The 115,343-nt window shown below is 43.4% G+C and carries 100 protein-coding genes (1 of these 100 running past the window's edge); 39 read left to right on the forward strand and 61 right to left on the reverse strand.

Annotation, left to right across the window (positions count from 1 at the left end):
• Together HY064_08695 and HY064_08700 are read left to right on the forward strand one after the other, a co-directional pair.
• On the forward strand, positions 1-6,307 hold a 6,307-nt coding region (locus HY064_08695), incomplete at its 5' end, for a gliding motility-associated C-terminal domain-containing protein (GenBank protein ID MBI3510729.1).
• Between the two features lie 12 nt (positions 6,308-6,319).
• Positions 6,320-7,315: a PorP/SprF family type IX secretion system membrane protein gene (locus tag HY064_08700; protein ID MBI3510730.1), complete on the forward strand. Its 996-nt coding sequence runs from the start codon at positions 6,320-6,322 to the stop codon at positions 7,313-7,315.
• Between the two features lie 146 nt (positions 7,316-7,461).
• Here the strand turns inward: HY064_08700 and HY064_08705 are convergent, their stop codons facing one another.
• Positions 7,462-8,373: a hypothetical protein gene (locus HY064_08705; protein MBI3510731.1), complete on the reverse strand. Its 912-nt coding sequence runs from the start codon at positions 8,371-8,373 to the stop codon at positions 7,462-7,464.
• Positions 8,374-8,691: 318 nt separating this feature from the next.
• Here HY064_08705 and HY064_08710 point away from each other — a divergent pair, with 318 nt between their 5' ends.
• From HY064_08710 to HY064_08725, 4 genes are all read left to right on the forward strand, one after another.
• Complete coding sequence (locus HY064_08710; protein ID MBI3510732.1) at positions 8,692-9,024, forward strand: winged helix-turn-helix transcriptional regulator; 333 nt, start codon at positions 8,692-8,694, stop codon at positions 9,022-9,024.
• Between the two features lie 33 nt (positions 9,025-9,057).
• Positions 9,058-9,894, forward strand: coding sequence for an arsenite methyltransferase (locus tag HY064_08715; GenBank protein ID MBI3510733.1), 837 nt, complete (start codon positions 9,058-9,060; stop codon positions 9,892-9,894).
• 52 nt (positions 9,895-9,946) lie between these two features.
• Positions 9,947-10,357 (forward strand): arsenate reductase ArsC, encoded by a 411-nt coding sequence (locus HY064_08720; protein ID MBI3510734.1) that lies wholly within the window; start codon positions 9,947-9,949, stop codon positions 10,355-10,357.
• Between the two features lie 310 nt (positions 10,358-10,667).
• Positions 10,668-11,783, forward strand: a complete 1,116-nt coding sequence (locus HY064_08725; protein MBI3510735.1) for a Fic family protein — start codon at positions 10,668-10,670, stop codon at positions 11,781-11,783.
• A 121-nt stretch (positions 11,784-11,904) separates the two neighbouring features.
• On the opposite strand, the gene HY064_08730 is transcribed toward HY064_08725, so the two are convergent.
• The 3 genes from HY064_08730 to HY064_08740 form a co-directional block, all read right to left on the reverse strand.
• On the reverse strand, positions 11,905-12,198 hold the full coding sequence (locus HY064_08730; protein ID MBI3510736.1) for a hypothetical protein: 294 nt from the start codon (positions 12,196-12,198) through the stop codon (positions 11,905-11,907).
• Positions 12,188-12,865, reverse strand: a complete 678-nt coding sequence (locus tag HY064_08735; GenBank protein ID MBI3510737.1) for a hypothetical protein — start codon at positions 12,863-12,865, stop codon at positions 12,188-12,190. Before HY064_08735 ends, HY064_08730 begins: the two co-directional genes overlap by 11 nt.
• Before the next feature lie 66 nt (positions 12,866-12,931).
• A complete protein-coding gene (locus HY064_08740) occupies positions 12,932-13,561 on the reverse strand; it encodes a hypothetical protein (protein ID MBI3510738.1) in 630 nt (209 codons plus the stop codon).
• Positions 13,562-13,762: 201 nt separating this feature from the next.
• Here HY064_08740 and HY064_08745 point away from each other — a divergent pair, with 201 nt between their 5' ends.
• Positions 13,763-14,458: a VIT1/CCC1 transporter family protein gene (locus HY064_08745; GenBank protein ID MBI3510739.1), complete on the forward strand. Its 696-nt coding sequence runs from the start codon at positions 13,763-13,765 to the stop codon at positions 14,456-14,458.
• 18 nt (positions 14,459-14,476) lie between these two features.
• Here the strand turns inward: HY064_08745 and HY064_08750 are convergent, their stop codons facing one another.
• The 12 genes from HY064_08750 to HY064_08805 form a co-directional block, all read right to left on the reverse strand.
• A complete protein-coding gene (locus tag HY064_08750; protein MBI3510740.1) occupies positions 14,477-15,079 on the reverse strand; it encodes a MerC domain-containing protein in 603 nt (200 codons plus the stop codon).
• A gap of 35 nt (positions 15,080-15,114) precedes the next feature.
• Positions 15,115-16,578: a T9SS type A sorting domain-containing protein gene (locus HY064_08755; GenBank protein ID MBI3510741.1), complete on the reverse strand. Its 1,464-nt coding sequence runs from the start codon at positions 16,576-16,578 to the stop codon at positions 15,115-15,117.
• Between the two features lie 188 nt (positions 16,579-16,766).
• Complete coding sequence (locus HY064_08760) at positions 16,767-18,917, reverse strand: carbohydrate binding family 9 domain-containing protein (protein MBI3510742.1); 2,151 nt, start codon at positions 18,915-18,917, stop codon at positions 16,767-16,769.
• 25 nt (positions 18,918-18,942) lie between these two features.
• Entirely contained in the window at positions 18,943-19,707 is a 765-nt protein-coding gene (locus tag HY064_08765) for a hypothetical protein (protein MBI3510743.1), read from the reverse strand.
• Positions 19,704-21,380, reverse strand: a complete 1,677-nt coding sequence (locus HY064_08770) for an amidohydrolase (GenBank protein ID MBI3510744.1) — start codon at positions 21,378-21,380, stop codon at positions 19,704-19,706. Before HY064_08770 ends, HY064_08765 begins: the two co-directional genes overlap by 4 nt.
• Positions 21,381-21,388: 8 nt before the next feature.
• A complete protein-coding gene (locus tag HY064_08775) occupies positions 21,389-22,471 on the reverse strand; it encodes a Rieske 2Fe-2S domain-containing protein (protein ID MBI3510745.1) in 1,083 nt (360 codons plus the stop codon).
• Positions 22,472-22,523: 52 nt separating this feature from the next.
• Positions 22,524-23,294, reverse strand: a complete 771-nt coding sequence (locus HY064_08780; protein MBI3510746.1) for an SDR family oxidoreductase — start codon at positions 23,292-23,294, stop codon at positions 22,524-22,526.
• 9 nt (positions 23,295-23,303) lie between these two features.
• Complete coding sequence (locus HY064_08785) at positions 23,304-25,301, reverse strand: amino acid permease (protein MBI3510747.1); 1,998 nt, start codon at positions 25,299-25,301, stop codon at positions 23,304-23,306.
• Positions 25,302-25,613: 312 nt separating this feature from the next.
• A complete protein-coding gene (locus HY064_08790; protein ID MBI3510748.1) occupies positions 25,614-27,050 on the reverse strand; it encodes a hypothetical protein in 1,437 nt (478 codons plus the stop codon).
• A gap of 202 nt (positions 27,051-27,252) precedes the next feature.
• A complete protein-coding gene (locus HY064_08795; GenBank protein ID MBI3510749.1) occupies positions 27,253-27,735 on the reverse strand; it encodes a D-tyrosyl-tRNA(Tyr) deacylase in 483 nt (160 codons plus the stop codon).
• Positions 27,736-27,808: 73 nt separating this feature from the next.
• A complete protein-coding gene (gene rsgA, locus HY064_08800; protein ID MBI3510750.1) occupies positions 27,809-28,741 on the reverse strand; it encodes a ribosome small subunit-dependent GTPase A in 933 nt (310 codons plus the stop codon).
• A gap of 77 nt (positions 28,742-28,818) precedes the next feature.
• The gene (locus HY064_08805) at positions 28,819-29,268 is read right to left on the reverse strand and encodes a hypothetical protein (GenBank protein MBI3510751.1); all 450 of its coding nucleotides are present in this window, start codon (positions 29,266-29,268) and stop codon (positions 28,819-28,821) included.
• Between the two features lie 187 nt (positions 29,269-29,455).
• Between HY064_08805 and gldA the strand changes: the two genes are divergently transcribed.
• Entirely contained in the window at positions 29,456-30,361 is a 906-nt protein-coding gene (gene gldA, locus HY064_08810) for a gliding motility-associated ABC transporter ATP-binding subunit GldA (protein ID MBI3510752.1), read from the forward strand.
• A gap of 92 nt (positions 30,362-30,453) precedes the next feature.
• Here gldA and HY064_08815 read toward each other — a convergent pair whose 3' ends face one another.
• Positions 30,454-30,999, reverse strand: coding sequence for a hypothetical protein (locus HY064_08815; protein MBI3510753.1), 546 nt, complete (start codon positions 30,997-30,999; stop codon positions 30,454-30,456).
• Between the two features lie 148 nt (positions 31,000-31,147).
• Between HY064_08815 and HY064_08820 the strand changes: the two genes are divergently transcribed.
• Positions 31,148-32,410: a methionine adenosyltransferase gene (locus tag HY064_08820; protein MBI3510754.1), complete on the forward strand. Its 1,263-nt coding sequence runs from the start codon at positions 31,148-31,150 to the stop codon at positions 32,408-32,410.
• A gap of 84 nt (positions 32,411-32,494) precedes the next feature.
• Here HY064_08820 and HY064_08825 read toward each other — a convergent pair whose 3' ends face one another.
• Both HY064_08825 and HY064_08830 read right to left on the reverse strand, forming a co-directional pair.
• The gene (locus HY064_08825) at positions 32,495-32,983 is read right to left on the reverse strand and encodes an HIT family protein (protein ID MBI3510755.1); all 489 of its coding nucleotides are present in this window, start codon (positions 32,981-32,983) and stop codon (positions 32,495-32,497) included.
• A gap of 2 nt (positions 32,984-32,985) precedes the next feature.
• Positions 32,986-33,954 (reverse strand): hypothetical protein, encoded by a 969-nt coding sequence (locus HY064_08830; GenBank protein ID MBI3510756.1) that lies wholly within the window; start codon positions 33,952-33,954, stop codon positions 32,986-32,988.
• A gap of 166 nt (positions 33,955-34,120) precedes the next feature.
• On the opposite strand from HY064_08830, the gene HY064_08835 reads away from it, so the two are divergent.
• The 3 genes from HY064_08835 to HY064_08845 all read left to right on the forward strand — a co-directional run bounded on the left by HY064_08835 (position 34,121) and on the right by HY064_08845 (position 36,046).
• A complete protein-coding gene (locus tag HY064_08835) occupies positions 34,121-35,080 on the forward strand; it encodes a T9SS type A sorting domain-containing protein (protein MBI3510757.1) in 960 nt (319 codons plus the stop codon).
• Between the two features lie 37 nt (positions 35,081-35,117).
• On the forward strand, positions 35,118-35,606 hold the full coding sequence (locus HY064_08840; GenBank protein MBI3510758.1) for a hypothetical protein: 489 nt from the start codon (positions 35,118-35,120) through the stop codon (positions 35,604-35,606).
• A gap of 110 nt (positions 35,607-35,716) precedes the next feature.
• A complete protein-coding gene (locus tag HY064_08845; protein MBI3510759.1) occupies positions 35,717-36,046 on the forward strand; it encodes a tRNA-binding protein in 330 nt (109 codons plus the stop codon).
• 15 nt (positions 36,047-36,061) lie between these two features.
• Here the strand turns inward: HY064_08845 and HY064_08850 are convergent, their stop codons facing one another.
• From HY064_08850 to era, 3 genes are all read right to left on the reverse strand, one after another.
• A complete protein-coding gene (locus HY064_08850) occupies positions 36,062-37,063 on the reverse strand; it encodes a hypothetical protein (protein ID MBI3510760.1) in 1,002 nt (333 codons plus the stop codon).
• A gap of 19 nt (positions 37,064-37,082) precedes the next feature.
• On the reverse strand, positions 37,083-38,387 hold the full coding sequence (gene der / locus HY064_08855) for a ribosome biogenesis GTPase Der (GenBank protein MBI3510761.1): 1,305 nt from the start codon (positions 38,385-38,387) through the stop codon (positions 37,083-37,085).
• A 160-nt stretch (positions 38,388-38,547) separates the two neighbouring features.
• Positions 38,548-39,426: a GTPase Era gene (era, locus tag HY064_08860; GenBank protein ID MBI3510762.1), complete on the reverse strand. Its 879-nt coding sequence runs from the start codon at positions 39,424-39,426 to the stop codon at positions 38,548-38,550.
• Positions 39,427-39,498: 72 nt separating this feature from the next.
• On the opposite strand from era, the gene HY064_08865 reads away from it, so the two are divergent.
• From HY064_08865 to HY064_08890, 6 genes are all read left to right on the forward strand, one after another.
• Positions 39,499-39,663, forward strand: a complete 165-nt coding sequence (locus HY064_08865) for a hypothetical protein (GenBank protein ID MBI3510763.1) — start codon at positions 39,499-39,501, stop codon at positions 39,661-39,663.
• A gap of 82 nt (positions 39,664-39,745) precedes the next feature.
• On the forward strand, positions 39,746-41,023 hold the full coding sequence (locus HY064_08870; GenBank protein MBI3510764.1) for an FAD-dependent oxidoreductase: 1,278 nt from the start codon (positions 39,746-39,748) through the stop codon (positions 41,021-41,023).
• A 92-nt stretch (positions 41,024-41,115) separates the two neighbouring features.
• Positions 41,116-41,880 (forward strand): DUF1365 domain-containing protein, encoded by a 765-nt coding sequence (locus HY064_08875; protein ID MBI3510765.1) that lies wholly within the window; start codon positions 41,116-41,118, stop codon positions 41,878-41,880.
• 294 nt (positions 41,881-42,174) lie between these two features.
• On the forward strand, positions 42,175-43,497 hold the full coding sequence (locus HY064_08880) for a hypothetical protein (GenBank protein ID MBI3510766.1): 1,323 nt from the start codon (positions 42,175-42,177) through the stop codon (positions 43,495-43,497).
• Positions 43,466-44,755 (forward strand): class I SAM-dependent methyltransferase, encoded by a 1,290-nt coding sequence (locus HY064_08885; protein MBI3510767.1) that lies wholly within the window; start codon positions 43,466-43,468, stop codon positions 44,753-44,755. Before HY064_08880 ends, HY064_08885 begins: the two co-directional genes overlap by 32 nt.
• A 161-nt stretch (positions 44,756-44,916) precedes the next feature.
• Positions 44,917-45,564 (forward strand): pseudouridine synthase, encoded by a 648-nt coding sequence (locus HY064_08890; protein MBI3510768.1) that lies wholly within the window; start codon positions 44,917-44,919, stop codon positions 45,562-45,564.
• Here the strand turns inward: HY064_08890 and HY064_08895 are convergent.
• The 9 genes from HY064_08895 to HY064_08935 form a co-directional block, all read right to left on the reverse strand.
• Positions 45,550-46,416 (reverse strand): NAD(P)-dependent oxidoreductase, encoded by an 867-nt coding sequence (locus tag HY064_08895; protein ID MBI3510769.1) that lies wholly within the window; start codon positions 46,414-46,416, stop codon positions 45,550-45,552. The genes HY064_08890 and HY064_08895 overlap by 15 nt on opposite strands.
• 4 nt (positions 46,417-46,420) lie before the next feature.
• On the reverse strand, positions 46,421-48,028 hold the full coding sequence (locus HY064_08900; GenBank protein ID MBI3510770.1) for a hypothetical protein: 1,608 nt from the start codon (positions 48,026-48,028) through the stop codon (positions 46,421-46,423).
• Between the two features lie 85 nt (positions 48,029-48,113).
• Positions 48,114-48,440, reverse strand: coding sequence for a 2TM domain-containing protein (locus HY064_08905; protein MBI3510771.1), 327 nt, complete (start codon positions 48,438-48,440; stop codon positions 48,114-48,116).
• Between the two features lie 42 nt (positions 48,441-48,482).
• Positions 48,483-48,770: a transcriptional regulator gene (locus HY064_08910; protein MBI3510772.1), complete on the reverse strand. Its 288-nt coding sequence runs from the start codon at positions 48,768-48,770 to the stop codon at positions 48,483-48,485.
• Positions 48,757-49,359: a hypothetical protein gene (locus HY064_08915; protein ID MBI3510773.1), complete on the reverse strand. Its 603-nt coding sequence runs from the start codon at positions 49,357-49,359 to the stop codon at positions 48,757-48,759. The genes HY064_08910 and HY064_08915 overlap by 14 nt, the downstream gene beginning before the upstream one ends.
• Before the next feature lie 32 nt (positions 49,360-49,391).
• Positions 49,392-50,426 carry a hypothetical protein gene (locus tag HY064_08920; GenBank protein ID MBI3510774.1) on the reverse strand — a complete coding sequence of 345 codons (1,035 nt, stop codon included), beginning with the start codon at positions 50,424-50,426 and terminating at the stop codon, positions 49,392-49,394.
• A gap of 86 nt (positions 50,427-50,512) precedes the next feature.
• Positions 50,513-51,193: a hypothetical protein gene (locus HY064_08925; GenBank protein MBI3510775.1), complete on the reverse strand. Its 681-nt coding sequence runs from the start codon at positions 51,191-51,193 to the stop codon at positions 50,513-50,515.
• 112 nt (positions 51,194-51,305) lie between these two features.
• A complete protein-coding gene (locus HY064_08930; GenBank protein ID MBI3510776.1) occupies positions 51,306-53,450 on the reverse strand; it encodes a TonB-dependent receptor in 2,145 nt (714 codons plus the stop codon).
• 275 nt (positions 53,451-53,725) lie between these two features.
• Positions 53,726-54,052, reverse strand: coding sequence for a nucleotide pyrophosphohydrolase (locus tag HY064_08935; GenBank protein ID MBI3510777.1), 327 nt, complete (start codon positions 54,050-54,052; stop codon positions 53,726-53,728).
• A gap of 162 nt (positions 54,053-54,214) precedes the next feature.
• Between HY064_08935 and HY064_08940 the strand changes: the two genes are divergently transcribed.
• Positions 54,215-54,769 carry a YqaE/Pmp3 family membrane protein gene (locus tag HY064_08940; GenBank protein ID MBI3510778.1) on the forward strand — a complete coding sequence of 185 codons (555 nt, stop codon included), beginning with the start codon at positions 54,215-54,217 and terminating at the stop codon, positions 54,767-54,769.
• A gap of 63 nt (positions 54,770-54,832) precedes the next feature.
• Positions 54,833-55,084 (forward strand): DUF2752 domain-containing protein, encoded by a 252-nt coding sequence (locus HY064_08945; protein ID MBI3510779.1) that lies wholly within the window; start codon positions 54,833-54,835, stop codon positions 55,082-55,084.
• A 19-nt stretch (positions 55,085-55,103) separates the two neighbouring features.
• Here HY064_08945 and HY064_08950 read toward each other — a convergent pair whose 3' ends face one another.
• The 6 genes from HY064_08950 to HY064_08975 form a co-directional block, all read right to left on the reverse strand.
• Positions 55,104-57,008 carry an OmpA family protein gene (locus HY064_08950; GenBank protein ID MBI3510780.1) on the reverse strand — a complete coding sequence of 635 codons (1,905 nt, stop codon included), beginning with the start codon at positions 57,006-57,008 and terminating at the stop codon, positions 55,104-55,106.
• Between the two features lie 10 nt (positions 57,009-57,018).
• Complete coding sequence (locus HY064_08955; protein MBI3510781.1) at positions 57,019-57,954, reverse strand: type IX secretion system membrane protein PorP/SprF; 936 nt, start codon at positions 57,952-57,954, stop codon at positions 57,019-57,021.
• Between the two features lie 26 nt (positions 57,955-57,980).
• A complete protein-coding gene (locus tag HY064_08960) occupies positions 57,981-63,431 on the reverse strand; it encodes a gliding motility-associated C-terminal domain-containing protein (protein MBI3510782.1) in 5,451 nt (1,816 codons plus the stop codon).
• Between the two features lie 251 nt (positions 63,432-63,682).
• Complete coding sequence (locus tag HY064_08965; protein MBI3510783.1) at positions 63,683-64,711, reverse strand: class I SAM-dependent methyltransferase; 1,029 nt, start codon at positions 64,709-64,711, stop codon at positions 63,683-63,685.
• Positions 64,712-64,868: 157 nt separating this feature from the next.
• On the reverse strand, positions 64,869-65,660 hold the full coding sequence (locus HY064_08970) for a DUF1295 domain-containing protein (GenBank protein ID MBI3510784.1): 792 nt from the start codon (positions 65,658-65,660) through the stop codon (positions 64,869-64,871).
• Between the two features lie 90 nt (positions 65,661-65,750).
• On the reverse strand, positions 65,751-66,479 hold the full coding sequence (locus tag HY064_08975; GenBank protein ID MBI3510785.1) for an acyl-CoA desaturase: 729 nt from the start codon (positions 66,477-66,479) through the stop codon (positions 65,751-65,753).
• Positions 66,480-66,600: 121 nt separating this feature from the next.
• Here HY064_08975 and HY064_08980 point away from each other — a divergent pair, with 121 nt between their 5' ends.
• Complete coding sequence (locus HY064_08980) at positions 66,601-67,485, forward strand: universal stress protein (protein MBI3510786.1); 885 nt, start codon at positions 66,601-66,603, stop codon at positions 67,483-67,485.
• 2 nt (positions 67,486-67,487) lie between these two features.
• A complete protein-coding gene (locus HY064_08985) occupies positions 67,488-68,750 on the forward strand; it encodes a cation:proton antiporter (GenBank protein MBI3510787.1) in 1,263 nt (420 codons plus the stop codon).
• A 118-nt stretch (positions 68,751-68,868) separates the two neighbouring features.
• Here the strand turns inward: HY064_08985 and HY064_08990 are convergent, their stop codons facing one another.
• Together HY064_08990 and HY064_08995 are read right to left on the reverse strand one after the other, a co-directional pair.
• The gene (locus HY064_08990; protein ID MBI3510788.1) at positions 68,869-69,912 is read right to left on the reverse strand and encodes a CapA family protein; all 1,044 of its coding nucleotides are present in this window, start codon (positions 69,910-69,912) and stop codon (positions 68,869-68,871) included.
• The gene (locus tag HY064_08995; GenBank protein ID MBI3510789.1) at positions 69,912-70,883 is read right to left on the reverse strand and encodes a M23 family metallopeptidase; all 972 of its coding nucleotides are present in this window, start codon (positions 70,881-70,883) and stop codon (positions 69,912-69,914) included. The genes HY064_08990 and HY064_08995 overlap by 1 nt, the downstream gene beginning before the upstream one ends.
• A gap of 154 nt (positions 70,884-71,037) precedes the next feature.
• Here HY064_08995 and alaS point away from each other — a divergent pair, with 154 nt between their 5' ends.
• The 6 genes from alaS to HY064_09025 all read left to right on the forward strand — a co-directional run bounded on the left by alaS (position 71,038) and on the right by HY064_09025 (position 77,561).
• On the forward strand, positions 71,038-73,653 hold the full coding sequence (gene alaS / locus HY064_09000) for an alanine--tRNA ligase (protein MBI3510790.1): 2,616 nt from the start codon (positions 71,038-71,040) through the stop codon (positions 73,651-73,653).
• Positions 73,654-73,698: 45 nt separating this feature from the next.
• Positions 73,699-74,904 carry a 3-oxoadipyl-CoA thiolase gene (gene pcaF / locus HY064_09005; GenBank protein ID MBI3510791.1) on the forward strand — a complete coding sequence of 402 codons (1,206 nt, stop codon included), beginning with the start codon at positions 73,699-73,701 and terminating at the stop codon, positions 74,902-74,904.
• A gap of 126 nt (positions 74,905-75,030) precedes the next feature.
• Positions 75,031-76,113 carry a gliding motility-associated C-terminal domain-containing protein gene (locus tag HY064_09010; protein ID MBI3510792.1) on the forward strand — a complete coding sequence of 361 codons (1,083 nt, stop codon included), beginning with the start codon at positions 75,031-75,033 and terminating at the stop codon, positions 76,111-76,113.
• A 63-nt stretch (positions 76,114-76,176) separates the two neighbouring features.
• Positions 76,177-76,770, forward strand: a complete 594-nt coding sequence (locus HY064_09015) for a transferase hexapeptide repeat family protein (protein MBI3510793.1) — start codon at positions 76,177-76,179, stop codon at positions 76,768-76,770.
• Between the two features lie 60 nt (positions 76,771-76,830).
• Positions 76,831-77,172: a DUF2304 domain-containing protein gene (locus HY064_09020; GenBank protein ID MBI3510794.1), complete on the forward strand. Its 342-nt coding sequence runs from the start codon at positions 76,831-76,833 to the stop codon at positions 77,170-77,172.
• Positions 77,169-77,561, forward strand: a complete 393-nt coding sequence (locus HY064_09025) for a hypothetical protein (GenBank protein MBI3510795.1) — start codon at positions 77,169-77,171, stop codon at positions 77,559-77,561. Before HY064_09020 ends, HY064_09025 begins: the two co-directional genes overlap by 4 nt.
• Positions 77,562-77,806: 245 nt before the next feature.
• Here HY064_09025 and HY064_09030 read toward each other — a convergent pair whose 3' ends face one another.
• From HY064_09030 to HY064_09075, 10 genes are all read right to left on the reverse strand, one after another.
• Positions 77,807-78,508: a DUF2490 domain-containing protein gene (locus tag HY064_09030; protein MBI3510796.1), complete on the reverse strand. Its 702-nt coding sequence runs from the start codon at positions 78,506-78,508 to the stop codon at positions 77,807-77,809.
• 69 nt (positions 78,509-78,577) lie between these two features.
• On the reverse strand, positions 78,578-81,688 hold the full coding sequence (locus HY064_09035) for an efflux RND transporter permease subunit (protein ID MBI3510797.1): 3,111 nt from the start codon (positions 81,686-81,688) through the stop codon (positions 78,578-78,580).
• 15 nt (positions 81,689-81,703) lie between these two features.
• Positions 81,704-82,801, reverse strand: a complete 1,098-nt coding sequence (locus HY064_09040; GenBank protein MBI3510798.1) for an efflux RND transporter periplasmic adaptor subunit — start codon at positions 82,799-82,801, stop codon at positions 81,704-81,706.
• 15 nt (positions 82,802-82,816) lie between these two features.
• The gene (locus HY064_09045; protein ID MBI3510799.1) at positions 82,817-84,142 is read right to left on the reverse strand and encodes a TolC family protein; all 1,326 of its coding nucleotides are present in this window, start codon (positions 84,140-84,142) and stop codon (positions 82,817-82,819) included.
• A gap of 62 nt (positions 84,143-84,204) precedes the next feature.
• Positions 84,205-84,555: a hypothetical protein gene (locus HY064_09050; GenBank protein ID MBI3510800.1), complete on the reverse strand. Its 351-nt coding sequence runs from the start codon at positions 84,553-84,555 to the stop codon at positions 84,205-84,207.
• A 59-nt stretch (positions 84,556-84,614) separates the two neighbouring features.
• Positions 84,615-85,556 (reverse strand): S1/P1 Nuclease, encoded by a 942-nt coding sequence (locus tag HY064_09055; protein ID MBI3510801.1) that lies wholly within the window; start codon positions 85,554-85,556, stop codon positions 84,615-84,617.
• Between the two features lie 228 nt (positions 85,557-85,784).
• On the reverse strand, positions 85,785-86,510 hold the full coding sequence (locus tag HY064_09060; GenBank protein ID MBI3510802.1) for a 2-phosphosulfolactate phosphatase: 726 nt from the start codon (positions 86,508-86,510) through the stop codon (positions 85,785-85,787).
• A 50-nt stretch (positions 86,511-86,560) separates the two neighbouring features.
• Positions 86,561-87,688 (reverse strand): glycine cleavage system aminomethyltransferase GcvT, encoded by a 1,128-nt coding sequence (gene gcvT, locus HY064_09065; protein MBI3510803.1) that lies wholly within the window; start codon positions 87,686-87,688, stop codon positions 86,561-86,563.
• A 63-nt stretch (positions 87,689-87,751) separates the two neighbouring features.
• Positions 87,752-88,840, reverse strand: coding sequence for a glycosyltransferase family 4 protein (locus tag HY064_09070; GenBank protein ID MBI3510804.1), 1,089 nt, complete (start codon positions 88,838-88,840; stop codon positions 87,752-87,754).
• A complete protein-coding gene (locus HY064_09075; GenBank protein ID MBI3510805.1) occupies positions 88,837-89,739 on the reverse strand; it encodes a class I SAM-dependent methyltransferase in 903 nt (300 codons plus the stop codon). The genes HY064_09070 and HY064_09075 overlap by 4 nt, the downstream gene beginning before the upstream one ends.
• Before the next feature lie 111 nt (positions 89,740-89,850).
• On the opposite strand from HY064_09075, the gene HY064_09080 reads away from it, so the two are divergent.
• Entirely contained in the window at positions 89,851-91,725 is a 1,875-nt protein-coding gene (locus HY064_09080) for a polysaccharide biosynthesis protein (GenBank protein ID MBI3510806.1), read from the forward strand.
• Between the two features lie 76 nt (positions 91,726-91,801).
• The gene (locus HY064_09085; GenBank protein ID MBI3510807.1) at positions 91,802-92,215 is read left to right on the forward strand and encodes an acyl-CoA thioesterase; all 414 of its coding nucleotides are present in this window, start codon (positions 91,802-91,804) and stop codon (positions 92,213-92,215) included.
• Positions 92,216-92,310: 95 nt separating this feature from the next.
• Here the strand turns inward: HY064_09085 and HY064_09090 are convergent, their stop codons facing one another.
• From HY064_09090 to HY064_09110, 5 genes are all read right to left on the reverse strand, one after another.
• Positions 92,311-92,730 carry a DUF2147 domain-containing protein gene (locus HY064_09090; GenBank protein MBI3510808.1) on the reverse strand — a complete coding sequence of 140 codons (420 nt, stop codon included), beginning with the start codon at positions 92,728-92,730 and terminating at the stop codon, positions 92,311-92,313.
• Between the two features lie 63 nt (positions 92,731-92,793).
• Positions 92,794-93,903 (reverse strand): acyltransferase, encoded by a 1,110-nt coding sequence (locus tag HY064_09095; protein ID MBI3510809.1) that lies wholly within the window; start codon positions 93,901-93,903, stop codon positions 92,794-92,796.
• Between the two features lie 194 nt (positions 93,904-94,097).
• A complete protein-coding gene (locus HY064_09100) occupies positions 94,098-94,682 on the reverse strand; it encodes a tRNA-(ms[2]io[6]A)-hydroxylase (GenBank protein MBI3510810.1) in 585 nt (194 codons plus the stop codon).
• Positions 94,683-94,846: 164 nt separating this feature from the next.
• Positions 94,847-95,113 (reverse strand): hypothetical protein, encoded by a 267-nt coding sequence (locus tag HY064_09105; GenBank protein MBI3510811.1) that lies wholly within the window; start codon positions 95,111-95,113, stop codon positions 94,847-94,849.
• Positions 95,114-95,246: 133 nt separating this feature from the next.
• Entirely contained in the window at positions 95,247-95,804 is a 558-nt protein-coding gene (locus HY064_09110; GenBank protein ID MBI3510812.1) for a C40 family peptidase, read from the reverse strand.
• Positions 95,805-96,022: 218 nt separating this feature from the next.
• Between HY064_09110 and HY064_09115 the strand changes: the two genes are divergently transcribed.
• Complete coding sequence (locus HY064_09115; GenBank protein MBI3510813.1) at positions 96,023-96,358, forward strand: MerR family transcriptional regulator; 336 nt, start codon at positions 96,023-96,025, stop codon at positions 96,356-96,358.
• Positions 96,359-96,588: 230 nt separating this feature from the next.
• Here the strand turns inward: HY064_09115 and HY064_09120 are convergent, their stop codons facing one another.
• From HY064_09120 to HY064_09135, 4 genes are all read right to left on the reverse strand, one after another.
• On the reverse strand, positions 96,589-97,080 hold the full coding sequence (locus tag HY064_09120) for a hypothetical protein (protein MBI3510814.1): 492 nt from the start codon (positions 97,078-97,080) through the stop codon (positions 96,589-96,591).
• 69 nt (positions 97,081-97,149) lie between these two features.
• Positions 97,150-98,784, reverse strand: coding sequence for a PD40 domain-containing protein (locus tag HY064_09125; protein ID MBI3510815.1), 1,635 nt, complete (start codon positions 98,782-98,784; stop codon positions 97,150-97,152).
• A 51-nt stretch (positions 98,785-98,835) separates the two neighbouring features.
• Positions 98,836-99,579, reverse strand: a complete 744-nt coding sequence (locus HY064_09130; protein ID MBI3510816.1) for a menaquinone biosynthesis protein — start codon at positions 99,577-99,579, stop codon at positions 98,836-98,838.
• Positions 99,580-99,660: 81 nt separating this feature from the next.
• Positions 99,661-100,446, reverse strand: coding sequence for an EI24 domain-containing protein (locus HY064_09135; GenBank protein ID MBI3510817.1), 786 nt, complete (start codon positions 100,444-100,446; stop codon positions 99,661-99,663).
• 94 nt (positions 100,447-100,540) lie between these two features.
• On the opposite strand from HY064_09135, the gene HY064_09140 reads away from it, so the two are divergent.
• From HY064_09140 to HY064_09165, 6 genes are all read left to right on the forward strand, one after another.
• Positions 100,541-101,125 carry a phosphatase PAP2 family protein gene (locus HY064_09140; protein ID MBI3510818.1) on the forward strand — a complete coding sequence of 195 codons (585 nt, stop codon included), beginning with the start codon at positions 100,541-100,543 and terminating at the stop codon, positions 101,123-101,125.
• A 73-nt stretch (positions 101,126-101,198) separates the two neighbouring features.
• Positions 101,199-101,579 carry a fluoride efflux transporter CrcB gene (gene crcB / locus HY064_09145; GenBank protein ID MBI3510819.1) on the forward strand — a complete coding sequence of 127 codons (381 nt, stop codon included), beginning with the start codon at positions 101,199-101,201 and terminating at the stop codon, positions 101,577-101,579.
• Between the two features lie 36 nt (positions 101,580-101,615).
• Positions 101,616-103,274, forward strand: a complete 1,659-nt coding sequence (locus HY064_09150) for an alkaline phosphatase family protein (GenBank protein MBI3510820.1) — start codon at positions 101,616-101,618, stop codon at positions 103,272-103,274.
• A complete protein-coding gene (locus HY064_09155) occupies positions 103,238-103,390 on the forward strand; it encodes a hypothetical protein (protein ID MBI3510821.1) in 153 nt (50 codons plus the stop codon). Before HY064_09150 ends, HY064_09155 begins: the two co-directional genes overlap by 37 nt.
• Before the next feature lie 19 nt (positions 103,391-103,409).
• Complete coding sequence (locus tag HY064_09160) at positions 103,410-103,790, forward strand: hypothetical protein (GenBank protein ID MBI3510822.1); 381 nt, start codon at positions 103,410-103,412, stop codon at positions 103,788-103,790.
• A gap of 291 nt (positions 103,791-104,081) precedes the next feature.
• The gene (locus HY064_09165; protein MBI3510823.1) at positions 104,082-106,664 is read left to right on the forward strand and encodes an AAA family ATPase; all 2,583 of its coding nucleotides are present in this window, start codon (positions 104,082-104,084) and stop codon (positions 106,662-106,664) included.
• Between the two features lie 66 nt (positions 106,665-106,730).
• On the opposite strand, the gene HY064_09170 is transcribed toward HY064_09165, so the two are convergent.
• Complete coding sequence (locus tag HY064_09170) at positions 106,731-108,476, reverse strand: TonB family protein (protein MBI3510824.1); 1,746 nt, start codon at positions 108,474-108,476, stop codon at positions 106,731-106,733.
• A 342-nt stretch (positions 108,477-108,818) separates the two neighbouring features.
• Here HY064_09170 and HY064_09175 point away from each other — a divergent pair, with 342 nt between their 5' ends.
• Complete coding sequence (locus tag HY064_09175; GenBank protein ID MBI3510825.1) at positions 108,819-111,257, forward strand: carbohydrate binding family 9 domain-containing protein; 2,439 nt, start codon at positions 108,819-108,821, stop codon at positions 111,255-111,257.
• A gap of 56 nt (positions 111,258-111,313) precedes the next feature.
• Positions 111,314-112,141: a hypothetical protein gene (locus HY064_09180; GenBank protein ID MBI3510826.1), complete on the forward strand. Its 828-nt coding sequence runs from the start codon at positions 111,314-111,316 to the stop codon at positions 112,139-112,141.
• 26 nt (positions 112,142-112,167) lie between these two features.
• Here the strand turns inward: HY064_09180 and HY064_09185 are convergent, their stop codons facing one another.
• A complete protein-coding gene (locus HY064_09185) occupies positions 112,168-114,705 on the reverse strand; it encodes a glycoside hydrolase family 2 protein (GenBank protein MBI3510827.1) in 2,538 nt (845 codons plus the stop codon).
• A 50-nt stretch (positions 114,706-114,755) separates the two neighbouring features.
• On the reverse strand, positions 114,756-115,343 hold the 3' portion of the coding sequence (locus HY064_09190) for a copper homeostasis protein CutC (GenBank protein MBI3510828.1). It continues 114 nt past the right edge of the window; only the last 588 of its 702 coding nucleotides appear in the window; its start codon lies off the right edge, out of view; the stop codon is at positions 114,756-114,758.

The raw sequence follows: 115,343 nt of genomic DNA on the forward strand, positions 1-115,343 counted from the left end.
AAATAGTTTTTCATCGTCATCGCAAAATCCTTCAATCGCAGGAGCAACTGTTGCAGCGAGCGGAACTTATTCTGTGAATGTTACTGTTGCCGGATGTACAAGTTCAAATGCAACAACAAGTGTTACTGTAAATCCGATTCCTGTTACACCTACTGCATCGAGCAATTCACCGATATGCGCAGGATCAACACTTAATCTTTTTGCAAATACAATTGCAGGTGCGACTTATTCCTGGACAGGGCCAAATGGATTTTCATCATCATCGCAAAATCCTTCTATCGCCGGAGCAACTGTTGCAGCGAGCGGAACTTATTCTGTGAATGTAACAGTGAGTGGATGTACCGGATCCGACGGAACAGTAGTTGTTACTGTCAATACAATTCCTGCTCCGCCTACTGTGTCGAGTAACACTCCTGTTTGTACCGGAACACCGTTGAATCTTTTTGCAAGTACCATTGCGGGTGCAACTTATTCCTGGACTGGGCCGAATGGATTTTCTTCTGCATTACAAAATCCGACCATTGCCAGTGCAACACTTCCTGCTGCCGGCACTTATTCGGTAACAGTTACAGTTGGTGGATGTGCAAGCAGTTCGCCTGCGACAACAACAGTTGTTGTAAACGCAACACCAAATCCTCCGACGATCACAAGCAACTCACCTTTGTGTGTAGGTGCAACACTTAATATTAATTCAAGCTTTGTTGCAGGCGCCACTTATTCCTGGACAGGGCCTGCAGGATTTTCTTCATCAACGCAAACAAACAGTATTCCGAATGTCACTTCTGCCAATGCAGGAATTTATTCGGTGAACGTAACAGTGAACGGATGCACAAGTGCAAATGCAACATTCAATGTTGTGATCCATCCGATCCCGAATCCGCCTACCGCATCGAGCAACAGCCCTGTTTGTACAGGAAATACATTGAATCTTTTTTCAAGTTTTGTTGCAGGAGCAACCTACAACTGGACCGGGCCGAATAGTTATTCGGGCACCGGTCAGAATCGAAACATAACCAACATTACACTTGCCGGTGCAGGAACATATTCTGTGACGGTAACAGTTCTCGGTTGCACCAGCACTTCAGCTGGAACGACTACTGTAGTTGTGAATCCGACTCCGGCACCGCCAACTGTTTCGAGTAATTCTCCGATATGCGAAGGATCAACTTTGAATCTCACTGCTTCTAATGTTGCAGGAGGAACTTATTCCTGGACAGGGCCGAATGGATTTACATCAACTACACAAAACCCTTCTATACCTGCTGCTATACTTGCGGATACAGGAACTTATTCCGTAACAGTAACTGTAGGCGGATGCCCGAGTGTGGCTGCATCAGTGAATGTTATTATTAATCCGATTCCATCTGCACCATCTCCATCAAGTAATTCTCCGATATGTGCAGGATCAACTCTTAATCTTTTTGCAACCAATGTTGCAGGCGCAACTTATTCTTGGAACGGACCAAATGGATTTTCATCATCATCGCAAAATCCTTCGATTGTTTCGGCAACAACTGCAGCAACGGGAACTTATACTGTGAATGTAACAGTGAATGGATGCACGAGTGTTGACAGTACAACTTTTGCTGCAGTCAGTGCAACACCGACCACGCCAGTTGTGTCGAGCAACAGTCCTGTTTGTGCAGGAACAACTCTGCAATTGTTGGTGGATACAATTCCGGGAGCAACTTATTCCTGGAGTGGGCCGAATGGTTTCTCATCAACTTTGCAGGATCCGACGATTCCGAATATCACTGCTGCAGGAGCAGGAACTTATACTGTAACTGCAAACAACGGATGCGCGAGTGTTCCGGGAACAACAACTGTGGTGGTGAATGCAACTCCGAATCCACCGGTTGCTTCGAACAACGGACCGTTGTGTTCCGGATCGAATCTGAATCTGAATTCTTCGAATGTTGCAGGAGCAACTTATTCCTGGAGCGGGCCAAATAGTTTCTCAGCATCAACGCAGAATACATCAATACCCGGAGCCACGTCCGCAGATGCGGGAACTTATTCTGTGACGGTAACGGTGAATGGATGTACGAGTAATGCAGCAACAACAAATGTTGTTATCAATACTCCCGCTGTTGTGAATGCCGGGCCTGATGTAACTGTTTGCGATAATAATCCGGCAGTTTTGTTGTCGGGAACTTCTTCGACAGGAAGCGGAATATGGTCAACTTCCGGGACAGGAATTTTTTCGCCTGGAAATACTGCACTCAACGGAACCTACAATCCAAGCAGCGCGGATACCACTGCAGGCAGTGTTACATTGACACTTACTTCAACTGCGAATGGAGCTTGTCCTTCTGCAAATGATCAACTTGTTATAACAATAACTGACGGGCCGGTTGCAAATGCAGGAGCGGATCAAACGGTGTGTGCAAATAATGCTGCAGTATCATTGGGTGGAAGCATTATTACAGCAACAGGCGGACAGTGGAGTTCGAGCGGCACAGGAACATTCACACCTTCTTCGACGACTCTTAATGCAACTTATAATCCTTCCGCAGCGGATACTGCTGCCGGAACCGTGACGTTGTATTTGAGCACAACCGGTAACGGACAATGTTTTGCAGCAATCGACTCAATGATCATTACCATCACCAATGCGCCGCTGGTAAATGCGGGAAGTAATATTTTCGTTTGTGCAAATAATCCGAATGCAGCGTTGAGCGGAACATCTTCAACCGGAAGCGGAACATGGAACACGAACGGAACCGGAACATTCACACCGAATGCAACTACACTCAACGCAACTTATGTTCCTACCAATGCTGATACTGCTGCTGGAAGTGTACTTGTGTGGCTCACCAGTACGGGTAACGGAAATTGTCTTGCAGTCCAGGATACAATCACCATCACATACACACAACCGCCTACTGTTTATGCAGGAGAGGATCAAACGGTTTGTGCGAATAATGATTCTGTTTATCTCGCAGGAACTTCATCAACCGGAAGCGGAATATGGACAACTTCCGGAACAGGAACATTTGTACCGAATGCAACTACCAACAACGCAACGTATGTTCCTTCTGCTGCCGATACTGCTTCCGGATTTGTGACATTGACATTTACAACTACAAATAACGGTGGATGTCTTGCAGTCAGTGACCAGGTGGCGATAACAATTACTCCGGCGCCGATCGTGAATGCCGGACCTGATCAGAGTATCTGCGGTAACAATGCCGTTGCTGTACTGAATGGTTCGTTCTCCGTTTCTATGGGTGGTGTATGGTCTACAACCGGAAGCGGAACATTTACACCAGCGAACACCGATATGAATGCTTCGTATGTTGCAAGTAGTGCCGATACCACTCTGGGATTTGTAGATATTATACTTACAACAACCGGAAACGGAGTTTGCAATCCTGTATCTGATACGATGGTGCTCAGTATTTCAAATGCACCGCATGCGATTGCAGGGCCGGATATTATTTCGTGTATCAACAGTCCGAATACACCGCTGAACGGTACAACTTCTACAGGAAGCGGAACGTGGAGTACAGCGGGAACGGGAACATTCACACCGAACGCCAGTACGCTTAATGCAACTTATATTCCTTCCGCCGCAGATACCACAGCCGGATCAGTGACGTTGTATTTAAGCACAACCAATAACGGAACTTGTAATCCTGTAACTGATACGCTCATCATAACATTCGCTCCAGTGCCAACAGTCACGACAAGTCCTGATCAGACTGTTTGTGCGAATAATGATCTTGTTTCCGTAACTGGGAGTTCAAGTACAGGATCAGGATTCTGGACCACATCGGGAAGCGGAACATTTGCACCCACAGCACTCGTTACCAATCCTGTTTACACACCATCAGCATCCGACACAACCAACGGAAGTGTATTGTTGACTTATCATGCATCGAACGCGTGCACACCTGTTACTTCCACGATCACCATCACGATCACACCTGCGCCTTACGTACTCGCTGGTGCGGATCAGAGTGTGTGCGCGAATAATGCCAATGTAATTCTGTCGGGATATGTTGGCGGAGGAACGAATACGGGTGACTGGAGCACTTCCGGTTCAGGAACATTTTCTCCGTCGAGCTCAAGTCTCAACGCGACTTATTCACCGAGTGCAGCAGATACCATTGCAGGAAGTGTATTTCTCATTCTCACATCAACAGGAAACGGAATATGCAATGCCGTTAGCGATACTGTTGTTCTCACGATCACGCATCAGCCCGACGCGAATGCGGGACCTGATATGAGTGCGTGCGCAAATAATGCAACAGCATTGAACGGAACAATAAGTGGTGGAAGCGGAACAGGAATATGGACAACACCAAATGGAAACGGAACATTCTCGAATGCAACTTCACTCACTTCAACATACACACCTTCGAACAGCGATACGCTTGCAAGCCCGATTATGCTCATTCTTACTTCAACAGGAAACGGAGGATGCACTGCCGATGCAGATACCATGTTCATCACAGTGACGCCGGGTCCGGTTGTCTTTGCTGGAGTTGATCAAACTGTTTGCGCAAATAATCCGGATGTGAATCTCAACGGATCAGTAACCATCGCAAGCGGAGGAATCTGGAATACTACCGGCAACGGAGTATTTATTCCCGGAAATACAGTGATGAATCCGACTTATTTACCGGATACTTCTGATGTGAATAACGGAAGTGTTGTGGTGTATCTCACCTCAACAGGCAATGGTTTGTGTTCTCCTGTTGTTGACAGCATGACTATTTTCTTCTCTCCATCTCCATTGGTGAATGCGGGAGGAAATCAGAATATCTGTGCCGGAAATACTGCTGTTACGCTCAATGGAACGATCAGCGGGGGAGCAACAACAGGAATCTGGACAACACTCGGCAGCGGAACATTCACGCCTAACGATTCAACATTGAATGCAACTTATAATTTAAGTGCAGCCGATACTTCTGCCGGAACAGTAACACTCATCCTCACTTCCACGAATAACGGAACATGTAATCCGGATGCAGATACGATGCAGATCATCATCACACCGATCGCAACTGCATTCGCCGGAAATGATTCTACGATTTGTGCAAACACCGGTGGATATGTGCTCAACGGAAATGTCATTGGTAATTCCGGAACAGGATACTGGACAACTTCAGGCAGCGGAACATTCACACCCGATAGTTCTGCACTGAATGCAACATACGTTCCATCGGGAACAGATACCAGTTCAGGTTCTGTAACACTTGTACTCGTTGCAACCAACACGTGCATACCATCGTCCGATTCAATTGTGCTTTCTTTCATTCCTGCATCGATTGCGCAGGCAGGGCCTGATGTCGTGATCTGCGGAGGAGGAAACGTACTGCTGAATGGAAATATTTCCGGTGCTACAGGCGGACAATGGTCCACTTCCGGCGACGGAACTTTTTCACCATCCTCTTCTGTACTCAATCCTGTTTACACGCCAGGAACAAATGACACGGCTTCCGGAAATGTAACGTTGTATTTTAGTACAACCGGCAGCGGCATCTGCAGCGGCGTCACCGATTCCATGCAGATCACGATCGGTCATAAGCCGGATGCGCAGTTCAGCAGCGGAGTACTTTGTAATGGCGTTGCAGGATCGTTCACTGATCTTTCCACCGTGGTCAACGACAGCATCGTGAACTGGAGCTGGACATCGGGAACAGATACCTCTTCATCGCAGAATCCGAATTTCGTATATACTACGAATGGAAATCAATCGGTGACACTCATTGTTATTTCATCAGCAGGATGTTCCGATACGATCACGAAAACTGTGAATGTGAATCCTTCTCCTGCCGCTGATTTCAGTTCTGCGCTTACTTGCCCGTTCAATGCAGCGTTCACTGATTCTTCTACCATTTCAAGCGGAACGATCATCACCTGGAACTGGAGTTTCGGAGATTCTACTTTCAGTTCGTTGCAGGATCCTACGCATACTTACAACGACACCACATGGTATCACGTCACACTTGTTGTAACTTCTGATTCAGGATGCGTTTCATCTTACAGCGACAGCATACTGTTTGTTCCGTGCGAAGAGCATGTTACTCCGCCGGGAGTTCCGACTGCATTCACACCGAATGGCGACAACGTCAATGATATTCTGTTTGTGAAAGGCGGACCGTTCACGCAATTCGAGTTCCGGGTGTTCAACGAATGGGGCAACCAGGTATTCGAAAGCAATTCACAGACGAATGGTTGGAACGGAACTTACCGTTCGAAACCACAACCTGCCGGAACTTATGTGTGGACACTTGTTGGAGTTACTGCTGATAATAAATATGTGAACATGTCCGGCGGAGTAAATCTTATCCGGTAAAAAACTGTAGCCATGAAAAAAATAATTTCCCTTTTTTCCACGCTTGCAGCCTTCACAGTGATCGCTGCGCAGGATTTTCATTTCTCGCAGTACGATATCACGAACCTGATCATGAGTCCGGCATCAACAGGAATGTATGACGGGCAGAAAGGGGACTATCGCGTGACTTCCGATTTTCGTTCGCAGTGGAAAGCGCTCGGGATAAAACCGTACACGACCGCGTATATTTCTTACGATATGCTTTTGCATAAGTGGAATAATAAATTCGGAGTAGGCGGGTACCTTGTGGAAGATCATTCGGGTGTGGGAAAATTTCAAACGCTGAATGCAATGGCATCGGGTTCGTACAACATTATGGATGGAACGAATGAACATTATCTCACTGTAGGATTGCAGACCGGAATTTTCTACAAAAGTTTCGATCAGAATTCCTATACGTATGATGTGCAATGGGACAATTCAACCGGAACATTCGATCAGAATATTTACAATCAGGAAAATTTTGCAAGAACATCGATGGTGAAATTCGATGCGGATCTCGGTGTGCGTTACCGGTACATGCCATTGCATAAAAAATATCATCCGTTCGCTTCATTCTCTTTATATCACCTCACCGTTCCCAATGAATCGTTCACCGAAGTGAAAAGCAGGGTGCCGTTGCGTGCAAATTATATTGCAGGATGTGATTATGACATCAATGAAAATTTTTCGATACAACCGCGCATACTTTATATGAATCAGCGAAAAGCGCATGAACTGAATTTCGGTGTGCTTGCGTTTTACAAAATAAAAGGATCGTCGCTTGATGCACTTGCAGGAGTGGATTACCGTGTAAAAGATGCGGTGGTGTTTCATCTCGGTTTCCGCCAGGGGCAATCCATTTTCCGTTTCAGTTATGATCTGAACACCTCTTACCTGAGCAATTACAGCGGTGGAAGAGGAGCTTGGGAATTTTCTTTGCTGCTCATGGGCACAAAAGGAAAACCTATTCTTCTTCCGATGTTCTGATCATCGGGAGTGCATCTGATCGAAAGTTTTAGCACTTCTTTACTGCCTTTTAGAAAAATGAAGGATTGCATCTTGTGAGATACGGATTTGTGAAATAATGAAGGTTGTACTTTAATACAACTACGTTCCTGTGAACTGATCCGCTTTTACCAACGGTAACGTTTCGCTTTTCCTCCGTTGAACAATTGCATGGCGGGCGCAAGATTGATCCCGATGTACGCCTCTGCGCGGGAGTAGGTGGGCGTGTACCAAGCGATTCCCCAATGAAAAATGCCGTAACCGGAGTTGAAGAATATTCCGACTGCATTTGACTTGATGGCAAAGATGTCGTTGAATTCGCTGATCGGCCTGAACATCCATTCTATACTTACGGGACCAACGATGTCTGCCAGCAATCGTAAATAGGGTTTGCGTGGTGCGAGTCCGACGTTGAAGCTTATTCCCGGCCCGATGGTGTAATTCGTGTAATCGATGTGGCCAAGATGAATAACCGGAATTGCGGGTGAGATAGAATGGATCTTCATTGTTTCGCGATTCGATTTATTCGGTAGGTTGATCGTGAGCAGGTCGGGCTGGAAACGCAAATACATGCACCATGTTTCTGTAGAATTTTTTATCCGGATGGCGATACGATAAATTTCCCATTCACGTTTCCTGATTTTTTTCACGCGATCCAGAAAATTGGTTGCAGTTGAAGAATCACTCACAAGTGCTACATAAGGAACACTGTCTGTCGATTCACGATTCTCGAAAGTGTAAATAAAATTCCCGGGAAGAGAAAGACGCATTTCCACCGAATCATTTTCTCCTGCAATAGTGAACGGATCCGACGTGAGCAAAGTAAAATGCCCTGTAGAACCGGGATCATTACGGTTAACGTATTTTTTGCTGATGAGATCAGTTTCCGGAATGAAACTTCCTTCCCGGTGTACAGCAAGAATTCCGTCGCGTGCAATGATGAAACGGAAGGGCGAATTTGTTCCGGCAAAAGAGAATTCACTAAAGAAAAAAATAAAAATGAACAGCAGGAAGAACGGCCGGCGTGTTTTAAGTTTCATCATCGTTTTTTTGATCAGTGAAAAGTAATAAGGCAGGCCGCTCCGTGCCGGCTATTCAAAATAAAATATGAACGTTATAGTGTTAAGAGGGAAGATTACAGATAGTACAGATACCTCCCGCAAGATCGCTTCTCCCGAATAAATTCTGGATCGCGATGACCGACGCTCCATCTGTATATCTGTACTATCTATAATTTTCTCACCCAAAAAAAAATTAGGATGAAGATGAATGCCCTGGTGCCTGGTTTTATTTGAAAAAAAGTATTGAATATTTGGCAATCATAAAATTAATCGTAATTTTACGATAAATAGTGAACCATGGGAATTGCCAGAAAAGATGAATTCACAGTGCGCGACAATCGTACCGCGCGTTATGCAAAGGCGCTCGCGCATCCGGCGCGCGTGGCAATACTGCAGCATCTTCTTAAAAAACAGAGTTGCGTATGCGGCGATATCGTGGAGGTTCTGCCTCTTTCCCAGAGTACAGTTTCGCAACACCTGAAAGAACTGAAAGAGGCGGGACTTATCAAAGGTGATATTGACGGGGCGAAAGTCTGTTACTGCATTGACGAAGCAGAATGGGAAAATGCAAAAACGAGTATAAATGCGCTGTTCGATGCCTTCCGGAAAAGTAAGGCGAAGTGTTGTTAAATCAATCGTTATCTAACGATTAAAAATAAATCTATGAAAACCAACGAAGAACTCAAACAGATCGTGAAAGAAAAATATTCTGCGATCGCATCACAATCCAAAGAACAGAATGAAACTTCGTGCTGCGGTGCGGGCGAATGCTGCACGGTTGACTACGCAGTTTTCAGTGAAAATTATGAAACGCTTAAAGGATATAATTCGGAAGCTGATCTTGGCCTGGGCTGTGGAATTCCTACGGAATTTGCGCTCATCAAAGAAGGCGATGTGGTAGTTGATCTCGGCTCGGGCGCAGGAAATGATTGTTTTGTTGCACGCGCAATCGCCGGTGAATCGGGAACGATCATTGGCATTGACATGACGGAAACCATGATCGCGAAAGCAAAAGCCAACGCAGAAAAATTAGGATTCGATAATGTGCAATTCCGTCTTGGAGATATTGAAAAAATTCCGCTGTCGGCAGAACGTGCCGATGTGGTGGTGAGCAATTGCGTGCTCAATCTTGTTCCTGATAAAGAAAAAGCATTCTCCGAAATTTTCCGCATCCTGAAAAAAGGCGGACACTTCAGCATTTCCGACGTCGTGATTAAAGGAGAACTTCCTTCCGGACTAAAGAATGATGCGGAAATGTATGCCGGTTGCGTTTCGGGAGCAATCACGAAAAAGGAGTATCTGCAACTGATAGAAAAAACCGGATTCAAAAAGGTGATCGTTCAGAAAGAACGTGCAATAAAAATTCCGGGTGAGATCATGGAAAAATATTCAGAGACGGAGGAAATGGAAAAATTCACCAATGGAGAAACCGGGATTTTCAGCATTACGGTTTACGGAGAAAAAACAAATGAATGTTGCGGAACAGATTGTTGTAAATGATCAGTATGCACAAGCTGTAATTTTCATTCTGCAGTTTTCAGAAAAAAATAAGATGAAGAAGATACTCGTTCTCTGCACCGGAAACAGTTGCCGTTCCCAGATGGCGCATGGCTACCTGCAGAAATTCGCCGGCGACAAAGCAGAAGTTTTTTCTGCCGGAATAGAAACGCACGGCTTGAATCCAAAAGCGGTCGCCGTGATGAAAGAAGATGGTATTGATATTTCTCATCACACTTCGAATAATGTGAATGAATATGCGAATATAGATTTTGATATTGTGATCACTGTTTGCGATAATGCGAATGAAAAATGTCCTGTTTTTCCTTCACGCGCAAAAAAGACCCATCGCAACTTTCCTGATCCGGCAAAAGCAAGAGGAAGCGACGAAGAGATCATGAATCAATTCAGGAAAGTGCGCGATGAAATAAAAAAGTGGTGCGGGGAATTTGTGAAAGAATTGTAGAAGCTATCTCAAAATTGCGTTTTAGGATTTTTTCACCGCTAAGGCGCAAAGAGCGCGAAGCCTCATTGGTAATTTTGAGATAGCTTCTAGTTGAAATGTTCCGGTAAATTTCACCGGTAAAACACGACTGGGAAAGCAGCCATGCGTTATTGATTCCATTTTCGGCACCCGCCTGCTTGCCCGTGCCATTACGGACGGGAGTGACGCAGTCGGGCAGGGAGAATAAAATAATTAAATGCCGCAAAAATGCGGAAATAAAATTTTAGATGCGGAGAATAATTCGTATAATTACCGCATAATTGCGGAGAAAATGCCGAGGTATATACACGAAAATGCAAAATGGCCGGAACTCACCTGGGATACAGACGAACTGCTGCCCCTGCTCATGAGTATACGCCACAAGCAGGGACGCTTAAAAGCACATCTGCACCTGCTCGGATTCGCCATGCGCAACGAAACCGATCTGCAAACACTCACACAGGATGTACTCAAGTCAAACGAAATAGAAGGAGAATTCCTGGATGCACAGCAAGTACGTTCGTCCATAGCGAGACAATTGGGAATGCACATTGCGGGACTCATACCTTCCGACAGAAATGTTGACGGCCTCGTAGAGATGATGCTCGATGCAACGCGCAACTACAAAGTCCCATTGACAAAAAATCGCTTGTACGGATGGCACTCATTACTTTTTCCGGAAGGCAGAAGCGGCATGCACAAAATAACAGTTGGAAAATGGAGACGCAATGACAAAGGGCCGATGCAGGTTGTTTCGGGCGCCATGGGAAAAGAACGCGTGCATTATGAAGCGCCGGATGCAACACGGGTGCGTCATGAAATGAAATTATTTCTGAAGTGGTTCAACACCGATAAAAAAACAGATCCTGTTTTGAAATCGGGCGTTGCACATTTCCGCTTTGTAACTATACATCCGTTTGATGACGGGAATGGCCGCATGGCGCGCGCCATAGCGGATATGCAACTCTCGCGCGCGGACGGTGAAGCGCAACGCTACTACAGCATGTCGGCGCAGATACGCGTGGAGCGGAAAAATTATTACGAGATGCTGGAAAAAACACAGAAAGGAAATACCGATATAACCAAATGGTTGCTGTGGTACCTCACGTGCCTCGACCGCGCATTGAACAAAACTGACCAGCGATTAAATGTTGTTTTGAGAAAAGCAGAATTCTGGGATACACACACGCGCACTTCCATCAATGAGCGCCAACGTGCGATGATCAATAAACTTTTCGATGGCTTCGAAGGGAAACTCACTTCTACCAAATGGGGAAAAATAACCAAGTGCTCGGCGGATACCGCTCTGCGCGATATACAAGACCTCATGAAGAAAAAAATTCTGAAAAAAGAAAATGCAGGCGGAAGAAGTACGAGTTATGGGTTGAGGGAGAATAGGAGCGATTAACAGAAAAAAATGTGTGGTGAACTTTTGTGGAGTGGGAAGATAATGCGCTATTCAGCAGAATAGGGGAATTATTTTTTGAAAAGGGAAGTTGTGCAACAAGCACTGCTGTTATGGGTAGTTTTTATTCATTAATAACTCTTAATTCGTCTGAGAGGTTTAAAATGTTTGTGTGAAAGAAAAATCCTGCGTGTATTTTTTTCTTGTCGAATACTGCAACGATGTCAACATCACTACCTGAGAATGGAATAATTGCCTTCTCTCCGTCCAATATTTGAAGATAATGTTTTAAAAATTCTTCTGCCGATTCATTATTGGTGGGAACAAGAATTAATTCTTCAATTGTGGCTCCTTTATCCTGCTTACCGAGGAGATGCTTGTTTTTTTCTTTTAGTAAAATCGCTTGTTTAAATTCCATTGTTTAGGTTTTTGTCTGAATAGCTGGAAGTGTTTGTAGTTTTCGGAGAGGGTGTCAGGGTACAGTTAATATATATTTTTGCTTCATTCATTTTGTTCGGTTGCTCAAAATTCATATTAATAACTTCCTCACATGCGGATTTAAAGTCTTCATAAAGCTCATCAGCATTAAAGTTAATTTCTCCAGTCTGTTCGAGAATGGTTGGTTTTTCATCTGTTCCGTGTGAAAGAGAAACGTTGTCTCCTGGCGCACAGGCGTGAACTAAACCACAACGAAACTCTCGGTAAAGGTTAAAATTTGGTCGAGAGAGTAGGGGTCTATATTTTTTAAAAGCTTCGAGGGTCTCTATCACATTTTTGAAATTTGGTCCGGAAACGCATTCAGCATTCCAGCCTGTTGGATTATTGCTGTCTATGCACTTGCCTAAAAATTCCATTCCGCTACTTATGCAAATGAAGCCAAGCCATGGTGATGTTTTTACCACCGCTGCCAATTCAGTTATTAAAACTTGTCTAATGAAATGTTTAGGAAACATTGGTAGACTGATTTGAATCGTATGCGATTCGGTTGTCGAACTAAACGCAACTTTAGCGTTGTCAATTTGTTCATTTGAAAATCCTTGTTTTGTAAGGGTTTCTCTAATCTCATTTTTCTGCTCGTCCGTCATGTGATGTTTATTTTAAATAGATCGTCCGCAAACGTTAGTGGTTTCAGTCTTTAGTTTTCGTTAATTTCAAACGAAAAGCGAATTATTAATAAATATGTCGTAAGCAAATATGCTTTTTAACCTTTTATAAACCTCAATCATTTCCTCAGTCCCCCAAATGATTTGTTCACCTAAATTATGTTCAGTTGTTTTAAATTCCAATGTTAAGATTTTGTAGTCAAGTAAATTTTTTTTGTTATACTGCCCGTCATAATGAATCATTGAGTTTCGAACATTATGCAAAAATGTTAAAAATAATTTGTCGTCAGATTTTAAGAACCTGTTCAAAATATTCAGTGGTTGATTATATTGTTTGTCAAAAAATGCAGGCAAATGTCTGCCGTTAACGTTTTTTTTGCGTAATACATTGTCAAGATAAATACAAAAGCTAGCAGAACAAGAATATAAATCACTAATGAATATTCGCCTGCATTCGGTCGTCATTTGATCGTAATTTTTATTTATTTCTCCACTTGGATATATTATTCTTAAAATAGTTTTAGTTGGTGGATGGTCTGTCACTGTAACGTCAACAGGTGTGAGTTCATTTTTCAATACCGCAAGAAGAGCATACTTTACTTTAAACCGTTCATAAACATTATCAAGGTCAGAATGGAAGGTATTGACTACCTGCTTTGCATAATCTATCTTATTCATTTGTGTCATAAAATTACCCCTAACTCGCTTATACCCGTCATAAAAGTTCGGTTATCCGTCCTGCTTTGGGTGGATAAGCGACACTGAACTTCGGGTTATTCGTAAACGAAATTTACTCAAAATTTTCCGCGCTTCAAACTCCCATTTCCTTTCTACATTTGTTCAGAGAAACTAATTTCGAATTTCAAATCTCCAATTCGCATGACACACGAAGAAGAACATTTCCACGGCAGCGAAGTAGTGCGCGATATCGTGATCGGCATGTCGGACGGACTCACTGTTCCGTTTGCACTCACTGCAGGATTAAGCGGTGCGGTACACAATAATTCTATTGTGATCACGGCGGGTATTGCGGAGATCATTGCCGGATCGATTGCGATGGGATTGGGCGGATATCTTGCTGGAAGAACTGAAGCCGATCATTATTCTGCCGAACTGAAAAGAGAATATTACGAAGTAGATAATTTGCCGGAAAAAGAAAAAGCGGAGATCGAAGAAATTCTTTCCGAGTATAATATTTCTGATCGCGTGAAAAAAGAATTTGTGAATGAACTCGCAATGGATAAAAACAAATGGGTGGAGTTCATGATGAAGTTTGAATTAGGATTGGAAAAACCGGATGTGAATCGTGCACGGAATTCTGCGATGATCATTGCGGGTTCTTACATTGCCGGTGGATTCATTCCACTGCTCGCGTATTTTTTCACGCAAACTCCGCAGATGGGATTATATTTTTCTTCAGGAGTGACGATCGTTGCATTGGCGCTCTTCGGATTTTTCAAGAACAAAGCGATCGGAGAAAATCCCTGGAAAGGTGCGTGGAAAGTTACGCTCATCGGAATTCTGGCAGCGGGATCTGCATTCGCCATTGCGAAACTTGTGAGCGCGCACGTGTGAGAAAAAATTTCTGAACGATCAGCAACAATCTTTTCCGGTTTGCTTCGACGGGCACTTCACCGTTCCGTAACTGCAATAAACGCAGCAGTCGCCCTGTTTGGGTTTTAAAACAGTTTTACAATTTTCACATTCATAATAAAACTGGCAGGCATCGGTCGGCATCAATTCTTTTTTCTTATGTCCGCACTTGGGACAGGTGATCGTGGATTCCAGTTCAATTGTTTTGCCATCGACCAATGCGCATGTTGCACAGGCAGTTTTATTTTTCCAGTTGATGAAAAAATTCAGCACGGTTGCAAAAAGTAATCCGAACATCCCGGAATAGATCAGCACATTGTTGAAGCTGAAGTTGTAGGAATAAAAAATAATTGAACCACTGATCAGCCCGATGATAAAAGGAAAAATATTTTTGTGCTGCCGGAAAGAAATGAAAAATCCTATAAGGGAAATGAGTACTAATCCTTCAAAAATATATTCCGTCCAGCCGCCGAAAAGTTCAGTTGAGCCGAGCCCGAATGCAGAAAAGACAAAAGCAAAAAGCGGAAAGCAGCAGGGGGTAGCGAGCGCGGCAAGAAACAATCCGATCGTTCCGATCTTGTCAAGGTTTGACGCGAGTTTCATAATCGGGAGATGAAGTAAAAATTATTTCCGAATCTCTATTCCGTGAAAATGATCCTGCAACAGAATTTTTCCAATGTTGTTTCATCTGTCACTTCTGCAAAATAAATTCCGGCGTCGAACTTATTCACCGTCATTTTTTCCTGCCCGCTGATCACCGACGATTCCATTTCTTTTCCATTCACATCAAAAATTTTCAGAACGCCATCGTGATGATCCAAACAGGAAAGATCGATCGTCGCAACATCCGAAGAAGGATCCGGAAATACTTGCAGCGATCGATGAGAAATATTTTCCGCAATTCCTGTTGGCGTGATCGTTCCGTAACGATACATCACATTCCCGGAAGAAAGATCGGTCCAGCAAATATGAAATGTATTGGAAGAATAAGCAATGTGCGGATTTCTCTGATCGTTCGCAGTTGTGGTGTTGATGACCGATTCATTATTGATCAATCCACTTGCGCCGGTTGTTGACCACGTGAAATAAGAATCGATGTTGGAAGAAGCATCCTGTTGCCACACCACACCCACCGTATCATTCTTTCCCGCGGAGAATGGATAATTCTGAATTACACTCGAAGGATAATTTGGTGCGATAGTTTGAATAAATCCCTGCTGGCTTGTTGTGATGTTGAATGTGCTGAGATAAACTCTGTCGTCGCCCGAAGCTCCGCTCATGAATACCGTGTACAAACTATCATTCCACAAAAAAGGATCGGGCCCGGTAGAAGGACACGCCGATAACATCCAGTCGGTATTGTCCACATCAATTCCGGTCGTGAAAGTCATTCCTCCATTGGTAGAAATTCCTGCCCACATATCGCGGCGATTATTATTATTTCTTCTCCACGTTGCCGCTTGCGTATTTCCATTCACCGTAACATAACCCGGGCAACAATCGCAAACAATACTTCCACCAAGATTACTCACATTCACCGGCGTAGAAAAAGTTGCACCACCATCATTTGAATTTGAAACAGCATATCCTGCCGTTGCCCAAGCAGTGTCAAAAGTCATGTACATCACAACAGGATTTCCTGCTGCAGTAACTGCAACAGATGGAAAACGATCGTACGGCCCTTGTCCAATATCCACTTGCGTTGGCAATGTCCACGTAACTCCGCCATCGGTAGATTTCACAATGTAAATGTTGTTCGACATTTCCGGCTGCACTTTGAAAACAACATAAACTGTATTTCCATAAGCAGCGATATCGGCGCCAGCCCACGTGTCAATGAAAGGATCGTATCCCATTGGCGTAACCTGCACGGGAGTTCCGAAACTACTTCCGTTCCATCGCGCAACAAGGAGTGGTTGTGTTGCAGTACCACCTCCCCACATGATCACGGGAATATTTCCTGAAGTGACGGCAATTCTCGGCCGAACATTTCCATACACGCTTCCGTTATCTACGGTGATCTCGTTGCTCCACGTGATCGTTGATTGAGAAAAAGCGGAGAGTGAAAAAAGTGATACGAAGAAAAGTAGTTTTGTTTTCATGAGATTGGTTTTGCGGAATAGCTAATATAGGAAAAGGGACAATGCAATTTTACAATTCGGTGAAGTTGGTTAAATAAAATATGGATCAGGAACCGCTAAGGCGCCCTTCAATTCTTCAGGGCAGGATCCGGCACGAAGTTGGATCACTGGAGAGAACATAAATTCCTTGATTGATCAATCTGCAATTCTCAGAATGCAAAACGGTAAACTAATTTCGCAACGCCTGTTGTAGATTGCGGGCGGAACATATCGAGTTGTTTGATGTTATCGTGTCCCTGATTATAAACAAAATAAAGATCGGATCCGATACGCGGGATCCAGTGCAGGCGGAAATTCAAACGCATAAGATCGTCGAATGAATTGTACTGGCCGAAAACAGAGATGTCGATCTTCGTAGTGAATGCATAATTAAAATACAAAGCGATCTCGTTCGTTGCCACATTTCCCTTCTGGAAACGGACAAGATTGTAATTATAATCAGCATTCATATTCATGTGTCTCGAAAAATTCACACCCAAGCTTGCATTATAGTTCTGGATCTTCCCGGTGTAAAAAGTTCCCCAGTTGTAATACGTGTCGAACCAGAATCTTCTTCCGTGAAAAGTGGAAAAAGCAAATTCAGAAACATGCATGAAATAATGTCCCACGGGAATGTAAATACTGTCGGTGATATTGAATTGTTCATCAAGACGATCATAAGTCTGTCGGAGATTCACTTCGAATGATTCGCCCGATTTGAATTCGGCGCCGACAATTCTTGTTTCATTATAAAACGATTCGAACTGGTGTGTACTCTGTGTTCGCAATGCAGCAAGTTCGAACGGTTTGAAATTCATTTTGCGAACACCGTATTTTGTAAAAATGCGCGGCATGATCACGAGATGCCAGTTGAATGCTTCGTAATTTTTACGCTGGATGAATCCGAGCTGCGGATCGAAATTCTGCTGGAGACTGGAAACAGCAATGAAATGATCGACGAGGTCGTTCGGGTAATCAGAATAAATGCGGTAAGCCAAAGAATTTTTTTCTGCGCGAAAATCATTCATGCTTTGCGCGATGTTTCCTGCCACCACAAGATTCCGGTGATGAAGAAATTTCGAAGTGGTATAACTTGCATCGATGCCGGCCACCTGGTTGCTCGTTCCTGCTCCCGCCTTATTCGTAAAAATTCCTCCGATGTAAGATTGTGGGCCGACGTCGCGTTTGTAACGAAGAACAAGATCGTTGTGACTGCTGGTCGTGTCGAATTTTCCTTCCTGTATGTCGAGTAAACCAATATTGTTTTTTCCGACTTTCCCGAACACGCGTGTGCCCGCAATGATGGGAACAGTTTGCAATTGTTCAATGCCGATGGTTCGCGTATAGAAAACCGTGTTGCTGTTTCCCATATAGAATTCAAAACTGTTATAACCTTCGAGAAAAAAATCGCGCTTCTCCGGGTAATCGATCGCAAAGCGTGAAAGATTAACGGGAATGCGATCACTTTCTATTTGTGCGAAATCAGTATTCGCAGTGATATTCATTTTCAGGGTAGGAGTGAGGTTGATGTTGAGATCGCCGCCGATCTTGTATGGATAAGTAAATCCATTGCTGCGTTCGTAATTCCATCCGCCAAGCGCGTACGGTTTAAATTCAAAATGTTTTGCGTAACCAATGTTTCCGATCCCGGACAAAGTTCCTGCATTCACCAATGAAAAAATACTATAATCGCGGCTCCATCCCTGCCAGAGATCTTCTTCATTTTTTCTTTTGATATCGCGTTCGAAATTCACTGCCCAGTGATGAAGTGAATCTTTATTGAACTGCAATGTGCTGAATGGAATTTTTATTTCTGCGAACCATCCGGTAGAATTTCTCGAAGTCTTCGCATCCCACACTCCATTCCAGTCCATCGTGCCTTCTTCTCCATTCGAGATCAATTCATCGGCGCGTGCGCCATTCGGATTGATCACAAATAAATATCCGTTGCGGCGATCATTGAAAGGAGAAAGTGCAACCTGGAAATTATCATCCGACCAATAATCAAAATCGCGCTGCATGAATTTCGCCGACATCATGGAAGGATCATTCATGTAACAATTGATCGCGAAGTAAATTGCAAATTTATCGTAAGCAATGCGGACTTCTGTTTTTTCACTTGCAGCTTCACCGAAGTTCAATTCGCGCTGGGTGAAATTATTTATAGGCGCGATGTGTTGCCAAACGCTGTCATCTGTTTTTCCATCGAGAAGAATTATACCCGGATAATAATTTGCATCAATCGTATCGGGCAATGCATGTTGCGCAACCAACCCGGCCGGTAATAAAAAGAAAATAAGAAAAGCACGGAAAAATTTCATTCGTTTATTTTAACCGAAAAAAATTTCAATCTACGCCCTTCGATCTTCCACCGGCAGCAAACCGGTAACCCACCTGCAAACTTATGCACATATCTTTTATGAATAAAGTATTCGTGTCCACTTTTCCCGTGTAAATGAAACGCGAGAGATCGTACTTGAACATGCTTTCGAACGTAAGAAACCGTTCGCTGAAGCCGAACCGTTTTTCAAAACCAAATCCTGCCATGAGCACGTGATTGATATTCGTGCCGAGCAGGTGATTTTCAAATGCGAGGGTTGTTGGCCCGCCCCAGATTCCATTCCCGGTTGAATTCTGTACTACGTTCGAACTTGCGCTGAGAAATATTTTCGGGGAATATCCTCCCATCACAAAAAATATTGTTCTTGCACTCGATTCATCGCTCATCAATCCAAGGCGCCCGATAATGGGAAGATACATTTCCATTGTGCGCAGCGTATGCGTGTACCCGAATGAACGATCGTAAATTGTGGAATAACCCGGCGCGAAATAATAGGTGTTGAAAGAACAGGATTGAGAAACTACTTCGAGACCGAATTGAACGTGCGCATTTTTAGACGGATAAAAATGAATCCTGAATTCGCCACCGAAACCAATTCTTGGAACTGCGGGATCACTGTGGCGTGGATCTGTTTTGAAAAATGAAACGATGCCTTCGGCGGAATAAGAGAAACCATATTTTGGCCCGCCGATCATGCGCGGGTAAGGATAGGCATGTACGCATTGCGCGGAAAAGATAAAAATGAAAAAAGAAATGAGAACACTTTTCATTTTGCAGCGTAAACTTTTTTTCCGCCGATAAAAGTAAAAAGCACTTTCGTCAATGGAATATTTTCTTCCGGGCAATTCATAATATCAGTATCAACCAGAATGAAGTCGGCGAATTTTCCCGTTTCGACACTTCCTTTTTCATTTTCTTCGAAATTAGAATACGCCGCCCAGCGTGTCATTCCATACAACGTATTTCTTCTTGATAAAGCATTTTCCATTTGAAATCCATTCGGTGGAAAGTGTTCCGGATCTTTTCTTGCAACCGCAGCATAAAAAGTATAAAAAGGATTGATGTTCTCCACCGGGAAATCGGTTCCGAGCGCAACTATTCCTGCAGAATTAAGAAGATCATTGTAGGCATAAGCAGAATGAATTCTTTTCGGGCCAATTCTTTTTTCCGCCCAGTACATATCACTCGTTGCATGTGTTGGCTGCACAGAAGGAATGATTCCGTATTCACCGAAAAAAGGAAGATCTGTCGGCGCAACTACCTGCGCATGTTCAATTCTCCAGCGTTGCAGAGAATCTTTCAAGAGTGAAGAATAAATTTTCAGGATAAAATGATTCGCTGAATCACCAATGGCGTGCGTGCAAACCTGGAAACCTTTGTCGGCGCACAATTTCATTTTCCCGCTGTAATGTTGAGGAGAACTCAGCAGAAAACCTTTCCAGCCGGGCTGATCATTGTAATTGGAAAACAAACAAGCGCCACGGGAACCAAGCGCGCCATCGGCATAGAATTTAAATGAACGCACATCGAGCTGATCAGTTTTGTAAGGGCCATGCAATAAATAATAATCGTAATTCGGTGCGCTGTCGCTGAGCATCGCATAAATTCTCATTTTCAGTTTCCCGTTTTTCTGCAATTGATCGATGAGATCTATTTTATCTTTCAGCAATCCTGCATCATCAACGGTTGTCAATCCAACTGCGAAACAATTTTCCTGCGCCTGCATCAATGCAGTGGTGACTGTATTATTATCCGGCTGCGGAATTATTTTTTCAACGAGATCCACGGCGTTATCAATGAGAATACCGGTCGCTCCTCCATTCAGAAATACAGTTTTATGGTTGATGCTTTTTCCTTCAATCATCTCGTGCAGAATTTCTCCGCCGGCAACTTCAGTTGAATCTGTTATGTGTGCAAGATCGAGCGCACGCTTATTCGCGAGCGCCGCATGCCCATCCACGCGCTTGAGAAAAACAGGTGTGTTCGGAAAAAGAGAATCGAGAATTTTTTTCGTCGGGAATTCTTTCATCGCCCAATCGTTCTGATCCCAGCCGCGGCCAATGATCCACGGATTTTTATTTGTAGCAGAATATTTTTTCACCCGGTCAATTACTTCCGCAAAAGATTTTGTTCCCACGAGATCACATTCCTGCAAACCCAAACCGTAATTCACAAAATGACAATGTGCATCAATGAGTCCCGGAAGAACTGTTTTTCCTTTGGCGTCAATGGTGGAATCGGCATCATACATCGCGCCGATGCTTTCATTGGTTCCCACGGCAATGAATTTCCCATCTTTCACCGCAAAACTTTCGAGCACAGCAAATCCTCCGTCGGCCGTATAAATTTTTCCATTTTTGAGAATAAGATCAGCGTGTTGTTTTTTTGTTCCGCAGGAAAAGAAGAACAGGAGTGAGAAAAAAAGGAAGAAACAATTGCGCATAAAATTTCTCATGAATTCATGAATTCGCAAATGAGACGATGAAAATGATGTGTTCCTGTTTCGCGCGCCGGGGAATATCTTCCGTTTTTATAGAAAGAAGAACGGATACCTTTCTGCACATCTTCAACGATCGATTCATCTTCACGTTCCACTTTATCAAGATCGGCGCCAGCACCACGATCGGGTTTGTTCTCTTTCCAGGTGTAAGTGATGAAAGAAACTTTAGTGAGATCAGGAGCCAGCGGGCGTACGATATTTATTGAAAGTCCCCAGGGATAAAAGTTGAACATGAGGTTTGGAAATATCCACCAGTAATAAGCAGCGATCTTTTTTCCATGATCGGGATGATCTTTTGGTAATTCGAAAATTTCATCTCCACCGCGCGAAAGTCCGAGTTGCAGAACGGAATAAGGAAAAAGTTCCGTGGAATAGGAATTGTAATCAAGTACAGCAGCGAGTGACTGATGAACGTACGGAATATGGAATCCTTCGAGGTAATTCTCGCAATACAAAGCCCAGTTTGCTTTCACCACGTAATCGCGGGAAAGAATTTCATGATGACTGAATTCTGTCAAAGGAAGAAAACTCATTCTTTTTTTCATATCGCCGAGAACATCGCCGGCAGAAATTTTTGCATCAATGGAAGCAAAAAGAAATTGTTCCCATTGTGAAAAAGGAACTTGTGACAAATTATCTTTTTCCGAAGGGAAATTTTCCACGCCTTCGAATTCGGGCATGGAAGAAAAATCTCCATTCAGTTTGAATTTGCGCCCGTGATAACGACAGCGAATGTGGCTGGCAGTGCAGGCAGCGTCCACTAAAATATTTCCACGGTGCGTGCACACATTCGAAAGACAATGCACGTGGTCCTCTTTATCACGGACAAAAAGTATAGGATCATTGCAGAATCCTTCGAGAAATAATTTCGGCGAAAGTTGTCCCTGCAGGCGCACCAGGTTTTTATCGCCGATGTATTGCCAGGTGGAAGAAAATATTTTCTTCTTTGAGATCTCAAAATTCTCCCTGCTGTTGTAGAAAGAAGTATCGAGTGTTTCAGCTTTGCGGATGTCAGGATCGACAAAAAATTTCATTGGGTGGATTAGAGATTTGTACGAACCATACTGATTAAAGATTGAGACGGATTCAGGATGACTTTCTGACCAATGTAGTTGAATTCGCCTGCGCTGCGGGCATGATCACAATGTCATTGATATTTACATGAGCAGGGCGACTCGCGATCCACCATGTTGTATCCGCAATATCTTCCGCACTCAGCGCTTCGAATCCTTTGTAAACTGTTTTCGCTTTTTCTTCATCGCCTTTAAAACGCACAAGTGAGAATTCTGTTTCCGCCATTCCCGGCGCGATCTGCGAAACACGGATGTTGTGATGAACCATATCCACGCGCATTGCTTTTGTCAATGCATCAACGGCATGTTTAGTTGCGCAGTACACATTTCCATTGGCATAAACTTCTTTCCCGGCAATGGAACCGATGTTGATGATGTGTCCGCATTTCCGTTCGATCATCAGCGGTGCAATGCTGCGCGTCACGTACAAAAGTCCTTTCACATTGGTATCGATCATCTGTTCCCAGTCGTCGGGCGATCCTTCCTGCACGGGAGATAATCCTGCTGCAAGCCCGGCATTATTGACAAGAAGATCTACGTTCTTCCATTTTCCGCTGAGCGATGCAACTGTTTTTTTTACTTCTTCGTTATTGCGTACATCGAATGCGAGTGACAGAACATCAATGGAATATTTTTCTTTCAGTTGTCGCTCCAGCATTTCGAGACGCGTTTTCCTTCTGCCGGAAATGATCACATTCCATTTCTCCGCAGCAAATTTTTCTGCTATCGCTTTTCCGAATCCGGCTGTTGCACCGGTAATGAATGCTGTTTTTATTGCTGACATGATGCAGGATCAGGAATTGGAAGTTTGTGCAAGACGGCTATTCTTCCTGCTGTAAGTAAAATAAATTACGAGTCCGATGATGAGCCAGCCCGTGAACCACAACCAGTTTTTCCATCCGAGTTCCGACATCATGTACAGGCAACACAAAAGTCCGAGTACAGGAATGAGAGAAAGTTTGCGGCTGATGGAACGATACACAATGAAAAGTGCAACCAAAAGGAAAACCCACATGGGGATATTGTGGAAGAAAACATTGAAACCCGATTCATATTTTATTTTGTCATCGTCCACAGAAGCTCTCACGATCCTCACATATTCTCCATTGTTCACCGCAGCTGCGAGATCTGTTGTTGCAACACTGTCGGAATTATTTTTCACTTTGGCAACTGTAGCAGAATCGAAAGCATCCGGTTTGGAAGCAGCGAGTGCAATGAGTTTATTCCTGATAGAAAGTGTTTGCGCGGGCGTTGTCATTTTCAATAATGTGTCGCTGTCAAAAACTTTTTGTGATCTGAAAAATTCTTTGGTGGAATCGGGAGAAAATTTCACGCACACCACTGTGAGCGCCACCGCGAGTACTGGTACAATGTAACGCGCGCTCACATAAGGCAATCGGAATTTTCCACGCGGCGCATTCGGATCCGCATCGAGGCGCAACACGCCTGCGCACACGAGCACGAAAGCGAAAAGTGTTCCGAGACTGCATACGTCGGTAACGAAACTCAGGTCGAGAAAAAAAGCAGGAATTCCCACCATCAATCCGGTCATGATCGTTGCGAACGATGGCGTGCGGAATCGCGGATGAATTTTTGAAAATCTTTTTGGTAATAATCCGTCGCGGCTCATGGTAAGCCATATTCGCGGTTGCCCCAATTGAAAAACAAGAAGCACACTTGCCATTGCCACAACGGCGCTCACCGCAATAATATTTTTCAGCCATTTCAGTTGTGCAAATTTTTCAAACACATGTGCGAGCGGATCCCCGACATTCAATTCTTTATAGCTCATCATTCCCGTGATCACGAGCGCAATGATGACGTACAAAACGGTGCAGATAACAATGGAATAAAGAATTCCTCTCGGCAGATCGCGCTGCGGATTTTTACATTCTTCTGCAGTAGTGGAGATCGCATCGAAACCAATGTAGGCGAAGAACACTGCAGAAATTCCGCCGAGTAATCCCCCGACTCCATGTGGAAGAAACGGATGCCAGTTATTTGTGTCAATATAAAATGAACCGAAGACAATGACCATGATCACCACCACCAATTTTATTCCCACCATGATGTTGCTCGCATTGCGCGATTCTTTCATTCCGCGATAAACGAGCCACGTAATGAGTACGATGATCGACAGCGCAGGAATATCGAGCACGAAATGAAAACTTCCGATAGCAGGCGCATTTTTCCACGCAAGATATTTCGAAACTTCGCCGCCGAAATCCTGCGAACCTGCAAGCACATTGAGTTTGCTTCCGGAAGAAAGCATTTTCGAAATATTATTGAATCCATTATGCGCAGTGAAATAATCCATAGTCATCCATTCCGGCATGTGCCAGTGATGCCCGTGAAAATTGATGCTGTTGAATAAACTCGTGAAATAATCGCTCCATGAAATTGCAACGGTAATATTCCCGATCGCATATTCCATAATGAGCGCCCAACCGATGATCCACGCAAAAAGTTCTCCGAACGCTACGTACGAGTACGTGTATGCGCTTCCTGACACGGGCACGAGCGATGCAAATTCTGCGTAGGCGAGTGCTGCAAAACTGCAGGCGACCGCGGTGAAAATGAAAAGAAGAATAACACCGGGTCCGCCGAGATAACTTGCTTTTCCAATGGTGGAAAAAATTCCTGCGCCAATGATCGCCGCAATTCCGAAAGCAGTGAGATCGCGAACGCCGAGTGTTTTGTGCAATTTTCCTCCCGATGCTTCAGCGTCAATATCTGCATTGCGCATGATCTGTTCAACAGATTTTTTCCGGAAGAGTTGTTGGAATGACATTCAGAATTTTTTGTTGCGGCGGGAATGTAAAGAGCCGGACAAATGTACTAAAAGTGGGGCGGAAATTGTTTGGGAAAGTTTGGTGAATGGGGAAAGGGAGTTTCGAGTTCGGAGTTTCGGATTTTTCCATTTCAATTCATCAGCACAATTTTCTGCGTCGCCGAAATTTTTCCGTTCACTTCCAGGATGCAGAAATAAATTCCGTTGGAAAGATTTTCTCCGTTAAACGGAAGCTAGTAATTTCCTTTTTCTGTTTCCGTTTATTAAAAGCAATTTTTTTTAAAAACTATTCTTAAACAAATCTTCTCTATTTTATTTTTTCTTTTTAAAATAAGAATTGATCCGTTCAGCATCGATCAAGGAAAGTAATCCTATCATGAGCAAAGGCAAAGCGGCAATGCGGTAACGAACGAGTGCACCGAGAACCGGTGTAGTGATTCCCATAACGAGCAATAGTAAAAGAGAAAAGGTAAAACAAAAACCGGTGAACGGCGGAGAGATGGGTTTCGCTTTCCATTTGAACATCATGAACAGCAGCAACACAAGAAAAATATTTTCAAGGATCGGAAAAAGCATCATCACATTTTTTCCTTCCCACGGATACGGGCGTAGGAGTGCGTGCAACATTGCCAATGGAGTTGCCCTGATAAAACTGCGCACGTTGGGTTGCAGCTCATTCATTCCCATTAAACTTCCTGCTCTCGGAAAATCGGTGAGCATTCGGTAATCGGCGTAATCATGACTTTTCTTTACAAAAACAGTATCGGAAAAATCAGGATAGAAATACCAGTAATAATAATTTGCGCCTTCGCGTATGTGAAAAGTGGAATCATTCACTTTCTGCAGATCTTCATGATGATCGCTTGCAATGAAAGCAACCACAGAATCGCTGAGCAGATAAGTTCCACCGCGCGCAAGACGGAGAAAATCATTTTGTTTCCACGCAAGAATCTTCAGCGGATCGTAAGTGGGTTTGATGAATTTAACGGTCAATCCTGCAATGAGAAAAAGTGTAACGGTAAGAAGATATTTTGAAAAAATATTTTTTCCGGAACGGAGTGTCCAGCCAAGTCCTGTGAGGGAAGGAAGCAATGCAGCGAGTACATAGAATTTGGTAATGAAAAGTATCCATGAACAGATGACAATGTAAAGCAGGCGATGAAGTTTGTTGTCGGTGAACCAGAGAAACGACTGGTAAATAATAATTCCGAGTGTGAAGATCATGAGTCCTTCTTTCAGCACGCCTGAGGTCCAGAACAGGAGTGAAGGAAGAAGAAAAATAATTGCGGCGGAAAAATATTTCCATCCGCGGATGAAAGGAAGAATAACGCGGAAAAGTGCGCACAGCCCGATGAAGGCAAGCATGCACATGAAAAGCGAATGAATATGATAATTTCCCAATGAAAAAAGGCGGAGGATGGCGTTGAATCGAATAAGAATATGTGCATCGTTGGCCAGGTTATTATCGAACTGCTGGTTCCAGAAATTCATCCGGTGATAATAATGTTCATCGTAATAAGTGGTGCCGGCGCCAATGCCGCTTACCATGTGAAAATAATCGGAAGGATGATCGTGCAGGGCGTCATACATCACCTGGCTGTCGTTGAAATATTTCCAGATGTCGGAATTTTTTTTGTCGGCGTAATGAAAAGAATAAACCCACCAGAGGGCAAAACCGGCAGCGACTTTAGCAAGAAAAAAAAACGGGGGCATCCACGGTTTCAGTTCTTCAAAGCGGAAAAATTTCACTTTGAGAATCAGAAAAATAAAAAGGCAGAGATAGATAAAGAAAAGTAACCAGGACACGACTGCAAATTACGGGAAAATCTACTTGAGTTTCTGCTTGATTTTTCCTTTGTCTTAGTGGCCAATCTTTTTTGCCACAAAGGCACAAAGGCGCGAAGATTCACAGTGAAATATTTAAAGCGTTTCACTACGAGAATATGTTTTTTCACTCCCTGTTTTTCGAATCAATGATTATTGTCACCGGCCCGTCATTGATCAATTCCACTTTCATGTCGGCGCCGAATTCCCCGGTATGAATTTCTTTCCCGAGATCAGCGCAAAGTTGTTTTACGAAATTTTCGTAGAGTGGAATGGCAATTTCCGGTTTTGCAGCTTTGAAGTAAGAAGGGCGATTTCCTTTTTTTGTGGAAGCATGCAGGGTGAATTGTGAAACGCACATAATTTCTCCGTTCACATCTTTCACCGATAAATTCCCGACTCCGCTTTCGGTTCGACGGGCAGGCATGATTTCTGCGGCATCCGGAAAAATCCGCAGATTGATAATTTTCTGTGAAAGCCAATGAATATCTTCCATTGCATCTGCTTCTTCTATTCCAACAAGCACAAGCAAACCATTCCCGATCGACGATTTTATTTTGCCATCGATGGTAACAGTAGCGCTGCTTACTCTCTGAATGACGACTCTCATTATCGAAGCTCTAAGTTCTCAACTCCAAGTTCTCAACTCTAAGTTCTCAATTATAAGTTCTCAACTCCAAGTTCTATTCGTACTCCTTTTCCAATTCCTCTCCATTTAAAATCTGCAGATAACATTCGTACCTCGTGAGTGCAATTTCACTTTTATCTACTGCATCGCGCACGGCGCACCCGGGTTCGCTGTCGTGCAGGCATGCTTTGTATTTGCACTGGCCCAGGCGCGCGCGCATCTCGGGAAAAAAATGTGCGAGTTCGTTTTTCTCAATGTCAACGATGCCGAGTTCTTTTATTCCGGGCGTGTCGATGACGAATGTATTTTCTCCGAGCGCGTGCATCTCCGTAAAAGTAGTAGTGTGCATTCCCTTGTTGTGCGCTTTGGAAATTTTCCCGGTCTTCAGTGAAAGCGAAGTGTCGAGCGAATTGATGAGTGTGGTTTTCCCGGAACCGGAATGTCCGCAGAGCAGATTTATTTTTCCTTTCATCTTTAATTTCATCACTTCCACATCTGTTTTTTCATTGGCAGAAATGATGGAACAGGGGTAACCTAAAGATGAATAAAGAATCATGAGTTGTGCGAGATATTCCATTTCTTCTTCATCCATCAGGTCGCGCTTGTTGAAAATAACGGAGGCCGGAATTCCGTATGCTTCTGCCGTCAATAAAAAACGATCGATGAATCCGAGTGAAGTTCTTGGGTGATGAAGAGTCGCCATCACATAAGCATGATCGATATTGGCAGCGAGAATATGTGTTTGCTTGGAAAGTTTTGTAGAACGGCGGATGATGTAATTTTTCCGTTCATGAAGATTCACAATGAATCCTGTGCCGTCCTGGTGTTGTTCCACCTCCACGTGATCACCCACCGCGATCGGATTCGTGTTTTTCGTATTCACACCTTTCACACGGAATTGGCCCATGATGCGGCACTCGAGTTCTTTTCCATTTTCGAAACGAACCGTGTACCAGCTCCCGGTCGATTTAGTAACGATGCCTTTCAGGTTGATCACTCTTCAAAGATAACGGCGCGAATACAAGCAGCAAATATCATTTCAAAATAAAAAAACTTATTGGGAATTTATTTCTTCGGTTTGGCTTTCGCAGCCGGCGCTTTTGCAGGAGCCACATAATTTCCGCCGGCATCGAAGGTCATCTTTTTACCTCCTACGCTTGCGGTGTAACTGACTTGTCCGTTTGCCCTGGTGATCTTATAAACATTCAGCACATTCTTTCCCGCATCATGAGTGAGAATATAATTCCGGGCTGCCTCGGGTAAATTCGCCTGGTCGATCATGAGTTCTTTCTGAATATAAATTCCATTTTTGGCGAAGATCGCTTTCATAGTATGTATGTCGAGAGAAAAGTCGGCTTCATAATCCACTCCTCTCATCATCCATTTGGTATTTTTAGCAGCGGGAAAAAGGGAATCAAATTTATGCTGCACTATCGCGGGTACTTTTACTGCGGACTGTGCATACGACGTTGCGAAGGAGAACGCCACGACGAGAAATAAAAAAAGCTTTTTCATTTTCTGGTGTTTTGTTGCTACAAATTACTGAGAAATTCGCCATGAATTTTTACCGGGGCGTGGTATTTTTATCAACTGCTTTTCATTTAAGATCCCGGTGTTCGGGGAATTTTTCCAATTTTAAATACTTAACAGAAATCTCTCTTCCATTTGTGTAATTTCGTCATGCACCAAACGTTTCTTATTCATGTCCATTAAAGTAGAATTCATCAGCAAGGTTTACGGAGAGCAGCGTGCCCTCGACAATGTTTCATTCGAAGTGAAGAGCGGGGAGATCGTAGGATTTCTCGGGCCGAATGGTGCAGGAAAATCCACGATGATGAAAATTCTGACCTGTTTCATTCCGTCAACTGCGGGGCAGGCGTGGGTAAATGATTTTGATGTGATGGAACAATCGCTCGAAGTGAGAAAAAATGTCGGTTATCTTCCCGAACATAATCCGCTTTACCCGGATATGTACGTGAAAGAATATCTCGCGTTCATTGGCGGATTGCACCATTTATCGAATATCAATGCCCGTATCAAAGAGATGATCGACATCACAGGATTGGAAGTGGAACAACACAAACGCATTGGCGCATTGTCAAAAGGATATCGTCAGCGCGTGGGACTTGCGCAGGCGCTCATACACGATCCGAAAGTTCTTATTCTCGATGAACCTACAACAGGACTCGATCCGAATCAGCTTACGGAAATCCGGGAACTCATCCGCAACATTGGCAAAGAAAAAACGGTGATGCTTTCGACGCACATTATGCAGGAAGTGGAAATTTTATGCAACCGCGTTATCATCATCAACAAAGGAAGAATTGTTACCGACCAGGAAACAGAAACACTTCAGCAGGTGGAAGAGAACCGCATGGTGATCCATGTGGAATTTGATAAACCGGTCGCTCTGCATTTACTCAGTAAAATTTCCGGTGTGGAGAATGCGAAAAATGTGAAGGATAATTCATGGCAAATCATCACCAAGCCCGATAAAGATATTCGCCCCGAACTTTTTAAATTCGCTGTGGAAAACGGACTTTCTATTCTTGAAATGAATCGCGAAGAACGGAAACTGGAAGATGTGTTCAAGGAACTTACGAAGTGATTTGAAAATTAATAATGTGCTGATGAATGAATGTGTGGATGTGAGAATTCAAAGTTGAACTTTCAGAATTTATTCCAGACAATATTCATTTCTCAAATATCTCTGAATTTGTGAACTACTTTCAGCCGTTTTTTTCCATCACTTGTTTTATACATCACTTTTTCTTCTTCACATGCAGGTGATAAACGCGCGCTCAGAAAAAATCCAAGAAAAGTTACCAGTCCCGCAAAGGAAGCCGCAATAATAAATGGCACCGGATTTATAGGATGTTGATTCATTGCTACGACCATCACCGCTATCACTCCGATAAAACCACACGCACCGATGATGCTTACCCACACGTAAAGATTGACCCTGTAACTGAGAACGACAGCTAATCCGAATCCGGTCCAGAGAATTCCACCGATACTGAAACTCAGAAAAGATAATATTGCCCCGGTTCCGAGAATGACAGCGAGAATAATATTCAGCCAGCCCCATTTTTTTCTTGCGGCAATGGATGGTGTTGCCTGCAAAACAGAAACGATGGTTTTACTTTCTTTACACTGATCGACGACGTAATTATAGATCTCCTGTTTTGATATGCCTTCTTTTATTTTCTGAGTTGCGTAAGCCCTGATTTGTGATTCATTTATCATAGGAAAGTTTTTTGAGGTGAACTGTTTTACTGCATAAGCCGATACAGTTCCTAAAGCTACAGGAATTCGAAGATTTGATCCCGATAACTATCGGGATCAAATCTTTAAAAACCGTACTTTAGCGGACTCAAATTCAAAACCATTTTTCATGTCCTATCTCTTCACTTCCGAATCAGTTTCCGAAGGCCATCCCGACAAAGTTGCGGATCAGATCTCCGATGCACTCATTGACAATTTTATTGCTTACGATCCTACTTCCAAAGTGGCGTGCGAAACTTTAGTCACTACCGGGCAGGTTGTTCTTGCCGGCGAAGTGAAATCGCGTGCGTATCTCGACGTGCAGGAAATTGCGCGCGAAGTGATCCGCAAGATCGGTTACACCAAAGCGGAATATATGTTCGAAGCAAATTCATGCGGGGTTTTTTCTGCGATCCATGAGCAGTCATCTGATATCAACCAGGGCGTGGAAAGAAAAAATCCGGAAGAGCAGGGCGCCGGCGACCAGGGAATGATGTTCGGCTATGCCAATCGCGATACTGATAATTATATGCCGCTTCCATTGGAACTTTCACATCTTCTCCTCGAAGAACTGGCAGAGATACGTCGAGAAGGAAAAGTGATGAAATATCTTCGCCCCGATTCCAAAAGCCAGGTAACGATTGAATACAATGATCATCACCAGCCGATCGCCATTGACACGATTGTGATTTCAACACAGCACGACGATTTTGGTTCTGAAAAAGCCATGCAGGACAAGATCAAAGAAGATGTCATCAATATTCTTATTCCGCGCGTTAAAGCAAAACTTCCGAAGCGTGTTCAATCATTGTTCGGCAAGAAAATAAAATATCATGTGAATCCTACAGGAAAATTTGTGATAGGCGGTCCGCATGGCGATACCGGTTTGACCGGAAGAAAAATCATCGTAGATACTTATGGAGGAAAAGGCGCGCATGGTGGTGGTGCTTTCTCCGGAAAAGATCCTTCGAAAGTGGATCGCTCTGCTGCTTATGCTACACGCCACATTGCAAAACATCTCGTAGCTGCAGGCGTGTGCGATGAAGTGCTCGTGCAGGTAGCATACGCGATCGGTGTCGCAAGGCCGGTCGGATTGTATGTGAATACCTATGGAACTTCAAAAGTGGATATGAGCGACGGAGCGATCGCAAAAAAAATAGAATCTGTTGCAGCATTCGACATGCGCCCTTATTTCATTGAGAAAAGATTCAATCTCCGCACACCGATCTATAGTGAAACGGCTTCGTACGGACACATGGGAAGAAAATCGCACACCGTCACAAAAATTTTCAACAAAGGAAAAGAGAACGAGAAAAAAGTGACTGTGAAGTTATTTCCCTGGGAAGAATTGAATGCGGTGAGTGAAGTGAAAAAAGCGTTCGGGTTGAAATAGAAGATGGAAGATAGAAGATGGACTTATTTTTCCTGAGGGAACTAATTCATTTTTCTAATACTGCTGCAAGTCCATCTTCCTTTTTCATTTACCCCATTCCCGCTTAAGAAGCGAAAATAAATTACTCCATTCCTCTTCCGTTCCATCAAACAATCCATTCGACCAGGTGAATACTTCCGACGGTTTCAGGTTGAGATTCATTACGGGAATAATATTGAAATGAATATGCGGACAGGTCATCGGTAAATTCTGTTCCGATCCTACACTCGCTATATAACAGCGTGCCGGAGAAAATTTTTTTTCAAGAATGCGCGCCGCTTTCAATGCGTGCTCATTCATGTTTTTCCAGGTTTTATCTTTCAATTCAGAAAATTTTTCGGAATGAATTTTTGCAGCAACAATGATTTGTCCCCAGAAACGCGGATACCTTGAAAGAAAAACAATAGTTTCCTCATCTTCTGCAACGGTAAATTCTGATTTTGTTTTCAGTAATTCACAGAGGAGACAACTTCTATTTGAATTTTCCATTTGCAAACGGGAGAGCGCTTCTTCTTTTGAAATGAAATGCGGCATGATCAGTTTCCTATTTGTTTTTTCTGATCATTAAAAGCTTTGTTCATGGCAGCAGAGATCGCTTTCATGCGTTCAGCTTTAAAGAGATAATAATCATTCGTGAAAGCAATAGAATTGGAATAAGATCCATAAACAGATCCAGGGGAATAATTACTGTAACAATAGTTTGTTCCTACATAACCGTAATAAAATTTATTCCCGTTTTTCGGTTGAATAAGATAATTTTCAAGATCTGACAGTGCGCCGATTTCTTCCTGCATCTCATTCTTAATTTTATCAGTTCCGTATTCCAAGGAAACGATCATCGCTTCATGACAGATCACATATTCACGGTACTGGATCTGAACATTGTGCATTCGCATGGGCTTGCCATACGTTCCCCGAACCCCGGTTTTGTCTCCGGTTTTTTGTCCCGCAAAATAAACTGCAGCGATTCTTTCCGAATGATTCAGAACAAAATTCTCATCCAGTTTATTTCCGTAACAATCTTCATAACGGAAAATAGTATCGCAATACGGAGTAAAAGCAACAATGATGGCGCTGTCTTTCAAAGTTATTTTTAATAATTGATCGCCGTACTTTTCATTTTCCCATCCCATTACCGTCGGCCACGCGCTTGTCCACGCAAATCTTTTTTTCGCATAGCGCGTTTCCCGCAGTAATCGCGCAGTTTTGATCGTATCGTAGATCGAATCCGAAAGTACAAGGTCATAATTGGAAGGCCCGTTTTTCGGCGAGATGCTTCTTGATAATATTTCTTCCCCGCCGCGCAACGCTTCTATTTGTTCGGGTGTTGTCCACGTATAAAATTCTTTCCTGCCGAAATGACTAATGTCCACCGTGTATTTTAAAATTCTTTTTGCAAGAGTAGAATCATCATTGAAGAGAATGCTCTTAATATTCTTGTTCGTTCCCCGAAAGGCGAAAAGAAAAAAAATAAAAACAGGCAAAACGCAATTCAGCTTTTTCATCCGGAATGATTCGACGATCTAAGTTAGTGAATAGGGGGAGAAATAACGGCAAATACCAATATGGAAATACATCCATGAAATTTTATCCTTTCTGGGAACGTAAGAATTATTTTTTTTCATTTCATTCCCCAGGTTAAATTCAGAACTTTACATCAAAATAATATTCATGAGAAAAATTTACCTGTCACTCTTTATCATTCTGCCTTGCGTTATGCGCGCGCAGGCTCCCGTTGGGCACATGTGCGAAGACTGCAATCATCTTGTGATGAGTATGCAATTCAGCGGAATTTACATGGACACTTCGAGGTATTACATGGTTCCTGATACATCGTACGCAAATAATCTCTGGCAGATCGGCTATCCGGCAAAAAATTATTTTAATTCTTCCATTCTTTTCGGCCAGGGAGCAATGGTCACAGATACGATTAATCCTTATCCCGTAAATAATATTTCTGTTTTCGAAGTTGCGTTTGCCAATTGTTCACCATTCACCGCTGCATGGAATTGTGGCGGTTATTGGGGGCCGTGGATTTCCATCAATGGATATATCGATTCCGATTCGCTGCATGACGGTGGAACAATTCTTGTTTCGCACAGTGGAAGTCCGTGGAGAAATATTCTTGACGATACGCTTCCTTATTCGGTGATGGGAGATTTTTACACGGTAAATGATACTGTTTCCGCTTTGCATCAACCTGGATTTTCGGGGCACCGGATGCTAAGTACAGAATTCTTTTATAATCCTGAATACGTGAATGCATTCGATACGATCCGGCTGCGTTTTGTTTTTGCGAGCGATTCTATTCCTGAATCAAAGGATGGATGGATGATCTCCTATATGCAGATCGACGGGATTTTTGAAGGCATTGAAGAATTTATAAAGGACGGGTTGATCGATGTGTACCCGGTTCCGGCAAATGCACAATTGAATATCTCCAGGAAAACAAAAAGCGGTGCGGCAGGAGAAGTGACGATCTACGACATGACCGGGAAAATCATTTACTCTGAAAAAATATTTGATGACAAACCGATCGACGTGAGTAAATGGCCGAATGGAAATTATCTTGTTAAATATGTGGAAGGCAAAAAGGGGACTGGTCGGACCATAACTGTTTTGCACCAATGAAGTAATTCCTTCCAGGTTTCTGAGTATTTTCGGTGTGATGAGAAAAATATTTTTCCCTGCCATTTTCATTCTTGTTGTTTTTGCTGCATGTGTTCCCAGGAAGAATGTGCAGGGTAATGCAGATCTTTCATCAGACAGAACCGTTACCGTTCAGTTTCATCCTTTCTGGGGAGGAATGGCTTCGTGTGAACTCGAAAGAAAAAAAGGGAAAGACCAGTTGACATTTTCTTATCTCGAAAAAAAGAATGGAAGCGATACCACTGAAAATGCATTCGTCGATATTTCTACAATGCAAGCCGATTCCATTTTTTCCGCTTCCGAAAAAATAAACTGGACGCAAACAATTTCTGATGGCAATGCTGATCCGAAAGCGGGAATGAAGATCGATTTTATTTATAAAAAAGGGAAACGTGTTCAGAATTTTCACTGGGAACGTTTGAATAGTGTGAATGATCTTCCTGCCGATGTGAAAAATGTTCTTAACCTCATGAATGAAAAGGCACCTGATAATTTTAAAATGTTTTGAGGAAGTACGAATTACGAAATGCACGACTGTACGAATTGCGAAATACACGAACTACGAAATAAATAATTTTAAGAAGTACGAAGGAAACATCCTCTAAGAACTTTCAACTCATGGCAACATTTCATGATTTCGAACAACTGGATATCCGCGCAGGAACAATTTTAAAGGCAGAAGATTTTCCGGAAGCGCACAAACCGGCGTTGAAATTAGTCATCGGGTTCGGCGAGCTCGGTGAGAAAAGATCTTCAGCGCAGATCACAAAACTGTACACGAAAGAAGCGCTCATAGGAAAACAAATTATCGCTGTTGTGAATTTTCCGCCGCGGCAAATAGGCCATTTTATTTCTGAAGTTCTTGTGCTTGGAGTTTACGGCGATGAAGGAGAAGTGATCTTATTGCAGCCGGAACGCGAAGTGAAGAATGGAGAAAAGATCGGCTGATTGTTTTTCTGCAACTCACCGCACGCCACGCGAAGGAAATTTTTCTACCGGATCTTTTTGTTTGATCCAGCTGTCGCGCAGAAAATGAATTTCTCCTTCCACATTGGCAGAACACGGGCGGCTGGCATCTTCATCAATGCGGATGCAATTCCAGTAGAGTTGCGTAATGTTCATTTCACTTTGCTGTTTCTCCCACGCATCTTCGCCCGAACCGGTAATAAAATGTTTGTCCGTTTCTTCGTTCTTCAGCCACGCATCGCCAAGTAACATATAGGTCAGCTCCTGCAGAATTTTATCCTGCAACCCCGGAACAGCATGATGCCAGGAACGGATCATCGTTTCATTCACAATAAAAAATGTCCGGAATGATTTTTTGTCTTTCGATTTTTTATTCAATTTATTTTTGTGGTCGTCTTTATTACCGGCAAGAGAGAAATCAGTTTCATCTTCGAAAAAAATGCCGGCGATCCTGGAAGAATGATCAAGCGCTTCATTCGCCTGGAAAATATTTCCATTCATATCGAAAACTTTCCATGGATGCTTTTCCCGCGGGGTAAACACAACGATGAGCGAAGAATCTTCCAGATCAATTTCCACCAGTTGATCAGACCCGCTCATTTGGCCGCGATCCAGTTCTCCCCAGATGTTTACCCAGGCATCACGTCTCCTTCCGAAACGGCTTTCTCTCAGCATGAACGCCATCTGATCTTTTTTAAATTTTTCCGAATTCAGTTTCTGCTCAAGATCAATGTTCATCACAGAACCCGGCGCATAATTCCGCAGCAGCATATTCTGCGATCTCACCGAGTCGAGTTCCTGTTGCGACAGCCAGCAATAAAATTTCTTCGCAACAGGTTTATTGCTGAACACCGCTTCTTTGTTCAACCAGAATATCATAATGGAATCGGTGGTCGTGAGTGTGTCGTGTGAAACAGCAATTCTGCGTGCGGAAGAATGTTCGGGAAAAATTCCGATAAAAAAAATAAAAGGCAACAGAGCAATTCCCGCTTTACGCATGAAGGAAAGATAGAGGAATTTATTTTTTTCTGAGCACAATGCTGATCGGGACTCCGTTGAAATCGAAATGTTCTCTCAGTTTATTTTCAAGAAAACGTTTGTAGGATTCCTGTACGTACTGCGGGTGATTGGCGAAAAAAGCAAAGACGGGTGTTTTAGGCGGCAGCTGCGTCGCATATTTTATTTTCACATAACTCGCTTTCACCGATGGAGGAGGAGTGTGCTCGATGATGGGCAGCATCACATCGTTCAGCTCCGAAGTGGAAATTCTTTTTTTTCTGTTTTCAAAAACTTTCATGGCGATCTCGAGCGATTTCAGAACGCGCTGTTTGGTAATTGCCGAAGTGAAAATGACCGGGACATCTTTGAACGGGCGTATCTTCTCAAAAATTTTCTCTTCAAATTCTTTTGTGGACTTGTGATTCTTTTCCACGAGATCCCATTTGTTCACCAGGATCACGATCCCTTTTTTATTATTCACCGCCAGCTGGAAAATATTCATATCCTGTCCTTCAAATCCTTCTTCGGCATCTACGACGATCATGCACACATCACAATCTTCGATAGCGCGGATCGTGCGCATCACAGAATAGAATTCGAGATCCTCGTGCACTTTTGTTTTTTTGCGCAAACCTGCGGTATCCACGAGTATCACATCAAATCCAAAGCCGGTGAAATGCGTGTCGATGGAATCGCGCGTGGTTCCTGCGATCTCCGTCACAATATGTTTCTCCTCGCCAAGCAGTGAATTCACAATGGAAGATTTTCCTGCATTCGGCCTGCCAACGATTGCAACACGCGGAATATTTTTTTCCGGCGCTGTGCTTTCCGGTTTTAAAAATTTCACCAGTTCATCCAGTAATTCCCCGGTGCCGCTCCCGTTCGATCCCGACACAGGCCACGGATCGCCGAGCCCGAGCTGGTAAAATTCTGAAGCAAGAAAAATTTTATCGCCGGTGTCCACTTTATTCGTGACCAGGAAAATTTTCTTTTTGTTGCGTCGCAGGATATCAGCAACTATTTCATCGAGAGGAGTGATCCCTTCTTTTGCATCCACCACGAAAAAAATAATGGAAGCTTCTTCAATGGCGATCTTCACTTGTCGGCGAATCTCCTCTTCAAAAATATCTTCGCTGCCTTCCGCATATCCGCCGGTGTCCACCACTGAAAAAAATTTTCCATTCCATTCCGCGTGGCCGTACTGGCGATCGCGCGTAACGCCCGAGATCGAATCCACGATCGCCTGCCTGTGCCCGACAAGCCGGTTGAACAAAGTTGATTTTCCCACATTGGGCCTTCCTACAATTGCAATTAATTCTGACATGCGGCAAAGATAGGAAGGATTTGGGCGGGGGGAGGATTACGGATTTTTACGGAATACAGATTACAGATTGAGAACGATTACAATAATCTTCTCTCAAATACCTGGAAGGAAATCGAGAAGTATCAGTAATCTGTATTCCGTAAAAATCCGTAATTCTCCCTCACAAATAACCGTATCGCTTCAACTGCCGCTCACTGTCCCGCCACTCTTTATCGACTTTCACGAACAATTCAAGAAAAACTTTTTTCCGGAGGAATTTTTCCAGGTCGAGCCGCGCTTGTGTTCCCAGGTTTTTTATTGCTGCGCCACGGTGGCCGAGTATAATCCCTTTCTGCGATTCGCGCGATACAAAAATATTGGCACGGATCTTCACGAGTGTTTCTCCTTCTTTGAAATCTTCCACTACCACTTCGCAGCAATAAGGAATTTCCTGGTCGTAATACAATAATATTTTTTCGCGAACGATCTCTGAAACAAAAAACCGTTCGGGCTTATCGGTCATTTCATCTTTCGGAAAATAAGCGGGATGCTCAGGGAGAAGTTCAATTATTTTTTGGAAAACATTTTCTGTGGCCTGCCCCTTTAGCGCGGAAATGGGAATGATCTCTGCTCCGGGAAATTCTTTTTTCCATTCTTCTTTTTTCTGCCCCACTTTATTCTCTTTCACCAGGTCGGTTTTATTGAGCAGAACGATCACCGCAGCTTTGCTGCCTTTTATTTTTTCAAAAGTTTTTTCTTCAATTTTCCGGTCGTCAGTGAGATCAATAACGAGCAGGAGAATATCGGCATCGGCGAGCGCCGTTCCCACGAACTGCATCATTCCTTCCTGCAATTTGTATTTCGGAACCAGGATGCCCGGCGTATCGGAATAAACGATCTGGAAATTTTCCCCGTTCACAATTCCCATAATGCGGTGACGGGTAGTCTGCGCTTTCGAAGTGATGATGGAAATCCTTTCGCCCACGAGCGCATTCATCAGCGTACTCTTGCCTGCATTCGGATTCCCGATAATATTTACAAAACCTGCTTTGTGATTCACATTGCAAAGTTACCCGTTTGCAGTTTACGGTTTTCAGTTATTCTAAATTCTAAATTCTAATTTCTCGGAGCGGTGGCTTTATCACTTCGAATTACCACCATTCCCCCTGCAGCGTTCACGCATACGAGGCCCGCTGCATGGGGGCTACAGGGCGACGGCATCACATTTATTTTCCTTCATCACCTCCTTGCTTTTCATTCACGCACATACATCGCGCATAACAAAACAGAAGGATGAAATTTTAACAGCATCTAAAACTAAGATCGCGCCAACCCCGTATCTTGTACAAGTATAAATTTGCAGTTAAAAATATTATTTTTTGGAACGTCTCGCCATCATAGGAACAGGAATTGCCGGAATGGGCTGCGCTCATTTTCTCCAAAAAGATTTTGACCTTACGCTTTATGAGAAGAACGATTATGTGGGCGGGCACACGAATACGATTTCCGTAAATGAAAACGGGAAAGAAATTTTTTTCGATACAGGTTTTATGGTCTTCAATCACTCCACCTATCCTTATCTCACAAAACTTTTCAATGAGCTTAAAGTAGAAACCAAAAAAACGAGTATGTCGTTTTCGGTTCAGCATGTTCCGGCAGGGCTTGAATATTGCGGAAGTGGCTTCAACGGATTATTTGCGCAACGGAAAAATATTTTCTCGCCGAAATTCATTCGCCTCCTTAAGCAGATCTCCCGATTCAATAAAATTGCAAATGACCTTATTACCGCAACAACGGAAAACGAAAAACAAGAAACTGAAAACCTAAGGACAACCATATCCCGGTTCTGCAATGAATATCATTTCGATGATGAATTCCTTTACAAATATCTTATTCCTATGAGCGGCGCCGTGTGGTCAACCCCGCCCGACAAGATGCTTGATTTTCCTGCGATGACGCTTATCCGTTTTTTTTATAATCATGGTTTTCTCGGTTTGAATACGCAGCACCAGTGGTGGACAGTGGCCGGTGGAAGTAAAAATTACCGCGATAAGATCATTGCTCCGTTCAAAGAAAAAATAAAAGTGAACGACGCGGTGCGTAAAGTCCGCAGAGAAGCCGGGGGAATAACGGTTGTTTCTGAGCGCGGAGAAATAAAATTCGACAAAGTGATCTTCGCATCACACGGTGATGAAACCTGCGCGATGCTTGAAAATAAAAATGAATCGGAGGAAAAATTACTTTCCTGTTTTCATTACCAGAAAAACAAAGCCACCGTTCACACGGATGAAACAGTTATGCCAAAGACAAAACGTGCATGGTCGTCGTGGAATTATCGCATCACTTCAAAAAGTATTTCTGAACCTTCCACGATCTACTGGATGAATTCGTTGCAGGGTGTTTCGGATAAGAAAAATTATTTTGTTTCCATCAACGATTCCGGTGAAGTGAACCCGAAGAAGATCATTCGCGAATTAAATTACACGCACCCGCTTTTCGATACGGCTGCCATTGACGCTCAGAAAAAATTGCCACAACTGAATGAAAAAGGCCCGGTGTATTTCTGTGGAAGTTATTTTCGCTATGGATTTCATGAAGATGCATTGCTGTCGGCTGTTGATTTGTGCGAACATATTCTCGGCCGGAAAGTTTTGTAGATGATTAGATTAAATTGGCAGGAACAAATATTTTTACCCGGCAGGCAACACTACAAACAAAATTGAAAGGCTATCTCTATAGGGCAAAGGTCATGCACCACCGTTTTGAGCCGAAGAAACACCGGTTTCATTACAATGTATTCATGTTCTGCATAGACCTTGATTCGCTCGATGAGGATTTGAGAAAAATTTCTTTCGTGGGCAGGAATCGCTTCAACTTATTTTCATTTTACGACAAAGATCATCCTGTGAATGAGAACGGAGAACGGAGGGAGGAAGGAGGAGTGAGAGCTCAGTTAAATATTTATCTCAGGTCGAACGGTGTTTTAGAGCCGCCGGCGAAAGTTTTGCTCATTACCAATTTACGCTTGCTCGGTTACGTTTTCAATCCGGTTTCATTTTATTTCTGTTATGATGAGAAGGGTAAACCGCTTTGTGCTGTTGCTGAAGTGCAGAACACATTCCGTGAAATGAAAATGTATTTTATCGGGAAAGAAAAATTCGATGGGAAGGAATTTCACTTGCGCACCACGAAATACTTTTACGTGTCACCTTTCATCGATCACGACGCCGAATTTGATTTTCACCTCGAATTGCCGGGAGAAAAAATGAATATCCGTATCGATGATTATAAAAATGAAAAACGATTATTCATCAGCACGCTTACCGGGAATAAAAAAGAACTCACTTCCGGACGCATACTCGGATATTTTTTCCGCTTCCCGCTCATTACGCTCAGAATTATTTTTCTCATTCACTGGAATGCAATGCTCCTGTGGTTTAAAAAAATCCGCTTCTTCAGGAAAAAAGAATTCCCGGAATTACAGCGTGATGTGATGAGGAAGTATAAGCAGTAGTTTGCCCTGCGAATCCGGAGTGCAATCGGGAGCAGGCGGGGCAGTAGGCGGAATATAGTAAGCGGGAGTGCTGTAAAAATTGCCGCTTCGAAAAAATAGCTGCAGGGCATCTCTAAAAACACAGAAATGCAAGGCGGGCAAGCCCGAAAAACCGGAATTTACTATTCGTAAATGAGGATTTTGAGGGCGTAGCCCCAACGCAGCAGTTCGAAGTTATTAGAGATGCCCTGTATTTACGCCGACTTCCCGAAATAGTTAGCCATCGTTGTATATCTTAGCTACTGCAAATCCATCATGCGATTCCGTCTTTTTTTCATTCTTATTCTTCCGTATTTATTTTCTTCCTGTTATCACAAAGATGTGATGAACGACAGGGCAGATGATGTGGTGCAGGCATTTTTTTATTCGGGAAAGGAAGGAAAATTCATCATTACCAAGGAGGAAATTTTTCAGGCAACGAGCAAAGAGTCAGACGGCGCTTCGACTAATATTTCCGGTTATGCCGAGTATCGTATTTCTTCGTATGATCTTGCAACAGGAAAATTAGTTGGCCGTGTGGATATGGAAGAAGGAATTGAAAAAGCTTTTATCATTCTCGGGGCATCACCGGGAAAAATATGGATCTACAGTGTGAATTCGGAACTCGGTTTTCATTGCCGCGATCCGAAAACACTCGAAGTGATCGCTGATGAAAAAACACTCGAATCAAAAGCCCCGTTCAACAGTTTTATTTTCGCAAGGCCGGAGTGGGTGAAGCTCGGGCAGTTCTATGGTATGAATCAGGAAAACGGATTTGTGATGCTCACCGATATGCAGGGTTTTCATTATTATTTCGACCCTGCAAAAAATACGATGGAAAAAACTGAGGATGAGATCAGGAATTTTCCTGCCGATGCAAATTATCTCAACAGCAGCGCTTATTTCAGCGATGGAATGTTTGTTTCGCTCAGCAATGATATCCGGAAAAAACTGATGGTGAAGAATGAAGATTCTACTGCAAAATTCACTTATCTCGATGCGGCACTTGTTATTGATAATGATCCGGTGCACGATGCGCAGAGGAAACTAAATTACATCGACAGCATTAAACGGCTTCAGAAAATTGTGGACGATACGCTTCATTCTATCTATGACCGGTACCCGGAATTGAAAAATGATGTGATGATGTTCAACGCGAAAAGTGTGCAGGAAAGTGAAACGAGAAATAAAGTGCGCGACCTGCAGCGTGCAACCGATGATTACGGGCGCGAAATAAGAAAGATACAGAAGGACAAACGGTACATGGTGGACTATCCTGCCCTGAGTGATGGAAATAAAAATTTCTTCGTGATCTATGCCAGTGATGTTTCCGATACGGCAAGAATTTTTATAGCGAAAGAAAAACTGGAAAATAATTCGATCTCGGAAATATGGAAAGTGAAACTGAAAGATTTTTACCGCGATCCTGAAAAAGCAAACAGCAAAGGAGCTTTTGCCAATGTATTCAATGATGGCGATCCGCAGTTCCATTACCAGTGGTTCGATACCGGCGATGGAAAAATTGTGATCATTTCCCAATTGCAGATGATCTGTATCAATTCTTCGAATGGAAAAATTATCTGGGAAAAACCATTGTAAAGAATTTTACGTAAATGAAAACATGAGCACTGTAGCGGCAACATATTCACCAGGATTTTATGAGCGTACCGTACTCGATATGCTCGGAAAAATGGAGTACGGTAATCTGTCGCTTCGTTTGCCATCGGGAGAAAGGCTGGATCTCGGCAATGGTTCGGGAAATATTTCTGCTGAAGTTGAAATTACCGATCCCGATTTTTTCCGCCAATGTGTTTTGTTCGGTGATGTTGGTTTCGGTGAAAGTTATGTGAATGGTTTGTGGGAAACATCTTCAGTCACCAATGTCATCAAATGGTTTTTGCTGAATATCGACCAGGCGCCAAATGTTTCCGGTAGCGAAGTAAAAACTTTTGCACTCGGATTGCTGCGTATTTTCAACAAACTTTATCATGTGAAACGTGCCAATACAACTGCGACCGCGAAAAAAAATATTGAAGAACATTATGATCTCAGCAATGATTTTTTTGCAGCATGGCTCGATCCGACTATGACTTATTCTTCCGCTTTTTTTGAACGCGAAAATTATTCGCTGGAAGAAGCGCAGCAGGCGAAATATGATCGTCTTGCTAAGCTGATGAATTTAAAACCACAACATCATGTGCTCGAGATCGGGAGCGGGTGGGGTGGAAATGCAATTCACATGGCGAAGAATTATGGATGCGCGGTCACGAGCATTACTATTTCAAAGGAACAACAGAAACTCGCGGCGGAAAGAGTGGCTGCTGCCGGCTTGAGTGAGCGCGTTAAGGTTGTGTTGCAGGACTACCGCAATATGGAAGGCCAATTCGATCGCATTGTAAGTGTAGAAATGCTGGAAGCAGTAGGCGCACAATTCTACGATATTTATTTCCGGCAGGTGCATCGTCTGCTGAAGAGAAACGGCGTCGTTGCGTTGCAGGTGATTACTTGTCCCGATTCGCGCTTTGAAGAATTGCGCAAGGGTGTTGACTGGATACAGAAACATATTTTTCCGGGATCACTGCTTCCTTCTGTGGGTGCGCTCAATCGCGCGATCAATAACACGGGCGATCTCACGCTTGTAGATATGAAAGATCTCGGCCAGGATTATGCGCGCACGCTCGCTGTGTGGAGAGAAAATTTCAACCGTGAAAAAGAAAAAATAAATGCGCTCGGCTTCGATGAACGTTTCCGCCGCAAATGGAATTATTATCTCTCCTATTGTGAAGCGGCGTTTGCAATGAGAAATATCAACGTGATGCAGATGGTGTACAGCAGGCCGAATAATCTTTCGTTCTAGTTATGAGTTATGAGTTATGGGTGAAATTGAATTTCAGAATAACCCATAACTTATTTCCGGAACCCATAACTTTGCAATTAAATTAACCTGTGTCAAAAACAATTCGTCTTAGAACTTTCATTGCGCGTCATTTCAATCTCTCCAACCGGAAAGCAGATCTTATGATCGGGGAAGGGCGTGTGCGTGTGAATGGGGAAGCGGAATCGCCGGCGTATAAAATTGAATCATGGTGCGAAGTTGTTGTGGATGGAAAAATAATTCAGCCGCTTAAAGAATTTCACTATGTGCGTTTTTACAAACCGCGCGGAATTGAGTGTACACTCAATGAAGAAATAGAAAATAACCTGAGGACAGTTTTTAATTTCCCGGTGAAATTATTCCCGGTTGGGAGACTGGATAAAGAATCGGAAGGGCTTCTGCTGATGACCGACGACGGCGATCTATACAGCAAAATCGCATGGAGCGAAAAAGAAAAAGAGAAAGAATATTTTGTGACTGTGCATAAAGAGATCGATGATGATTTTGTAAAAAAAATGTCAGGCGGAATAGAAATACTCGGGAGGAAAACAAAACCGGCAAAAATTATTCCCTTGAAAGAGGATCCGTTTTCTTTTCACATGATCATCACACAGGGAATGAACAGGCAGATAAGAAGAATGTGTTACAAGCTGGGATTCGGTGTTCGTGTGCTGAAGAGAATCCGTATCGATAATATTTTTCTTGGGGAATTGGAAAGTGGAGAATGGGAGGAAATTCAGTTGTCAGCGGCAGTAGGCAGTAATCAGCGGCAGTTGTCAGCGGCAATTTAGAAGACTTTCTTTCCAGCTTCGTAATTCGATCCCTAGTTTTTCCAGGTCTTTTTTCGACGAAACTTTTTCCATTTGCTTTAAACCGAGTAAATTATCTTTTGTGACCGGCAATTCAATTCCCATGGAGGAAGCTGTACTGATCAGAAAAGAAGCGATCCCGAAACCGGCTCGGACGAATCTTGGTTTTTTGCCGAGTTTTTCGCAGAGCAGTGAATAGAATTCACGATAGGCAATGGGTTCATCTTCGGCGATCACGAATTTTCCGGTTTGTTTTTCATTGCTAATTTTCCGGATCGCATGCACGAGATCATCGATGTGAACAGTTTGCACCGGTTGTTTCCCATCGCCGAATAACGGAATGATATTTTTCTTTTCCAGGTATTTTTTCATCGACGAGAAAAGTCCGCCATTGCCGAGAACAAGTCCTGCGCGCACTACGCACGAATCTTTCCCTGAAAAAAGTTTTTCAATTTCAAATTTCTGTTTCCCATATTCCGATAACGCATTCTCCTTCGAGGAAAGCGAAGAAATAAAAATCTGGTGACAATTCAGTTGTCCTTTGAGATGATCGAGAATAAATTTTGTCGCTTTAAGATTTATTTCGGATATATTTTTTCCTTTTTGCTGCTTTACGTATCCTGCGTGAATGAATGCATCGAATTGTTCTCCGAGTCCGGGAAGTGAAGGATTTTCAAAATCGAAAGGAATATACTTTACGCCATTGATCTTTCTCTCCGGAATTTTCCTGGCAAGCGCCGTAACTTCCCACCCTTCACGAAAAAAAATATTCTGCACATGAGATCCGATGAATCCTGTTGCGCCGGTGAGGAGAAGTTTTTTTGTAGCGGGCATTTTTTCAGTTCCTGGAATTGTTTGCAGCAATATGCGCATTAGCCATTAACGAAAGCGTTAATCCTTTAGCAGGGAGAAAAGTAAATCCCGATCCATCGGCTACAAAAACATTTTTAGTTCCGTACAATTTTCCGGACGGATGAAGTGAGAATTCTTTTTCTGTTTCAGAAAACGGCAATATTCCTGCATAATGAATACTTGCACCTGCGGGAGGTTTTACTGTTTTTAATTTCCATGCACCGAGTTTTCGTAAAGCCACGGCGTATTCTTTTTCACGAAGTGAAACTTCCTGATCTGCTTCACCGCGGTTATAGTCGGCATGAAGGCGATCTCCCGTTGGTGAATTCGGATCGTTGCTCAGAAAAAGATGTTGTCCTTCATGAAAAATTTCCGGGTGATGAATTCCGGCAATGACAAGAGCAGGAGCAATATGTTGCATAAAAATTCTTCCGTCGCGGAAATTTAGCGGCGTTTCACGGATCAAACGGAAAAGCATCAGCGACCGATACGTGTAGAGCGAAGCCATTGCAATATCATTTTCTTTTCCGTCGCGATCATGAAAAAGTGAGAGTTGGGCAAAACCAAGTTCTTTTTCATTCATTCCTTTTCCCAGTCGCGAAGGAACAATGCAGGGCATATACGTGTAAGGATTGCAGAGCAGCGGAAGTTTTTTTTGTTTTCCTCCTGCGAGAGAACGCATAACGATCCGCGCAGTTCCGAGTACACCCGGAGCCAGAAGGAGTTTGCGGCAGGAAAATATTTTATTTTCGTTCGCGCCTATGCGCAGCGCATGTACGCGAATGAGATTTTCTTCTTCTGAAAAATGGGTGACCAACCAGCCGCTCTCATAGTGCACGTTATTTTTTTTCTTCAGTTCATCGATCGTGAATGCAGGACGATAAGCAGCTTTTTCAAGATCATCGTAAAAATCCATATCGCGCAAAGCAATTGGGCGCCTTCCGTTTTTTTCTTCAGTCAATAAAGCTAACGCCGGCCTCCCGAGAAAAAATCCTTTTTCATTGAGGATTTTTCTTTTTGCTCCATATTTTTTCTGAAGAACTTCCGCTGTTGCATCGGGTGGAGGAGAAGGTTGAAGATCGCGGAGATAAGCGCCGGTGAATTTCCTGGCGTCGTCGTCTGTGCTGCAAATTCCTATTCTATCAGCGATTATTTGATAACCCGCTTTCATTTTATCAATGGGAAGTCCGGCGAGTTTCAATTCATTATCAGAAAAAACGCAACAACCTAATCCCCATCCGCCTCCGAGTCCGCCGGGAGAAAGGCTTTCCATCGGGAAAAAACTTTCACTGGAAAGCGGAAGATATTTTTCAACCTGCGCAACCAGGTGCATGCGCGCCGGCGTGAGTTGCGCGCCTGTGCCTAATTCATCTTCCGGAATGGATTCAAAATCATCACCGAGAAAATAGCGATGCTGTTCTTTGTCGTTAGCACGTAATTCAGAAAAAGTTTTTGCCGGTTGTAATTCCCCGTAATGATCATCACGCACTCCGCCATCGATGATTAGAATTTCTTCTCCCGCGTCAGCGAGCGTCTGTGCGGCCATTGCGCCCGTGCATCCGCTGCCGACAATTATGTAATCTATAATCTCCAATGATACGAAAGTACGAATTGAGAATGGAAGAAACTGAGAATAGAAGAAGTTGAGAATTATCATTCATAGTTCCATCCTCCCATTCTCAGTTCTTATTCTTCAGTTTTTCAAATTCTTTTTCAATAGCATCCCATTTATTACTCACATAAGAATTGTAATAATCGAATGCAACACCAATTCCCCATCCCAGTGTCATGAAGATCGGCCAGGGAAACATCCATCGGTGCATGTGACCATTGACATCGACAGAAGCCATTCCATCCATTTCTGGTCCGTGGTGTATCCATTGCAGGATCCAGACGGCCCAAACGAACGCGTTAATGATGAGATAAACAAAAAGATGGCGGCGAAAACTAACGCGCTTCTTTGCGATCTTCCAGAGGAGTTGATCTTTTTCGGTGAGGTTTTCCATAGTGGTTTGTTTTTAGATTTTGATGTTTTCTGTGGTCATTCCCTATTTAAGATAATCCTGAATTGCGGATACATATTCTTTAAAAGCTTTTGTTCCTTTCGATGTGATCCTGCAAATAGTGAGCGGATAATTATCGCGAAATTTTTTTTCTACATCAATGTAACCCGTTTCTTTCAGTTTCTGTATTTGTATACTGAGATTGCCAGCGGTTGATTCTGTTTTTTCTTTCAGGTAATTGAATTCCGCTTCTTTCACGGAAATGAGAATGGAAACAACGGCAAGACGCAGTTGCGAATGAAGAACAGGATCGAGATCTTTAAACGGCTTCATTATTTTCCCGTTTGTATTTCGCGTTCAGCAAATGGCCGGGAACAATGTAGCCGGCAAGAACAGCGAAGGAAAGCAACAGGATCAACTCGTATGTGTGAATGTAAAATCCTGCAATGGAACAGCACCAGTCTATGATGCCGCCAATGATGAGGGGGCGGAATTTCAATGCACCTCCCGAAATGAACAGCCACATTCCGTACACCATCATGATCATCGGGTAAGCAAGTTCCCAGCCGCCGAAGTAAGAAGAGAAAACAAGAACAATGAATAATGCTACCATGAATGCAATGCCCACATATTTCAGCAATTCGCCGGTGTATGTTTTCACTTGCTCTCTCTTACTTCTTCTCTTTCCGGCGATCGTGGAAATAATTCCGCCAGCCGGCATTAGAATGGCCCACGTAAGTGAACTCTGGTTGGGATAACCAAGTTTAATAAGCACATATTGTCCTACACTCGCCGCAAACACAAGCCACCCCCAGAGTAAAAAGAAAAATCCGTTGTCGCCTACTTTTCCCTGTGTGCGGCTGATCATTTTCTGAATGATGAGGAGACTCTCCTGTTCATTCATAGGTGGATCTGTTTCCATTTAATTATAATTTTAATTGAAATTGATCAGGATCAGTTTGAAATTGTTTTGATGATAATTATATCGTGGCCTGGCGCGGATGAAATAATGCGAACGATGAGCATTTCACCGGGAGAAATATTCCGAAGCGAAAAACCGGTCTGCGATCCTTCGGTTTTACCTGTGAAAGAATTCTGCGCAAGCAATTTTCCATTTATGTCAAAAAGCTCTGCCGTATAGTTTTTTCCGTTTTCAAAATTTCCATTCACCGACAAAACACCATTTTGCTCATATAGATAAGCGTGGAGCATTTCATCGTGGCTGGCAATACCGGTCGCATTTTCGAAGAGGAGCGTTCTTGCAGTTACCGTGGTGTCATTATAAACGGAAGAATTAACGATGGTACTGTCGTAACGAAAAATAGCGGCATGACTATTCGCCTGGAACCATGCAATGGAAACGACCTTTACAGTCATGATTATTCCGAATGAAAGCGAAGTATCAGTAAAATACTGAGAGAACTTTACACGGCAAACATTTGTGTAGGTTCCGGAAGGCAGCGTTAAAGTTCCATACGAATCTGCATCGGTCGTGGACCAACCTGAACCGGAATAATTCTGTGCAGAAATAGTATAGGCATGACGCATATTGTCGGTCATAAAATCTCCGTATGCAAAAGGGCGTGTGATGGAAACGTAGGGATCGGAATAAGTCATCACCATTCCGTTTACAGAATCAACCAGTCCCACCATGATACTGGAGTCAGCGGTCATTCTCTGAAATATTTTTGTGCCGTCACTGTTCCGTTCACAAACATTCGCTCCGGGATAAGTGGCGGCATAGGATGTTTGAGATGGAAGAATAGTATTTTGTGTCAACGTATCTGTGAATGACAAACTGCTGAAGTTCCACGTTGAATTCGGGCCCTGTGCAATGGGGCCCACGCTCAGCGGATCAATATTTCTGTATTGCGCACTTGCGCCGGGCATGTAATAATCGGCGTTCAGAAGTACGGGCGGTTGCGCGTGCGTGAGAAGCGGAAAGAAAATCGCTGCTGCGAGAATGATTTTTTGTGTAATGGTTTTCATGTTGGTTGTGATTTGTGAGTTATGATTTGTGAGTTATGAGTTATGAGAAGTTGTTATTTGGAATTTTTGTTTTGGAATTTGTCATTTCATTTACATTGTGCCAGCATATCGTCCGCTTGTTTTTTTCCCCATTTAGGATGAATGCTGCTTGCCGGTACGAATGTTCCGAATTTTTTTTGTGCATCTTCCAGTATCGGTTTCGCTTTGTCTTTTCCTCCACCGAAAGCTTTCGGTGTATAAAATAATCCTTGTCCGCGCAACAAATAAATTCTGGGATTTTCCGCATTGAATTTCTGAGCAGAGTCAAGTAACGATGCCGACTGGGGTCCGTCTTTCGATCCGCGCGACATTGGATTCACGCGTATGCGCGATGAAAAACACAAGGAACGCAGAATGAAAATTTCTGACTTCTCTGTATTCACTGTATCCCATCGTTTGTCCGGGTTAAGTGAATCGGCGTGATCAAGCATCGACCAGGCCTGGTCGCAATAGTCATCTACTTTTTTTGTATCGCAGGTGAATGATTCCATGATCAGGCAGAGCGACATGTAATAAGAAGGCAACCATTCTTTCTTCTCGGCATTTCCCAACCGCTCGAATCCGTTGTAACATTGCTGGTATGTGGATGGAAGTGTGGCCGTATCGAGCACAGCGATCTGTTTTTCCATTGCTGAAACGAATTTCGGACTCATGGAATTTTTTGCGGTGTCTGTCTGCGAATTAGCATTCAGCGGGAACAGGAGTAATAAGGGAAGAAGATGTTTCATGTTTTTATTTTTAAGTTTCGGGTTTTAAGTTACTGGTGACTGGTTAATTAATCGATCAATCTATTCTAATTATATTCTCAATTCTCAATTCTCACCTCTCAGTTCTCATCTCTCAGTTCGTATTATTAATCACATCTTTTCTCCGGTCTGTTCCGAAACTCATGAACATGCCAATGAAAAAAGTACGTTTCGATTGAGGAGCTATCGATTCGCGGCGTGCTCCATCATAAGAATAACGGTAACCGTAAACATTATTGAAGCCGGGAACGTTGGTCACTGAAACTACAATTACCGTAAATGCTCCTGCTATTTTTGTCAGGTAACTTGCATTGAGATTGATGACATGATAATCATAGGTTTTGTCGCCGAGATATACCGGATTATTGGGATTGTAATAGGGCCTTCCGCTCGAATAAGTATAGGTGAATCCTACCGATGTCATGATCTTGGGAAAGAATTTTTTAATGACAATATTCGCATTGTGCGTGGAAACGAATGCCGGAGTCGCCTCAACGGGAAAATCACGATAAAGCCGTTTTGAATCGACGTAGGTGTACGAGATCCAGTAATCTACATTTTTGAAAGTTTTTTTGTCGCGCCAGAAAACGTCGAAGCCCTGCGCGTATCCGTGGCCTCCATTGGTGTAAGAAGGAAAAAATGTAACGAGGTCATCGTACTTTTTGTAATAAGCTTCCACACGCAGCGTGATGCTGTCATCCACATGCTGAAAACTCAGAATGTAATGCGTTGCTTTTTCAAACCCGAGAGCAGTGGTACGGTAAAGAATATCATTGGTCGGCTTCTGGTAGAAATCTCCGTAAGCCATGCTCAGCTGATTATTTTTTCCCGCGCGCATAGCGAGCGATACGCGAGGTGCAACATTTGTTTTTGCAAGAAGCGAACTGTTTTCCGCGCGCCCGCCCACACGTGCAACGAATTTCGGCCCGAGATAAATATCGGCTTCGCCGAAACCGGAAATATAATTATCATACATGTTTGTATTGTACTGATCGAAGCGGCTTTTGTCAATGAAATACTGGTATTCTGCACCGAAACGGAATTGATCGCGCTTCAGAAAATATCTTGTGCCCATTAATTTTCCCTGCGAAAGTGCATTGTACGAACGGATCGTATCGGTATTCGCAAGAATTTCATTGTGATCGAAGGCCGTAGAAACCGCTGCATCCATTCTCCATTTATCACCGAAATATTTCCGGAAACTCAGATTCGTGTAGGCATCCGAATTCCGAAGATCGAAAAGGGAGCGGTATCCATTCACACTGTCAATATCCGGACGCTTCAGTGCAAGATCTCCATAATTGAAATATCCGTAGAATTTAAGAATGGAAGTCTCGCCGAATTTTTTCCTGAAGTTCACCGATGCTCCGTCAAACTGCGGCATTCGTATATAATTATCTTTCTGTTTTACCAATGTATAATAAGGCGCAAGATTTGTATAATTAAAATCGAATCCGGCCGACATATTTTTATCGGCCCACAGGTGATTGTGGCCCGCGCCGATTCCCACAGAAGAAAATGCAAGCGTGGAAGCCGATTCGGTCGGGAGATCCTGCGTCTCGAGCACGAGCGCCGACGAGAGCGCCTGCCCGTATTGCGCGGAATAACCGCCGGTAGAAAAAACAGTTCCTTTAAAAAGAAAAGGGGAAAATCTTCCGCGCGATGCAATATCAGGAACAGAAGAGAAAAAAGGATTATTCACATTCAGCCCGTCAATGATCGTCTTCGTTTCGTTTCCCGTTCCGCCGCGCACAAATAATCCTTCCTGCTCTCCCACTTTTGTTGCGCCGGGAAGCGTTTGCACCGCTCCGTAAATATCTCCCTGCCCTCCGGCTGTTGTCACTATGTCGAGTGGTTTTAAAACTGTTGTTCTTTTTTCATCGCTCGCTTCTATGGTGCCAGCCGAGATCGTCACCACTTCCAGTTCATTCGCAATGGCTTTTAAAACAAAATCCATTTTCACGTCTGTTCCGTTCAGCGTAATTGGTTTTTGCACTTCTTCAAATCCCACCTGGTGGCAGATGAGTGTGAACGTTCCGGTTTCATCGGTCGTGAAAGAATAATTTCCTTTATCGTCTGCCGAAGCTCCGTCGTACGTGTCTTTCAGAATGAGATTTGCATAAGGAACGGGTTGTCCTTTGGTATCGCGCACTGTTCCACTCACCGTGGTGGAAGCAAAAATTCCGTTGCTGAAAAAGATCAGCGCCAGCAGAAGTGTGAATTTCAAATGTGTTTTCATTGGTAAAACCTGTGATTCGGGTACAAACATAGAGTAGTTTATGTTATAAACCAAATTTAAATCAAAATATTTTTTTGGAGCGGCGGCTTCTTCTCATTAAAATTCCTGCATTCCCGCTACCACCAATCCCGAACGTGTTCGGGAAGTGGCGGTATCGGGGCTAAATAAAATGGTACGGTGCATCAAATTTTCTTTGCGCGCAAAAGCCATCCCGCGGATTTCCACAACTCAAACAGCACCCATTCTCCCATTGGCAACATTGATCCGTTAGCACATTATTTTAATTTCTCATTCCCCTTATGCCTCTTCCCATCACGTTTCGTTTTTTTTTCAAGATTTTTCTTCAGCGCTTTTTCAAGATCCACACCGGTTTGATTCGCAAGACAAATTAAAACGAACAGCACATCGGCCATTTCATCCTCGAGTTTTATTTTCCTGTCCGATTTTTTAAATGACTGCTCGCCGTATTTTCTTGCCATAATGCGTGCCACTTCACCCACTTCTTCCATGAGAATAGCAGTATTTGTGAGTTCATTGAAATAACGAACGCCGTATTTTTTTATCCAGCGGTCAACAGTTTTTTGTGCTTCGGAAATTTTCATAGATCAAAGATAGCTGCCCTGATTTAACAATTTCTGTTGCGTTTACCTATGAGTTAACACCGTAAAATAAATTGTTCATAATTCCGGCCCCCGTTTAATGTACACCATTTCCACATCAGATTAATTCAATTACATTAGCACTCAAACCAAATAATAGACTTTATGAAAAAAATTATCCTCTCCTGCGCGGCGCTCGTTATGGCCGCGTTCATGTTCAACTCCTGTTCTATGGAGAAACGCCAGTACATGAAAGGTTATCATGTTGAATGGAACCACAACAAAGAAATTACAACAACAAACAACAACAATAACGATGTTGCAAAACAGGTGGGAGTGCTTCCATCTCAAACAGCGAACACCGTTGCAGCAAATGAAAATCAATCTGCTGTTGCGACTGTAGCTAATGCAGCGCGTGTTGCTCCTGTTGTTAAGAAAAACGCAGTTGCAAATATTATTCCTGCTATTGCTTCGCATAAGGCAGTAAATGCTGCTCCTTCTGCAGTTGTGAAAAAAGCACCGACAAAAAGCAAAAGTGCAGGGCACGGCGGACCGAGCAAAGGACTGCTCATCGTTCTTGCTATTTTTATTCCATGGCTTGCTGTAGGACTTGCAACAGATTGGGACGTGAAGAAAGTGATCATCTGTGTTCTTCTTGGATTCCTTTTCTGCCTGCCAGGAATTATTTACGCGATCGTCGTGGTCAATAAAAATTCCTGATAGTTTTCAGTGAAACGATTATTGTTTTGGATTTTAGCGGGGGGAATAGCAATTACGCCAGTCGTGTTGCTTATTCTCCCCGCTGATTTTTTTGATCATGGTGAAGTGCTTTGCCCTTCCGTTTATTTTTTCAATCGTACTTGTTTCGGGTGCGGAAGCACACGCGCAGTCATGCACATGCTTCATTTCGATTTCAGGAAAGCATGGGAATTCAATAAACTCAGTGTGGTTGTTGTTCCGTTCCTCACGTACATGTATTTCAGTCTCATCGTAAAATTTGTTCGCAGAGCAAGGGGTATTCCGAAAAAAAGCTGAAGGAGAGATCTTCACTTCCTTACTGAAAAATTTTCGTCACCTTGAATTCAGTTCTACGATTCCACTGGTATTCTTCCTCCGTGCATTTCACTCCATTCACACAACGATTGAGCGGAACAGTTTCTCCATAACCTTTCGCTGTAATGCGATCGCGGCTTATTCCCCTGGAAACAATATAATCTACAGCCGACTGCGCACGTTTCTGTGAAAGGGTCATGTTATATTTATCGCTTCCCCGGCTGTCGGTGTGCGAACTCAATTCAATTTTTATTTGTGGATTATCCTGCAGAATCTTCACGAGTTTATCGAGTTCCACTGCCGCATCAGGACGAATGTTCCACTTATTGTAGTCGTAATAAATATTTTCAAGCCGGATCGGTTTATTGATCACGATTTTTTCTGCAAGAAGTGTGATGTAAGATGTGTCGCTGAATGTTCCTTTGAATCCTCCCGTTGTCAATCCGCCGAAGCAAGTGAAATATTCTGTTCTGTGAATGCAGAAGCTATAACCGGTAGTTGAATCGGCAGGAAAGAAAATGGTGCCATCATTATCCGTAACAAGATTGAAAGTTTTTCCGGTCGTACTGTTTTTTACTTCGATGGTTGTTGCGGTAAGTGCATCGCCGGAAGATTTGTCTCTCACATTTGTTTTCACAAAAAACTGCGGTGTGCGTCGCACAAAACTATAGATCCTGTCCGATCCATCGGCATTTTCGCGATTGCTGGAAAAATATCCGCTCGTTCCGTTTTCATTAAACACAATCCCGAAATCGTCAGCGGAAGAATTGAACGGTGCGGAAAGCCGTTCCGGTTTTACAGGAAGACTGTTTTCCATTGCGCAGCGGAAAATATCGAGTCCGCCGGCACCGGTCATTCCATCAGAAGAAAAATAAAATTCATCTTTCCCATTCGTGATATTATGAATGGTCGGAAACATTTCGTTGCCATTGGTGTTAATGGAATTTCCTGCATTCACCGGTTTGCTCCATTGACCGTTCACGAAGTTGGAATAATAAATATCGGTACCACCCATTCCGCCGGGCATATCAGAAATAAAAAACATTCTTTTTCCGTCGGAAGTCAATGAAGGATGGCCACAGGAATATTCAGTACTGTTGAAAGGAAGTGAACTCACATCGGTCCAGTTATCATTTGTTCCATGCGCCTGGCAGATCTCGAGATGATTATCGTTGTTCTTCGCCTGGCCGGGTTTATTGTTCACCATTCTGCTGCGTGTAAAATACATCATGTCGCCCGAAGGAGAAATGATGGCGGTGCCTTCGTGCAGGTTGCTGTTGACAGTACCGGAGAGTGGAGAAGGAATTTTATCGATGGTGTTCGCTTCAAAAATATCGAGGTAACCGTTTCCAGTCCAGTTATCGGTTTTCATTCCGGGTTGCAACGGAGCTTCTGCAGTAAAATAAATTTTCCCGTTGGCGATGAACGGGCTAAAGCAGGCAATATCTGATGTGGAAGAAAAAACTACAGGCTCCACAATATAAAATGGATTGGCTGTAGAAAATTGCCCGGGATTTTTGCAGGAGGCAAGTTTGTTTTTTGCGGCTACATCATACGGCGATGATTGAAGATAATCTTCCAGCAACGCGATCGCATCATTGTATTTTCCTTCTTCCTGCAGCACTTCGGCATAATGAAGTTTATCGGCAGGAGAAGCGGCGGATGATTGGATGGCTCTCGAATACCATGTATCAGCTTCGGTTTCCTTATTCATTTTGCGATAACAATCTGCAAGATGAAGCATAGCCATATCATTGGTTTCCGATTTCAGAATATTTTCATACAGTTTTGCGGCAGATGCATATTCATAATTACCGTATTCTTTTTCTGCTTCTTTCATCATTTTATTTCCGCACGATGAAAAAAATAAAAGCAGCGTTACAATAGAGATAGAATATTTTTTCATAAAATTATTTTTAGAAGAAACGTGGTGAGTGATAGCGTACTGCCTGATCTTTGATAAAATCCCATGCAAGCATGATTTCGTGCGAACCGGAATTGTAATTCCTGAGATGCGTGAGCGACATGTCATAAGCGTAACCGATGCGGAGATTTTTTGTCGCCTGGTATTCCGTCATAGCGATCACTCCATCTCCGCTTCGATATGTTCCGCCGATCCAAAGAGTTTTGTAGAAGAAAAAATTCAGGCTGTAATCAAATTCAACAGGCGCCAGCGGAGTATATTTTACAAGCACAGATGGTTTAATATCGAGGTTTTTTCCTGCGGGAATTGCATAACCTGCCGTTGCAAAATAATGGCGTTCCAGCATCGGGATATTTTCAGAAGCAAGATTGAGAGCCGTTCCGGGTTTGTAACTGATGACATTGGGAATCGAAATTCCTGCATACATTCTTTTCGTGTAAAAATAAATTCCTGCACCGGCAATCGGCAAAATTTTTCCGTTGATGTTGCTGGTGAATACAGGATCGGCCTGGTCCCAGATCGTGAGATCTGTAAGTTTTGCACGATAATAAGTTTCGCCCGCACGTATGCCCGCCGCGATCGTTGCTTTCTCACCGAGTTTCAGGTGATACGAAAGTGACGCAGAAATTTCACTTCTGTCAGTAACACCGATGTGATCATTCAGAATGATTCCGCCAATGCCGATATTTTTTCCGTGCACCGGCATATCGAAACTCAGGTAAGACGTGTAGGGCGATCCATCGAATCCCACCCACTGCTTTCTTCCGAGCGCAGTGATGTTGGCGTAATCATGACTCCCGGCATAAGCGGGATTAAGGAAGTGTCCGCTGAACATGTGCTGACTCACCATGGGATCCTGCTGTGCGGAAATTTTCATTGGCAGGGCGAGAAGTATCATCGCCGCAAATGCCTGTATGAGATTTTTCATTTTCATTTTATTTTCAGATTGAACTTTTATCTGCGTATGTCGATGTAACCGTTGAGCACTTTCTGTCCGTCAGAAATGTTGAGGATCACGAAATAAGTACCGTCAGGAAGTTTGTCGCCGGAAGAAGTGGTGCCTTCCCATGTGTTCATGTAATCATCCGCCTGCCACACTTTATTTCCCCAGCGATTGAAGACTTCAATTTTATTCTGAGGAAAAGCTTCGAGTCCGTGTACCACGAAGAAATCATTGTTTCCGTCTCCGTTCGGTGAGAAACCGGTTGGCATCTGCAACACGAATGGTTCGCTGAGCAGAATTGATGTTGTAGTGCTGCATCCGTTCGCGTCTGTGATGATGACGAAATAATTTCCGGCAGGAATGTTTGATTGATCTTCAGTAGAAGCGCCGTTGCTCCATGCATAAGTGTATGGAGTAACACCACCGTTCACAGTGATCTGAATGGATCCGTCACTTCCACCGGAGTAAGTGACGTTGAATCCGTCAGTCTGCACCGGGCTTGAAACGCTGCTGCTCATTGGAGAATTGTCGGTGAGTAGAATGGTATCGCCAGATGAACAATTGTTCGCGTCAATTACATTCACTGTATACGATCCGGAAGCGAGCGCTGAAATATCCTGCGTGCTTTGTCCGTTCGACCAGGTGTAAGTGTAAGGTGCAAGTCCGCCGTTAACACTCAGATCAATTGATCCGTTGTTATCGCCGAAGCAGAGTGGGTTGAGACTTGTGTTCGAGAGAATCATAGGTGACAATTGCGAGATGACAAATGAATTGGTGAGTACACATCCGTTCGCATCGGTTACGCTTACAGAATAAGATCCTGAAGTGATCGCGGAAATATCTTCTGTTGTCGCGCTGTTTGACCAGGAATAAGTGTAAGGATTTACTCCGCCACTCATGGTAATATCAATTGATCCGGTATTGAATCCGTTGCATAAGACATTTTGTTGTGTGGAAGTAAGCCCGAGCGCAACAGGTTGAGTGAGTGTGACGGCTAATGTACTTGTGCATCCATTCGCATCAGTGACATTTACAGAATATGTTCCCGCGCTCAGATTATTCACATCTTCGGTAACAGCGCTGTTGCTCCACACGTAGGTGTACGTGGGTGTTCCGCCTGCGCTCGTGATGTCAATTGTTCCATCTGAATTTCCTGCGCAACCGATATTGTAACCGTTGTAATTACTCAGTGCAGTAATCGAAGTAGTGAGTAGTGTTGGTTCTGTCAATGTGAATGAAAGATTATCACTGCAGCCGTTCGCATCAGTGACCGTCACCGAATAATTTCCGGATGAAAGATTGCTTACATCTTCAGTTGTTGATGCATTGCTCCAGTAGTAAGTGTATCCGCTCGTTCCGCCACTTGTTGTTACATCAATAGCGCCTGTGGAATTCTGAAAACAAGTGAGATCTGTTGTAACTCCGGATGTGATCAGATCTGTTGGCTGAGTGATCGTGATGCTCGACGTAAGCTGACATCCATTCGCATCTGTGAACGTTACAGAATATGAACCTGAAGAAAGTGAACCGAGATCTTCTGTTGTATTTCCATTCGACCAATTGAAAGTGTAAGGTGATACGCCACCGCCAGGAGTAAGATCTGCTGCGCCAGTCGCATTTCCAAAACACAACACATTCGTTGGTTGAATATCAGCGATCATTGCAGATGGTTCTGTAAGTGTTACAGAAGATGTAGTAGTACATCCATTCGCGTCGGTGATCGTGACAGAATATATTCCTGCGGCAAGTGAAGAAATATCTTCTGTTGTAGAACCGTTACTCCAGTTGTAAGTGTAAGTTGTTACACCACCATTCACTGTTAAATCCACTGATCCGTTTGAAGAACCATTGCAGCTTACATTATTTCCGTTGAATCCGGAGAAAGCAACAGTAGAAGAAGTGAGTACAGTTGGCTGTGCGAGTGTGAAGTTGAGCGTGTCCGTGCATGCGAGCGCATCCGTGATGACAACACTGTAAGTTCCTGCAGCGATGTTGCTGAGATCTTCTGTTGTCGCTCCGTTAGACCATGAATAAGTGTAAGCGCCACTTCCTCCGATTGCACTCAGATCAATTGATCCGTCTGTACTTCCATTGCAGGAAACCTGGAATCCGCCTGCGAATGAAGAAGTAACTCCTGAAGGAATGATCTCATTCGGAATGCTGATCGGTTCCGTTACAGAAACGCATCCGCTCGAATCTTTTACGATAATGTTGTAACTGTTTCCTGTTGCAAGATTTGTTGTGAAAATATTTGCGCCGAGATACGTCACTCCATTATCGAATGAAAAATAAAGCGGGCCGCCATTTCCACCGGTTGCAGTTAGTGTTACCGGAATAGATGTTACACCGTCAGCGATGCATGGATTGAAAGAAACAGTTTGAATATCTACAGCAGGTGGAATGACAAGTGTAGTTGCTGCCGGAGTTGTGCATCCGTTGTTATCATGAACGACTACCTGGTAAGATTGTCCTACAGCGAGCATCGTATTGTAAATTCCGCTTCCGAGAAATGTAATACCATTATCAAATGAAACCTGGTAAGTAAGATTAGATCCGCCGGAAGGATAAACTGTCACCGAAGAAAGTCCACTGCCGGGAGCAGGACAAACTTTAATTATAGAATCAATATTCACATCAGCAGGTTCGTTGATCGCGACATCAAATGGATTGATGAGTCCGCATCCGTTTGCATCCGTAATAGTGAGTGTGTAATTTCCGAATGTGAGTCCGCTGATATCCTGCGTTGTTGCGCCAGTACTCCAGTTGTACACATAAGGTGTAACACCTCCGCTCATGCTTACGTCGATCGCTCCGTCATTTCCTCCATGACAAGTTACTTGTGTATTGGAAGAAGTTGCAAGGAGTATAGCAGGTTCGGTGATGATGGTAGTTGCTGTTGTTGTGCAACCATGCGAATCGGTAATGAGTACGCTGTATGTTCCGGTTGAAAGATTTGCCTGGTCTTCTACACCAAGTCCATTCGACCAGGAATAAGTATAAGGGAAAGTTCCTCCTGAAACAGTTTGTTCAATCGTTCCATTGAGCGAACCATTGCAACTGATGTTTGTAGGAGAGAGAACACTGCTCAGAGCAGATGGCTGAGTGATGGTGAAGTTGACAAAGTTCGTGCAGTTGTGCGCATCAGTAATTGATAAACTGTAATTACCCGCGCTCAGTCCATTAACTGTTGAAGTTGTTGCACCATTGCTCCACAAATAAGAGATCGGGTTGTTAGCGAATAAAACGATCGCGGTTGCTGTACCATTATTTCCACCATTGCAGGAAACCGCAGTCGCCGCAACGGCAACAGTAAGATTATTACAAGGAGGTTGAGTGATCTGAACGCTATCGATCAATGTGCAATTGTTCGCGTCATGCACGAGCACGGAATATGTTCCCGCAACAAGCGTGTTGATGGAAGAAGTAGTTGCAGCATTACTCCATGTGTAAGTGTAAACCGGAGTTCCACCTGAAATATTCGCTGCAGCGCTTCCATCATTACCACCAATCGCTGTAACGTTTGTGTGCGTCATAGTATTTATGAGTTGTGTTGGTTGCGTGATGGTAACGTTCACCACTTTGGAACAATTGTTCGCGTCGGTAACGAGACACTGATATGCTCCAGCTGTGAGTCCGGTTGCAACTTGTGTTGTTTGAAATAAAGGATCACTCCACAGATATGTGTAGGATGGTGTTCCGGCAATAACAGTTGCAGTTGCTGTGCCTGATGCATTTCCATTGCAGAGAATATTTGTACTTGACGCAACAACGTTGTACGCGTTGCATCGTGGTTCATTCACGACAATGCTCGAAGCGATCTGGCATCCGTTCGCATCTGTTGCTGTTACAACATATACTCCATAGATAAGACCGGAAATGGTAGAAGTAGTTCCGCCATTCGACCAGAGGTAAGTATATGGAGCACTTCCACCACTAACATTGGCAGTAGCAGTTCCATCGTTGCCACCATTTGTTGAACATGGAGTACTCGAAGTAATAATGGAAAGCGAAGAAGGTTGTGTGATCGTTCCGCAATCGGTGCTGATGCATCCGAGATTATCCATTACAGAAAGACAATATGTTCCAGCAGCTGCGGAAATATTCGCAGTCACCGCACCTGTGCTCCATGAATAAGCATAAGGTGTTGTTCCACCTGTAACAGTTGAAGTGAGCGCTCCAGTACTACTACTGCAACCTACATTCACGTCGGGAACAGTCACAACAAGTGGTGAAGGAAAATGTAATGTCACCTGATCTGTTGCTGCGGAACATCCGCCACCCGCACCAGTTGAAGTGAGTGTGAGTGTAACTGCTCCCGAAGCGATCTCCGCTGCAGTTGGAGTATATCCGACAGTGAGTGAAGTATTGTTTGGAACAAATGTTCCTGCACCACCGGTCCAGATTCCACCTGTTGCATTCGTTACTGTTCCGCTAAGAACTGCAGAAGGAGTTGTTGGACACAAGGTCTGATCCGCACCTGCATTCACAGTCGGAGGAGGAACTGCTGTAACAGGAACACTGATGTGTAAAGCAGGACAGTGAAGTGAATCATAAAGAATATCTCTTATTTCAAGACTGTATGTTCCTCCAAGTGTCGCGTTGTATGTTGTAGAAGTTCCAACTGTAATGAGTGAAGTATTTCTCCATGTGTAAGAGTATGGAGATTGTCCGCCGGAAACTGATCCGGTAAGAAGCACGCCCGGTCCATTGGTACAGAAGGTAGCCGAACTCGGAGTTACACTTCCTGCGAGAGTGCTCATATTATAGATGCGCACAACTCCGCACGTCGCTACATATCCGCAAAGTGTCGCGATCGGTGTTCCGCATATTCTGTAATCAATGAATGCCGGTGCACCAACTGCAGGAGTGTACAACACCGTATCACATTGACTGATGCAACTGAGATAACTATTGTATTGTCCTGGCGCGCCCGGAAAAATGGATTGCCATGTGATCGAACTTTCTACAAGTCCGAGTACATGTATTGGCAGATTGCAACCGATGCGCGTTGTATCATTATGCGGGAACAGTGGTTTTGGAATCGATTTGATGTAATATGTATTTGTATTGTTTCCCGGTTTACAAAAAGTAATGTGATGCGGACCAACTCCTGTTATACAAACAGGCGAACCAACTGCAACCGGTGGACCGCAATTGATCTGGTAATACATGGATCCGGAAGGAATGGCTTGTGATGGATCGTGAATAATATCGAATCCCATTTCAACCATCGCGGCACCGGTGTCGAGCGTTACATCGAATGAAGTGCAATTGTCTCCTCCTGTTGCGGTGCAGCAATGTCCGTTCCGGGAATGAGTTGGAGATGTCCACCATCCGTTCGGCTGACCCGTCAGGTCAACGTTGAAGAATGGAACCGAAGGATCGCAGGATGCATTCTGTGCTTTGAGATCAAATTCGCTTACTACTAGAAGCAGGAGAGAAAGAAATAAAAATTTTCGCATGTGATGTGTTATTAAGACAGGGCAAAGAAAGTCAGCACTGCATTTACACCACATGATCGTGGTTGCTGCGAACAGTGATTAATGTCACGTTTGGATAAAAGGAAGGGAAAATAAAACAGGACGAAAATTTATCCGCCGTGTTTTATTGATAATTGTCAGTTAATGATCAGCGACTCACTTGAACTTTTCCAGTCTTCGAAGTTTTTCCATCACTGATTCTGTAGAAATAAATTCCAGGAGAACGTACTCTTCTATTTCCCCAGCAAATAATGCCCCACGAACCATTCTTCTCCATTCTTATAGCCCCACAATTCTGCGCACGACATGTAGAACACGCGCCAGTACACCCACCATTTTTTTGCATTTTCATTTCCGTAGGTTTTCCCGAATAACGGAAGAATGGAATTTTTATTCCGGTCCATATTTTCCAGCCACGCCTCGGAAGTTTTTGAATAATGCATCCCGGAAACGCGCCAGTGTTTTTTCACTTTCAGATCTTCATTCCAGTAATAGAGATAATGATCGGAAGGCATCATTCCGCCCGTGAAAAAATAGCGCGACATCCAATCCGATTCATCTTTCGATTCAAAAAAATATAAATATTCGCGGTGAACAAAAATGTGAACGAATAATTTAGCATCGTCTTTCATCCAGTCGGAAATTTTTTTCAAAAGCATTCTGTGATTGCGCATGTGCTCGAACATTTCAACGGAAACAACGCGATCGAATTTTTTATCCGTGCTGAACGCATTCATGTCGGCGGTGATGATCTCAATATTTTTTATTCCTCTTTCTTTCGCCGCGGAATCAATGAATTCTTTCTGTGTACGTGAATTGGAAACCGCGATGATCTTTGCATTCGGAAAATATTTTCCCATCCACAACGTGAGTGATCCCCATCCGCAACCAAGTTCGAGAATTTCCATTCCGTCTTTAAGCTCCGCCCGCTCACAGGTGAGTGCGAGCATATCGGCCTCCGCCTGCGCGAGCGAAGTGATACCGGGTTTATAAAATGCGCTGCTGTATTTTAAATTCGGCCCGAGGCAATATTGGTAAAATTCAGTTGGCACTTCGTAATGCTGTTCATTCGCAGCTTTTGTTTCAATGGCAATGGGAGAATTTCTGCAGAGCTCGATCAGTGAATTGAAATGTTTTTGCTGCTCATCGGGCGAAGATCTTTTTTCTTCGCGCAAGCGTTGTTTTAATAATTTTCTGATCCCGGCGCGAATGGCGGAGTCGGGGAGGAGATTTTTTTCGAGAAGGGAATCGATATTCACCAGGGAGGATTACAGATTTGTATGGAGATTACAGATTACAGATTGAGACTGATTTACAAATGAGTCAGTGAAAACCTGTGCAATCAGTGGCAAGATTACTGTAGTATTAATAAATACTCTCGACAGGAAATTTGCCACTGATTTCACGGATCAGCACGGATTACTTTTTCTTAGGAGGTAATGGAACAAACACACTTACTCTTCGTTGGTAATCGCGGTAGAGATCTCCTCTCGATCGCACCGACTGTTCTTCGGTCATTGGAATTCCGGTGACTTTCCAGATGAGCATGAAGATCGTGAGCGGACAAACAAAAGAGATCCATCCCCAATTGCTCGAAAGTGCGAGAATAAAAACGGAGACCCATATCATGAACTGGAAAAAATAATTCGGATGACGCGACCATCCCCACAATCCTGCTTCACACACTTTTCCTTTATTGGCCGGATCTTTTTTGAAATTTTTCAATTGCCAGTCAGAAACACCTTCACCGATTATCGAGAGCAGCCACATTCCTGCGCCGGTCATTTCAGGAATGGAAAGGTGATCTGTTTTATTCAAAGCGATGATGAAGAAAGGTGTAGCAAGAAAAATATTCGACAACGCCTGCGCCTGGAAAAAAAAGAAAAAAGTACGATCCGGTTTTGGCCCCCATTCTTTTCTCAATTGCGCATAGCGGCCTTCTTCATGATCAAGATGAGAACCCACGCGAATGAGAAGATAAATTCCCAAACGCAAACTCCACAATGCCGCGAGAATGCAAACTACTTCTTTGCGCGGCGCATATCCATCGGCCATGAAATAAATCACCGCAGCAATGATCGTGAAATTGAATGCCCAGAAAATATCAACGACTCCGGCATTCTGAATTCTATAAGCCCATATCCAGATGATGATCATCACGATGGAGCAGCAGGCGAATGAGACGAGGGGAATTTCGATGAAGGGATTCATTTTTTTGTTGGCGATTTTTTGGTTGCTCGTTGGTGGTTTTGCAAGCTGATGCTACCATCAACTACCAACAAAACCGATGACCAACTTTTTTCACTGTCTTCGAAGTTGAATAATATGTAACCAGTGAAATACTTTCATAACAGGATACGTCGGATCGAACTCAAACCATTTTTTTGCGAAGTTGGGATTGTTCGGACTTTTATGGTGATTGTTCTGCATTAATTCACCCATTAAAAATAATTCCACAGGAATCGTATTCTTGGAATGATCTTTATTGTTGAAATTCTGGTAACCGTATTTGTGTCCGCACCAGTTGACAATGGCTCCCTGTATCGGCCCAATGAGAAAATGAATCGGAAGCAACGCATACATCCACCAGTGTGTTGCAAAGAAAAAATAGAAAACGAAATAAGCAGCGCCGAAAAAAATACGCACCAGCCAACTGTCGCTTATCTTGTCGAGCAAAGGCCAGGTTGGATAATGAATGAGGAATTCCGGTTCGGGTTCTGTTTTGTATTTCACGAAATCCTGGTAAATGCGTTTGGTTTTCATCATGAGCCCCCAAACATCTTTGATAAAATGCGGCGAGTGCGGATCTTTATCCGTATCGCTGTATGCGTGGTGCATGCGGTGCATGATGGCGTACGCACGCGGATTCAGAAAGGAAGAACCCTGCGTGAGGAAAGTGAAAAAATAAAAAGTACGTTCCCATCCTTTCGACATCGTGAACATTTTGTGCGAACAATAGCGATGCAGAAAAAAAGTCTGGCAGAAAAGTGAGAGAAACCAGTGGCAGAGAAAGAAGATGAGTATGATCATTTCTGCTACAATATACGGGGTATTTTGCAGTGCGGATTTGGGTTTTGAGTTATGAGTTTATTTTGACCCATAACTCATAACCATTTCCTTATTTTTACAGAAATCTGTCATAAACCCGCAAATGGATTACACAAAACTCAAAGGAAGGCCACCTTTCCCGATCGAAACAATAGGAGTCGCCGTCGCTTTCTCGCCCCGCCTCGAAGATCTGCTCGGAGAATCGTATCGTCTGGCCACTGCCTTCAACGCGCAACTGATCGTTTTTCATATTGGGGAACGGAATCGGAGCAAAGAAGCGAAACTCGATGAAGCATTCCGTAATCTCGGCATAGATGAGAAAAAAACAAGAGTGATCTGGAACAACGGAAACCCCGTGACCACACTTCTTGAATTATGTAAACTCAATGCTGTAGACCTTTTAGTAGTAGGTGCGTTGCGCAAAGAAAATGTATTGCGCTTCTATCTCGGATCTGTCGCAAGAAAAATTTCGCGCCGCGCAAAATGTTCGGTGTTGCTGCTTACCGCGCCGGCAAAAAACGGATCGAAGTTCCGCAAACTGATGGTGAACGGACTTGAAAATCCCAAAACGGAACATACGATCCGCACTGCGTTGTATTTCGCAAAACAAACAGGCGGAAAAGAATTGATCGTTGCCATGGAATCGCAACAGGCGGAATTCGCGATGAGTGTTGCCACAGATACGACGGCGATCGAAGCGTCGCGCATCAAAAAAGAATTCGGCGAACACGAACGCAACAAGATCCATCAGCTCGTTCACGAACTTTCCAAAGATGATCAGATCAACATCACCGATAAACCGCTGAACGGAAAACCCGGATTCGCCATAAGGCAATATGCGGAATCAAAAAAAGCTGACCTGCTTGTGCTGAATTCTCCCGATCAGAAATATGGATTGATGGATCGCATCTTTACTCACGATATGGAATATGTCCTGGAAAATCTTCCGGGCAACGTACTCATCGTTCACTCGAGGATCAGTCACTGATGATCGCAAAACTGGAACATAACGATCTTGTCATCCTGTTGCTCGCCATCAGTACGATGCTCGTGCTTTCGAGAATAATTTCGGAGCTCGGCAAAAAACTGAAACTGCCGGTGGTGATGGGAGAATTATTTGTCGGCATCCTGCTTGGCCCGACTGTGCTGCAAAGATTATGTCCCAATCTTTTCAATTATCTTTTTCCGCTTACAACAAACCAGCATGTTTCGATCGCGCTCGATGGAATTTTTAGTTTGTCGGTGATCATGCTGTTGTTCGTCGCCGGAATGGAAGTGCAGTTGCCGATGGTATTGCGGCAAGGGAAGACGGCGGTTTTTACTGCGGTCGGAAGTATGATCATACCATTCTTCACGGGCTTCGCCATCGCATGGTATTATCCGCAATTTTTCGGTGTGATCGGTGATGAAAAAAATCGTTTGCTGTTCTCACTTTTTCTTGGAACAGCGCTTTCCATTTCCGCATTGCCGGTGATCGCGAGAATTCTCATGGACATGAATTTATTTAAGACGAATGTGGGAATGATCATCATTGCATCGGCGATGTTCAATGATCTTGTCGGATGGTTATTCTTCTCGTTCATTCTTTCCATGAGCGGACATAATCACAATACACTGAGTCTTGGCTCCACGATCTTTTACATTATTGCATTCGGTGCGTTCATGCTCTTCATCGGGCGAAAAATAATTGACCGCATCATGCCGTGGATACAGACGAAACTTTCCTGGCCGGGCGGAGTGCTCGCGATGAGTCTTGGTTTGTGTTTGCTTTGCTCGGCATTCACCGAAAGCATAAACATTCACGCGATACTCGGCGCATTCATTGCCGGAATTGCGATCGGCGATTCTGTTCACCTCAAGCAACAGGCGCGCGATATCATTCTGCAGTTTGTCACGAATTTTTTCGCGCCGCTGTTTTTTGTTTCGATCGGATTGAAGGTGGACTTCATTGGTAATTTTGACTGGAAGATCGTGGCGGTCGTTCTTGTGCTTGCTTGTGCGGGAAAACTTATTGGCGCGACAACGGGCGCAAAACTCGGCGGACTTTCAACGAGAAATTCACTCGCCGTCGCTTTCGGATTGAACGCCAGCGGATCGATGGGGATCATTCTCGGAACACTTGCATTGGATGCACAGATCATTTCACTCCCGGTTTTCGTCGCGATCGTTTTCATGGCTATTGTTACGAGTTTGATGAGCGGACCTCTCATGAGAATGTTTGTCGAAGGAAAAGATGAACTGAAATTGCACTGAGGTTTTCCCTGTTTTTATTTCCTGTTTTTTTCTGCGATCCTTCAGGAAGATTTTTTTAAAACCAGTTTTCAAAATACTAAAAAGTATAGCAATAAGAAGCTAACTTTTACAGTACGTTTTAAAATTTCACGTACATCTTTCCATCCGCTTCAATTACCAGTTTCGATTCGGGAAAATCATTTGTAGAGAGCGCGATCATTTCATTGATCACTGAATTTGCCGGATCAGGAACCGGCCCTCCTTCACCCTCCTGCTTCGTTGCAATTATTTTTCCGCCGAGAAATTTTCCATGCCGGTCCACTTTCACCATTACGATTGGAGCATGGCCGCATTTCCCTTTTAAATTAAAACGATTGTAGGTGCAGAAATTTCCGCAACTGTAAGCAATGAAACGATCTTTGTAAACTTCCGCACCGCGCGTTACATGCGGACCGCTTCCGAAAACAAGATCAGCACCGGCGTCTATCACACCGTGCGCGAACGCATACACATCACCGCGGTCTTCACCAAGAAAAATTTCGTGCGCACGCAACACGTGATCGCGGCTTTCTCCTTCAGCGCCACCGTGAAAAGAAACAATGACGATATCGGCGCGTGAGTCGAGATAAGCAACTATTTTTTTTGCGCTGTCAAGATCATTGATGTCCATCGTTCCTGTGTTGGGTGCAAATGCACAGAAACCATATTTAATGCCGCCTTTTTCAAAAATCACATACGGCTTCGAAACAAGCCCCGCATAATAAATTCCTGCACTGTCGAGCGCGCGCATGGTTCCTTTTCTTCCTTCTTCACCGAAATCTCCAACGTGATTATTCGCCACACTCACCAGATCAAACCCTGCATCAGCAAGATATTTTGCATAATGTTCCGGTTGACGGAATGCATAACAGATCTTGGGATTGCTGCAACTCTTCACCGTTCCGCCGCTGTCGAGAAAAGTTCCTTCGCTGTTTCCGAATGTAAGATCGGCGCTGCGCAGAATATCTTTCACCGGGCTCAGCAGATCACGTCCGTCATTCGGAGCAAGATATTCTTTGCCGGGATAATTTGTTCCCTGCATGATGTCGCCAACCGCTGCAATCGTGATCGTGTCTTTCTGTTGTGCAGTGAGTGAAAAAGAAATGGAAGAAATAAGTGCGAGAGAAAAAAATATTTTTTTCATCAGTCGAAAGTTTGTGAAGTTTCGGAAGAAAGTTTGATGATGAGTGCGTACTGCTCGGGCGTGAGATCTTCCATGTAATAATTCACCGGGTTCATCAGTTCGCCATTCTTATGCACTTCGTAATGACAATGCGGCGCTGTCGATAATCCTGTTGTTCCTACATAACCGATCACCTGTCCGCGTTTTACTTTTTGTCCCGGAACAACAATGAAACGCACCATGTGCCCGTAAAGTGTTTCGTAACCATAACCGTGATCGATCACCACATGATTTCCATAACCCTGCGATTTATCATCAGCAACCGTCACTGTTCCGTTGGCAGTCGCAAAAATTTCTGTTCCCTGCGGCGCTGCAAAATCCATTCCCGGATGAAACTCCGGCGTTTTATAAATAGGATGAATTCTCCAGCCGAATCCGCCGGGTGCATGCTTCAGATCTTTATTCGAGATCGGCATGATGCATGGAATGCATGCGAGCATATTTTCTTTTCCTTTGGCAAGTTTGATCACTTCATCATACGATTTCGATTGGATGTACATTTCTTTTTCCAGCCGATCTACTTTCTGCGTGAGCGAAACCATCATCGTTGAATATTCAAATCCTTCAAGCGACTTGTAACGATCCACCGTTCCGAAACCGGCTTTGCGCAATGCGTCGGGAATAGAATCCGTTTCAAGAATAGCGCGGTAAATATTATTATCGCGTCCTGAAAGATCCTGCATCACGAGATTCATCTGGTCCACTTTTCTATTCAGCAGATCGTATTGCAATTTCGCTGTTTCCAGTTCGCGCCTCATTTGTTTTTCTTTCGGCGAATCGAAATAACGAAATGAGATTACAACCGAAACCGCGCCGATCACTGAAGCCGTGAACAAAAAAGAAATTACACGGAAAATCCTTGTCACGATGGGCGTAACAGCTTTCTCGTAACTGAGCGTTTTTGTATTGTATTTATAACGGATCTTCGACAAGAGTACGAATTACTTATTCCGCTAATATACGAACCGATACGCCTTTAACGGATCATTTCTCCAATGAAATTAACTCGTTTTATCATTTGCATTTTTGCGCTGTAAGTAATTCATTCCGTCATAAAGATTAACTTTGTTGCCACTAAAAATCAGGATGAACGCTAAAGAGATCCGTCGCACTTTTCTTGAATTTTTCCGCTCGAAAGGACATGAAATTGTTCCATCTGCACCCATGGTGATCAAGAATGATCCTACGCTCATGTTCACCAATGCGGGAATGAATCAATTCAAAGAATGGTTCCTCGGAAATTCTCCTGCAAAATTCAAACGCGTTGCCGACACGCAGAAATGTTTGCGCGTTTCCGGAAAGCATAATGATCTCGAAGAAGTAGGTGTCGATACGTATCATCACACGATGTTCGAAATGCTCGGCAACTGGAGCTTTGGAGATTATTTCAAAAAAGAAGCGATCGACTGGAGCTGGGAATTACTCACGGAAGTTTATGAATTGCCCACGGATAGATTATATGCAACTGTTTTCGAAGGGAATTCTGCAGAGAAATTAGCATTCGACCAGGAAGCTTTTGATCAATGGAAAAAATATTTACCGGAAGAAAGAATTCTGCGCGGAAATAAAAAAGATAATTTCTGGGAGATGGGCGATACCGGCCCGTGCGGCCCCTGTTCAGAAATTCATTTTGATTCGCGCAATGAGGAAGAACGGAAAAAAATAAATGGCGCAACATTGGTGAATCATGATCATCCGCAAGTGATCGAGATCTGGAACAATGTGTTTATGGAATTCAATCGCAAGGCCGATGGTTCACTTGAAAAACTTCCCGCGCAGCACGTGGACACGGGCATGGGCTTCGAGCGCCTCGTGCGCGTTATGCAGGGAAAACAATCGAATTATGATACGGATGTTTTTCTTCCGATCATCAATCAAATTGAAAAACTTACTTCAAGAAAATATTCAGGAACAAATTCCAAACAGGATATTGCAATAAGAGTTTTATCCGATCACATTCGCGCAATTTCATTTGCGATTGCGGATGGACAACTTCCTTCGAACACAGGAGCAGGTTATGTGATTCGAAGAATTTTGCGTCGTGCGGTGCGATATTATTATTCTTTTCTCGGAACCAAAGAACCATTGCTCTGCAGATTGGTTGACACGCTTGCAGGTGAAATGGGCGAATTTTTTCCTGAGTTGAATAAGCAAAAAACGCTGATCACTTCGGTGATTGAAGAAGAGGAAAGATCTTTTTTGAGAACGTTGGCGAGTGGAATAAACCGGTTTGAAGATTACACAAAGAAAAATTCCGGAAAAACAATCGATGGTTTTTTTGCATTTGAACTTTTTGACACCTATGGATTTCCTATCGATCTCACTCAACTTCTCGCCCGTGAACTGAAAGTGAGTGTGGATATGGATGGATTCAACAAACATCTGAAAGCGCAGAAAGAACGTTCCCGTTCCGCAACAGCAATTGATACGGACGATTGGGTGGAATTGATCAAAGATGCAAAAACAGAATTCGTCGGATATCAAAAAACAGAAAGCGAATCGAAAATTGTCCGTTACCGAAAAGTAAAAGCAAAAGGAAAAGATTTTTTTCAATTGGTTCTTGACAAAACCCCATTCTATGCTGAAAGCGGCGGACAAGTTGGAGACACCGGTTTTCTTGAATCTGCCAATGAGAAAATCAAGATCACCGATACAAAAAAAGAAAATGGAGTCGTCATTCATTTTGCAGATCGGCTCCCCGAAGATGTGACCAAAATTTTTCATGCGTGCGTGGATGCTGCGAAAAGAAAATTCACCGAGAACAATCACAGTGCGACACATTTGCTTCATGCCGCGTTGAGAAAAATTCTCGGAACGCATGTCGAACAAAAAGGATCGCTCGTCAATGAAGAATATCTCCGTTTCGATTTTTCACATTACCAGAAAGTGAGCGAAGGAGAAATTGCTGAGATCGAACGCGTGGTGAATGAAAAGATCCGTGAAAATATTTCTTCCAGCATTAAAGAAATGCCGATCGATGAAGCTCGTAAGCTCGGCGCAATGGCGTTGTTCGGGGAGAAATACGGCGATGTAGTACGTGTGGTGACATTCGACAAAAACTATTCCATCGAATTGTGCGGCGGAACACACGTGCCTGCAACAGGACAGATCGGGCTGTTCAGGATCACCAGTGAAAGTGCGATCGCTGCCGGTGTTCGCCGGATGGAAGCGATCACTTCTGCAAAAGCAGAACATTTCATTGATGAAAAAATTCAAACGCTGAACGGTATCGCAGAATTGCTGAAGCATCCGAAAGATGTATTGAAAAGTGTACAGCAATTGTTCGAGGAAAAATCTTTTCTTGAAAAACAGGTCGAATTTTTTCTTCGTGAAAAAGCAAAAGGAATAAAATCGGAACTCATTGCTAAAGTTGAGAAAGTGAATGGCGTTAATTTCATTGCAGCAAAAATTGAATTGAATTCTGCAGATGCCATCAAGGATCTTGCTTACGGCATTGATGAAAAAGTAGAAAATTTATTTTTAGTGCTCGGCGCCGAAATAAATGAAAAAGCATCGCTCACCATCATGATTTCGAAAAACCTCGTGAAAGAAAAAAATCTTGATGCAGGAAAAATTATCCGCGAACTCGCCAAAGAAATCCAGGGCGGCGGAGGCGGACAACCTTTCTTTGCGACGAGTGGAGGAAGTAATGTTGGTGGAATTCCGAAAGCATTGGAGAAAGCAAGAACATTTGTGCAATAAATCATTCAGTGAAAATCAGCGCAATCAGCGGCAAAATTCTCTTTTATGAAACCAGCATATCTCATCAACGGCGTCCGTACTCCCATCGGAAATTTCGGCGGAACACTTTCCACCATTCGTCCTGACGACATGGCCGCGTTTGTCATTGGAGAATTGATGAAAAAAAATCCTTCCGTTGATCCGGCAATGATCGGTGATGTCATTCTCGGCTGTGCGAACCAGGCCGGCGAAGACAATCGAAACGTAGCACGTATGGCTCTTCTTCTTGCCGGACTTCCCAATTCTGTTCCCGGTGAAACGGTGAATCGTCTTTGTGCGTCCGGACTTTCTGCAGCGATCTCGGGTGCGCGCGCCATCGCATGCGGAGATGCTGAACTTATTATTGCGGGCGGAGTTGAAAATATGACGCGTGGCCCGTGGGTGATCTCGAAAACTTCCACTCCATTCGGAAGAGATGCGCAACTATTCGATTCAAGTTTCGGATGGCGTTTCATTAATCCGAAAATGAAAGAAAAATACGGAACCGATTCGATGGGAGAAACGGCAGAGAATCTTGCGGGAAGAGATAAAGTTTCAAGAGAAGACCAGGATAAATTTTCAGCGTGGTCACAGCAAAAAGCTGCGGCAGCAATTACAAGCGGCAGGTTTAAAAAAGAAATAATTCCTGTTTCCATTCCTCAGAAAAAAGGGGATGCAATTATTTTTGACAAAGATGAATTTGGAAAACCATCCACCACACCCGAAGGACTTTCGAAACTAAAACCTTCATTTAAAAAAGACGGAACGGTAACAGCGGGAAATTCATCCGGGCTGAATGACGGCGCCGCAGCATTATTGCTTGCATCGGAAGACGCTGTGAAAAAAAATAATTTAAAACCATTGGCAAGAATTGTTTCGATGGGCGTGATCGGTGTAGAGCCGCGCATAATGGGAATTGGCCCGGTAGAAGCAAGCAACATTGCGCTGAAAAAAGCCGGATTGAAATGGAATGATATCGACATCATAGAACTCAACGAAGCTTTCGCAGCGCAGTCGCTTGCGTGCACGCGCTCGTGGGGACTCGCAGATAATGACGCACGCGTGAATCCGAATGGTGGCGCTATCGCACTCGGGCATCCGCTTGGAATGAGTGGTGCACGTATCCTGAATTCTGCAGCGATAGAATTGCAGGAAAAAAATAAAAAATATGCACTCGTCACTATGTGCATTGGTGTTGGGCAGGGATATGCTGTAGTGATTGAAAGAGCTTGAATTTCGGAAAACGTGTTGCTCTAAAGATAAATTTGCTGTGCTGCGAAGAATATTAATTCGCAAATCCATTTTACATTTCCTATCTTTAGTAAGTTTCATAACAAAAAATATCCCCACCCCGCGATCATGAACTTTAATAAAATATTTCTTTCGCTTATTCCCGCATTGTTCCTGCAACAATTTCTCACCGCGCAGGTTCTTTGTGTAGAATGTTTCCGGCAGAATGATTCCATCAGCGACAATGTGACGAACATGATCATCAATGGAGGATTCGAGCAAAGTACGTGTAGTTCCGGCTCCTATTACTGTCCGCAATCATCAGGATATACATGCGATATCGCCAACTGGACCTGCACCGGAGGTGGTACTTCGACGTATGCAGCATTGTATGATAATTCTATAATGGCTGTTGTGCAGGGAACTTATTCCTGTTACATGGGAAATTATTTCTGCAACGCATGTTCGGCAACTGCAGGTGATACTTCCTGCATCGCATATACTTCCTGTGCTGCAAGCGGAATTCCTTCCGGTTATCCGAACAACACGGCAGCTTACGGTGGAGCCACTGGCGTTAGTTTATCCCAGACTGTAAATAATCTTGTTATCGGAGATTGTTACGTACTCGAATTCTGGACCGGCGGAGAAGATTTTTTTACGAATCGCGGAATTTTTGCCGTGGATCTTGGTTATGGAAATATTTTATTTCCGTGTTACCCAACTGATCCCTCTGTTGCATTTGTTGGTTCGCGATATGTTGTTCAATTCCGCGCAACGGCAGCTTCACAAACTGTAAAGTTCACTAACTGGGGTCACATCTGTGGCTCGTGTACAGAGGTGGTGCTTGATGATGTAAAACTTTATCCCATGTCGCAACTGGATAGTTCAGTCACTGCATGCGATTCATCGTGTTTAACCATCATTCCACCACCACCACCACCACCTGTTATCTGTGATGCAAGCACGGTGATCATTCCGAATATTTTTACGCCGAACGGCGATGGAGTGAATGACAGTCTTGTGATCAATTCAAAGTGTGAAATAAAACTGACGATCTATGATCGCTGGGGAATGAAACTTTATTCCACTTCCGGCGAACATGTTTCGTGGGACGGCAAGTATAAAAATTCTCCGGTCACTGATGGTGTTTACTATTACATTGCAGAGATCGATGGAAAACAGCGGAACGGATTCCTTCACATTATCCGATGAGCAACAGAAAGCTATCGTTGAAAGTATTTCCCGTTTTCAATTCACAATTTGTATTTTCGGTACATGATCTATGAATTCAATGGTTATCGCCCGGTAGTTCACGAATCTTCTTTCGTTCATCCGCAGGCAGTCGTTACAGGAAATGTGATCATCGGAAAAAATGTTTACATCGGCCCCGGTGCAGCTTTGCGTGGCGACTGGGGAGAAATTATTATTGAAGACGGTTGCAACGTGCAGGAGAATTGCACGATCCACATGTTTCCGGGAACAACTGTTTTGCTGAAAGAAGGAGCGCACATCGGGCACGGCGCGATCATTCACGGCGCGACGATCGGAAAAAATTGTCTCGTGGGAATGAATGCTGTGTTGCTCGATAACGTGGTGCTCGGCGACGAATGTATTGTGGGTGCGCTTGCACTCGTGGCTTCCGATGCTGAATTTCCGAATCGAAAACTCATTGTAGGAAATCCTGCTTCTGCGATCAAAGATGTTTCGGAAAAAATGATTGCGTGGAAAACAAGAGGAACTGAATTGTACCAGCAGCTTCCGGCAGAATGTAAAGCAATGCTCCGGGAATGTAAACCGCTTAATGAAATACCGAAGGATCGTCCGAAGCAGCAGGATATTTATAAAACGTGGAGCGAGAATAAAAAATGAATCCGGAGTTCCAATCGGCAATTTGACATTGGCAATTCCATATAACTTTGTTACTGACAAATGGAACGCATCCAGATCATAGCCATTGCAGCAAGTGTTTGTTTTCTTGCATTCATTGCGAGTCTCATCATTCGCGGAAAATTACGCGAAGAATATGCGATCATCTGGATCATCTGTTCCGTACTGCTCATTGCATTTTCATTCTGGAGAAAAGGGCTCGACGTGGTGGCGCATCTTGTTGGTGTTTTCGATCCGCCGAATCTTATTTTCACCGGTGCGCTCTTCGCCGTTTTCATTTACCTGTTGCATCTCTCTGTTGTGGTTTCCAAGCTCCAGGAACAGAACAAAACATTGGCACAGGATATTGCATTGATGAAAGAGAAATTAAAAAAATCAGAATGAATTCTTCCCCCGAAAAAGAAGCGGAAGTGATCGGGAAATATCTGCTGGGAGGAAAAATGCCAAACGCCCAATCCATTTTTCTTTACACTGATGCAATGAAGAAAAAAAATATTGTAGCGGAAGGAAAAGATGAACGGCTAATGAATTTTATGCTCGATTTCCGATGGACCGCCGGAATGATCGACAGTGCGCTTGCATTCGGAAAAAGAAGATCGGCGGTGAGAAAAAAAATAATGGTGATGTCGGCCATTCTTGAAACACAGCCGGAATATGCCGGCCTGTTCCTCCCGAAGAAAAGATCATGGATTTACAATATTTATATTTTCTGGGTAGGATTCCGTGCGGTGATGAAAATTATTTTCGGAAAAATTCTCATCGCCTTCATCTGAATTCAATCACACTTCATCATTCATTTCACTTTGCCATTCTCAGGGTAGAGATCGGTAGTCAGGAAAAAAATATTACCACTGATTGCGCAGATTTTCACAGATTTACTATTTGAAAGACGGCCTGCTGCTTCCCCGCCTGTACTTCGTTTCGTCGGGCAAGCTTCTTCTTTATATACTTTATGGAAAAAACACCGGCGATGGTCCTAAACCTGTCAGAAAATTTCCATCGCCGGTTCACAACTGTACTAAAGCGTAAAACCATAACCTAAACCCAGTACATAATTGTGATTTGCATTGTTAACATTCGTGTGCTGCTCCACGAGGTAATAGAGTTCAAATTCATTCCGCTTGTCGAGATGATAATAGATCCCGGCAAAATAACGCATGCGGTTGAAATGAGGCGTTGCATCCGGTTGCGGCGTATTCATGTGCCAGTAATATTCTTCCGCAAGATAGGCCGACCAGTAAAAATTAAGATCATAGCGCAACGTCACTTTATTTCTCAGGTACCAGTCCGGTACTCCTCCATTCGTGCTTGTATAAAGATCTTTCACTTGTCCCATGAGCATCTGCCGGTCATGCACGTGGATCGGCCCTACTTTAAATGAATAATTTACCGCGAAATAATATTGATGCCTGTTGCTCCACAGTTCCGTCATACTTTTTTGCTGCAGCTTCCGGATGTAAACATAATCGAGTAAAAAACTGAAATGCGTTTTCGGTATTTTATATTCCACACCGAAATCCTCGAAGTAATAGGTCAATCGTGTCATATTATTCGTGATCCTTCCTTCGTGACTGAAACGGGCGGTAAAATTCCGCTGTAACTTATGTTCTGCATTGATGTTTTCCCATAATTGAGCGTCATTGGCAAATGGTTTTTCATCCGCTTGTGCAAGCGCACGCGACGTGAAGAACAAACATAAAAGCGGAAAAAATATTTTCACCCCGCTAATGTGTTCACAGAATTTTTTCGGGCAGTTAATCATCGGGCAGATTTTATTTTATTAAGTGCTTTATAATCCAAGCTCAGAATGTTTGCGCTTGTAAGCTTTCTCAAAAATAATAGGAAGAACGAGAAGTGTCAAAATAGTTGCACTTACAAGACCACCAATAATGACAATTGCCAGCGGTTTTTGCGTTTCAGAACCAATGCCTGTGGAAATAGCCGCGGGAAATAACCCGATAGCGGCCATCATTGCAGTCATCACCACCGGGCGCACACGCGAAGCAACGCCTGCAGTGATCGCATCTTTGAGCGACATTTTCTCCGAAAGATTTTTCTTGAACACAGAAATAAGTATGACGCCATTCTGCACACAAACACCGAAGAGCGCAATGAACCCGATGCCTGCAGAGATCCCGAAGATCGTATTGGTGATGAGCAGCGCCATGATCCCGCCAATGAGCGAAAAAGGAACCGTAATGATAACGATCACTGCATCTTTAATATTCGCAAATGCAATGAAGAGAATGACGAAAATAATGATGAGCGATATCGGCACAACCTGTCCCAATCTTTTTGTAGCGCGCACCTGGTTCTCATATTCACCCGCCCATTCGAGATGATAACCTTCCGGCAATAATGGTTTTATTTTTTTGTCAATGGAATCCTGCGCTTCCTTGATCGCACTGCCAAGGTCTCTGTCGCGCACTGTAAATTTTACTCCGCCAAACCGCGTGTTGTTGTCGCGGCTGATGCGTATGTCGCCAATACGTTTCTCGATATTTGCGATCGCTTTCAGCGGAATTTTATTTCCGTTGATTGTAGGTACGAGCAGGTTCCCGATGTCTTCTTCGTTCGTGCGGAATTCGGGTTTGTAACGCAAGCGAATATCAAAATGTTTATCGTCATCATAAAGTTGTGTCGCAGCTTTTCCTCCGATCGCCATTTCAATTACGGTCTGGCAATCTCCGGTACTCACACCGTATGCTTTCATTCTTGCTTTATCCGTAGAGATCGTTAACTCCGGCTGACCGATGGTTTTCAATAATCCGACGTCATCAATTCCGCGCACACTGTTCATGATCGGGATGATCTGCCGGCCGAGTGAATCGATCATTTTCAGATTGGGCCCATAAACTTTAACAGCAATATCTGCATTCATTCCTGCCACTGCTTCATGAACATTGTCGATGATCGGTTGCGAATAGTTGAAGATGACGCCTGGAATCTGTCTCAGTTTTTTATCCATTTCGTCAATGAGATCGTCTTGCGAGATCTGGCGCGTCCATTCTTCTTTCGGTTTCAGATTCACCTGGCACTGGATGCTGTAAAATCCATCGGGATCTGTTCCGTCAGCGGGCCTTCCTGTTTGTGATAATACGCCATCCACTTCAGGAAACTGCATGAGTATGTGCCGCATTTTATCGGCGATCTTTCTCGACTCCGTAATGTTCACGCTCAATGGCAAACTCGATTCAACCCACAAAGCACCTTCATTCAACTCCGGTAAAAATTCTGTGCCGAGAAATCTAAAAGAATAAATACTGACAGCAAGAATTGAAAAAGCAAGGACAAGACTGAGATTTTTTCTCCTGAATGCGGCCTCGAACATTTTAATGAAAACACGTGTGACGAAATTCGTGAATGGATTTTTCTTTTCCCTCACATTTTTCTTCAGCAGGATGCTCGTCATCACGGGCACGAGCGTGAGCGTGAAGATGAGCGCACCCAGCAGCGCAAACCCGAGCGTGAACGCGAGCGGCGAAAACATTTTTCCTTCCACTTTCTGAAAAGAAAAAATCGGGATGAGCGCTGTAAGAATAATGATCTTTGAAAACAGGATGGCGCGGCCCATTTCTGCTCCTGTTTTTTTGATCATCCCGAGCTTCGCTAATTTGTTGAAGACAACCATCCCCCTCTCGTGGGCTTTGTGGTCTAATGCCACAAAGACTCCTTCAACCATTACCACTGCCCCGTCGATAATGATGCCGAAGTCTATTGCACCCATCGAGAGGAGGTTGGCTGTCATGCCCATAAGGCGTAAACAAATGAAAGCGAAAAGCAAAGCCATGGGAACGATCATTGCAACAGTTACCGTCGTTCGCCAATCGGCCATGAAAATAAAAACCACTAATGTGACGAGAATAATTCCTTCGAAAAGATTGTGAAGCACCGTGTGTGTGCAGAAACCAATGAGCCGGTCGCGATCATAGAACGGAACTATCTTCACATCAGCAGGAAGAAGTCCGTTGTTGAGTTTCTCGATTTTGTCTTTTAAATTGTGCAGGAACTCTCCGGGATTTTCTCCTTTGCGCATGATCACCACTCCTTCCACCACATCGGTGTCGTGATCGAGTGCAACTGATCCAAGGCGTGGAAGTGCCGATTCAATAACAGTTGCAACATTTTTTACAAGTATGGGCGTACCATTTTCGCTTTTGATAATAATATCTTCAATATCATTTTTATTTTTCAGCAAACCGAGTCCACGCACCACGAAGGCCTGTTCATTCTGTTCAATGATATCGCCACCCACATTGATATTACTTTTTCCAACTGCGTCGTAAACATCAAGCGGTGCGAGATCATATTTCGTGAGCAAATGTGGGTCAACTTGTATCTCGTAAGTTTTTATATCGCCGCCAAACGTAACGATATCTGCAACGCCGGAAACCTGGCGAAGCGTACGATCGATCTGCCAGTTCTGGATTGTAGTGAGATCTTTTATTGTGCGTTGTTTGCTTTGAACGGTGTAACGGAAAACTTCTCCGGTAGGCCCACCGGGAGGAAGAACTTCCGGTTTTATTTCATCAGGCAGATCCACATCGTGAATAAGATTGTTCACTTGCTGCCGCGCAAATGGATCGTCGATGCCGTCATCGAAAATGATGATCACGTCAGAAAGTCCGTACATAGAAATGGAACGCACGATCGTTTTCTTCTGCACAGAATTCATCGCGATCTCGATGGGGATCGTTACGAATTTTTCGATTTCGGTGCAGCTTCTTCCGGGCCACAGTGTAATGATCTCGATCTGTGTATTGGTCACATCTGGAAAAGCTTCGACCGGTGTATTGAAATAACTGATCACACCGATCACAGCGGTCAACACAGTAATGAAAAGAATAAAAAGTTTATTCTTCAGCGAAAAAGCAATAATGCTTTTCATGAAATTATTCATACCTGCTGATCTTTTTTAATTCGTATTGTTAGCGGCGAGCAAACTTCCTTCGGTGATCACTATATCACCATTCTGCAAACCGCTTTTGATAAATGTTTTTTTTCCGGCGTTCGCTCCTGTAACAACCAGTCTTTTTTCAAAAAGATTTGTTGTTTTTCTCACCATCACATACGTCTTGTTATTATCGAACAAAACGGATGAGGAAGGAACAGCGATCACCACTTCAGGAGTGCCTATATGTACTTTCACCACTGCGAACATTCCTGGTTTTAAAAGTGCATCAGGATTATCCATTTCTATCCGGATCTTCATCGTTTTAGTATCCGGATCAAGAAGATTTCCGACGAGTCCTATTTTACCTTTGAAAATTTTTCCTTCGTATGCCAGTGTGGTCACCTCCACTTCATCGCCCACATTTATTTTTGCAAGATCACTTTCGTAAACATCAGCAAGAACCCAAACAGTGTTGAGCGATGATACGGTGAAAATATTTGTTCCGTTGTCGGAACGAATCTCCATTTCTTCATTCACATTTTTTTCCACCACGTATCCATCGATAGGCGCATACACATTATAAAGTCCGTCGGCATTCGAAGTGCTGGCGCCGTAAACAGCAAGCGCCTGGAGCAACCTGTTCGATTCGGATTGCGTTCTTGAATATTCATTTTTAGAAGCAAGCAATTGTGTTTCTGAATTCACATTGGTATTGTAAAGTTCCTGCGCGATGTCGAGATTCTTTTTTGCAACGGCCTGGTTGTTGAGCGCAACAGAATACTGGCTCTGCAGATCGCTGATGTCGGTACTGCGAATGGTAGCAAGCAACTGTCCTTTGCGAACCTGATCGCCGAGCGAAACATTCACACGAATTACATTTCCGCCAACGAGCGGGTAAACTTTTCCCACTTTACTTTCATCGAAAGAAATTTTTCCGGTGAGCGTGAGATCTTCATCCGCCTTGACTGTTTTAGCAGTATCGGTGGCAATGTTATGGAGCTGCGCATTGGAGAGCGAAATGATCCCCGGTGGATTGCTTACTGTAGTTTCTTCATTCTTTTTCGGTTCACACGAAACAAGAAGAACTAAAGTGGCAGCGATGAAACAATGTGTTCTCATTTTCATTTTTGTTTTTCAACGGATGACCGTTGTTCCTGTGACGTAATTCAATTGTTGGGCAGCACGGAAATAATCTGAATCAAGCGTGATCAATCCACGCCGTGCTTCTTCGTAAGTTCTCACCTGGTCAAGAAACTCGATGAGACTGATGGTTCTTTGAGAATAATTACTGACTGCGTTTTTAAATAGCAGATCGATGTCGGCAGAATAACTTCCCGGATCTTTTCCATGCGCGGATATCACGCCCGGTTGCGCATTCACACTGTCGCGCACTTCGCGTATGCGAACGAATTGCCCGTATGCCGACACCACTTCTGATTGCGCATTAAGTTGCTGAAGCGAATCGTCGTACTCGGATTGTACCAATGCAAATCCTGCTGCGCGAATATTTCCCTGGTTACGATTGAAGATCGGAATATCCATTCCTGCATTCACCGTCCATAACTTATTCACATAACTGCTGCGGCGGTCATACTCTGTTCCCATCACCAGATCAGGAACACCCTGCGAGCGTTGCAATTTCAGGTTGCGTTCATTCCACATTACATCTGCTGCTGCCAACTGAACATCGGGACGTTTCATCGAACTCTGAATGAGTGAATCGAGCACCGGAATATTTCCCGCAGGCATTGGAACCTCATCAATCTTCAGCCACGGATTTCCATGATAGCCGAGCAACACACGCAATTGCGCTTCCATTTCTTCAATGAAATTCAGGTTGGCTAATTTATCGCTGATCGTAGATTGTTTTTCTGCTTTTAACCGAATGACATCGTTGCCTGCAGCAGCGCCGAGTTTCAATTCCTGTTGTGCTGCCGCGATCACCTGGTCGAGTGCGCCGAGTTCCTCAGTAAAAACAAGATCGGTTTGCTGCGCTTCGTAAAGATCAGCGAGGTCACTGTACAATTCGAATTTGAGCGCGCGCGCAAGATCATCGAAAGCAAGTTGATTTCGTTGCACATCAATTTCAGCAAGACGTACTGCGTTGATGTGTTTTCCTGCAATGGAAAAAAGCTGGTGAATTTGCACATCAACCTGGCCTGATGAAGGATTATTATCGAGCCACGTTCCTGATGTAGGATCATATAAGGACTGTGTGTAAACAATATTCGGATTGTACCATGCTTTCGCCTGCGTCACTTCCGATTTCGCAATGTCAATATTATAACGTGCAGAAATCAGCATGAGACTCTGGCTCACGAGGCGCTGCTCCGCAACAGTAACATCAAGCAAAACTGTATCGGTCTGGCCTGAATTTGCGTAACTGAAATCGATTGCGCTGGTACGTGCAGAAAAAATTTCCGGGAGCAACAGCGCCATCATTAATAGAAGGCGATTCATGGATGTAAAAAAGATTGATGAATGTTCGGGACAGCGTAACTTTTGTTACGAAAAACACATCATCAGATCCGGAAGACCCGGAGTTTGGAGAGAAAATTATCGCGCCGTACTGAGATGACAGCGGGAGTGAAAAAAAGCGCGGAAGAAAAAAGTATCAGAGTAAAAGCGAAAAGAACGATCGCAGCGGGAAGAAGGCGAAGAAGTGTTTCAGAAAAATCATCTCCGTCGTTGTCCTCTGCATAGATCGCATCATCATCATCGGTCGCATCGGAAGTTACCTGGTCATCGGAAGCGGGCTGAATAATAGAAGAGTGAAATCTTTTGTCGAGCACATTTTGCTTATGCAGAAAAATACCACCGCACGTAATGAGCGTGATCACAAAAAGCAGCGCATATTTTCTGAACGTTTTCAAGCGAAACAAAAGTAATATACAATCTGAAAGAAATAACGCAACTTATAGAAATTTAACAGCTAATCGTCGTGCCCTTTGGGTTTCAATTTTCCGTTTTTCCATAGGTATTCTTCTGCTTCCTGCGCCTTTTTGGTGGAATCAGTCACGTCTTTGTCTTCGAGTTTATCAAGATCAGGTTGCCCGGCATTTACCCATGCCGTGTACCACAAACTTCCAAGCATTAGAATGGATGATCTCATTTTTCTTTCGACCATTCCGTTCAACGCATTGCTGTACGCCGTGGTATATTCGACAGAATAAGTTCTCACCGTAGTATTTCCTTTATTTTCGAAAGAATATTTCCTGTCGGCGGGGATCGTTGCATTCAACTGCGCTTCAATTTTCAGAACAGAATCCACTTCCTCATGACTTGTTTTTACAGATTCCCATGCCCTGTTGATCGGTGATTCCACATATTGCGCGCGCCCGACAAAAAAATCATAATCACCACCGAGTAATTCCGGAACGCGCGATTCCCAGAATGCATGAATGCCCACCTGGTTCGTGAGTTGCCCGTTATAATTTTCAGTGGTGTGCAGCGGAACATTTGAATCAGCAACGTAATGTCCGAGTTCGGCAGAAATCCGGAGGATCTTGTCCACGTCTCCATCACGGAATGCCTGCGTCAAACGATAAGTCATCACATCGATCCACCACGGAACAATTCCATAGGCGTTGAGCGTGTCTTCTGAATATTTCGCCACCGCATTTTTCCAGAATTTCGGAACACTGTCGAAACAATGCGGACCATAATGATCGATGTCGATGTAATGACGCGGCGCTTCTTCCGCAACAGAATAACGGCGCATGTCGGGATCTACAGCGTGATCAGTGATGTACTCAATATGTTTTTTGTAAAACCCGAACATCTCCGGCGGGAGTGTGAATACCGCCATACGGTTTATTTTTTTGTGGCCGTAAAATCCCCACGACTCCGCTTGCTGCGACGGGGCAAAAAACATCACAAAAAAAACGGCGATGAAAAGAGGAAATATTTTTTTCAGAATTTTTCGCATGAACCAGTTTTACGAAATACTAATTGATACGAAACTACGAAATGCGGATTAATTCTAAACTTAAGATTCGGAAATACGTTTAGAAACTGTTTAAGATACCTTTTCCGTTCATTTCGTATTGAGTAACTTTTAGTAGAGTTTTCGTCCCGATAGCTATCGGGATTCCTACTCCTATCACATTCTCACCAGCGCTCCATTTTCCAGTACAGGGATCACCGTTGTAAGATCAGGTTGGAGACAGTAACGCACATCATCTTTCAGATTCAGGCGATGCAGGCGCTCTTTATGCGAAGCGCGCACAAGAAACATACGCTGATCTTTTTCGGAAATTCTATACAGATGCTGCAGCGCAAGCCCCGCATCACCGAGTTTGAAATCAGGATTTCTTTTTACAAGCGCAGCGGTCATTGCGCCGGCGAAAAGAGAATCTTCGAGATTGAATTTATTTTTCCAGCCCGAACAGAGCAGTAACACATTTCTCTTTTGCGAAACGAGCCAGTCTGCAAGTGCAGAGATATTGGTGAATGCACCGATCACCACTTTGTAAGCATCTTTCGCCGCTTCTATCGCCTGGGTTCCGTTGGTTGTAGTAAGCGCAATTGTTTTTCCGGAAATATTCTCGCCCATATAATCGAAAGGAGAATTACCGAAATCAAATCCATCTACTTTCACCGCATTCCGTTCTGCTCCGGCGAGAATTCCTTTTTCTTTCCAGACGCGCGCTTCATCGACTGTTGCAACCGGGATTATTTTTTCGGCGCCATAATGAAAAGCAGTGCAGATGGCAGAAGTAGCGCGCAGCACATCTATGATCACCACTATACTTTCAGCATCCCTGTAAACAGGATATAAAAAAGGAGAGAAACAGGCGTCGACCTTTAGATCGGGAGAATCGGTCATGAATTAATATTTCATTGGAGGATCGCGAAAAAATCTTCGCGTTCCTTCGACTATTTTTTATAGAAAGGCAATTTCACGATCTGCGCTTTCAGGTTTTTATCGCGAACGCGGACAAAAATTTCATTTCCTGTTTTCGCCAGTTCTGTTTTCACATACCCCATTCCAATACCTTTCTGCAAAGAAGGAGATTGTGTTCCCGAAGTGACTTTACCTATTTTGTTTCCGTTTGCATCCACGATCTCATAATCATGACGCGGAATGCCACGCTCAATCATTTCGAATGCAATAAGTTTTCTTGAAACTCCTTTTTCTTTTTGCTCGAGCAATATTTTTTTGTCGGTGAATTCTTTGTTGAATTTGGTTACCCAACCCAAACCTGCTTCGATAGGTGAAGTGGTATCGTCAATATCATTTCCGTAAAGACAGAATCCCATTTCAAGACGGAGTGTATCGCGTGCACCGAGTCCGATGGGTTTGATCCCGAATTCTTCTCCTGCTTTGAAAATTTTATCCCAGATGTCATTCGCAATTTCATTGTCAAAATAAATTTCGAATCCACCGGCACCTGTGTAACCTGTATTGGAAACAAGAATATTATCGTGCCCGGCAAATTTTCCCTGCCCGCCTTCGGCGTTCGGGCGGGCCTTTTTGAAATGGTAATAGGGAATTTCAGAAAGATTAATGTCAGTAAGTTTCTGCAGCGTTTTCATTGCATCAGGACCCTGCACCGCGAGAAGAGAAGTGCGTTCCGAAATATTTTTCATTTCCACACCGAAAGAATTATGATCACTGATCCAGTTCCAGTCTTTCTCAATATTGGAAGCATTCACCACGAGCAAATAAGTTTTTTCGTCGAGACGATAAACGAGCAGATCATCTACAATTCCACCTTTGCCGTTGGGAAGACAGGAATACTGCACACGGCCGTCATACAATTGAGCAGCGTCATTACTCGTAACACTCTGGATAAGATCGAGCGCTTTTTCTCCTTTGAGAATGAATTCTCCCATGTGAGAAACATCGAACACGCCGACCGAATTCCTGACTGCAAGATGTTCTTCATTCAAACCGGAATAAGAAACCGGCATGTTATATCCCGCGAAGGGAACCATTTTTGCGCCGAGAGAAATGTGTTTAGAGGCGAGCGCTGTGTTGCGGAGTGCAGTGGTTGTTTCCATTTTTTTTCTATTCAGCAAATATAGAGTAAGAAGCAGCAAATTTTACGTAGTGATAAGGCGGATTCATCGCAAAAGTTCACAGAAATAATTAACATATTTTTCTTTCCACGCATTCACCGAGTAACGATCCTCCACTGTTTTCGCCGCCTTCTCTCCCATTTTCCGTCTTAGATCTTCCGATGAAATGAGTTTTTCGATTTTCTCCAGCCACTCGTCGCCCGTGCGTGCGAGAAAACCATTTTCACCGTCATTGATAATTTCTACATTCACTCCCACCGCCGACATGATCGCAGGAATTCCCAGCGCCATATAAGTAAGTCCTTTCAATCCGCATTTTCCTTTTGTCCATTCGTTATCGGGCAAAGGCATAATGCCGATGTCGATCTCCGCCAATTCATTCACTTCCGATTTCGCATTCCACGCAATTCCTTTTATTCCGAGTTCTTCATTACGGTAAGTGGGATCGCCGATGACTTTGAATCCAACGTGATCTCCATATTTTTCTTTCAGCTTTTTCAGGAAAGGAACTGCGAACTCGAAATGTTTGATCGTGGTGATGCTTCCGCTCCAGCCAATGATTATTTTTTCATTGTTGTTATGATGCTTCACCGGTTGAAATTTTGAAGTGTCAACAGTCGTCGGAATTACAACCACGTTAGGATTTGTTTTTTTTGCGAAGGCAGCAAGATATTCGTTACCGGCAAAAACAAGATCGCTCATACCAATGATGTCGCCGGTTTTCTCCGGGTTCTTCAGCCAGCTGAAAATGCGGTTCGCTTCAGAAACATCCAAGTGCCAGATCGCATCATCGAAGTCGAAAATTATTTTTGCGCCTGAATCGCTGAACATTTTTTCAAAACGGGTAGAGCCGGTCATGAGTGCTTCACGGAAAATGAAAATGATACTGAAATTTTTTGCTCGTGCTGCATCTTTTTTCCTTTTTCTCACGGAACGCAACTGGATGAGCGCTTTCTTAAAATATTTTCCCCGCGCGTAAAGAATTTTATCTGCCTCTTCGTCCACGATATAAGAGATCTCGCATTCGAAGCCGGCATTTTCCAGGGGAGCGAGATACTGCTCAAAACGGAACCGCTGTCCCGGTGCGCGATCGGGACGATGAGATGCAATGAAAAGTATTTTTTTCTTTTTCATTTTTCAGCGATGACGTGCCAATAAGGGGCGTGATCAGAAAAAACAATATTCTTCATTCCTGTTTTAAGGATCATTTGTTCAATTTCTTTTTTTGAAAATCTTTTTTCCAATGGCGTTCCGAAACGGTCAAGCGAATCATTGCGAATGATGCGCATTGATTTATCAGTGTAATAGGACAACGGGATTTTTTTCCAGAATTTTTTTTCAGGGTAAAAGAAACGAAACATTCTTGCAAGCAGAACGAAGGGCATGTAAACAAGAAAGGCAATAAGATCACAGAAAAAGAATTTCATTCCTGTTGGCATGGAAGAAATTATTCTCCTGAAAAAAGAGGAGATGTGAAAAAGTATGCGGAAAAGAATTCCGCGGTTGTCGAGCGCATAATAAATGTACAGGAGCAGGTGTCCTCCCGGCTTTACCATTTCTGCTGCTTCGTTTATCGCTCCTGCGGTATCCGGAAGATGATGCACCACACCCAGACTCATCACGAGATCGAATGAGTTTTTTTCGAAAGGAATATCACCGAAGCCGGCCTGCGTGATGCGGATATTTTTATTTTCAGAAGTGAATTGCTTTGCAGCAAACACTGCATCCCCCGGATCTATCGCTTCTACAAATTTCACTTCAGGAGAAATATATTTCGACCATCTTCCCGAACCGCAACCAATATCAAGAATGATCTTTTCTTTGCCGAGCAACTTTTTTTTCACAATATCAAAATACTGATCGCCGGCAATTTTCAGTTCTTCATTGCTGAATGAAGAGAAACGATTCCATTCTTCTCCGAATGATCGTACTGTTCTCCGGTCTGCATTCATCATGGACTCCGCAACAAACGAAGCGATCTTCATTTCTCCATTTCCAACCCAGCGGAGCGGTTCCTTCTTATAAGCGATCATCAGGGGAATATTGCGCAGATGTAAATATAAGAAACAAGCGAAGGATGTGAGATGGTGCAGTGGCGCGCTTCCAAAACATTATCCGGTTTCAAAACTGTAACTTTACGATCCATGGCAAAACTCAACGAAGGATATACTCCGCGCTGGATCATTCTCACGATCGATCTTTCGATGGTAGCTGTTTGCATTTTCATTGCGTACCTGCTTCGTTTCGATTTCGCCATTCCGCCCGACCAGGTAGCTACACTTCCAAAAGTTTTTTCTTTTATTCTTGGCGTACGGCTCATTTCTTTTCTCGTTGCGCGCATACCGTGGGCCATCGTGCGCTACATGAGCCAGCGCGATGCGATACGCATACTGATAGCGCTCGCTTCCGGATCTGCATTTTTTTTCATTGCCAACCAGGTGAGCGTTCGTTTCATCAGTGACACGTATGTTGTTCCGCATACGATCATTGTGATTGAATTTCTTGCCACTACTTTTTCAATGGTGAGTTCGAGAATTATTTACAAAGTGATGCGAACGGAAATGAAAGATCCTTCGCGTGAAAAAAGAAGTGTGCTCATTTTCGGCGCGGGCGAATCGGGACTCATTACCAAGCGTACACTCGATCGTGATGCCGGAACAAAATATAAAGTACTTGCTTTCATTGACGATGACAAAGCGAAACATGGAAGAAAATTAGAAGGCGTAACGATCATGAGTCCCGATAAACTTCCGGAGTTGCTGAAGAAAAATGATATTGCGCACGTGATCATTTCCGTGCAGCAGATCTCGCCGGTTCGCAAACAGGAAGTGGTGGATCTTTGTCTTGCGAATAATGCACGTGTGCTGAATGTTCCTCCGGTGAGTACATGGATCAATGGTGAATTGAGTTTCCGCCAGATCCGTAAAGTGCGTATCGAAGAATTGCTCGAACGCGATCCGATAAAACTTGACGAAGAAAATATAAATGCGCAGTTGAAAGGAAAAAATATTCTCGTGACCGGAGCAGCAGGTTCCATTGGCAGTGAACTCGCCCGACAGATCGCAAAATTCTCCCCGGGAAAGCTGATCCTGCTCGACAATGCAGAATCGCCGCTGCATGAACTGGAGCTGGAAATGAAAGATGCTGAGCTGGAAAACAAAACGGAAGTGGTAATCGGCGATGTGCGCAATAAAGAGCGGATGGAAAATGTTTTCCGCACTTTCAAACCGGAAATTGTTTTTCACGCGGCCGCGTATAAGCACGTGCCCATGATGGAAAATAATCCGTCGGAATCCATTCTTACCAACGTGCTCGGAACAAAAACGGTAGCTGATCTCGCTGTAGAATTTCACGCAAAAAAATTCGTGCTGGTTTCTACCGACAAAGCAGTCAACCCGACGAACGTGATGGGCGCATCGAAACGTATTGCAGAAATTTATGTGCAGTCGCTCAACAATCACATTTCAGGAACACGATTCATTACGACGCGCTTCGGAAATGTACTCGGATCGCAGGGATCTGTTATTCCGCGATTCCGCCAGCAAATTGAGAACGGCGGACCCGTTACGATCACTGATCCCGATATCACACGTTATTTCATGACCATTCCTGAAGCGTGCCGTCTCGTTCTCGAAGCAGGATGTATGGGCAAAGGCGGAGAAATTTTCATTTTCGATATGGGAAAATCGGTGAAGATCATCGACCTCGCAAAAAAAATGATCCAGCTTTCGGGATTAACACTCGGAAAAGATATCGAGATTGCGGTGAGCGGACTGAGGCCGGGAGAAAAACTTTACGAAGAATTGCTGAACAATAAAGAGAATACATTGCCCACGCATCATGAAAAAATAATGATCGCCAAAGTGCGGGCGTATGAATTTGATGAAATGGAAAAAAATGTCGGCGAACTGATCGCATTATTTCATTCGCAGAATAATCTTGACATCGTCGGGAAGATGAAACAAATGGTGCCGGAATACAAGAGTAATAATTCGGTGTATGAAAAACTGGATCGGTGAGTACGGAGAGCTGAGAGCTAAGAACTGAGATCTGAGAACTAAGAACTAAGAGCTTAGAACTGAAAACTTTTATTTCATGACACACATCACACCTATACAGATCCGTTTCAAAGACATCGATGCGCTCGGGCACGTGAACAACGCCAATCATTTCACTTATTTTGAAACTGCGCGGATAAAATTTTTCAACGACCTTATCGGAGAAGAAATTGACTGGAGAAAAGCGGGAATGATCCTCGCCAGCACTTCCATCAATTACCGGAAACCAATCCTGATCACGGATGAGATCTTTGTTCTTACAGAATTTGTAAAAGCAGGAAGAACAAGTTTCGAACTTGCTTACCGCATCGTGAAAAAAATAAATGAAAAAGAAGTGTTGCTCGCCGACGGAACATCGGTGATGGTGTGCTTCAGTTACGAAATGAAGAAAGCTGTGGAAATTCCTGAGAACTGGAAAAAGAAAATGGAAACAGCGGGTAGAAAGCAGTAGCGGCAGTTGTCAGTTGTCAGCGACAGTAAAAGATCTGTGATCAGTATATCCGTGTTGATCCGTAATCCATACCCCGCGCAGTGGCATGTGCGTGGTCACTGAGTTTCCGTATCACGTGTCCAGATGTCCGTTCTTCCGAAGAGAGAGAATCCGAGATAACCGCGCAGTTCCATTGTATTTTTATCCTGCAGCGTGCACGTAAGCGAATAATTATTTCCTGATTTCGGATCGTAAACAATTCCACCGCTCCAGTTCTGGTCATCGGCATCCCAGGTAAGATATTTCAGGATCAACAGCCCCATTACAGGACGCGTTTTCAAAGCGTCATCAGGATTGTGTTTATCTAATTTCGGTTTTCCTGTTTCAGGATCGATCGGCGTTTTGAGCCATTGAATGGAGCCGAAATATTTTCCGCTAGCTGCATAGATTTTAATCTTGGCATCTTTCTCCTGGTTGTACCACATCCCGGTGATATCGTCCTGCACATAAGAGACGGAATTCATTCCGATCATCATGATGAAAATTACGAGAGCGCGTGTCATATTATTTTTTTTTGAGTTTATTTTTTCAGAACGAAATTACATTAATTGTGCTTTTGCCGCCCTGCGAGCCCTTACTTTTTCAACCGGCCTTACTACACCGAAATACAGCAGCACGGCGGCCGCTATAGAACACAATGCAGTTACTATGCCAAACCAGTTCATTTGCGCGGAATGTTCGGGCGTAAAAAAATATCTTCTCCACATGAACATGATGACATGATGACAAACATAGATTGGAAAAGAAAGTTCACCAATGAAACGATCGATGCTAAAACTTTTTGAATAAATAAAAATGAACGGAAGCAAAATAAGGAAGAGCGAATAAAAATACCAGCAGCGTTTTTCAAGCGGGATGAAACTGAAATGCGGGTAATAAATGATGCAGAATAAAATAATGAGCCAGCCGGCGAACCCGATGCCGGAACTGATTTTTTTTTCTTTCAGCAAAACGCTTGCTTTGTATGCAAGACTACCTGCCAGAAAAAAAGCGATCTCATTCGGGAAAAAGCGATACGTCCACGGATCATAATTGAGATTCTTTGCATAAAGAAAATAGCGCAGTGTAAGAGCAGCCAACACCAGTAAAAATTGCAAGAACCATTTTGTACGCACGAGAAACGGTGCAAATAAATAAAAAGAAAATTCAATTCCTACCGACCATATCTGCGGTATCAGAAGATATTGCCCCGACAACGGATTCGAATTGTAGGGCGTTGTTGTGAATGCGAGTGTCCCGGTTTCCTTTTTTACGCCGGTAAATAACAGCCAATCGCTGCCGAAGAGAAAAATATTTGCGAGGATCATGAGGATGATGGAGCTCCATGCAAGATGGCTCCATTGCGAAGTCCAGTACCACAGGTAAAAAGAATCGTTGTAAAATATTTTTCCGAGAATGCAAACGGCGAGCACCAGCAGCAAACAGGCCCAGTACAATGGAAAGATCCGGAGAAAACGATTCGTGATGAAAAGACGGTATGACCCTGTCCGGTATTTTTCATTCAGGATCATCGCCATGTAAAATCCGGAGATGATGTAGAATGTTTCCACCGAAACCATTCCACCGGTCATGTAATTATCATGCTTACCGATCCCGTAAGAATGATACAAAACAACAGCAAGAGCTAATAAAGTGCGGATGACTCCCATTTTACTAATTAATAATGTGCTAATGAATAATGCATAATGAATAATGCATAATGAATAATGCATAATGAATAATGCATAATGAGTGAATTACTTCTGAAAAGGTGACAGTTTTTTTACCAGCAGGAAATCTTAATCTATACTGCCACTCAATTATTCATTAGCACATTATTAATTATGCATTATCACATTATTCATTAACCGTGAATGCGTTCCGATTTTCCATAACTGGCAATAACTTTTGCTTCGTAGTCAAGAAATTCTTTCCAGCGTTTATCAACGTCCACTCCGTCGCCGTATTTTTTTGCAAATGAAATGAACGTAGTGTAATGCCCGGCTTCGCTCACCATGAGATCGTAATAAAATTTTGCGAGTGTTTTGTCTTTTATATTTTCGGAAAGTACACGAAACCGTTCACAGCTCCTGGCTTCGATCATTGCGGAGAAAAGTAATTTATCGACGAGAATTTCGTGGTAAGAACGGCCGGCAACTTTTGTGAATTTCAGAAGTTCATTCACATAATCATCTTTGCGTTCGTTCCCGAGTTTTTCCCCGCGCGCGAGTATGAGCGCATGTACTTGCGAAAAATGTTCGAGTTCTTCGCGTGCAATTTTTACCATTTCTGCAACGAGATCGGGATACACCGGGTAATGTACGATGAGTGAGATCGCATTCGAAGCTGCTTTCTGTTCGCAGTAAGCATGATCCGTAAGAATCTCACCGATGTTGCTTTCTACAATATTCACCCAGTGGGGATCGGTTGGAAGCCGGAGTCCGAGCATGCACAAAGTTAAGGGCATCTCTAATAACTTCGAACTGCTGCGTTGGGCTACGTCCTCAAAATCCTCATTTACGAATAGTAAATTCCGGTTTTTCGGGCTTGCCCGCCTTGCATTTCTGTGTTTTTAGAGATGCCCTTAATGAAGGAAAATAGAGTACACCGCATTCACATTTCGCGATCCATTACCGGCAACTCTTTTTCCATCCGGTGCATTACTGTTTCAGAAATACCGGAATAGCGATACGAAAGATTTTTTCTGCATTCGCTCCGCAGCAATTCCATATCGCCATCGTGTGTGCCTGTGAAATGTTTTAGATTCTTGTTTACGAATTTCCCATACTCAAATTCCACATTGCATTCTTCAAGAATTCTTTCCGTGTTGAAAATAATTTCCGGTACATCGCAGATCTGTTCCGCCCTGTAGAATTCCACTTTACTGTCCTATCTTGAATTTGTATGGATTTTATTTGTTGCCTATATGCAGGGCTTAATTCATTGAACATTTCAATGGGTTTGTCACTTCTGCTGCCTTCCAACCAAAAAATTTCAAATCTCGAATTTCAAATCAGAAGTCGAGCCGCCTCGCCATGATAAATCTATCCCTGTAATATTTCATCTTGTCATATTCATCAATCACCACACCGCGGTCAGTAGCATGAATAAGTTTAATGTGTCCGTCATTATTTTCAATCACAAGTGAAACGTGGCCTACTTTCGGATTCTTTGAATTTCTTCCTTTGAAAAACATCAGATCGCCGGGACGCACATCAGCAATGTTGATCTTTTTTCCGAGTGTGCTCAATCCTGCAGAAGAGCAGGGAATATTCACGCCGTATTTTTTATAGCAATAAGAAACAAAATGAGAGCAGTCGAAAGATTTATTTTGTCCGTTGCTTCCGTATTTGTAATGATAGCCGACAAAATTTTTCGAATAAGCGATCACGCTGTCCACGAGTACGAGGCGGTTCATGGAATCATCTTCCATTTTGCAGGCGAGATTTCTTGCAGTAGAATCTGTAACACCGGCTGTATCATTCACAGGAGAGTGAACGTACGCAACAGATTTTTTTGTTCCCGCAATGAAGGAGAACAGAAAAATGAAGAGTGCAGCGAGGATTCTCATTGAAGGCGCGAAGGTATTAAAAGCAGGCGTTGACAGAGGTAAAATGTGAATGAAATATGGTAAAAGTTCATAAAATTGGTTGTGAGTTATGAGTTTTGGGTAATGTGTCATTGGTATTTGGGTATGCAGACTTGTCTTTTGCAGTTGCTTTCCTATCTTCACTTAGCAAATTCAGAAAAAAAATTCTCTAAACTCCGCTCTCCTCACTCCTGACTACAATGCCCTACCGTGAACGCGACATAGAAAAATTATACTACAGCATCGGCGAAGTTTCGAAGATGTTCAACGTGAATGCGTCACTCATCCGTTTCTGGGAAAAAGAATTCGATCTCATTCGCCCGAAGAAAAATACAAAGGGAGACCGCATGTTCACGAAAACCGATCTTGAAAATCTGCGCGCTATTTATCATCTCGTGAAAGAACGCGGCTATACGCTGCAGGGCGCGAATGAAAAACTCAAAGGAGGCAAAGATGAAACGTTCAATGCCGTGGAAATGGTGAAATCACTTGAGGAAGTGAAGAGTTTTTTATTGGAGATCAAGAAAGAATTGTAGGGTTTTACACTTTACATTTTGGATTATTGATTTTTCAGGAGCGCAACTTCCGCTCATTTAATTTTCTCCTGTCCGGCTGTGGCGCATTACACGCCCGCTCTTGTCCTCGACTCGCGCTCGGACTGACAAGCGGCCGGGGTAAAAGCGTCACATCCGGGCTAAAAAATTTCTGTCCGGCTCTTCAAATTCCCAATGGGAAACCTTTCAAATCCAAAATGAAAAATCAATAATTAAAAAGTAACTTTCTCCGTCGCCTTATCGCTCTTCCTCGTTTTCGGTTTATTCCAGTTTTTCTTCTGCACGATCTTTTTCCCTGCGGAATCGTAAGAAATTATTTTCTCTATTCTTTTTTTTGTTCCTCCCCATCCGAGATCCCTTGTTTTGTCCCGCTCAATTTTTGTTTTTTTCTTCCCGTTTCCGAAATAAATTGTTTTTGTCCGATCGGTAGAAACACCATCACTCACACAATTCGAACTCCGGTAAATCTTTTTCGAAACAATTTTTCCCGCTGAATCATAAACCAAATGCTTGCTGCATCTCCCGAGTACACCATAACGGCTAATGCTGAAATTGAAATAACTGAAATAAACTTCCCTCTGATAAAAAACACTGTCATACGTTTCAGTTTTTGACCGCCGCAATTTTACCAATGGCAAAGAGTAACAGGAATAAAAGAGTGCTGTGACTATGAATAAGAAAAAATATTTCACAAAAAATTTCATTCACAAAAAATTAAATTCAAAAAAAGAACCGCCTTGCAGCAGTTCTCCCCATTGATTTTTTCTAAAATATTATTGCTTGTAAAGAATGAAATGTTTCACCAGTTCAAAAGTGGAACCCGATTTATCAGCCGGCAACAGAACACTTTCCTTGATGGGTTTCATTCCCGGTGCTTCTATCCTGATCTCGTAAGTTTTATCTCCCTCGAGTGAAACCTGGTAATTTCCCTGATCGCTGGAAGTAACACTCGTCACTTTAGTTCCGCTTGCATCGTAAATATCGAGCGTAGCAGAAACTGGTTTTCCATCAGCATTGAAGAGTGATCCTGTAAGCAGCGACATGTATGGGCCCGTGTGTGGTTTCGGTAGTAAGTTTGTCATATCCACCATCCAGATATCTCTTTCACCGAGCCCGCCATCGCGATCGCTGTCTATGTAAGCTGTTTTTCCATCGGAAGAAAGCAGGAACATTCTTTCATTACCAACCGTGTTGATCGGGTAACCGAGATTCACCGGTTCTGTCCACGTTCCGTTTTCATTTCGCGTCATGAAAATATCATAACCACCCATACTGTTGTGTCCGCTCGAACAGAAGTAGAGAGTTTTTCCATCGGGCGCCGGAAAAATTCCGCCTTCATCATATTCTGTATTGATGACCGGCCCCAGATTTACCGGATCATTCCAAGTTGTTTTATCTTTTTTCGTACACATCCAGATATCAGAATGGCCGTACCCTTTTTGTCCTTTCCACGGAAGATCGAGTCCGCGTTCACTCATGAAATAAAGTGTATTTCCATCGGGAGAAAGTGCGGCGCCATCTTCAAAATAACTCGTGTTAATCCCTTTGCCCATATTTTTCGGTGTGCCCCATTTTCCGGAAGAAGATTTTTTTGAAACATAAATATCACCAGCGCCTGTACCGCCTTCCTGTGCGTTGTTCTCATAAATGAACATTTGTTTTCCATCGGGAGAAATCGAACAATTAGCATCGTGTCCTTCTGTATTCACAGCACCGCGAACAAGATCTGCTTCCCCCCATGTTCCTTTCACAGAATCCCAGGAAGAATAATAAATGTCTTCGAAATATCCTCCATCGCCTTCATTATCCTGGTTCGCATTTTTTCCATCGGGCCTGCGCGAAGTGAAGATCATCGTTTTCATATCGGAAGTAATGGAAGGACGCTTGTCGTCATAAGGGCTATTTACCGCTGCGCCGAGATTGGTAACGGTAACAGGTTTTGGAGAAGCCATAAATGCTTTTGCGGTCTGGCATTGCGCAAAATAATATTCCACTTCTTTCGACATCACAGGATCAGCAGTGTTCACGATTCTGGCTGCAGAATATTCCGTCATCGCATCATCGAGTTTTCCTTTCTGCTGGTAACATCTTCCAATGAGAAAACGAAGTTGGGGCGTTGCATTTTCATTGATGGCTTTTGCCTGCGTGAATTGCTCCATCGCTTTGTCGGGTTCCTGCATATTGAAATAACATTCGCCGATGTGTGTGATGATCACTGCATCATTCGGTTTATTTGCCAGCACCTCTTTGTAAAGATTCACCGCTTTCACATAATCGCCGCCGTTGAATGCCTGCTGCGCATTGAAGAGTTTCAATTCATCGCCGCTTTTGTCAACGATGCTTTGTGAAAATAAGTTGTTGGTGAGAAAAAAAAACAGGAGGCCTGCAAGGGAGATTGCTCGTTTCATATGGATTTTTCAGATAGGATAACAAATATAATGAACTGACGGGAACCGCAATTATGGGCGATGGTTGCTTACTTTTTCGAGAAAAAGCTGCATGCCGGAAAATGCGCGTTCATCCATTCTTAATCTTAGGGTCGACCCGAGGTATTTTTCCACATCAAAGAAGGGGAAATTCTTTTTTTCACTTTCAATTACTGTGCCCATATCATTCAATCCGCGTTCAAAGGCAGAAGAAAGTTGAAGAATGAATTCTTCGGGCAATATTTTATTGCTCACCCAGCACGCAAACACGAATGGAAGCCCGGTCATTTTTTTCCATTGGGCAGAAAGGTCATATTCATGCTGATATTTTCCATTCATTTCAAAAGTCCGGTCACCGATCACTACACCCGCCTGCGTGCCCGCGATCTGTTTTTCATAACCGGACTGTGCATTTTTCCATTCGGGGTTTATCTTCCAGAATTCGCCGGCAAGAATTTTTGTAAGCAATACCGAAGTTTTACTCTGGTAATCGAGCAGCACTGTTTTTATTTTTTCAAGCGGAACATCACTGTACAATTTCACAGAATCCACTTCACCGTCGCCGGCAATGCAGAAACCGGGAATGAGGTGCGCCTCTTTCATTGACGGAATTACTGCGACGGGTATCAATCCGAGATCTACTTCTCCTTCGAGGAGTTTTCTCGCACATTCGGAAGGAATGTCAACGCTGAGTTCAACATTTTTCAAAGCCGCAAGTTTCAGTCCGTGCAGAAATGGTTTTGTGTTGAGATAAGAAACAGCGGAAATGCGGACCATTTAGTTCTAAGTTCTGATTTCTAAGTTCAAAGTTCTAAGTTCTAAAATTGAAAGACAAAGTTACTGGAAGAAGAGTCACCATTATTTTTTCTGATCCATTGCTTCGACCGTTGCCAGCGTAGCAGCTGCAGATGCGATTACCGGTGCAATCACAATTCCTGCGTAGGGAATATCAAGCATCAAGGCAAAGATCAAACCATTTCCGATTGCAATTCCTTTTCGTTTGCGAATGAAAGATGCACTCTGCGACACCGACATTCTTTTTCTTTCACACGTATAATCCATCATATTGAATCCAAGAAAATACCAACTGATAATATAAATGAAAGGAACGGTGAGCCAGCCGATGACCGGGATCCAGCCAATGATCAAAGCGAGCAGCATCAATAACAATTCAAGAAAAATATTCCGCAGTACCACCATCATTCCACGGAAAATATCTTTCATGAATTGTCCGAATGCGAACGGGTATTTATTTCCGTTTTTCAATTCTTCCACTTTTGCGGAAAGCAACGCCATCATCGGAGAACAAAAAAGGAGAACGAGGTAGCGTAATATTTTCAGAAAAAAAGCGAGCAGGTAAAGATGAAGTACAAATCCGGCAACGAAACGGAATAATTTTATCAGCAACAACAGCACCACATCCACCCAGGCATAACCGGTATTAAGTTCGGGCGTGAGATAATCACCCACTTTGTTTACGAGCATTTCACTGAATGAATAGATGGACCATGCACCTGCAAGATGAAGCAACACGATCAGAAAAACCGGATAAAGAAAATATCCCCACAACTTGTTTTTAGCAATGAAAATCACCGCTTCGAAATGCGAAGAAATTCCTTTGCCGAGATCAGACCAGAATGCCATTGAGTAATGAGTAAGATTTGGTTTTAGAAGGAGATTAGTTTTCAAAAGTAGTAACTACTCATTACCAATACTCAATACTCAGTACATTCGTAACGTGTTATCCTCACTTAACAACTTCGATCATCATCTTTTCCTGGCCATTCATCATTTTCGCTGCGGAATTCTTGACTGGCTCATGCCGTGGGTGTCGAACCGGTGGATATGGATCCCGTTGTATGCGATCCTGTTTTTCATTCTGTGGAAACGTTTCGGGAAACAAATGCTCCTGATTGCGGCCACGATCACATTGCTGGTTCTTGCAAGCGACCAGACCGCAAATTTTCTAAAGGATCATGTGAAGCGCGCGCGTCCGTGCGCCGATCCTGCGTTCGCGCATGAGCAGATCTACACGCCGCTCGGGTGCGGGGGTGAATATGGTTTTGTGTCGGGACATGCTGCGAACAGCGCCGCCATTGCCGTTTTTCTTTTTCTGCTCTCGGGAAATTTTTCGGGATTCGCACCGGCGCGCAATCGTAAATGGTGGCTTCTTCTTTTTCCATGGGCGCTGCTCATTTGCTGGAGCAGAATTTATCTGGGCGTTCATTTTCCATTTGATGTGCTCTGCGGAATGTTTGTTGGAATTTCCTGTGGAATAATATTTTTTGTGTTCTACAAAAAATTAGTTCCTGTTTTGCGATAGCTTCTAAATTCAATCTCATTATTTTTTTGACCCTCACATCTCAAGTCTCACGTCTCAAGTCTATCTTTACACGATGTTTCAAACCATAGCATTGATCTTTCTCGGTGGTGGAATCGGCAGTCTTGCACGTTTCGGTGTTTCACTCGGGACAAGGGTATTTACCGAAGGAAAATTTCCATTGGCTACCTTGCTTGCGAATGTGCTGAGTTGCCTTGTAATGGGAATTGCTCTCGCCCTCTTTTCAGAAAAACTGAAGGATTCGAATATTTTCGCTTTTATCGTCGTGGGTTTCTGCGGCGGCTTCAGTACTTTTTCCACGTTCAGTGCAGAAACGATCCGGCTCATGCGTGATGGTTATTTTCTATTGGGAGTTTTAAATGTTATCGTGAGTGTTGTGATGTGCCTGCTTGTTTTATACTATCTGCTGCCCGAAGACAAAAAATTAATTCCATAGAATTTTCACCGGCAATTTTTCCAAAGAAAAATCAAAATGAAATACGCCATCACTTTTATTTTCACGCTTTCACTCACCGCTTTTCTTTTATCGCAGAATGGCCCGAAGAAACCCGCTGTGAATATTATTCCGGCAAAACCAAAACTCGTTGTTGGAATTATCATTGACCAGATGCGTTTCGATTATGTGTATCGCTTCTGGGATAAATACGGTAATGACGGATTCAAGCGTCTCGTGAATGAAGGATATAATTGCCGCGATGTAAATTATAATTATGTTCCCACCTTCACCGGGCCCGGGCATTCTTCTGTTTATTCCGGAACAACTCCATCCATCAGCGGAATTATTTCTAATTCCTGGTACGATCGTGAATCGGGGAAAGAAGTTTATTGCGTGGAAGATCACAATGTAAAAAGCGTAGGAGCAGAATCGCCGGAAGGAGAAAGTTCACCTCATCGTTTACTGGTAACCACCATTGGAGATCAGCTTCGTCTTTCCAATAACAAACAATCGAAAGTGATCGGCATTGCTTTGAAAGACCGTGGTGCAATACTTCCGGCAGGTCACACAGCAAATGCTGCTTATTGGTACGACGGCGTGTCCGGCAAATGGATCACCAGTACTTATTACATGAATGAACTGCCTTCGTGGGTTGATACGTTCAACACAAAAAAATTGCCTCAAAAATATCTTTCACAATCCTGGACCACCATTCTTCCTGCCGATCAATACAAAGAAAGTCTTCCCGACGACAATAAATACGAAGGGCTTTTTTCCGGTGAAACAAAACCTGTTTTTCCGCATGATCTCGCCTCTCTTCAGGCGGCCAACGGAGGGCTGGGGCTCATTCGCACCACGCCATTCGGAAATTCATTGACAGAAGATTTTGCCGAAGCTACGCTCACCGGTGAACAACTCGGCAAAGGAAATGTCACTGATTTTCTCTGCGTGAGTTTTTCTTCCACCGATTACATCGGCCACATGTACGGCCCGCAGAGCATGGAGATCGAAGACTGTTACATTCGCCTCGACAAAGAGCTTGCCGATCTTTTTCATTTCATCGATTCTTATATCGGAAAAAATAATGCACTTGTTTTTCTCACCGCCGATCATGGCGCAGTGGAAACGCCGCAATACCTGAAGGATAATAATATTCCTGCGGGATATTTCAACGACAGCAAAGCGGTCGATTCATTGAAGAAAACGTTAAGAAATGTTTACGGCGATTCATTGGTACTTTCATTCGGCAATGAGCAGGTATTTCTCGATCGCAAAACAATGGACGCAAAAAAACTGGATCATACCGCAGTGGAAAGATTCGTCGCCGATTTCCTGATGGGATTCAAAGGTGTGCAGTCCACGATGACGAGAACAGATCTGATTTCGGAGCAGTACACCGATGTTCCGAAGAAATTAATTCAGAATGGATTTAATGCACAGCGTTCGGGCGATGTTTGTGTTATATTACAACCCGGATGGTTTGGTGAATGGCCGAAACATACGGGTACTACACATGGCGCGCCCTGGAGTTATGACACGCATGTGCCGCTTTTCTGGTGGGGATGGAAAGTGAAGAACGGAAATTCGGATGATGCGCATAACATTACCGATGTAGCGCCTACTGTTTGCATGGCGCTGAATATTCAGTTTCCCGACGGATGTACCGGCGTTCCGATAACAGGAATTATGAAATAAAAACTCCATTCATTCACCTGAACGATCTTATTATTTCAAAAAGGACCGCGGGAAGAAATGTGGATAAGATTGATGTTGATGAATTGCAACGCATTCAACGCAGAAATCTGAAATGAGAATTGATTTTAAAATAAAATGAAGGCCCATCACACCGAAAAGCACCGACTCACCACACTCCAGAAACAAATTCTTCTCTGGTTGAAGAATGAAGGCGGAGGAGTGTTGCGCGTCGACCGGCTTTTTACGGCAATGGTCAATAATCATCAAACTCCGGGAACCAATTTTTCCCTGCTGGCAGAAAGATTATATGATGCTGTAGATGATCTCGCCCGGAGAAATTATGTGGAAGTGAGAAAAGAAAGTGAAACCAAAAGAAAACAAGCGCTTTCCATTTATGATTTCGGAGCGCCGGGAAAGAATTTTTCGCACGAAGGTGAAATTTTCATCTGGTCAACCGGCGAATGCCCTGTAGTTGCACTTGCTGATGAGGGTGTAAGGCATGCAGCAGCGATTTAGAGGCTGTTTAAAATTCATTTTTTGGAATTGTTATGATGCCATTTTTGTTCAGCCGAGACGCATTTTGCAGGCCATAGTGGAGCGACTACGGCCAAGAAATGCAACGAAGGATGAATAAAAATGGCGGATAACAAAACAGAAGGATGAAATTTAAACAGCCTCTTACTAAAGAATAGTTTTTTTCTGCGCCGCGCTTTTACTAAATTCATCTCCCCAAATCAATAAGAAATATTTTCCCACGTGAAGCAATATAAATTCAAAGACCTCCGCACTTTCTCCTCCGATGAATGGATGGCGAATTCCACGAAAAAGTACCGTCGGATATTCGATAAAGCGGAAACTACTTACGTGCGCTGTGAACTCTCGTTCTACAATAAATTATTCGATGAAGAGGACTGGAGCTGCACGGTCGTTCTTAAATGTTTCGATGTGACAGGCGGACAAAAAAAAGAACTCTGTTCGCTCGATACGAAACGTGATGTGAAAAAAGATGAGAACATCGTGTACATGCGCGATGGCTGGGGCAATGCAACAGAAGGCGCATACTGGAGAAAAGGCGAATTTGTGTGGGAAGCATACATCGAAAACGAATTAGTGGGCGCTGCAAAGTTTGTGATCAATGATGTGGCAAAGGTTGTGTTGGGAAACAACCCATACTTCGATGTCGAGTATATAAAATTATATACCGGCGACAAGAACGCGTGGGAGATCAAGGACAGGAAATACCTGGTAAAAATAAATCGCAACACCACTCCGAATGTGTGGGTTGAATTTAAAATGAAAAATAAAGTGAATGTGGACTGGCAGTACGAGATATTCTTCAATTTTCTCGATGATGCGTACCAGTTGAAAGGGCAGGTGATGAGCGAAGGAAAAATTGAAGCCGCCAAACTCGATTACACATATAACATCAATGTAGGATGGGGACACGAGAAACCAGGAGAATGGAAAGACGATAAGTATGAAGTAGAAGTTGTGTTCATGGATACGCTCATCGCTATGGTGAGTTTCGAATGCGGTGATGCAGATGAAGAAGGAATTCCGCAACTCATTCTCGGTGGAACGCGTCTCGAAGTTGCAGCAGGCGAACAGAACACGCAGAATAAAACAAGCGAGCAGAAAGTGGAAGATGAATCCATGGAACAACTGCTTGCGAAACTGGATTCACTCACCGGTTTGACCGAAGTGAAAAAAGCAATTCGCGATCACATCAGTTATCTCAACTTCATCAAACTCCGCCAGGAAAAAGGTTTTGAAGAAAGCGGAAAATTAAGTTTGCATTCTGTTTTTACCGGGAATCCCGGTACGGGAAAAACAACAGTGGTGAACATGCTCGGAAAAATTTATAAGAAAATGGGATTGCTCACTAAAGGCCATGTGCAGGAAGTGGATCGCGCCGATCTCGTGGGTGAATACATCGGGCAAACCGCCCCTAAAGTGCGTAAAGCAATAGAGCAGGCGAGAGGAGGAATTCTTTTTATTGATGAAGCGTACTCACTCGCGCGCCAGGGCGATGATGCAAAAGATTTCGGAAAAGAAGTAATTGAAATTCTCTTGAAAGAAATGTCGGATGGAAAAGGAGACATCGCCATCATGGCGGCCGGCTACCCGAAAGAAATGGATGTGTTCATCGATTCTAATCCGGGTTTGAAATCTCGCTTTTCTCATTACTATAATTTCGAAGATTACCTACCGGAAGAATTGATCGAGATCGCATTGCAGTCGGCAGAAAAAAAAGGAGTTACTCTTACTGATGAAGCGAAAAAATTTCTCGAAGAACAATTCGTGGAATTGTACCGCACGCGCGACAACGCTTTCGGAAATGCGAGAATGGCGATCGGCGTTATCGAAGAATCGAAAATGGATATGGGTTTGCGATTGATGCAGGCCGGCGATCTTTCTCAATTGAGCAAAGAACAATTATCCATGATCGAACTTTCCGATGTGGAAAAAGCTTTCGGCGGGCGCACACGCAAGCGCGCCGATATCGGCATCAATGAAAAATTATTGCGTGAGTCACTTGAGGAATTGAATGCACTCGTGGGAATGGAAAATATAAAAACGGAAATAAATGAACTGGTGAAACTCGTTCGTTTTTACCGCGAGACCGGAAAAGATGTGATGAATCGTTTTTCACTGCACGCAGTTTTCACCGGAAATCCGGGAACAGGAAAAACTACACTCGCACGCATCATTGCAAAACTTTATAAAGGACTCGGACTTCTTGAGAAAGGACATCTCGTGGAAACAGATCGCCAGGGATTGGTTGCCGGCTACATCGGGCAAACGGCGATCAAAACGCAGGAACGTGTGGATGCTGCAATCGGCGGTGTGCTTTTCATTGACGAAGCGTATGCATTGGGCGAAGGCGGATCGGGAGATTTCGGAAAAGAAGCAGTGGAAGTTGTTTTAAAAAGAATGGAAGATCAGCGCGGACAATTTGCAGTGATCGTTGCCGGTTACCCGGAGAACATGTACAAATTCATGGAAACGAATCCCGGTTTGAGATCGCGCTTCGATCGCACTTACGAATTCAAGGATTATTCGCCCGAAGAATTGTATGTGATCTCGAAATCTTTATTGGCACAGGAAAAACTGCAGGCCACTCCCGAAGCGGACGATCATCTGAAAAAATATTTCGAATTGCTCTATACCAAACGCGATAAATTTTTCGGCAATGCACGCACCATTCGCCAGGTGATAGGCGAGGCGGTGAAGAATCAGCATTTGAGAATGGCTTCCATGGATGCGAGTGCGCGCACGCCCGTTACGCTCGGTACGCTCACGATAGACGATGTGAAAGAATTTGAATTGAAAGACGATGGAGGCGGAAGGCCGCAACTCGGATTCCGTTTCGGAACGGCAGGCGCGTGATGTTTTTTCGGACATAAATTTTGTAGTTGTATTATATCACAACCACAATATTCTCTCCTGGCTCAATCACTGCATCACGAATCTCAGCGGTTGTATCATTTGAACCCGCACCGCTCTTCCGTTCATTTTTCCCGGCTCCCATTTTGGCATCAATGAAAATACGCGCATCGCTTCTTTGTCGAACCCGGAAGTGCCGCTGCTTTTTTTGATAGCTACATTCGAAACACTTCCGTCTTTTTCGATCACAAATCCAACGTAAACAGTTCCCATTTTTCCGCTTTCTTTTTCTATTTCGGGATACTTGACGGTCCTTGAGAGATAGTGCTGCAATGAATCCTCTCCGCCGGGAAATTCTGGCATCTGTTCTGCGAATGAGAAAATTTCTTCCTGGTTATTTATTGTCTCTACCGGGACATCAACATTACCATCGGATATTTCTGCTGTACGGGTCACATCATCAAGTTCTTTTATCGTAAAATCTTTTTGCGGAGTGGAAGTAAAAATAATTCCGTAGCTGTTAGTTGCGTTCGAGTGACAGAGATTGAAATTCAGCGGCAGATATTTTTTTACCTGGTCAATGTATGCAGCGTTAGCCGGATCTATTTTCGTGCCGGCATCACTCAGCACAACAAATGCTGAAGACGGATTGTTTCCATTGCAAGTTGCCTGCAGCACTTTTATTCCGGATTTATTGTAAATGGTAAAAGTTCCCATCGCTACGCCATCCACGTAATCAATATCACTTTTCATTTTTCCATTCGGGTAATAAAAAATTTCTTCTCCTTCTTTCCGGTCACTGCGGTCGGTATTCCATTTATGAATAATGTGCCCCACAGAATCTTTCTGCATGCAAAGTAGTAGTTGTGTGTTGGTGGATGAACGCGCACATTTCTCTTTCAGTTTTCCATCCGGGTAATAAGCGTAACTCGAATCAAGAATTCCATACGTCCACCACGATCTGCTTTTCGACGGATAAAAATGTTCTTCTTTTCCATTCTTGTGCCCGGCGGAATAATTGATCACTGCAGAGATATTTTTTCCGTTGTAATAAGTCGTCGTTCCGTCGAGCAAGCCATTCGAATAATTCTCGGTGTAAAGCAAATTCCCGTCTACGTCCCACCGGGCAAGAGCTCCGTCATTCTTCCCGTTCTTGAAATTTTGTTCTGCTATTTTTTTCCCGTGCAGGTATTCCGTTTTCTTCCCGTTCAGTTTTCCTGCAGAATAAAAAGCATCAGAAGACGCCGCGGTGTCATTGAGATTCTGAATATCTCCCGTGTCATAAATTTTTTCTTCTCCGTCTTTCATCCCATTCTTGTAATTCGTCACCGAACAAACGTTGCCGTCTTTTGTATAGTAAGTCCGCACATCAGTTCCGTCACTTCTCACGAGGATGTAAGATTGTATTCTTTCGTTCTCGAAAAATTCTTCTTCCACACCAACTGGTTTTCCATTCGCATCGTAATGTGCAATGCTCTGTTTCTTCCCGTCATCATAATAACCGATCCATTCACCGGTCATTTTTCCATTCGCGTACGTTCCGGTTGTTTTCACCTGCTTCGTGTCGTTGTAATATTCCACGTAGGCACCGTTCAGAATTCCTGCTGAGAAATTTTCTGTTAGCAGTAAAGATTCGCTCGTGGAGTAACAATTCCATTCCCCGTCGCGGTAATGTTCTTTCACATCGCCGGTTTCTCTCACATTCTTGCTGTTGCCATAATAAATATTCACTCTTCCGTTTTTCTTATCCATGTATTCCTGTGCATGAACAGTGAAGAGGCAGAACGAAAATGAAAAAAGAAAAATGAATTTCATAAGTAGGAGTTTGATCCGGAACAAAGTTAGAAAACTACTGTTACTGTTTCGGTAATGCAAATAAACAGCCGATGTTCTGATCCTGAAAAATAATTTTAAAGAAAACAGTAATTGGCCGTTTATGCGGGGTCAATGGTCAGGGGCCATTTGGCAATGGTCATTTGTGATAATATTTTATCAAACCTCTAATGACAATTGGCCAATGACTTCCCCTTTTTTGAGGATGACCGGTCTTATTTCCATTTGAGCATGGTGAAAAATAGCTGCCGAATTGATGCACAATAATTTTCAGAAATAACAACAATGCCGGCGCACATGTTACCTTTGTCAGTTATTTTTCCAATGAAAAAAGTTGTTCCGATAATTATTTTTCTGTGCATAAGCGTACTCGCGCACGCGCAGGAAAATATTTGCCGGAGCATGAATGCACTTCGTGTTACAACGGCTCCCGTTATCGACGGAGTTCCGGATGATTCCTGCTGGAAAAATGCAGAGATCGCTGCTGACTTTGTTCAGTTTCAACCTCACCCCGATACTTCTTCGCGCGAAAAAACAGAAGTGAAGATCGTTTACAACAATGACGGAATTTATGTGCTTGCGCGCATGTACGATCATTCGCCCGACAGTATTCTCCATCAGCTTGGGCCGCGGGATGAATTTCAGAATAATGCAGATGCGTTTGCAATTTTTCTTGACACTTACCACGATGGAAGAAATGCATTTTTTTTCGGTGTGACTGCTGCCGGTGTGCAAACCGATGCGCGTTACACCGTTGATAAAGGAGATCTGAGTTTGAATGCGGTGTGGTACAGTAAAGCGGTGATCAATAAAGAAGGATGGTGTGTGGAAATGAAAATTCCTTTTCAGGCCATTCGTTTTCCGAATAAGGAGGTGCAGGAATGGGGATTGAATTTCGAACGCGTCATTCGGCGTTATCGTGAAATTTCTTACTGGAATCGTGTCGATCCGAATACGCTGGGCGTTATCAACCAGTGCGGCGTTTTGAAAGGGCTGGAAAATATTATTTCTCCCGTTCGCCTTGCTTTGCTTCCTTACGTTTCGGGTTACGTTGAAAATTATAACGGGAGCACCGGTTTTTCTGCCAATGGAGGAATGGATATTAAATATGGGATTAACGAAAGTTTTACGCTCGACATGACGCTCATTCCCGATTTCGGACAAACGCTGAGCGATAATCTTGTGCTGAATCTTTCTCCGGTGGAAGTGAAATTCGATGAGCGCAGATATTTTTTTACGGAAGGGACAGAACTCTTCAATAAGAACGATCTTTTTTATTCGAGAAGAATAGGAGGGAAGCCGGTGAATTACAATTCTGTTTCTTCTCAATTGGATTCGAATGAAGTGATCAGCGATAATCCTTCCGATACACGCTTGTACAATGCGGTGAAAATTTCCGGCCGCACTCCATCGAAACTCGGCGTTGGATTTTTAAATGCGATCTCTGCACCTTCGTTCGCAACCGTGACCGATACTCTTGAACATACTTCACGCAGAATTGAAACGAATCCGCTCACGAATTATAATGTGCTGGTCATTGATAAAATTCTGAAGAACAATTCCTATATCGGTTTTCTCAACACGGGCGTGCTGCGCGAAGGTAACGCGCGCGATGCGGATGTGAGCAGCGTGCAGTTCCGCGCGGGCGACAAAAAAAATAAATATGCGATAGAAGGTTTTGGTGACATGAGCAATATTTTTATTTCCGGAAATTCTGCCAGCACCGGTTATCGTTACAACATCACGGCCGGAAAAGTTTCCGGAAAATATACAGCAATGGCGCGTTACAAAGTAGTATCCGATAAATTCGATCCGAATGATCTGGGTTACCTTGATCGTAACAACGTGGTTGATTACGGAATTTCGCAGTCGTATAATATTTTCAAACCATTCGGGCATTTTATTTTCATGCTGAATAATGTGGATCTTGATCTCGGCAGTCTATTCATTCCGCGCCATTATACTTTTTTTACTATAACCGGAAAACACATTTTTACTTTCCGGAATTGGTTTACATGCGGTGTGAACTGGCTGGCTGATCCAATAATTTCCTACGATTATTTTGAAACGCGTGTGCCGGGACGTTATCTCATTTATCCGAAAAATTATCAGCTCGGTGGATTTATCTCTTCCGATTACCGGAAAAAATTTGCGCTTGATGGCGGTATCAATTACCGCATATTTTTAGAACGGAATCGCACGATCTTCAATTACAATCTTGCGCCACGCTGGAGAGTGAACGATAAATTATTCATTGTTTACAAGTGGGAACAGGAACTGAAGCATGACAACGTTGGTTACGTGGCTTATCGTAACGATTCACTTTTTTTCGGTGTGCGCGATCTGAACACGATAACGAACACGGTGACGCTGAATTATATTTTCACCAATAAAATGGGACTGACCTTGCGTGTGCGTCATTATTGGTCGCAGGCCGATTACAAATCTTATTTTTTACTGAACGATGCGGGAAAAGTGGAAGACGCTTATTACAATGGAAATTCCGATGTAAGTTTCAATGCATTCAACATCGACATGATCTTTACGTGGCAATTTCTTCCCGGTAGCGAGGTAAGCGTGGTGTGGAAGAATGCGATACTTACACAGGATAATTTACTAAAGGCAAATTATATTGAGGACTCAAAATATATTTTCAATTCGCCGCAGAATAATTCTTTCTCGGCAAAAGTGATCTGGTACATTGATGCCGGAAAGTGGTTTGCAAAAGATTCTTCTTTCCGGAGAAGAGATCAGAAATTTTGATTTAGGGGGGAAAGTTGTAAATTAGATTCTGAAATTGTTTATCAAAAACCCTCCTCATGAAAAAAATATTATCAATTCTCCTGATGCTTGTCGCGGCAAAATTGTGTGCGCAGGATACGATCGTGAAAAAAAACGGAGATAGGATCAATGCAAATATTATTGAGGTGAGCGAGACCGCTGTGAAATATTACAGAACGGGAATGCCCGATAGCCCGGTTTTCATTCTTAAAACAGCGGAGATATCGAGGATTATTTACCGGAATGGAGATGTAGAGAATCTCGACAATGCTACTATCGGAAATTCGACGGAATTCAACGGGATTAAACACCGGAATAATGCGTCGTTCAATGCGCTTGATCTGACCCTCGGAATTATTACTTTCAATTATGAATTCAATATCATTCGGGATAAGTTCTCCGTTATGATCCCGCTTTCGAGTGGTATATATACGATTACGCAGCAGATTCCAGAAAATAAAGATTATGAACTTTATTATAACAAGCATAAAAGTTTTTCTACCGGGTTAAATTTTCTTTTTTATCCTTATGGTCAGAACAGGATATTCAATTATTACTGCGGATTATCTGTTCAGTATGGAGGAGTGCTTTACCACGAAGCGGTTTATTCAGGTGGAGGTTACTATAATTACAACTATTATTTTGTGAATTACGTGAATTACGAAGAGTATTTCTTAGAATCTGGCCTTGTAAACGGGGTTCTTATCAATATAAACGAGCGTATGTGTTTTTCCACGTCAGTTACTTTCGGAATAAAATATATTACTGATGAAAAAAGTACTGACTACTCTATGGTACAAGCAGGAATAAATATCGGTTATCGTCTTGGTAAATCTCCTTATCATTCACAACCGGAGAAAAACTAATTATTACCAGGGCTGAACAAGAGAGTTCAGTTCCCTAAATTATTCATCATCTGAATTTTTATTCTCTTCCGCAATTCTTCCTCCGAAAACGTGGTGTGAATTTCCACTCTCTTTGGTTCTCCGGGCAAAACATCAAAACCATTATTGTCAATCACGATTGCAGAAGAATCAAAAGTGAGATAAACATTTTTAGCTACGGAGTTGGCAGTGAATTCCAAATATTGTTTTCCGTTTTCTGTTTTCAGCGCCCATGCCAGGCCCGGATCTTTTGCAAGGCGAAGGCTTTTGTCTGCGGCAACAAAATAAATTGCGGAACAGATCGTATCCGTATTATTCCTGCAGGTAACCTCGAGATAAGCATTGGACAGATCGAGTTTAGCAGTAAGATAACTCATGGGATAATACTTGACCTGCTTGCTGCTGTGGTTAATGAATTCCTCCTGCCACTCTTCCGGCTGCTCAAGTAATTTTCCATCCAGCGATTTCCATTCGCAGCGGATCATGGTTGCTTTATCTTCTTCCTCATCGCTCACCATATTTACGCAGAGTGAATCTCCTTTTTTGCAGATGATCACGCTTTCCGGCGCATACAATTCTTTCAACTTGTAATCAATAATTTTTTTCTCCCCATAATAATCTATCGAAGACCACGTGATTCCCGGCCAGCAATCATTGTATTGCCAGAATAAAGTTCCCATGCAATAAGGCAGGACCGCACGATGATCATTTATTGCACGCGTCATCGCATCGGCCTGCATGACCTGCGAAACATAAATATAATCTTCAAAATTTTTGGGAACAGGATAAGCAAGCTGCATGTACCAATCGATAGTTGCAGCGCCTTTTTCATTTTTCTGGTGAGCGCAGGTATCGAATTCATTTTCTAAATAGTTTTTTCCGCCGTTGAATAATTTGAAAGTAGAAAGTGCCGGCATTCCCTGGAATCCGTATTCGGTCATGAATCTTCCTACGTGCGAATCGTAAGCGGAAAATGGTTTCATTCCCCACCACACGCCCCAGTAATGCACGTCTCCTTTTTTGTATGCTTCATCATGTCCCCAGCCGAATTCAGGAGAACCGGGGAGGTAAGGAAAATTATCCGAGGTCTCGCGGCCGAGCATCACCTTAAGCAAACCGATTGAGTCATTGAAAAGTTCCCTGTAATTTTTTTCAATCGTCTTTTTTTCCGCAGAAGTAAAATCTTTTTGCCAGTCCCAGTTCATCCACCCTTCCATGTTTTCATTATTGCCGCACCACAAAGAAAGACAAGGGTGATTTGCGAGCCGCGAAATATTATCGGCCGCTTCATCTCTCACTACGTTGTAAAAGTGAAGTGAGCCCGGATACATGCCGCACGCAAATGGAAAATCCTGCCACACCATGATGCCCAGTGAATCGCACAGATCATAAAATACATCCTGCTCATAAATTCCTCCGCCCCAAACGCGCAGCATATTCATGTTTGAATTTTTTGCGGTTTTCAGCAGGTAAGAATATTTTGTTCTCGTTACGCGTGGAATAAAATTATCGCAGGGGATCCAGTTCGCTCCCTTGATGAAAATGGGAACACCATTGAGCAGAAAACGGAAATCATCCTGGAAATTTTCATTCTTCGTAACAAGTTCAATTGTGCGTACGCCGAATGTTTCATTGTATTCATCTTCGTGTTTTCCCGAAGTAAGTTTGATCTTCATTTTATACATTTTCGGTTTTCCTTTTCCGTTGCACCACCACAAACGCGGATGATGAATTGTGAAATGGCCTTCAATGATGGTTCTTCCGGAAACCAGTTCATCAATAATTTCATTGGTTTCATACGTTGTCGAATCATCTGCGATCGATAATGAGAATCTGTTGTTTCTGAATTTTTCGAGGACAATAGAATATTTTATGGACGCCGAATCGCCGTCGATCCAGTCAGTGGAGAAATCTGCATCGCGGATAAAATTATGCGACCAGCCAAGCAGTTTCACATTTTTCCAGATGCCGCAGGTTACTAATCGTGGGCCGAAATCCCATCCAAACTGGTACTGTGCTTTTCGTATGTACACGCGGTCGCCTCCTGGAAGATGATCAACATCAGAAAGCGATTTGTTTTTTGCGATGAGTTCAGAAGCGGGATGAAAAATAATTTTCAGGATATTATTTTTCTTTTTCAAAATGTGATTTACATTTTTGGAATAGGACAAAAACATATCCTCGGCGGTGAAGAGCAATGAATCGTTAAGATAAACATCAGCATACGTATCGAGCCCTTCGAAATCGAGTTCTTTGTTTTTCTGTTTCCACAATTCTTTATCGCAATCAAAAGCGGTTTTGTATTCCCATGTTTTTGTTTCCACCCATTGCACTTTATTTTCATTGTCGCCGATGAAAGGATCGGGAATTTTTCCATTGGCAAGAAGATCGGTGTGAACAGTGCCGGGAACTGTCGCGGGCATCCAGTTGTTTTTTTGTGCTTCGGAAAATTTCCAGTTGGAGTTGAGCGATTGGGTGGTGCATTGAGCGAAGATGGTTGCAGAATAGAAAAAAAATAAATTAACCGCTAAGGCGCTGAGGCGCAAAGAAAATTTCTGAGAACTTCGTCTCTCTCTGTTCAAATAAGAAATCAGTTTCATCCCAACGCACGTTTTAATCCGGCAATGATATTTCTATCGGGCAACACATCTTTTCCAAAGTCAAACGGAATTCCATTACTTGAAATTGCTTTTGCGGAAGAATGAAATTCGCTGCATCCTGTTTCTTCTGCAATTTGTCTTGCGTTTTCTGCATTGATTCCACCTCCCGGCATGAGAATTATTTTTTCTTCAGAAAATAAATTCAGTTCTGCAATTATTCCCGCTCCTTCGAGTGCATTTATTTTTCCGCCTGAAGTGAGTACGCGCTGAATTCCGCATTGAATTAAAATTTCAAGCGCTTCTTTTTTATTTTCTGCGAGATCGAACGCACGGTGAAATGTTATTTCCATTGCGGAAGCAGTTTCTTTCAAGCGCTGAATATTTTCTTCTGCAATTTTATTTTCTCCGATGAGGCAACCGAAGACAACTCCTGAAGCACCGAGTTCTTTGCAAAGCGCAATATCATTCGACATCGTTTGAATTTCTATCGGGGAATAAATGAAATTTCCCCCGCGCGGGCGTATCATCACGTGTACCGGCACGCCTGCAAACTTGCACACGTGCGCGATGGTTCCGAAAGATGG

The organism is Bacteroidota bacterium (assembly GCA_016194975.1).
In the GTDB taxonomy this organism is placed as follows: domain Bacteria; phylum Bacteroidota; class Bacteroidia; order Palsa-965; family Palsa-965.

Coding starts and splice junctions, on each gene's coding strand:
- HY064_08755 (MBI3510741.1), bottom strand. CDS start 16,578: ATGAAAACAAAACTACTTTTCTTCGTATCACTTTTTTCACTCTCCGCT.
- HY064_08925 (MBI3510775.1), bottom strand. CDS start 51,193: ATGAAACATCTTCTTCCCTTATTACTCCTGTTCCCGCTGAATGCTAAT.
- HY064_08930 (MBI3510776.1), bottom strand. CDS start 53,450: ATGAAAACACATTTGAAATTCACACTTCTGCTGGCGCTGATCTTTTTC.
- HY064_08805 (MBI3510751.1), bottom strand. CDS start 29,268: ATGAAAAAGCTTTTTTTATTTCTCGTCGTGGCGTTCTCCTTCGCAACG.
- HY064_09085 (MBI3510807.1), top strand. CDS start 91,802: ATGACACACATCACACCTATACAGATCCGTTTCAAAGACATCGATGCG.
- HY064_09055 (MBI3510801.1), bottom strand. CDS start 85,556: ATGTTTTTTGCCCCGTCGCAGCAAGCGGAGTCGTGGGGATTTTACGGC.
- HY064_09010 (MBI3510792.1), top strand. CDS start 75,031: ATGAACTTTAATAAAATATTTCTTTCGCTTATTCCCGCATTGTTCCTG.
- HY064_08770 (MBI3510744.1), bottom strand. CDS start 21,380: ATGCGCAATTGTTTCTTCCTTTTTTTCTCACTCCTGTTCTTCTTTTCC.
- HY064_08905 (MBI3510771.1), bottom strand. CDS start 48,440: ATGGAAAACCTCACCGAAAAAGATCAACTCCTCTGGAAGATCGCAAAG.
- HY064_08750 (MBI3510740.1), bottom strand. CDS start 15,079: ATGAAACTCGCGTCAAACCTTGACAAGATCGGAACGATCGGATTGTTT.
- HY064_09070 (MBI3510804.1), bottom strand. CDS start 88,840: ATGAAAAAGAAAAAAATACTTTTCATTGCATCTCATCGTCCCGATCGC.
- HY064_08895 (MBI3510769.1), bottom strand. CDS start 46,416: ATGCCCGCTACAAAAAAACTTCTCCTCACCGGCGCAACAGGATTCATC.
- HY064_08990 (MBI3510788.1), bottom strand. CDS start 69,912: ATGAAAAAAATATTTTTTTCTCTCGCACTTATTTCTTCCATTTCTTTT.
- HY064_08875 (MBI3510765.1), top strand. CDS start 41,116: ATGCACCACCGTTTTGAGCCGAAGAAACACCGGTTTCATTACAATGTA.
- HY064_09155 (MBI3510821.1), top strand. CDS start 103,238: ATGTACCGGCGTTCCGATAACAGGAATTATGAAATAAAAACTCCATTC.
- der (MBI3510761.1), bottom strand. CDS start 38,387: ATGTCAGAATTAATTGCAATTGTAGGAAGGCCCAATGTGGGAAAATCA.
- HY064_09130 (MBI3510816.1), bottom strand. CDS start 99,579: ATGGTCCGCATTTCCGCTGTTTCTTATCTCAACACAAAACCATTTCTG.
- HY064_08760 (MBI3510742.1), bottom strand. CDS start 18,917: ATGAAATTTTTCCGTGCTTTTCTTATTTTCTTTTTATTACCGGCCGGG.
- HY064_08740 (MBI3510738.1), bottom strand. CDS start 13,561: ATGAATAAGATAGATTATGCAAAGCAGGTAGTCAATACCTTCCATTCT.
- HY064_08920 (MBI3510774.1), bottom strand. CDS start 50,426: ATGAAAACCATTACACAAAAAATCATTCTCGCAGCAGCGATTTTCTTT.
- HY064_09135 (MBI3510817.1), bottom strand. CDS start 100,446: ATGGCATTCTGGTCTGATCTCGGCAAAGGAATTTCTTCGCATTTCGAA.
- HY064_08765 (MBI3510743.1), bottom strand. CDS start 19,707: ATGAAAAGTGTTCTCATTTCTTTTTTCATTTTTATCTTTTCCGCGCAA.
- HY064_09025 (MBI3510795.1), top strand. CDS start 77,169: ATGAATTCTTCCCCCGAAAAAGAAGCGGAAGTGATCGGGAAATATCTG.
- HY064_09150 (MBI3510820.1), top strand. CDS start 101,616: ATGAAATACGCCATCACTTTTATTTTCACGCTTTCACTCACCGCTTTT.
- pcaF (MBI3510791.1), top strand. CDS start 73,699: ATGAAACCAGCATATCTCATCAACGGCGTCCGTACTCCCATCGGAAAT.
- HY064_08940 (MBI3510778.1), top strand. CDS start 54,215: ATGAAAAAAATTATCCTCTCCTGCGCGGCGCTCGTTATGGCCGCGTTC.
- HY064_08745 (MBI3510739.1), top strand. CDS start 13,763: ATGACACACGAAGAAGAACATTTCCACGGCAGCGAAGTAGTGCGCGAT.
- alaS (MBI3510790.1), top strand. CDS start 71,038: ATGAACGCTAAAGAGATCCGTCGCACTTTTCTTGAATTTTTCCGCTCG.
- HY064_09045 (MBI3510799.1), bottom strand. CDS start 84,142: ATGAATCGCCTTCTATTAATGATGGCGCTGTTGCTCCCGGAAATTTTT.
- HY064_08715 (MBI3510733.1), top strand. CDS start 9,058: ATGAAAACCAACGAAGAACTCAAACAGATCGTGAAAGAAAAATATTCT.
- HY064_08735 (MBI3510737.1), bottom strand. CDS start 12,865: ATGACGGACGAGCAGAAAAATGAGATTAGAGAAACCCTTACAAAACAA.
- HY064_08885 (MBI3510767.1), top strand. CDS start 43,466: ATGGAAAAATTATCTGGGAAAAACCATTGTAAAGAATTTTACGTAAAT.
- HY064_08980 (MBI3510786.1), top strand. CDS start 66,601: ATGGATTACACAAAACTCAAAGGAAGGCCACCTTTCCCGATCGAAACA.
- HY064_09095 (MBI3510809.1), bottom strand. CDS start 93,903: ATGGGAGTCATCCGCACTTTATTAGCTCTTGCTGTTGTTTTGTATCAT.
- HY064_09040 (MBI3510798.1), bottom strand. CDS start 82,801: ATGAGAACACATTGTTTCATCGCTGCCACTTTAGTTCTTCTTGTTTCG.
- HY064_08825 (MBI3510755.1), bottom strand. CDS start 32,983: ATGCCGCATTTCATTTCAAAAGAAGAAGCGCTCTCCCGTTTGCAAATG.
- HY064_08935 (MBI3510777.1), bottom strand. CDS start 54,052: ATGAAAATTTCCGAAGCACAAAAAACTGTTGACCGCTGGATAAAAAAA.
- HY064_08950 (MBI3510780.1), bottom strand. CDS start 57,008: ATGAAAAAATATTCTATCTCTATTGTAACGCTGCTTTTATTTTTTTCA.
- HY064_09110 (MBI3510812.1), bottom strand. CDS start 95,804: ATGAGAATCCTCGCTGCACTCTTCATTTTTCTGTTCTCCTTCATTGCG.
- HY064_09015 (MBI3510793.1), top strand. CDS start 76,177: ATGATCTATGAATTCAATGGTTATCGCCCGGTAGTTCACGAATCTTCT.
- HY064_08725 (MBI3510735.1), top strand. CDS start 10,668: ATGCCGAGGTATATACACGAAAATGCAAAATGGCCGGAACTCACCTGG.
- HY064_09060 (MBI3510802.1), bottom strand. CDS start 86,510: ATGACCGATTCTCCCGATCTAAAGGTCGACGCCTGTTTCTCTCCTTTT.
- HY064_09170 (MBI3510824.1), bottom strand. CDS start 108,476: ATGAAATTCATTTTTCTTTTTTCATTTTCGTTCTGCCTCTTCACTGTT.
- HY064_08830 (MBI3510756.1), bottom strand. CDS start 33,954: ATGAAAAAGCTGAATTGCGTTTTGCCTGTTTTTATTTTTTTTCTTTTC.
- HY064_09115 (MBI3510813.1), top strand. CDS start 96,023: ATGCCCTACCGTGAACGCGACATAGAAAAATTATACTACAGCATCGGC.
- HY064_08705 (MBI3510731.1), bottom strand. CDS start 8,373: ATGAAACTTAAAACACGCCGGCCGTTCTTCCTGCTGTTCATTTTTATT.
- HY064_08880 (MBI3510766.1), top strand. CDS start 42,175: ATGCGATTCCGTCTTTTTTTCATTCTTATTCTTCCGTATTTATTTTCT.
- HY064_09075 (MBI3510805.1), bottom strand. CDS start 89,739: ATGATCGCTTATAAGAAGGAACCGCTCCGCTGGGTTGGAAATGGAGAA.
- HY064_08795 (MBI3510749.1), bottom strand. CDS start 27,735: ATGAGAGTCGTCATTCAGAGAGTAAGCAGCGCTACTGTTACCATCGAT.
- crcB (MBI3510819.1), top strand. CDS start 101,199: ATGTTTCAAACCATAGCATTGATCTTTCTCGGTGGTGGAATCGGCAGT.
- HY064_08910 (MBI3510772.1), bottom strand. CDS start 48,770: ATGAAGCCGTTTAAAGATCTCGATCCTGTTCTTCATTCGCAACTGCGT.
- HY064_08700 (MBI3510730.1), top strand. CDS start 6,320: ATGAAAAAAATAATTTCCCTTTTTTCCACGCTTGCAGCCTTCACAGTG.
- HY064_09035 (MBI3510797.1), bottom strand. CDS start 81,688: ATGAATAATTTCATGAAAAGCATTATTGCTTTTTCGCTGAAGAATAAA.
- HY064_09160 (MBI3510822.1), top strand. CDS start 103,410: ATGAAGGCCCATCACACCGAAAAGCACCGACTCACCACACTCCAGAAA.
- HY064_08840 (MBI3510758.1), top strand. CDS start 35,118: ATGAGAAAAATATTTTTCCCTGCCATTTTCATTCTTGTTGTTTTTGCT.
- HY064_08780 (MBI3510746.1), bottom strand. CDS start 23,294: ATGTCAGCAATAAAAACAGCATTCATTACCGGTGCAACAGCCGGATTC.
- HY064_08720 (MBI3510734.1), top strand. CDS start 9,947: ATGAAGAAGATACTCGTTCTCTGCACCGGAAACAGTTGCCGTTCCCAG.
- HY064_09180 (MBI3510826.1), top strand. CDS start 111,314: ATGAAAAAAATATTATCAATTCTCCTGATGCTTGTCGCGGCAAAATTG.
- HY064_09020 (MBI3510794.1), top strand. CDS start 76,831: ATGGAACGCATCCAGATCATAGCCATTGCAGCAAGTGTTTGTTTTCTT.
- HY064_08845 (MBI3510759.1), top strand. CDS start 35,717: ATGGCAACATTTCATGATTTCGAACAACTGGATATCCGCGCAGGAACA.
- HY064_08835 (MBI3510757.1), top strand. CDS start 34,121: ATGAGAAAAATTTACCTGTCACTCTTTATCATTCTGCCTTGCGTTATG.
- HY064_08975 (MBI3510785.1), bottom strand. CDS start 66,479: ATGATCATACTCATCTTCTTTCTCTGCCACTGGTTTCTCTCACTTTTC.
- HY064_09120 (MBI3510814.1), bottom strand. CDS start 97,080: ATGAAATTTTTTGTGAAATATTTTTTCTTATTCATAGTCACAGCACTC.
- HY064_08960 (MBI3510782.1), bottom strand. CDS start 63,431: ATGCGAAAATTTTTATTTCTTTCTCTCCTGCTTCTAGTAGTAAGCGAA.
- HY064_09175 (MBI3510825.1), top strand. CDS start 108,819: ATGAAAAAAGTTGTTCCGATAATTATTTTTCTGTGCATAAGCGTACTC.
- HY064_08785 (MBI3510747.1), bottom strand. CDS start 25,301: ATGTCATTCCAACAACTCTTCCGGAAAAAATCTGTTGAACAGATCATG.
- HY064_08890 (MBI3510768.1), top strand. CDS start 44,917: ATGATCGGGGAAGGGCGTGTGCGTGTGAATGGGGAAGCGGAATCGCCG.
- HY064_08730 (MBI3510736.1), bottom strand. CDS start 12,198: ATGGAATTTAAACAAGCGATTTTACTAAAAGAAAAAAACAAGCATCTC.
- HY064_08850 (MBI3510760.1), bottom strand. CDS start 37,063: ATGCGTAAAGCGGGAATTGCTCTGTTGCCTTTTATTTTTTTTATCGGA.
- HY064_08815 (MBI3510753.1), bottom strand. CDS start 30,999: ATGATAAATGAATCACAAATCAGGGCTTACGCAACTCAGAAAATAAAA.
- gcvT (MBI3510803.1), bottom strand. CDS start 87,688: ATGGAAACAACCACTGCACTCCGCAACACAGCGCTCGCCTCTAAACAC.
- HY064_08955 (MBI3510781.1), bottom strand. CDS start 57,954: ATGAAAAATCTCATACAGGCATTTGCGGCGATGATACTTCTCGCCCTG.
- HY064_08820 (MBI3510754.1), top strand. CDS start 31,148: ATGTCCTATCTCTTCACTTCCGAATCAGTTTCCGAAGGCCATCCCGAC.
- HY064_09080 (MBI3510806.1), top strand. CDS start 89,851: ATGGCAAAACTCAACGAAGGATATACTCCGCGCTGGATCATTCTCACG.
- HY064_08775 (MBI3510745.1), bottom strand. CDS start 22,471: ATGAAATTTTTTGTCGATCCTGACATCCGCAAAGCTGAAACACTCGAT.
- HY064_09125 (MBI3510815.1), bottom strand. CDS start 98,784: ATGAAACGAGCAATCTCCCTTGCAGGCCTCCTGTTTTTTTTTCTCACC.
- HY064_09165 (MBI3510823.1), top strand. CDS start 104,082: ATGGCGAATTCCACGAAAAAGTACCGTCGGATATTCGATAAAGCGGAA.
- HY064_09090 (MBI3510808.1), bottom strand. CDS start 92,730: ATGATGATCGGAATGAATTCCGTCTCTTATGTGCAGGACGATATCACC.
- HY064_08970 (MBI3510784.1), bottom strand. CDS start 65,660: ATGAATCCCTTCATCGAAATTCCCCTCGTCTCATTCGCCTGCTGCTCC.
- HY064_08915 (MBI3510773.1), bottom strand. CDS start 49,359: ATGGAAACAGATCCACCTATGAATGAACAGGAGAGTCTCCTCATCATT.
- HY064_09100 (MBI3510810.1), bottom strand. CDS start 94,682: ATGCTCGGACTCCGGCTTCCAACCGATCCCCACTGGGTGAATATTGTA.
- gldA (MBI3510752.1), top strand. CDS start 29,456: ATGTCCATTAAAGTAGAATTCATCAGCAAGGTTTACGGAGAGCAGCGT.
- HY064_08710 (MBI3510732.1), top strand. CDS start 8,692: ATGGGAATTGCCAGAAAAGATGAATTCACAGTGCGCGACAATCGTACC.